The following is a 99206-nucleotide window of genomic DNA, read 5'->3' on the forward strand; positions in this document are numbered from 1 at the left end:
GAAAGCCCTGGGCGGGGCCGGTTCCCGGGGGCCGGTGCAGGCCACCTAGTTGTGGGCCGCCGCCCACCAGTTCAGGGAGGCGGCGAACACCAGCCACGAGATGTACGGCAGGAGGAGCAGCCCGGCGGTGCGGCTGATGGGACCGAAGTACAGGACAGTCACGCTGACTGCGGCGATGAGGGCGAGGATGATGGCAAGCCCCAGCCACAGTGCAGCGGCTCCCAGCGCGGGGTAGAGGGCGAAGAACACCGGGGTCCAGGCGAGGTTGAGCGCCAGTTGGATCCCGTAAACAGCCAGCGCCCGCCGGGTCCCTGACCGCTTGCGCCACACGAGCCATGCGGCAACCGCCATTGCCGCATAAAGGATTGTCCAGACCGGGCCGAAGACGGTGTTGGGCGGGGACCAGGGCGCCTTGTCCGCCGTGGCGTACCAGCCGTTGACGTTGCTGGCCGACGCCAGCCCACCCAGTCCTGCCACCACCAGGGACGCCAGCAGGAACGCGGCAAGTGCGGCAGCCTGGGCCCCGGCACCGTACGGCCGCCCGCTCTGCACGGAAGTAGTGCTCTGTTCCCCGTCGGGCCTCATGCTCCAACCCTTGCCGAACCGCGTCAGCCCCGTCAAGGTGCAGCTCCGCGGACAGCCGGCGCCATGCCAAAAGCGCCCGGGGGAGAAGGCTGGAGTGGCCGAGGCTTTAGACTTGAGGCTGCATGTCCGCACGCATCCAGAACCACCGAAACCGCGCACAAACCCGATTGGACACGGCCCCCTTGCGAGAATTCACCGCACGTTTTGCCACAGCCGAGGAAATTGAGAACTGGGACAAGCACGTCACGGCCAACCCGAACGGCGGCAACATGCTGCAGTCCGCGGCCTACGCATCCGTCAAGAACGGCAGCGGCTGGAAAGTCCGCTTCCTGGTGCTGGAGAGCGAGGGAAGCACCAGCTACAACCTGGTGCTGGAGAAGAAGTTCCCGGTCCTCGGCCGCCTGTGGTACCTCATCAAGGGCCCGGACCTGCAGTCCGCGGCGGACCTGAAACCCGCCCTTGAAGCCTGCGCTGCCTTCGTCCGCAGCCAGAAGCTGAACGTCTTCACCATCAAGATCGAGCCCGACGTCGTGGACTCCGAGGACGCGCGGGCCCGGCTCGCGGCCGCCCACCTGGTGAAGGCCCCCAACATCCAGTCCAACGATTCCACCGCGCTGCTGGACATCTCCGGCACCGGGGAGGAAGTCTTCAAAGCGATTTCCTCGCGGGCCCGCAACGCCATCCGCCGCGCCGAGCGCGAGGGCTGCCAGGTGGTCCGGCAGGAACAGGGACCGGAAACGTACCGCGCCCTGTACGACCTCATGGCTGACACAGTCAAGGCCAAAGGCTCCATGCCCCTGCGCAGCTACGACTACTACGCCCGCTTCTGGGACGAATTCTGCAACCGCGGCCAGGGAAACTTCTTCTTCGTTTACGAGGACGGTAAGCCCAGCGTGGGAGCCTTCGTGATCAACTACGGCGCGAAAGCAACCTACAAGGATGGCGGCTCAACCCAGAACCGCAAGCAGTACGGCGATTCCCACCTGGTGCAGTGGGCGGCCATCAGCCGGATGCAGGAGCTCGGCTGTACTGAATACGACTTTTGCGGCACCCCGCCGTCCTCCCGCATCAAGGACAAGAGCCACAACCTGTACGGCATGGGCATGTTTAAAACCAGCTTCACCAAGACAGTGACTGACTTTGTGGGCTGCTACGACTACGTCCTGGCACCGCTCAAGCATCGGCTCTGGGTCAACGGCGGAGAAAAGGTCTTCCGCCGGATTGAAACCGCCCGCACGGGCCAGCAGTTCTACTGACAGGTCCTGCCAGGCGTTCGGTGCCGGCGCGCCACCGCCGGTGCCGCCAGCCCGCCCGGCTCCTGCCCCCGCTCAACGTCCCGAACAACGTCCCGAACAACGTCCCGCCCAGCGCGTGCCCGCCCGGCCGCGAAGAGTTCGAAAAGAAGGTCATTCCTTGAATACAGTTTCCGCCGCTACCGAACTCGAGTACGCCATCCTCAGCGACGCCGACTTCGAGGCCTTCGCCCTGAAGCACCCGCAGAACAGCTTCCTGCAGTCCATCGACTTCGCCCGGTTCCAGCGTGCGCGGGGGCAGCAGGTGGAACTCTTCGGAGTCCGGCGCGACGGCGAGCTTGTGGCGGCCGGAAAGCTGAACTACACCACCACCCGGCTCGGCTACACTGTCTGCGAATGCGCCAAGGGCCCCCTCATGGACTACACGGACGGGGAACTGGTGGGCGCCGTCGTCGAACTTCTCCGCAAGCACGCTGCCGGGCGCAAAGCTGCGGAGCTGCGCATCTCGCCGAACCTGCACTACATTGCCCGGGATGCCGAGGGAGCCGAACACCCCGAAATCGAGGACAACCGGCCACTGGTGGCGGACCTGGAACGCCTGGGGTTCCGGCACCAGGGACTGGACATGAACTTCGTCAACGTGAACTGGATGTTCATCAAGAACCTCTCAGGCATCCAGGATGCCGAGGAACTGATCATGGGCACCAGTTACCGGACCCGCAAAGCGATCCGCAAGGCGGAGAAGAACGGCGTCTTCCTGGAACAGGCCACCCTGGATACCCTGGACGACTTCTACGGGGCACTGAGCCGGGCCGGTGACGAAAAGGGGTTCGTCTACCGGGAACGCGCCTACTACGAGCACCTGCTCCGCACCACGTCGCCCGAGTTCACCAAGCTCATGATGGCCAAGATCGACATCCCGGCCTACCGTAAATCCATCACCGAACGCCTGGCCGCGGAGTCTGCCACCGCCGCAGACCTTCGCCGTGAGGTGGAGGAAACCGGCAGCAAGAAGAAAGCCAACCGGCTCAAGGTAGTCCAGGACCTCGTGGACAGCTACGAGCGCAGCTTGAAGGACATCGAACGGTTCCCTGACTCCGTGGGCACGGCCACCGTCGCAGCCATTCACTTCGTCTGCTACGGCGACGAGGTGGTGTGCGTCATCGGCGGCACCGTCCAGGACTACATCTACTTCAACGGCGCCACCTCCCTCTACTGGGGGATGATGCTGCACGCGCTGGAGAAGGGGTACCCGCGGTACAACTTCTACGGCACCTTCGGCATCTCCGGACAGGATGAGGAAGGCCATGGCGGGTACGAATTCAAGAAGGGCTTCGGCGGCGAGGTGGTCCAACTGGTGGGCGACTTCGTGCTGCCCGTCCGGCCCGCCGTCTTCCACGCCAACCGGATCGCCAGGAACGTCGCAGCGGCAGCCCGCACCATCCTGGGCAAGCTGCCACTGAAGCGGAAAGCCTGACTGAACGTACATCGCGCACTGGGAGGAGGCGACCTTGACTGACCGGCCAGAACACCCCGGCCGCAGGCCGAAGATTGACGGCCTGCCCAAAACCGAGCCGCTGACCCCCGCGCAGCTTCGCCAGGATGCTGCCGCCAAGAGGATGCTGCGCCGGCTGGTGCAGGGTGAAAACCCGCCCACAGCACCGTTGAGCATCGTGGACAGGCTGGCCGGCAGTCCCTATGCGAACCCCACCATCCAGGTGGGCGGGGTGGACACGTCTGCCCGGAAGACCCTGGACTTCGCCCTGCACCTGGCCGAAACCATGTTCCGCTACGGTGCAGGCGCCCTGGAGGTGGAAACCAGCATCATTGCCGTCACCGCAGCTTTGGGGCTGAAGAACATCGAAGTGGACATCACCAACCAGTCAGTCGGCATCAACTACGCGCCCAAGGACCAAACACCCATCGCCCTGCTGCGGGTGGTGCGCTCATGGACCAACAACTACGCGGGCCTGGCCAAGGTGCACCAGCTTGTGACGGACATTGTGGCCGGCGGCGTGGGCCGTGACGAGGCCATCCGCCGGCTCAACGAGGCCATTACCAGCCCCAAACCGTTCCCGCGCTGGATGGTCACGGTGGCCTTTGGCATCTTCGCTGCCGTGTTCGTCGGCGTGCTGGGTGGGGGACCGGTCTCCTCTGCCATTGCGTTCGTGGCCAATATCGCTGTCAGCCTGCTCGCCCGCCGACTGGGGCGCTGGCGGATGCCCGACTTCTTCATCACGGCCAGCTGTTCGTTCGTGGTCACCATGCTCGCCCTGCTGCTGTGGCAGTTCGGCCTCACCAACTCGCCCTCCATCGTGGTGGTGGGCGGCATCCTGCTGCTCCTGCCCACGGGGCGCCTGGTTTCCTCCGTGCAGGACGCCATTAACGGCTTCCCGGTGACGGCAGCCGGCCGGTTCCTCTCGACCCTGCTCACCTTCGGCGCCATCGTGGCAGGGATCGCTGTGGCCTTCGTAGTGGGGGAGCTGACCGGCCTGCAGCGCATCGACGTCACGCAGACCTTCCCGCCGGCCTACGACCTGTGGGTCCTCATTCTCTTCGTTGCCGCCGCTGTGATGGCCATCGGCATTACTGAACAAACCACATGGAAGCTCCTGCTGCCTACGGCAGCCGTAGGCGTCGCGGGATACCTGGTGCTGCTGGGCGCCGGCCTGCTGGGGATCGGTGACCGCTTCTCGCCGGCCCTGGCCGCCGTCGTCATCGGCCTGCTGGCGCGGGTGGTGGCCTTGCGGATGGGTGCCCCGCAGCTGGTGGTGGCCGTCCCGGCGGCTTTGATTCTCCTGCCGGGCCTGACGATTTTCCGCTCCATGTACGTACTGACCGTGGAGGAGGCTGAGATCCTGGCCGGTGCCGGGGGGATGCTCAGCGCCGGTGCCATTGTGCTGGGAACGGCCGGTGGCATCGTCCTGGGCGACGTGCTGGCCCGCCCGTTGACGCGGAGCCTGGCCAGCAATGAGCAGCGGCGCGCCCGGCGCCGCTAGGCAGCACAGGGGCAGGCGCCGCTAGATCTGGCCTACCGGCAGCTTCTTCTCGGCCTGGAAGACATCCTCCACACGGCCTTGTGCCCAGTAGCCGGAGAGGGAAACCTGCCGTCGGTCCAGGCCGCGCTGCTTGAAGAAGACCTCACGAAGGGCCTTCATGTAGCCCCGTTCCCCGTGGGCGAAGACGTCCACCGTGCCCTCAGGCCATTCTGCGTCCGCCACGGCATTGGCCAGCAGGTCGCTGGAACCTGCCGGGGCGCCGTTGCGGGCCAGCCAGGTGACGGTCATGCCGGCGGGGGCGTTGATCGCCTGGATGTCGGCCTCGGTTCCGACCTCCAGGAAGGCCAGCCCCCTGGCCTGCGCGGGCAGCGACTCGATGGACGCGGCGATGGCCGGCAGGGCCGCCTCGTCCCCTGCGAACAGGTACCAGTCCGCCTCAGGATTCGGGTTGTAGGCACCCCCGGGTCCGGTAAAGGTCAGGGCGTCACCCGGCTGGGCCTTGGCCGCCCATGGACCTGCCAGGCCCTCATCGCCATGGACCACGAAATCGATGGCCAGTTCCCCTGCGGCCTCGTCAACCCACCGCAGGGTATAGGTGCGGGTGAACGGCCACTGCTCGCGCGGCATGGTCTCCCGGATGGCCCAAAGATCCAGCGGAGCGGGGTACTCGACGCCAGGCTGCGGAAAGACGATTTTCACGTACCGGTCCACGAAGCCGTTGTTGACGAAGTCTGCGAAGCCATCCCCGCCGGCCACGATACGGACCATGTGCGGCGAGAGCTGCTCCGTGCGCAGTACCGCCAGGTTGACCTGGGGCCGGTTTTTCTTGGTGGCGCTGGTGGCGGCGGGAACAATGCTCATAAGGCCAGCCTAAGCTAGGCCACCGGCGGGAGCTCCCAGGTTACGTCCACCGCACCCTGCTCCCGGAGCAGCTGGTTCACCCGGCTGAAGGGCTTTGAACCGAAGAATCCGCGGGAGGCGGACAGCGGGCTCGGGTGCGCGCTCGCCACCACAGGGACGTCGGCCAGGTACTGCCTGACGCCCTCCGCCTCCTTCCCCCACAGGACGGCCACCAGCGGCACCTTGGACCCGTCCGCCGCCCGCCGGTTGGCGACGGCGGTGACTGCCGCCGTCGTAATCTCCTCCCAGCCTTTGCCGCGGTGCGATCCCGCCGCCCCCGCCCGGACTGTCAGCACGCGGTTCAGAAGCAGCACGCCCTGGTCGGTCCACGCAGAGAGGTCCCCGTGGACGCGCGGGGGGAAGCCAAGATCCGATTCGAGTTCCCGGTAGATGTTGACCAGGCTGCGCGGAAGGGGCCGGGCGTGCGGCTCGACGGAAAACGACAGGCCGACGGCATGGCCGGGCGTGGGGTAGGGATCCTGGCCCACGATGAGGACCTTCACGTCCTTGAGGGGCTGCCGGAAGGCGCGCAGGACGTTCGACGGCGGCGGCAGCAGCGGGTGCCCGTCAGTCTCTTCCGCGGCAAGGAAGTCCAGGACCGCGCGCAGCTTCCCCTCGATGCCCGCCAGCGCCTCCGCCCAGTCGGGGGCCATGAGATCGGCCATCGGCAACGCCGCGAGGTCCACGAACCTCAGGGCGTCCGCCGGGTCCTGCTGCAGTTCGAAGAGCGCATCGGATTCCAACATCATTCCATTCTGGCAGGCGCGTTTCCCCTGCCCGGGCTGGGCGGGCCGAGGCCGCCAAATGACATGGCTGTTATTCGCCCGTAGCATAGGGGTGAGACATTGACCGTAACCAGCGAAGGAGTGTGCCGTGGCGGAACCGGCCCGGGAACACCTGCCGGAGCAGGAGCCGCGGAAGTCCCTTCTGGCAGACTTTTCCCTCCGTGAGTCTTCCCTCAGCGAGCGTGAGCAGCAGATGCTGGCCCTGGAACGGCAGTGGTGGAAGTATGCCGGGGCCAAGGAACAGGCCATCCGGGAGCTGTTCGACCTCTCCGCAACCCATTACTACCAGCTGCTCAACGCCCTGATCGACCGCGAGGATGCACTGGCCCACGATCCCATGCTGGTGAAGAGATTGCGTAGACTACGTACGTCGCGCCACCGTGCACGTACCGCCCGGCGCCTGGGGTCCGACGCCTAGGACCCCCCGCCACGGCCTCCCGCAGCAATTCCCAAGGATGCATCCATGACCAAATACGCCCGCGATGAATTCGACAAGGTTCCGGAAACCGGGTCGCGACAAGGTGTCCACCGGACCGCGTCGGCCCCGACCCGGGTACGGCTGTGGCCCATCCTGGCGGTGGGCGTGGCCGCGCTGGCCATCGGACTGGTGTCCTTCCTCATCCTTCCGAAGCTCGGCTTCGGCGGAGTCGAGAGCCAGGCGTCGGCAAGCATGGAAGGCAGCCCCCTCGCGGTGACCGGAGCAACCGCCTCAGCCCAAGCCGCCGGCTCCGTGCCCCCTGCCACCGCCGCACCGTCGGCGTCCGCGGAGTCCTCCGCCGGCAGCGGGCCGGAGCCCACAGCGTCGGCCACCCGGCAGGCCGTCGTCAACAAGGCGCAGGCAGTGTCTGTTTACAACGCCACAGGTGTTGGCGGGCTGGCGAGCCGGGTGGGCGGAACGGTCCAGGCCGACGGCTGGCAACTGGGCCAGGTAGGCAACTGGGCAGGTGCCCCGCAGAAGACCTCCGTGGTGTTCTACGCCGGCGAAGGGCAGCTGGCAAGCGCCCAGGAGCTGGCAGCATTGCTGAACGTTCCCACCGTGGTGAACAGCTCCGAATTCCAGTCGCCCCTGGTGGTGGTGCTCGGCCCCGGGTACCGGTAGCCGCAGCTCCAGTCACGCCTGCATAACGTTCGCCGACCGATTATGGTGCGGGCCCGTGGCGGGCGCCGGTATTGGCTAGAGTGGCTTTCAGCCGGCCCGGCCGGACTGCACCCAACAGCACGGACCCGCCCGGTCCCAACGGAAAGAGTTGTTCATTATGGCACTGGGAACCGTCAAATGGTTCAACGCCGAAAAGGGCTACGGCTTCATCACCGTTGACGGCTCGGGGGATGACATTTTCGTCCACTGGTCAGCCATCCTGGGCGAGGGCTACCGGGCACTCGACGAGGGCCAGCGGGTGGAGCTGGAAGTGGGCGAAGGCGAAAAAGGCCCGCAGGCGGAAAACGTCCGGCCCGCGCAGTGATGCCGGTCCTCCGCTCCGCTGCCTTTTCCCGGGTGGCAGGCACCCTCGCGCTGGCCGTTCTTCTCGCACTCACGGGCTGCGCCGGTACGAGCGGCAATGCCCGGGTTGAACAGGTGGAGGCCTCCGGTGACGGCATCCTCCGCGTAGGCCTGATACTGGACAACACCGGCGGCAACGCCTTCCTCAACGCGCCCCAGCTTGCCGCCGCCAAGCTGGCGGTCCAGGACATTAATGCGGCAGGCGGCCACAAGGGCCGGCCGGTGGAACTGCTGCCCGTCAACCAGGACCAGGACACGTCCGGGCAGGCCCGCGCCCTGGTGGCGGCCAAGGCGGATGTGGTGATCGGTCCCACCGACTCCAGCCATGCCTCCGCCGCCGTCGAGGTGCTTTCCCGGGCCCGGACACCGCTGATCTCGCCGGCCAACACTGCGGCCGCCCTGACCGGGATCGACAGCGGAGGGTACTACTTCCGGACCGCGGCGGCCGATGTCGCCCAGGGGCCGGTGCTGGCCAAACTGGCCAAGGACGCCGGCGCTGCCTCCATCAGCGTGGTGTCCCAGGACGGCGCCTATGGAAAAGACCTCGCGGCCGCCGTGACCGAAGCAGCCCGGCAGTCCGGGCTGACAGTCCTGCCGGGCGGCGTCTTCAAACCAGGCAACGCCGCACCTGCCGCAACTGCGGCAGGCAAGGCCAACCCCGATGCCGTCGTCCTGGTAGCACGCGAGGGGGCGCAGGGCGCCCTGGCGGAACTGAGCAACGCCGGCCTGAACGGGTCCAGGATCCTCCTCAGCGACGGCGCCTTCGGGCGTTACGGGTCCCGGCTCGGCTCACGCGCACTCGACGGGGCACGGGCAGTGGTCCCGGGCCAGCTTCCCACTGCCGCGTTCCAGGGGAGGCTGCTCGACGTTGACAAGTCCCTGAAGGACGTGTCCTACGCCGCGGAAACGTATGACGCCGTAACCCTCGCGGCCCTCGCCGCGGCCCGTGCCCAGGACGATGCCGGGCGGTCCATCGCGGCCAACCTGGTCGCCGTCTCGGGCGGAGCTACCTCAGACGGCGCATCGACACCGCGCGGGGCTGCGGCAGCAGGCACGGCGCAGCCATCCGCCCCGTGCCGCGCGTACAAAGAGTGCCTGTCCGGCCTTGCCGCCGGCTCGGCGGTAGATTACGACGGCGAGTCCGGGCCGGTCGCGTTTGATGCCCACGGCGACATCACCACAGCAACCTTCACCGTCTACACCTACGGCGCGGACAACAACCCCGCCCCCACCGGCCACGAGACGGCAGGACATGCGGGCTGATCGCCCATAGCGAAGCTGCCCCGCCAGAGGCCGCGGCACCGCCTTATCGCTTGCACTCTCACCTGGGGAGTGCTAATTATTGACTTAGCACTCTGACGCACCGACTGCTAAGCAAAGCCTGGTTCCGGCCGGCGGAGCGGGCACCGGTCGAGGAGCGAAGGAAACACCTCACTTCAGTGAGATCCCTGCCCGGAGGCATACAGAGGCCGACGTCAAAGGATCGTCCGTCGCGGGCACTGCAGCGAAGGTTCATTCTTAACGACTGTCCCGAAAGGACTACTGCCGTTATGGCCAAGATCATTGCATTTGATGAAGAGGCACGCCGCGGCCTTGAGCGTGGCCTGAACACCCTCGCCGACGCCGTTAAGGTCACCCTCGGCCCGCGTGGACGCAACGTCGTCCTCGAAAAGAAGTGGGGCGCCCCCACGATCACCAACGATGGTGTGTCCATCGCCAAGGAGATCGAGCTGGACGATCCCTACGAGAAGATCGGCGCTGAGCTGGTCAAGGAAGTTGCCAAGAAGACCGACGACGTCGCAGGCGACGGTACCACCACGGCAACCGTGCTGGCCCAGGCCCTGGTCAAGGAAGGCCTGCGCAACGTTGCCGCCGGCGCCGACCCGCTGTCCCTCAAGCGCGGCATCGAGAAGGCTGTTGACGCTGTCACCGCCGAACTGCTGAACTCCGCCAAGGAAATCGAAACCAAGGAAGAGATCGCCGCCACGGCGTCCATCTCCGCCGGCGACGACGAAATCGGTGCCCTCATCGCCGAAGCCCTCGACAAGGTGGGCAAGGAAGGCGTCATCACGGTCGAGGAGTCCAACACCTTCGGCCTGGAGCTTGAGCTCACCGAAGGCATGCGCTTCGACAAGGGCTACATCTCCGCTTACTTCGTCACGGACGCAGAGCGCCAGGAAACGGTCCTCGAGGACCCGTACATCCTGATCGTCAACTCCAAGATCTCCAACGTCAAGGAACTGGTTGCTGTCCTGGAAAAGGTCATGCAGTCCAACAAGCCGCTGCTGATCATCGCCGAGGACATCGAAGGCGAGGCCCTGGCCACCCTGATCGTCAACAAGATCCGCGGCACCTTCAAGTCCGTCGCCGTCAAGGCCCCGGGCTTCGGTGACCGCCGCAAGGCGCAGCTGGCCGACATCGCCGTGCTCACCGGCGGCCAGGTCATCTCCGAAGAGGTTGGCCTCAAGCTGGAGAACGCCGGACTGGAACTCCTGGGCCAGGCACGCAAGGTTGTCGTCACCAAGGACGAGACCACCATCGTCGAAGGTGCAGGCGACGCCGACCAGATCGCCGGCCGCGTGTCCCAGATCCGCGCCGAGATCGAGAACTCCGACTCCGACTACGACCGCGAGAAGCTGCAGGAGCGGCTGGCCAAGCTGGCCGGCGGTGTTGCAGTCATCAAGGCCGGTGCGGCCACCGAGGTTGAGCTCAAGGAGCGCAAGCACCGCATCGAGGATGCAGTCCGCAACGCCAAGGCTGCTGTGGAAGAAGGCATCGTCGCCGGCGGTGGCGTGGCCCTGATCCAGGCCGGTGCCAAGGCGTTCGCCAACCTGCAGCTGTCCGGTGACGAAGCAACCGGCGCGAACATCGTCCGCGTCGCCATCGACGCTCCGCTGAAGCAGATTGCCTTCAACGCAGGCATGGAGCCGGGTGTCGTCGTCGACAAGGTCCGCGGCCTGCCCGCAGGCCACGGCCTGAACGCAGCCACCGGTGAATACACCGACCTGCTGGCCGCTGGCGTCAACGACCCCGTCAAGGTGACCCGCTCTGCCCTGCAGAACGCGGCTTCCATCGCCGGCCTGTTCCTGACCACCGAAGCAGTGGTTGCTGACAAGCCGGAGAAGGCCGCTGCCCCCGCAGGCGGCGACGACATGGGTGGCATGGGCGGCATGGGCGGCTTCTAGGCCCTCCTGCCGGGTCCTGCCCTGCACACATGAAAATGCGGCCCCCTCCATGGAGGGGGCCGCATTTTTTGTTCCAGGACGCATTTTGTTCCAGGGCGGGCGGCTACTTCCGTGCTGAATCCAGCATCCCCTGGACTTCCTTCTTGAATGCTTCCGCCGCTGCCTGCGGCGTCAGCCGGTCGTACAGCACCTCGTCGGTGTAGCGCTTGATGACGTTCTGGACGCTGCCGGCACCCACCGGCGGCACCGGCGGCGCGTCCTTGATGTCAGGGGCGATGTCCTTGAGGAAGCCAACAACGGTTGTATCGGCCGGCTTCAATGAGGCGGTGATGCCGCTGACGATCTCGGCATTCGTGGGAACGCCCCTGTCCGTCATCAGGATGGCGCCGGCTTCCGGGCTGTTGGTGAGGTAGTTGATGAACTCAGCGGCCTGTGCAGGGTGCTTGGAACGTGAGGACGCGGACCAGAACATGGTGGGTTTGTAGTACATTCCGTTGCTGGCCGATGCGCCTTCGGTGCTTGGAGCCCGCAGCATCTTGATGCTGCTTCCCGTAGTGGACTGGAGCGAGCCGAGCTGGTTGGTCCACCACCAGGCCATGCCGACGCGGTTGGTGCCGAACAGGCTCTGTTCGAGGCTCGCCCCCGAGTCTTCCGTGGCCACATTCGCCGGCGGGCTGGCCTTGGAGTCACGCTGCTCCTTGAGCCGTTCCCAGAACGACGCGGCCGTTGCGGTGTCAAAGTCGAGCTTGCCCTCCGGGGAGTAGAGATTCTCGCCGTGCTGGCGCAGCCAGATAATGAGGTCCGCCTCGTTGCTGCCATAGGCGGCTCCATAATTCTTCCCGTCGCCGCCAGCGCTGATTTTCGCCGCCGTGTCGACAAAGTCCCTCCAGGTCCATGTCTTATCGTTTGGCAGTGGAACGCCCGCTGCCTCGAATACCTTGGTGTTGGCCATGATGACGTAGGCGTTCTGGCCGGTACTGAGGCCGTATTGCGCGCCGTCGTACCGGCCTGAGGCCAGGGCTTCTTTGTCCAGCTTGGCGGTATCGATGCCGCTTTGCTTGGAGAGGTCCATCAGGGCTCCGCGACCGCCGTATTCGGCGATGTACTTCTGGTCCATCTGGATGACGTCCGGAGCGTCGTTGGCCGCAGTCTTGGTGGCCAGCTTGTCCCAGTAGCTGGACCATTCGCCCGGCTCCGTCTTGATCTTGATGTTGGGGTGGGATGCCTCGAACGCAGCGATCACCTTTTCGGTCTGGGCGTTCAGGTATTCGTTGCCCCACCAGGCGAAGCGCAGGGTGACCTGGCCGTTGTCGCCCGAGCCGGCGGGTGCGCCGCAGCCCGTGGCCAGTATCGAGAGGGCCAGGGCGGCGGCGCCCAGCTGGAATCTCCGCCGGCTTACGACTGGAATCGTCATTGATGTTCCTTCCGGAAGGGTTGTCTTCGTCCGCGCAGCGGTAATGTCGCTGCCCTGAGAAAGCGTTTTCTGGCTTGTCCAGCGATTGTTTCGCGAACAGCATGGCGGCGTCAAGAGATGTCGGTAAACGTTTTCCCTTCGGAGCCGAACGGCGCTGTTTCCTCGTTCCCGCCGGAGCCTGCGGGCGCTGCAACCTTCCATTGTCGTCCCGGTCTGGCAGGATGGACCGGTGACGATTACTGCAGCGGCTGACGGCTCGGCCTTGGGCAATCCCGGTCCTGCCGGGTGGGCCTGGTATGTGAACGACGAATGCTGGCGGGCCGGTGGCTGGCCGCACGGGACCAACAACCAGGGGGAGCTGATGGCGGTCCTGGATCTGCTGCGCGCCACCGCGCACCTCCCCGGTGAGGACTTGCGGATCCTCTGCGACAGCCAGTACGTGATCAACTCAATCACCAAGTGGATGCCGGGCTGGAAGCGCAAGGGCTGGCGCAAAGCCGACGGCAAGCCGGTCCTCAACGTGGAACTCCTGAAGGAGCTGGACCGGGCTCTGGCGGGCCGGACCTATACGTTCGAATGGGTCAAGGGCCATGCCGGGCACGACCTGAACGAGGCCGCCGACGAACGTGCAAGGGCCGCAGCCACGGCCTACCAGCAGGGCGTGGCGGCCCGGTCCGGTCCAGGCTTCCCCGGCGCCCACCATGCCCCCGCCGGGGGCGGCGCGGCGGAGCACGCCCCCTCAGGCGTCGGACTGCCGCCGGCAACCGGCAGCACGCCACGTGCCGTTGCGGAACCGGTCTCGGCCTTCGATGAGCTCGACCTGTTCAGCGAATTGAACGATGAAGCACTTGAGGTCGCTGAAGCTACCCGGCAGGGCGGCGCTGTTCCGCCGGAGGCCCTCGTGGAAGAACTCGAACGCGAGCTGCTGGGCCCGCTGGTGCGGGGGGACATCGGCCGGACGGCTGTCCTTCTGCACCCGGATTTCATGGAAATCGGCAGCTCCGGGCGGATGTGGACCCGCGATGCGATGATGATGGCCCTCGAAGAGGACCCGGGGGAGCGGACGGAGATAGAGATCCTGGGCGCGGACCCCGTAGGTACCGACGCCGTCCTGTTGACCTACCGCAGCTTCGCACGGTCCGGTACCACGCTGAGAAGTTCCCTGTGGGTGTTGGACGGCGGCCGCTGGCGGCTGCGGTTCCACCAGGGTACCCCTGAGGCGTAGTCCGGCCTTCAGCTGAAACGCTGCGTGTTGCCCTGCTCGGCCTGGGCGTACGTGGCAGCGGCAGAGGCCAAGGCCGCGTTGATCGATGCAAGGGACGCCTCCACCCGGCCCTGCGTGATGGTCCACTCGGTCATGAGCGCCTGGAAGTTCGTGGCGGCAGATCCCCGCCAAGAACCCTGCAGCTCATCCAGGCCATACTTCATGGCCTGCACGTCGGCGCTGATCCTGTCCACCGTTGCCTGGACGTTGGCGGACTTGAGCTGCAGCAGTTCGGTGTCGACGGAAATGATGCTCATGGCAGTACCTTTCGATTAGCGGGCGGAGCCGCTTCCCGGCCCGGCGGTTCCGGGCTGCTGCCACGAGCCTAGGGACACGCCGTGGCAGCGTGCCACGGCGGGTCACTATATGTGGAAAACCCTGCCGCTGCCTTCGGCGTCCTGTCCGTCGTCCATGGTCGCTGCACCAGTGCTATCCACGCTGGCCGCCGGCCGTGCCTCCTCCCGCCGGGGAAGGCTGACCACCAAAGTGGCGCCGCCGCCGTCGGTCTTCTCCACCCGCACGGATCCGCCGTGGGATCCCACGATCGCCGCAACAATGGCGAGCCCGAGGCCGCTGCCGCCCGTCTCGCGCGTGCGGGACGTGTCGGCCCGGTAGAAACGTTCAAAGACCTTTGACGCATCCTCTTCCGAAATCCCCGGCCCGTGGTCCCGGACCTCGATCACCGAGCGCGCCGTACCGTCAGCCTGCCGGACGCCGACCGCCAACTCGATCGGGCTGCCTTCCGGGGTGTAGCGCAGTGCATTGCCGACGAGGTTGCCCACCACCTGGCGCAGTTTGGCTTCGTCACCCAGCACCGGGGCGGGTGAAGCCGGTCCGCCGTCGAGCCCGGTCAGCGAGATCACCCGGGAACGGTCGCTGGCCTGGGTGTCCACCACCGCGTCATGGGCAATCAGCTGGAGGTCCACCGGTTTTTGCTGCAGCGGCCGCTGTTCATCGAGCCGGGCGAGCAGGAGCAGGTCCTCCACCATCGAACCCATGCGCTTGGCTTCGCTTTCGATCCGGCCCATGGCGGTGGCCACGTCCTCGTCCGTGGTCAGCGCCCCGTGGCGGTAGAGCTCGGAGAATCCGCGGATGGTCACCAGGGGAGTCCGCAGTTCATGGGATGCGTCGGCGGCGAAGCGCCGCATCCTCGATTCCGAAGCGGTGCGGGCGGCGAAGGCTGTTTCGATGTGGGCCAGCATGGCGTTCAGCGAGCTGCTGAGCCGGCCGAGTTCGGTAGCCGGGTTCTCCAATTCCACGCGGCGCGACAGGTCCCCGGCGGCGATGGCGGCGGCAGTCTTTTCCACCCTGGCCAACGGCCGGAAGGCGCGGGAAACGGTCCAGCTCGCAATGAGCGACGCCAGCAGCAGCGTCAGCAGCCCCACCCCGGTGACCACCAGGGTGGCATGCTGGAGGACGTCGTCAACGCTCTCCAGGGACAAGCCGATGACCACGACGGCGGTACTCTGGCCGTTCTGGACCGTTACCGCCACAACCCGCCAGTTTTCGCCGTCCGTTCCGCGGACCTGGTAGGGGACCGCGCCGCGGGCCTGGGCCTGGTCCACGCTGATGGAACTGATATCGGGATGGATGTCCGGGTCTCCGCCGAAAGGATACGGCTCCTCGCCGGGGGCGAAGAGGATCAGGGAATAGTCGGTGGGTACGGTCGGGTTGGGCGCCTGCAGCTGGGTGAATGAACGCTGCTTCTTGGCCGATTCCACCGCGGCATTGAGCTTGTCATCCACCTGGGCCTGCAGGTAGCTGTGCAGCAGCGTCAGCGTTCCGGCGCCGGTGACCGTCAGGGCCACAATCAGCAGCGCCATGATCATGGCCACCAGCTGCGACCGGAGCGAGGCCGCCTTCCACCGCTTGAGCAAGGTCAGCGCTTTTCTGCCGTCCGGAGCACGTAGCCGACGCCCCGCTTGGTCTGGATCAGGGCAGGAGCGGCCGGATCGATGTCCACCTTCCGCCGCAGGTAGGAAATGTAGGACTCCACGATGGAAGCATCGCCGTTGAAGTTGTACTCCCAGACGTGGTCCAGGATCTGGGACTTGGACAGGACGCGGTTGGGGTTGAGCATGAGGTAGCGCAGGAGCTTGAACTCAGTGGGGGACAGTTCGATGACGGTGCCGCCGCGGCGCACCTCGTGGGCGTCGTCGTCGAGCTCCAGGTCATCCACCCGGATGATGGCGTCGTCGTCATCCAGCAGGGGCTGCGTCCTCCGCAGCACGGCGCGGATCCGCGCCACGACTTCATCGAGGCTGAACGGTTTGGTGACGTAGTCGTCACCGCCCACGGTGAGGCCGGTGACCTTGTCCTCGGTGTCGTCCTTGGCAGTCAGGAAGAGGACAGGGAAGTGCTTGCCGGCGGCCCGGAGCCGGCGCGTGACTGTAAAACCATCCATATCCGGGAGCATGACGTCCAGCACGGCCAGGTCCGGAGTATGGGTATCGGCGGCAGCCAAGGCGTCGCGGCCGTTGGCGGCGGAGACGACTTCAAAGCCGGCGAACCGCAAGGAGGTGGAGAGCAGCTCGCGGATATTGGGTTCGTCGTCCACGACGAGGAGCTTTGCTTCTGGGCCGTTCTTCTTCATGTTCCCATCATGCTCCCAGACACTGGGAGTTGTCTGGAGGTTGGTTGGGAGCTTCTTGGGGGTGCGTTACCAGCCAGCGGTGCCTGCTTCACCCTTGAATGGCCCCGTAACCCTGTCGGTGATCCAGCCGCCGTAGAATCCGCCTGCCTGGGCCCGGACGCGTTCGCCGTCCACCTCGCAGTAGTCCATCCTCCCAGGGTAGACAGCCACCCGGTCCGCCAGAGCTTCGAACCCCGCCGCGGGCTCCGGGTAGCGCCAGGCGGCTCCCTCCGCAGCCACGCCGCCGCCCCGGACCGTGAGGTAGCGGGCGGTCCCCTTGAACTCGCAGAAGCTGCTGCCCGCTGCGGGCTCCAGGGCACCGGGACTGAAGGCCTCCAGGGGAAGGTAGTACACCGGGGGATGGCTGGTCTCCAGAACACGCACCGAGTCAGTGGTGTCCGCGATGACTTCGCCGCCCAGGACAATGCGGATCCGCTCGGTGGAGGGTTCGACCCGGGGCGGGCGGGGGTAGTCCCAGACCGATTCCTGGCCCGGGCCCGGGATGGCGGGGATGATTCGTGCCCTCATGGCCTACGTCTGCCGGCGGCGCTACGCCGGCACGTCCTTGGCGTCCATGATCCGGTAGGCGTACCCCTGCTCAGCCAGGAAGCGCTGGCGCTTGGCCGCGAAGTCCTGGTCCAGTGTGTCGCGCGCCACCAGCGAGTAGAAGCGCGCCGCCCTGCCGTCCTTCTTGGGGCGCAGCAAGCGGCCCAGCCGCTGCGCCTCCTCCTGGCGTGACCCGAAGGAGCCGGACACCTGGATGGCCACCGATGCCTCGGGCAGGTCTATGGAGAAGTTTGCCACCTTGGACACCACCAATGTCTGGATGTCGCCGGCCCGGAAGGCGTCGAAGAGCTTTTGGCGCTCCTTGACGGAGGTATCTCCCTTGATCACCGGCGCCTGCAGGCGCTCACCGAGATCGTCCAGCTGGTCGATGTACTGGCCAATCACCAGCAGCTGTTCGCCGGCATGCTGCGCCACGAGTTGTTCCACCACCAGGGTCTTGGACTCGGAGGAGGCGCACAGCCGGTACTTGTCCGCGTCCTCGGCCATGGCATAGGCCACGCGTTCGTCCTTGGGCAGCTCCACGCGCACTTCGACGCAGTCCGCGGGGGCGATGTAGCCCTGGGCTTCGATGTCCTTCCACGGTGCGTCGTAGCGCTTGGGGCCGATCAGGCTGAACACTTCGCCTTCCCGGCCGTCCTCCCGGACCAGGGTGGCGGTCAGGCCGAGGCGGCGGCGGGCCTGCAGGTCTGCGGTCATGCGGAAGATCGGAGCGGGAAGCAGGTGGACCTCGTCGTAGATGATCAGCCCCCAGTCATGGCCGTCCACCAGTTCCAGGTGCGGGTAGATGCCGCCGCGCCTGGTGGTGAGGACCTGGTAGGTGGCGATGGTGACGGGGCGGACCTCCTTGAGCGCGCCGGAGTATTCTCCCACCTCGTCCTCGGTGAGTGAGGTCCGCCTGAGCAGTTCGTCTTTCCACTGCCGGGCGGCCACGGTGTTGGTGACCAGGATCAGCGTGGTGGTGGAACCGGTGGCCATGGCCGCGGCTCCGACCAGGGTCTTGCCGGCCCCGCAGGGCAGCACCACCACTCCGCTGCCGCCCGCCCAGAAGTTTTCGCTGGCCAGGCGCTGGTACGGCCGCAGTTCCCAGCCGTCCTCGTTGAGCGAGATCAGGTGCGGGGTGCCGTCCACATAGCCCGCCAGGTCCTCCGCCGGCCAGCCGAGCTTGAGCAGCAGCTGCTTGAGCTGTCCCCGCTGGGATGCGTGCACCACCACCGTCTCGCCATCGATTCGTGGCCCCAGCAGCGGGGCGATCTTCTTGGCCCGGATGACCTCCTCCAGCACGGGATAGTCATCCGTCCGCATGACCAGGCCGTGGCGTGGGTCCTTTTCGAGGCGCAGCCGGCCATAGCGGGACATGGTTTCTTCGACGTCGATCAGCAGCGAGTGCGGAACGGGGAAGCGGGAGTACTTCAGCAGGGCGTCCAGGACTTTTTCGGCGTCCAGGCCGGCGGCGCGTGCGTTCCACAGGCCCAGCGGGGTCAGCCGGTAACTGTGCACGTGTTCGGGCGCCCGTTCGAGCTCGGCAAAGGGCGCGATGGCGTGCCGGGCCTCCGTGGCCAGTTCATGGTCCACTTCGAGGAGGATGGTTTTATCGCTCTGGACGATCAGGGGTCCGTCGTTCACGCGGGGGAGTCCTTTACTGGCGCAGTTCCTCTGCGGCCTCGATATCGATGATGCGGTGGACGGACAGCACGCGCTCGGTTTCCTTGGCGGGGTCGAACACGCGGACCCGGCCACCGCTGACAGATAGCGGAACAACGATTTCCAGGGTGGCATTCCCCAGGCTGTCCACCACGTTCATGCTGATGCGCTGTTTCAGGCGGATGGCGCGTTGCAGCGCTTCGAGCCCCAACTGGGTGGCCGCCTCACCACCGGATGCCGCCGGCGGGTGGTGCCCCACGGCGTCGACTGCCCTGCGCAGGACGTCCAGCTGGGCATCAACTTCCTCAGCCCCGGGCGCCATCCGCGGCGCGGTATAGACGGGGCGGAGGGTGTCCTGGGGAGCGGAAGGCCGCCGAAGGTGCACGGCCGGTTCCGCGCCGTCCACGGCCGGCGATAGTCCCAGCTTCCGCAGGGCCGCGGCAGTTTCCCGCGGGGGCGCCGACGACGCCAGCACCGTGGGCGCAAGCCGGACCAGGCCGAGCTCTGCAGCCTTCGGGCCGCCCAGCAACTCCTGCAGTGCAGCCTCATCCTCACTCTGGATAAAGCTGGCCATCTGCCCCACCCGCAGCCTGCCGTGCCGGGAGGCGGTGTCCTCCACGAGGTATTGGAGCGGCTGGGGCACGGCCGTGGCGGAGTGCCCGCGCAGGAACTCCAGCAGGGCTGGGGCATCATAGCCGGCGTCAAGCGCCCGCTTGATCGATGCGGTGGAGAACCGGTAGATGGTGGCCGGGCCCTGGCCTTCGGCGTCGGCCATCACCAGGAGTTTCGCGGTCAGCTCCGGCGCCAGATAGCCGGGCGCCACGGCGGTGAGGTCCGCCTGCAGCAGCACATGGTTCAAGGCCGCCGGCAGGTGCTCGCCCAGGATGGCCAACGCGGCGTCCGGGCGGTCCTCGGCGAAGGCGCTGCCCAGCTGGCTTAGGGCCCCTGAACCCACGAGCCCCAGCATCCCGGCTTCGGCGAGGACGCCGCGGATCAGGGAACTGAACCGCCTGGCCATGCGCGGCTGGGACCACTCGGCGCGCTGCAGGACCGCTGCGGCGTCGAGTACAGGCGCCGCGCCATCGGCGGCGGAGGCTTCAGTGGTGAGTTCATGCAGGATCTCAAGGATGCGCTTGCGCACTACGGGGGCGTCAGGACGTTGCGCCCCCGCTGACAACGCCGGAATGGTGCTGCCGGAAGCGGAACGTGCGGCCTGGGCACCGGGGGAGGCATGAACCGGCTGGCCCACCAGTGACGGGACGCGCTCGCTGGCCAGCCAGGCGTTGACCAGCCACAGCCACTGTTCCTGGCGCGGGAGGTTGAGCCATTCCAGCTCCGGAGGCTGGACCCAGGATGAGGAATCGACGTCCAGCCGGATCAGCCCGGCCAGGCCGGCCAGTTCCAGCAGCAGCCCGGCCAGGCCCTGGTCGATCCGGAGTAGCTCCGACAGGCGCCGCAGCTCCCGGACTCCCACCCCGCCGCTGCGCAACGTTGCCAGCGGCTGCTCCCGGACGGCATGCAGCAGTTCGGCTACGAGCCGGAGGGTTTCGGAGATCGAGCTCAGGGCGGCGTTCCTGCGCAGGGCCGCCGTGGTCCAGCCGAGCTCCGGGACCGGGGGAGCGAGTGTGAAATCGTTGATGATGGCACCGCCGCGGAGGGCAAGCCCCACGCTGTGCGGAAGTTCAACATGCGCGGCGTCCAGCGGGACGAGCAGTCCGCGCGCAAGGAGCCAGTCGATAGGCCCGACGTCGGACCCCTCGGCAGTGACGGACGCCTTGCGTTGCGCCTGGGGGACGGCACCCATGGCCCAGTTCCGGAACCGGGCGAGCAGCGCCGTCGTCCGTTCCGGGGCGTTGGCGAGGATGGACTGCAGGGCCTCCGGCGAGGAAGTCCAGTGCTGCAGCGCCAGGGCAGCTTCCATGGGCGTGGTGGCATCATGAATGGACATGCCGTTGGCGTGCAGCTCCGAGACGATCTGCACGGCCCGCTGGGCGAACGCCGGCTGCAGGCGGACCAGCTCCGTGTAGCTGCGGCCGAGGCCGGCAGGGTAAATCCCCACAACGTCCTTCAGGCACCCGACGGGGAGGTAGTAGCTGACTTCTCCCGCCGAAGGCGTGCCGTTCGGGGGAGCGGCCGGGTGCACCAGCGCCAGCTCCTGCAGGGACCCGAGGATCTGTTCGATGGTGGCCAGGGACGAGCCTTTGATCAGCTTGCGCAGGCCTTCCGCTGACGCGCTGTGCCCGGTATCCGTGTTGGTGCACAGGTGGAGGGTTTCCAGGACCTGCATCTGCGGCCGGTTGAGCCGCTCCAGTGCGCGCTGCACGCTGACCCGGGAACTGGCCCGGGCAGCCAGTGCAGGGAAGTCCGGGACGGCGGGGGAGATCAGGTCCGGCCGCGCGGCGAAGAGCGCCCGCAACGAATCGTCGCTGCGTGCCTCCAGGTCCTTGCCAAGCGCGCGTATAAGGGACATCAGTCCAACGTTACCGCCGCTGTGGCTTTCCCGCCCGGCGCCGGGCGGCTACGCCGTCCAGGACCAACAGGAGCATCAGCACGAAGGCCGCGGGCAGGCCGTAAAGCGCGGCGTAGGTGACCCAGGTGGGGGCCACTGCCCCGGCGAAGGCATAAGCCATGACCGCTCCCACGGCTGCCAGGGAAAGCACGGCAATCACGGCGGCGAGGATGGTTAGGGGCCGCCGGTATCGTGAGAGAGTCATGGACGTAACGGTACCGCGCAGTGCGGCCGAAGGCTGAACTGTGCAGATAACGTTCAGCGGGGCGGCTGGAAGCGTGATTGGCCCACCCGGCAGGTAACCTTGAAGGATACAGACCAACACGGTTTGAAGTTGCCATACCTTGAACCCGCACAACAGGGCGGACGCGGTGGCAGCCGGCCGTGTCTCATGACAGCAGAACGAAGAAGGTTGATTACGTGCCTACCGGCAAGGTCAAGTGGTATGACAAGGACAAGGGCTTTGGGTTCCTCGCGGGCGAGGACGGCCAGGAGGTATTCCTGCCCAAGTCGTCGCTGCCCGAGGGCGTAACGGAGCTCAAGGCCGGCACCCGCGTCGAATTCGGCGTGGCCGATGGCCGCAAGGGCGCCCAGGCCCTGGGGCTCCGGGTCCTGGACAAGACGCCGTCCATCGCCAAGGCCAAGCGTCCCAGCGCCAAGGACCTCGCACCGCTGGTGCAGGACCTGGTGACCGTCCTGGACAACCTGTCCGGGACACTGTCCAAGGGCAAGTACCCGGACGGGAACAAAGGCAAGGCAATCGCGGCCGCCCTTCGCAAGGTTGCCGACGAGCTGGACGTCTAGCCGCCCATGAACCCCGAAGCTGAACAGCCGGGCACACCCACGCAGGAGCAGGCTGCCAAGACTCCGGCCAGGAGTGCGGCCAAGGTTCCTGCCAAGCGCAAGGCTGGCGTGCCCGTTTGGCGCACCGGAAAGCCTGATGCCTTCCTGGCCGCCGCCGTTGACACCGCCCGCAGCGCGATTGAGGGCATCACGGCGCCGGCCACGATCGGTCCGCACCTCGCCGCCAAAAGCGAAGGGGACCGCCTCGTGACGCACCTGTTCGAGTCGCGGCTTCCGGGATACGTGGGCTGGCAGTGGTATGCGGTGCTGACCCGCAACTCCCGCTCCAAAGCGGTGACGGTCAGCGAGCTGGGGCTGCTGCCATCCGAGGATTCGATCCTGGCCCCGGAATGGGTGCCGTGGGCCGAACGTGTCCGGCCCGAGGATGCGCAGGACGAGGATGCGAAGAACGAGGATGCGCAGGAACCGGAGCAGGAGCAGGAATCGGACGTCCGCGAAGCAGGGGAAACCACAGCGCGGGATGCGGAGGGGTCTGCCTCCGCTGCGGAAGATGCCCCGGCGGCTGACGGTAGCGGCGAGCCGACGGACGACGACGGCCCGCAGCCAGGAGCCTAGCGCGCCTGACCCAGGGCAATAGGAAACGGCGCCGTCCGGGAGAACCCGGGCGGCGCCGTCGTCCGTTAATGCTGGACTACTTGCGCAGTTCGCCCACCACGAAGTCGATGCTGGACAGCAGCGCCGAAACGTCTTCGGGGTCAATGGCAACGAAGGTGGCAATGCGCAGCTGGTTGCGGCCCAGCTTGCGGTAAGGCTCCGTGTCCACGATGCCGTTGGCGCGCAGGACCTTGGCCACCGTGGCGGCGTCCACCGAGTCGTCGAAGTCGATGGTGGCGATGACGTTGGAACGCTCGTCCGGGTTGGAGACGAACGGCGTCGCGAACTCCGAGGCCTCCGCCCAGGTGTAGATCCGGCCCGCGGAATCGGCCGTGCGGGCAGCAGCGAAGTCCAGGCCGCCATTGGAATTCAGCCACTGCACCTGCGCATCCAACGTGACCAGGGTGGACAGCGACGGCGTGTTGTAGGTCTGGTTCAGGCGGGAATTGTCGATGGCGGTCTGCAGGTCCAGGAAGTCCGGGATCCAGCGTCCGCTTTCCTTGATCCGTGCGGCACGTTCAATGGCGGCCGGGGAGAAGAGGCCCAGCCAGAGGCCGCCGTCGGACGCGAAGTTCTTTTGCGGGGCGAAATAGTAGACATCACTTTCGGCGACGTCCACGTCCAGGCCCCCGGCTGCTGACGTGGCGTCCACGAGCACCAGGGCGCCGTCATCCGCACCGGCAACCCGCTTGACCGGCGCGGAAACACCGGTGGACGTCTCATTCTGGGGCCAGGCGTAGACGTCCACGCCGGCTTCGGCCACCGCTTCGGGGCGGGTGCCGGGATCCGACGTGATGATGGAGGACGTATCCAGGAACGGCGCCTTGTTCGTGGCAGAGGCGAACTTCGAGCCGAACTCGCCGAAGGACAGGTGCTGGGCCTTCTTCTCGACCAGTCCAAAACTGGCGACGTCCCAGAAAGCCGTGGACCCGCCGACGCCAAGGACTACTTCATAGCCTTCGGGCGCGCGGAAGAACTGGCTCAGGCCATCACGGACGGAGCCGACCAGGTTCTTGACCGGGGCCTGCCGGTGCGAGGTGCCGAGGATGGTTTTGGACGCTGCGGCCAGGGCATCGATCTGTTCCTGCCGGACCTTTGACGGGCCGGCCCCGAAACGCCCATCCTTGGGCAGGAGGTCGGCGGGAATCGTGATGCTGGTTTCGCTCACAGGTGCTCCAATTCGGCGGTGACATAGCTTCAGTCCGGGATATCGGGCCGGACAGGTGGTGGCAGCCGGCCGCCGGGTGGCAGCGCAGGCCCTCCCCATTCTGCCTGAACAGCTGTAGGGGCGGGAGCCGGGGCCGTCATAGTCCAGCCAATGAGACGTGCCGGTACGGCTATTCGGACAAAGTCAAAATAGGCTAAGCTGTCCTCCGGACCACGCCGCGGGAAGAGGCGATACGGTGGGACAACGCAAGGTACTGCGCTCGAGGAGCTGAGCTGGATGACGGATCTGATCGACACTACGGAGATGTACCTCCGGACCATCCTGGAACTCGAGGAAGAAAACATCGTCGCCCTTCGCGCCCGCATTGCCGAGCGGCTGCGCCACTCCGGGCCCACCGTCTCCCAGACCATTGGCCGGATGGAACGCGACGGGCTCGTGGTGGTATCCGGCGACCGGCACCTGGAACTTACGGAGACGGGCCGGAAGCGCGCCACCGAGGTCATGCGCAAGCACCGGCTGGCGGAGCGCCTGCTGGCCGACGTCATCGGCCTGGACTGGGCCTACGTCCACGACGAAGCGTGCCGCTGGGAGCACGTGATGAGCGAACGGGTGGAGCGCCGCATCTATGAAATGCTGGACCACCCCACGGAATCGCCCTATGGGAATCCCATCCCCGGGCTAGCTGAACTGGGCGGGCCGCCAGCTCCCGGTTTTGCCGACGGCGCGATCAGCCTGCTCGAAGCCATGAAGAACTACGGCCCCTCCTCCGGCGTCACCGTCAGCCGGCTGGCAGAACCCATCCAGGTGGAACCGGAACTCCTGGCGCAGCTCGACGAAGGCGGAATCCGGCCCGGCGCCGTCGTGGCCCTGGAACGAGTGGGCGATTACATCTCCGTGCGCGTGCCGGGGATCGAGGGTGCGCTGGAGCTGCCGCCGGAGGTGGCAGCACACGTCTTTGTTGCCCTCCAGTAGGACTGCTTCGGGAAGGCTTGGCGTACCCCATCGGGCTGCGCCCATGCAAAGATAACGGAATTGTTACTTAGGGACTTAAGGCCCTATAGTTGAACCAAGCGTTGATACTTAAGCGTTACCTGATCCGGAGCCGAGCTCTGCCAGCGGATCAGGAGCACGAGTCGTAACTGGCAGAGGCGGGGGAACCACAACCGGCAGCGGGGGACTGCCTTGGGGTGAAGTCCGTCAGCAGCAAGCCTCTCCAGTGAAGGATCCTCCGGGGATACCTCTGTGCGGAAGCTTGCTTACGGCGGACCGGGTCTTTGAACTCTCTGACCCGAATCCGACAGCTAACTCCGCAGGCTTACCCAGAGAGGAACCCCACTTGACCATGCAGACCTCCCGGGGCCGCCGCCGCGCGTCCGGCCCCGCTTCGACACCCCGGGTCGTCGAGGTTGTCGCCGCGGAGCGCCCCCGCGATCCGCACCGCGACGCGCGCCGCCGCCGTGGTCCCTTTCGGCAGGTTACGGAGTTTGCCGCCGCCAGCGGAATTGGCCAGAAGGCCGGCATCGCCCTTGCCGCCAGCGGTATCGCCCTGACGGTTGCCATGCCTGCCACCGGTCCCGTCCTCGCCACTGACGCCGCGGGGGCCGCCCCCGTTGCAGCTTCCGCGGTCAGCCCGCAGCCCCAGATTTCCGCCGATATAGGCGCCCAGGTCGACTTCAGCCGCTCCGCCGTTGTCACGCAGGCAGATCCTGACGGCAAGCTCAAGCAGCTGCTCAGCGCGCAGTCCGCCGGCTCCGTCAGCCGTGCCGCCTCGGCGGGCACACTTGCCGCACCCCTGGCCTCCCTGGCCACCGCCTCGCCGTTCGGCTACCGGGTGAGCCCTATCACGGGCGGCTCCGGAGATTTCCACCGCGGACAGGACTTCGTGGCCCAGTGCGGGACCTCCGTCCTGGCCGCTGCCACGGGGACCGTGACCTTTGCCGGCTGGCACGAGTTCGGAGGCGGAAACCGGGTGGTCATCGACCATGGCAACGGCCTTGAGACCACCTACAACCACCTCTCGTCCTTCAACGTCAAGGTGGGACAGACCGTCTCCCGCGGTGAGGTTGTCGCCTTGAGCGGAACCACTGGCGCCTCCACTGGTTGCCACTTGCACTTTGAGGTGCAGGTCAACGGCGAAGTGGTCGACCCGATGGGCTGGCTCTAGGAAAATGACCGTCCACTCTCAGTTGCCGGTCACGGTCCGTGATCTGAATGTGACATTCGGTCAAAACTGCTGTACCGTCTAACTCGCGTCAACTTTTCCGAAGTTGACGCTCTTGAGTGGATTGCCTAACTCTGCCACCGCTCAAGGTCCGTTCGCATTTCATCGTCTGGCAGGGGCGGGGGAACCAATTTTGGCCTTCACTTCGAAGGCCTTGGGGTTAAGTCACGAGCTTCGCAGGAAGCAGTGTGGCCGGGTGACTCCCATCCGAATCCGACAGCTCACCTCGCAGGCATTGGGAGAGGCTACCTTCGTGTCTTCACGCCACACTTCTGCGCGCCACCGTGCGCAAACGGTTCGCAATAACCCCCTGGACTCCGTGTCCAAGGCTGTTAGTGCCAACGCCGGGACCGTAGGCCGCCAGGCTGCCGTTGTGGCAGCTGCTTCCGGCCTCATCCTGAGCATGGGACTGCCGGCCACCGCAGCGGACACCACCGCTGGTGTCTCCGCCTCCACCGAATCCGGCTCTTCACAGACCGCTCTCGCTGTCACCGCTGCGCCCACCGCCACGGTTTCCTTCGAGCGTCCCGTGGTCAAGACCACCGCCGCTCCCAAGGTGGAAACCATCCGGACCCAGTCCACCGCGGCAGACCGCACCGCCGGACAGGATGCCCCCGGAGCCGCGAAGGCAGCGGAGACCGTTTCTTCGGCAGCAACCTCCGGAATTGCAGCGATCGCCTACACCGGCATCGGCCACTCGTACGTCTGGGGCGGCACCAGCCCCGTGACGGGCTGGGACTGCTCCGGCTTCACCCAGTGGGTCTACGCGCAGGCCGGCATCAGCATCCCCCGCACGAACGCGTGGACCGCGATGAAGCCGACTTCCACCCCGCAGCCTGGTGACCTTGTCATGCAGAACGGTGGCGCGCACGTCGGCATCTACGTCGGCAACGGCATGATGATCAGCGCGCTGAACCCCTCGCAGGGAACTTTGCTGCACGCCGTGACGGCTACCGGCTCCTCTTCCTTCTTCACCCTGAACTAGTTCTTCGACCCCCGGGTCCAAGGGCTTTTTCTTTGCCCCCAAGCTTTTCGCTCAACACCACATCCCCGTTCGGGATGCGCCGGCGTACCCCCAAGATGCCGGCGCGTCCACACCCCTCGGACAAGCCACAGCGGTCCTGAGGAAAAACGAAAGAGAGAACTGATGACGACTCGTGCTACCGCACGGCACCGCGCCGAGGTCACCAAAACCAATTCGATCGCTGTCATTGCCAAGGCTGTCAGCGACAACGCCGGCGGCATGGGCCGCCAGGCTGCGGTCATCGCCGCCGCATCCGGTCTGGTCCTGACCAGCGGCATCGCGGCCAACGCTGCTGACGCCAACGTCAAGCGTGATTCCGCCCCCGCATCTGCGCTGGAAGTCGAATCCGTCGTTGACGCGCCGATCTCCGCAGCCTCTACGATCGCCATCAGCTACGAGAAGCCTGCCGTGACCACCACGCCTGCTCCCGTGGCCGAGCCCGAGCCCGAGCCCGAGCCCCAGGTACAGGTCCAGGAAGCCGCGGCTGCGCCGGCCGCCCCGAAGGTCACTGCCAAGACGGCTTCCACTGCTGCTGCCCCCACTTCCCAGGGTTCCGCCAGCGGCAAGGGTGCGGCCATCCTGTCCGCCGCCTACGCCCAGCTTGGCGTCATGCAGGACTGCACCATGCTGGTCACCAACTCCCTGGCGGCCGTCGGCATCCACTTCCACGACTGGCCTGCCGGCTACCTGTCCCTGGGCCGCACCGTGAGTGCCTCCGAAGCCCAGCCCGGCGACCTCATCTACTACGCCGACGGCGGCGCAGGCATGGCGCACATCGCTGTGTACGCCGGCAACGGCATGGCTGTCCACGGGGGCTACAACGGCAACCAGACCGTTGTCTTCAGCGCGAACGTTGGATCCGGCCCGGTCTTCATCCGCGTCAGCTAAGCATTTTCGATCGCCGTCCCGGCCACAAACCGGACGCCGCATATCCAGGGACCTCCGCCGCCAGGCGGGGGTCCCTGGCGTTTTAGCGCTGCTGTCCGGCCGCGCACCGGTGCAGGATGCAGTTCCCTCCTCCGCCCTGGATGTGGCGCCGATTACCTCATATTGCATTTCTCTGTTTACTCTTGTGGTGTCGATCCATAGCCCGGACATGCCGAGGGCAGCCGGCCCTCGTGCCCCTGACGGGTGCGGCCGTGAAGAGGTACGTGCATGCGCACTCTCGTTCTGAATGCTGGATATGAACCGCTGGCGGTTGTTACGTTCCGCCGGGCGCTGGTGCTTGTGCTGACGGGCAAGGCGAGCGTGGTGGCCGAAGGCGACGATCCCGTCGTGGGCCCCACGGATGTCCTGGGGCGCCCGTCCGTGATCCTCCTCAACCGCTACATCCGCCCCCGATACAACCACTCCACGGCCGTGAGCCGCCGGGGGGTGCTGCGCCGGGACGGACACAAATGCGCTTACTGCGGAAAAGCCGCACACACCATCGACCACGTCCACCCGAAGTCCCGCGGCGGCGCAGATTCCTGGGAAAACCTGGTGGCGGCATGCCTGCGCTGCAACAACGTCAAGGGCGACCACACCCCCTCCGAGATGGGCTGGACACTCCGGTTTGTCCCGGAACCGCCGCATGGAACCATCTGGCAGATCAAGGAACTGGAGAAGCCGACGCCGGCCTGGGATCCCTTCCTGCTGCCTGAACGCGCTGCCTAAACGCGCTGCCTCCGTCGCTTCTGCCGGGACCGTGCCGGTGGCTACAGTGGGGGAGTGGAAGAACGCCGCTGTGACTTTGATGCCGTAATCCTGGCCGGCGGCCGGTCCTCGCGCTTGGGCGGGGTGCCCAAGCAGGCGCTGGTCTTTCAAGGCTCGTCCCTCCTGGAGCGGTCCCTCGCCGCGGCAGCCGGCGCTGGCCGCACCGTGGTGGTGGGCGACACCACGTCCGTTCCGGCCGGAACCCTGCCGGCGGGTCTGCTGGAGTGCCGTGAGGAACCCGCCTATGCCGGCCCTGCCGCTGCCATTGCCGCGGGCCTGTACGCCTTGGCGGAAGCCGGGGCCAATGCCCCCTACACCCTGGTCCTGGCCTGCGACATGCCGCTGGTGTCCGAAGCCGTCCCGGTGCTGCATGCCGCCCTGCTGGCGGCCGCCGGCACGCCGGGAGCCATGGCGTGCGGCCCGGACGGAAGGGCCCAGCCGCTCACCGGTTTTTATAGCACGAATGGGTTAAGAAAGGCCGCCGACGAGCTGGCCGCCCGTGACAGGCTGGTCAACGCTTCGGTGCGGGCGCTTCTTGCTAGTCTGGACGTGCAGCTTGTCACAGTCCCCGCCGGTGCCACCGCCGACGTCGATACCTGGGATGATGCTGCCGCGCTGGGGGTCGCCGCCGGGACCGGGGCGGAAACCCAGAACCGGCGCGGGCGGAGCTAACGTGGGAGGCAAGTCGTGAAAAGCCAGGACGAAACACTGGAAGAGTGGTGCAGGGCCCTGCTCCAGGCGTACAACCTGGAGGACGTCCAGGTGGACATCAACGCCGTCCTTGCCCTCGCGGGCGTCGCCGCCCATTCCGTGGTCCGGCCCGCCGCGCCCCTCACGACTTTTATTGCCGGTTTTGCCGCCGGGCAGGCGGCGGCTTCCGGGGGCGAAGTAGACAGCGGCTCCATGGAGGCGGCCCTGGCCGTGGCCCGTTCGCTCGCCGCCGACTATGATGCGGAATCCGCCGGGACTCCCGGCGGATGACGCAGGAACCCCACAGCGAAGCGGGGGCGCCGCAGGGGACAACTGAACCACAGCACGCCCCCCACCATCTTGCCCATACCTGGGCGGAGGCCCGGCAGACGGCCTTTGATGCAGCCACCCCCATTCCTCCAGGGCCGGTTCCCCTGGGGCGCGCCCTCGGACGACGACTCGCCCGGGACATCGTGGCCCAGCAGGACATGCCGCACTACGCCTCCTCCGCCATGGACGGCTGGGCTGTCAACGGAAGCGGTCCATGGATTCCCGTGGAACCCGGAACGCGCCTGGCGCCGCACCAGGCAAGCCCCATCGCGACCGGGGGGCTTATTCCTCCCGGTGCCAAGGCTGTGCTCCGCACCGAAAGTGCCCTGATGGGCGAGGACGATGAAGGGCTGCCCCTCCTGATGACCGGAGGCAGCGCCCGGCCCGGGGAGCCGCGCGCGGGGGAGCACATCCGCAAGGCAGGGGAGGAAGCCCTGGAGGCCGACGTCCTGGTCAAGGCTGGCGTGGACCTCAACCCGGCGCACCTGGCCCTGGCAGCCGTGGCGGGATACGACGACCTGTACGTCGAGGGCAAGCCGGTGGTGCGCCTGGTGTTCACAGGTTCGGAAGTCGTGGAGCAGGGCACCCCGGCCCCCGGACAGGTCCGGGACACGTTCGGCCCGCAGCTTCCGGACGTCGTGGGGATGCTGGGAGGAATCCGGGGCGGCCGGCAGAGGATCGGCGATTCCTACCCCGAGTGGCTCGCTGCCCTCGAAGACGTGGTACCCGAGGCGCCGGATGCACCCGGCCAGCCGGCCGACGTCGTTATTACTACGGGCGGAACCGGCCGCTCCGGAACCGACCACCTCAGGCGTGCCGTGGCTGAGTTGGGCGGGCGGCTGCTCATCGACGGCGTGGCGATGCGGCCCGGCCATCCGGCGGTTCTGGCCGAACTGCCCGATGGCCGATTCGTGCTGGGCCTGCCCGGCAATCCGCTGGCTGCCATGATGGCCCTGTCCACGGTCGGAGCTCCACTGCTCGCCGCGCTGGGACACGCCGCCATGCCGGCGGTGCAGGAAGTGCCGTGCGGAACGATGATCGAGCCGGACCCCGGACGCACGCGGCTGATGCCGTTCCGGCTGCTGTTCGGGATGGCATCCCCGGCCCAGCACACCGGTCCCGGCATGATGCGCGGCCTGGCCTCTGCCGACGGTGTCCTGGTGGTGCCTCCGCACGGGGTGCAGCTGGGCGAACCCGTGCCGGCCTTCGCCCTCCCTTGGGGGCCGCCCATCCCGCCGCCGGAGTCGCCGGGCAAGCCGAAACCCCGAGGCGCGGGAAAGACCGCCCAGCCCAAGGCCAAGCCGGCGCCTGCCGGGCCCGTGGACTGGAGCGCGCTCCTCGGATGAGGTGCCGCCCCCTGTTGGTGCCATGATGGAGTTATGAACAGGCAGGGTGGAACATGGGACGCGTAACCCAGCGCCGGAAGGTGCACAAGTATGTCCTGGACGGTTCGCCCAGCGCCCTGGAGTACCCGGTCCGGCACCGGGAGGACGTCCTGGCGGTGGAGGAACCGCTCGAAATCCGGCTGGGCAGGCTCTCCTATTCAGTGACCATGCGGACCCCCGGCGACGACTTCGACCTGGTGGCGGGATTCCTGGTGTCAGAGGGTGTTATCTGGGCTCCTGAACAGCTGGTGTCGCTGCGGTTCTGCGCCGGCGAGGATGAGAACGGCGTCCAGACCTTCAACGTGGTGGAGGCACAACTGCGGCCGGACGTCCCACTCCCCGACACCGGGCGCAAGGTGTACACGTCCAGTTCCTGCGGGATCTGCGGAACGGATTCGATCGAGGCGGTCCGGAAGTCCTCCCATTACAGTCCGCAGGCGGACCCCCTGACGGTCGACGCCGAGGTCCTTGCATCCCTGCCGGCACTGCTGCGCGAATCCCAGCGGCTCTTTGACGACACCGGAGGAGTGCACGCCGCCGGCCTGTTCAGGATTGAGGACGACGGCGGAGCGCGCCTCCTGTGCCTGCGGGAGGACGTGGGGCGGCACAATGCCGTGGACAAGGTAGTGGGGTGGGCCTTGCGCGAGGGGCTGCTCCCGCTGGCCGGGACGGTCCTGCAGGTTTCCGGCAGGGCATCCTTCGAGCTGGTCCAGAAAGCCGCCCTGGCGGGAATCCCCGTGCTGTCCGCCGTCAGCGCCCCATCCAGCCTGGCCGTGGAACTTGCCGAGGCGAACGGATTGACCGTGGCAGGCTTCAGCCGGGGAACCAGCTTCAATGTCTATGCAGGCGTGGACCGGGTGCTCCGGCCTGTGGCAGCTGCCCGCGGCGCCTGAAAGCGGCTGCGGCCTCTTTCCGCTGCGGGGGTGGTTTATCAAACTACCAACGGGTAGATTTTTATCCATCGAATGGACACGATGATCCAGTCTCAAGCGTTGAAGAGGACCCACATTGCACGACGACCGCCGGATCACGGAAGTCCGCCTGCAGAGGTTTGTGCGTGAGCGCCTTACCCCTGCCATCTACAGCAGGACCATACCCCTTGCCCTGAGCAGCTGGGATGCGCCGGACGAACCCGTCCCCGCGCTGGAAGCCATGCGGCAGGAATTCCAGCCGCAGGAGCACGGGGCCCCCTGGGGAAAGCCATGGGGCACCAAGTGGCTTCGCCTGCAAGGGGAAGTACCTGAGTCCTGGGGCACCGAGCCGGACACCACGATTGAGGTGGTGGTGGACCTGGGCTTCACCATTGAAGCCCCCGGCTTCCAGTGCGAGGGCATTGCCTGGCGCCCGGACGGAACCATCATCAAGGCCATCTCGCCCAGGAACCAGTACATCCCGGTGAAGCTGCTGGGCGGCGGCATGGCCGTGGACTTCTACGTCGAGGCCGCTGCCAACCCTGACATGGCGCAGGGCTGGACCTTCGCTGCCACCCCGCTGGGAGACAAGTCCACCGCGGGGGATGCGCCGCAGTATCGGCTGGGAACCATCGCCATTGCGGAGCTGAACCAGACGGTGTGGGACCTCCAGCAGGACGTCTGGACACTGGCGGGACTCATGGAGCAGCTCCCCGTGGAGCTTCCCCGCCGCCACGAAATCCTCCGGTCCCTCGAACGCATGATGGACGTGATGGACCCCGACGACGTCGCGGGCACAGCAGCGGCAGGCCGGGAAGCGCTCGCGGAAGTCCTGTCCCGGCCGGCATATGCCTCTGCGCACCAGCTGGTGGCCACGGGGCACGCGCACATCGACTCCGCCTGGCTCTGGCCGGTGCGGGAGACGATCCGCAAGTGCGCCAGGACATTCTCCAATGTCGTGTCACTGATGGACGAAAACCCCGATTTCATCTTCTCCTGCTCCTCCGCGCAGCAGTTCGCCTGGATCAAGGAGTTCTACCCGGAGCTTTTCAGCCGGATCCGGGAAAAGGTCCGGGCCGGCCAGTTCGTTCCCGTGGGCGGCATGTGGGTCGAATCCGATACCAACATGCCCGGTGGCGAGGCCATGGCCCGGCAGTTCGTGGAGGGGAAGGGCTTCTTCCTGTCCGAGTTCGGTATCGAATGCCGGGAGGCCTGGCTGCCGGACTCGTTCGGATACTCCGCTGCCCTGCCGCAGATCGTTAAGGCCGCGGGCGGCCGCTGGTTCCTGACACAGAAGATCTCCTGGAACCAGACCAACCGGATGCCGCACCACACCTTCAACTGGGAAGGCATCGACGGGACCCGCCTGTTTACGCACTTCCCGCCGGTGGACACCTACAACTCGGACCTCAGTGCCCGGGACCTGGCCCACGCCGAACGCAATTACCGCGACCACGGACGCGGCAGCGTGTCGCTGGTGCCCTTTGGCTATGGCGACGGCGGCGGCGGCCCCACCCGCGAGATGCTGGCTGCAGCTGTCCGCACGGCGGACCTGGAGGGATCACCCAAAGTCCGGCTCGGCTCCCCGGAGAGCTTCTTCCGCCAGGCTGAAGCGGACTATCCTGCCCTCCCGGTTTGGGTGGGTGAGATGTACCTGGAGCTGCACCGTGGCACCTATACCAGCCAGGCGCGGACCAAGAAGGGCAACCGGCGCAGCGAACACCTGCTGCGCGAAGCGGAGCTGTGGTGCACCACGGCCGCAGTCCGGTGCGTCGGCGCCTATGACTATCCAGCCGCGGAACTGAAGCGGCTTTGGCAGCTGGTGCTGCTGCAGCAGTTCCACGACATCCTTCCCGGCAGTGCCATCGCGTGGGTACACCAGGACGCCGAACGCAACTACCAGGCCATCGAAACCGCACTCGAAGCCATCATCGGCCATGCTGCGGCAGCACTGCTTGGCCCCGGTGACAGGCAATTCCTGCTCAATGCCGCGCCGCACGCCCGGAACGGGGTGCCGGCCTTGGCGGTGGGGGAGCCCGGGGAGCCGGCGGAACCGGCGTCGGGTACAGCGTCCGGCGGCGGCTACATCCTGGACAATGGCATCATCCGCGCCGTGCTGGATGCCGACGGGCTCCTCACATCCCTGCGCGACCATGCCACCGGCCGGGAAGCCATCGCCCCCGGCCAGCGGGGCAACCTGCTGGAGCTGCACCGCGACACCCCCAACGAATGGGACGCCTGGGACATTGACGAGTTCTACCGGCGCAACGTCACGCCACTGGACCGGGCCCAAGCGGTCCGGCTGGAGAGTGTGGGCGGCAGCGCCGTCGTCGTGGTGGAACGCCTGGCCGGGAAATCACCCCTGACCCAGCGCATCACCCTGGCACCCGGAAGTCCTTCCCTGCACATCACCACCTCGGTGGACTGGCAGGAGCGCGAGAAGCTGCTCAAGCTCGGCTTCCCGCTGGACGTCAGGGCTGACCGGTCGGCGGCGGAAACCCAGTTTGGGCACGTCTTCCGACCCACGCACTCCAACACGTCCTGGGAGGCGGCGAAGTTCGAAATCTGCGCCCACCGGTGGATCCACGTGGGCGAACCGGGCTACGGCGTTGCCGTGTCCAACGCGTCCACGTACGGGCACGATGTTGCCCGGAGCATCAGGGAATCCGACGGCGGGACCACCACCACGGTGCGCCTGTCGCTGCTGCGGGCCCCGAAGTTCCCCGACCCGGAAGCGGACCGTGGACGCCATGAGCTTGCGGTGACCATCCGCCCTGGAGCGGACATTCTGGACGCGGTGCAGGAGGGATACCGGACCAACCTGGCGCCGCGGCTCGTCCGGGGTGGCTCGCCCGTGGAGGCACTGTTCTCGGTCTCCAGTCCTGCCGTGGTGGTTGAGGCCGTCAAACTTGCCCAGGATGGTTCCGGTGACGTTGTGGTCCGGCTGTACGAGTCGCTGGGGCAGCGCTCCACGGCGAGGATCTCGGCCCACTTCCCGGTGCGGGATGTCCTGGCCACGGACCTCCTGGAGCGTCCGGTTGAGGCGCCCGGAGTTGCGGCGACGGACACCGGGGCGGACCTGAACCTGCGGCCGTTCCAGCTGGTGACGTTGCGGTTTACCCGGGGCTAGGGTGCCGTAACGGGCCTTAAACAGGCTGAGTGGGGGCGGTCCCCAACGGCCGCCACCACTCATCCCCCCAATGAGTGCGAAGGCCCCCGGGGCGGCCGGCGTCCAAGAATTTATCCCCGTTCGAGAACCCTTGGCGGCCCCACCTTCACACTTTTATGATTGTTTCACATTCTAATGATTTTGTGAAAGCCGCTTTGGTTACGTTTCGGTAGATGTCTTTCGCGCGGTGGCGGTCCGCCGGTTCCGCACCCTGGCGGCCCAGATCAGGGCCAGGCCCACCATGTAGCACAGCACCGCCGTGTAGTTGATGACGAACTCAACTGCTCCCATTTCAGTTGGGATCACAGGGAAGAGCAGCGTCAGCGCCACCGCAACCCCGCCCAGCGCGAGGAGTGCGGCCGCGATCCGTACAAGGACCGGCAGCCGCTCCTGTACGGCGCGGACCATGGCGGGCAACAGTGCAAGGCCCACGAAGGCGGGGTAGGCCCGGCCGGCTGCGCCGTAGTACTCGACGAGGGCGTAGTGGCGGTCATCCTTTGCGGAGATCGCAGTCAGGCCCGCTGAAGAGCCTGTGGTGTCCATGGCGAGGAACACGGCGACCAGTACGACCGAGACGGCCAGCAGGGCGCTCATCCCCGTCCGTCCGGTGATAAGCCGGTAGGCGGCGTCGGCACCGAAACCCTTGGACACCCTGACGCCCAGGAAGAAGATCGCACCGAAAATGACGAAGCGCAACACCAGGTTGGCGATGTTGGTGCCGCCGAGGGCCTGGTCGATGACGAGGTAGGGCTCCCGGATGCTGAGCAGGATGGCGAGGGTCATCAAGGCAAAGATGCCAAAGAGGGAGCGGTTTTCGCCGCGCAGCGCGCTGGGGATCCGGGCAGCCGCGATCAGGCCGCAAACCGCCAGCGTTGTCCATTGCAGGGTCTCGATCATCCCAGGTTCTCCCAAATCTTTTCCGTTTGCGCCTGGTCCTGCTCCTGCCGGCGCAGTGTCTTGCCCAGTGCTTGAAGCCGGTCGCCGGCAAGGGTGGTCAGCTCTCCGTCGGACATGCTGTCCAAAGCTGCTTGCCGGGCGTCCGGGGGCCAGCCGGCTTCCTCTTCCGTGATGACTCCGGTCGCCACCAGTCCGCTGGCCGGCGCTACCCCGGCTGCCAACGCGGTGGCGACCGCCAGTTCAGGAGAAAGCCGGTTGGCAGTCAATTGCGCGGAGTAGTTCTGCGGTGCCACGCCGGTCGCTGCCGAGACGCGGTGGCGGACCTCGCCGTCGTCTATCGCGTCCACCCAGTTCTTGACGGAGGTGGCGTGCGGGGCCGGGGTGAGGACGAAGGGCGGGGTGCCCGTTCTTCCTGAGGGGTCCATCGCGGGACGGGCCAGGACGGCGCGCAGGAGGTCGGCAGTGGAAATCTGGCTCACCAGCTCGGAGCTGGTGGGGGCCTGCGGGGGGCCGGCGAGGACGCTGTAGGCGTCGAAACTTGCCAGTGCCGTGACGGGATTGAGGTTGTAGGCCCGGCTGATGCTGACCACGGTGCCTACGGAGATTTTTCCCCGGACCAGCTGCTGGGCGAGCGTAGTGCGCTTGATACCGGAGACCCTGCAAACATCTGCAGTGCTGGCATCCGGGGCAACGCCTTGCAGCCAGCGCTGGAACGCCTTGGCGGTGAGGGTCATGAAGTGCTCTCTGCAGAAAGGGTGGTCAACATCGATTTTACCGTGTTGGCGTACACGTGATTTTGCCCATGCCGGGCGGTTCGTCTATAGTTGTTGGTCGAGCCCGTTGGTCCGTACACCCCCCAAGTCCGGACCAGCGGGTTCTTTCATGCCCTGCAGGCCTGGGCGGTTCCCGAAAGGACCACATCGATGACTGCGACCCTTGTTGCCAAGGACGTTGCCGGCGGCCATGGCCACCGGGTGCTTTTTTCCGCGCTTTCGCTGACCGTCGCTCCGGGTGACGTCGTGGGCGTCGTCGGTGCCAACGGTGCGGGGAAATCCACTCTGCTTCGGCTGTTGGCGGGCGTGGACCAGCCGCAGGAAGGCACTGTCAGCCTGGCACCTGCCGACGCCTTCGTCGGGTGGCTGCCGCAGGAGCATGACCGCGTTGCCGGCGAAACAGTGGCCGGCTACATCGCCCGCCGGACCGGTTGCACGGAAGCCACGGCCGAGATGGAAGCCACCGCCGAGGCCCTCGGCGCGGGCGCGCCCGGAGCCGACGACGCCTACTCCCGCGCCTTCGACCGCTGGATGGCCTCCGGGGCCGCGGACCTTGAGGACCGCATGCCCGCCGTATTGGCTGAGCTGGGGTTCGACGCAGGCCCGGACGCCCTGATGACCGGTCTTTCCGGTGGCCAGGCGGCACGGGCGGCGCTGGCCGCCTTGCTGCTGAGCCGCTTCGACGTGGTGCTGCTGGACGAGCCCACCAACGACCTCGACCTGGCCGGCCTGGCCACCCTGGAAGCCTTCGTCAAGGGGTTGCGCGGCGGCGTGGTGCTGGTCAGCCACGACCGTGAATTCCTGGCGCGCTGCGTGACCCGGGTGGTGGAGCTGGACCTGGCCCAGAACAGCGTGGCGGTCTACGACGGCGGCTACGATGCGTTCCTTGAGGAGCGGGCCGTGGCGCGGCGGCACGCCCGCGAAAGGTACGAGGAGTTCGCCGCCACCAAGGCGGACCTGGTGTCGCGGGCGCGGACCCAGCGGGAGTGGAGTTCGCAGGGCGTGCGGAACGCCATGAAAAAGAATCCCGACAACGACAAGATCCGCCGCGCCGCCAGCACGGAGTCGTCCGAGAAACAGGCGCAGAAGGTCCGGCAGATGGAATCGCGCATCGCCCGGCTCGACGTGGTGGAGGAGCCCCGGAAGGAATGGCAGCTCCAGTTCTCCATCGGCGCGGCACCCAGGTCCAGCGCCGTCGTCGCCACCCTTCGCAACGCCGTGGCACGCCAGGGTGACTTCACGCTGGGCCCGGTCAACCTCCAGCTCAATGGCGGCGAACGCATCGGCATCACCGGACCCAACGGCGCCGGCAAGTCGACCCTCCTGCGCCTGCTGCTGGGGACCCAGGAACCGGACGACGGCGATGCCTCCATGGGTGCCTCCGTCGCCGTCGGCGAGATTGACCAGGCCCGGGGCCTCCTGGACGGCGGCCGGAACCTGGCTGACGCCGTCGAAGCCGTGCTGGCCGACTGGACCAGCGCCGACGTCCGGACGCTCCTGGCCAAGTTCGGCCTGAAGGCCGACCATACGTCGCGGACCGTCGACTCACTGTCACCCGGCGAGCGGACCCGTGCAGCCCTTGCCCTGCTGCAGGCACGCGGCGTGAACCTGCTGGTGCTGGACGAACCCACCAACCACCTCGACCTGCCCGCGATCGAACAGCTTGAAGAGGCGCTGGAAAGCTACGAGGGCGCCCTGCTGCTTGTCACCCACGACCGCCGGCTGCTGGAAAACGTACGACTCGACTCCCGGTGGCACCTGGACAACGGAAAAGTCCAGGAGCTCCACCGCATCCCAAGCCAGGAGAAACAACCATGAGCATGGACCGCGTGGCCTGGAATTCACTGCGCAACATCAGCACCGCCCAGAGCGGCTCCAGGCCGATCTCGAAGGAAACGCTGCGGCGCGTCCTGGGGTTCGCCGCGCCGCACAAGGGCAAGCTCATTGCCTTCGTGCTCGCCTCGGTGGCGGGTGCCTTCCTGGCGGTCGCCACGCCGGTGCTCGCCGGGCAGGTGGTTGACGCCATCATTGCCAACGCCGGGGCGGACACCGTCATCCGGCTGGCGGTGCTGATCGCCCTCGTGGCCGTTGGCGAGGCCGGCGTGGGGCTGCTGACCCGCTGGCTGTCCGCCACCATCGGCGAAGGCGTCATCGTGGACCTCCGGACCCGCGTGTTCGACCACGTCCAGCGCATGCCCATCGCTTTCTTCACCCGCACCCGCACCGGCGCCCTGGTCAGCCGGCTCAACAACGACGTCATCGGGGCGCAGTCCGCCTTCGCCGGCACGCTCTCCGGCGTGGTGAGCAACGTCGTGGCGTTGGCCCTGACGCTGGCCGTGATGCTCAATACCTCCTGGCTGGTGACGGTGCTTGCCATGGTGCTGCTGCCGATCTTCCTCATCCCGGCCCGCCGCATGGGCTCGAAGCTGGCGGACCTGCGCCGTGAAGCCGCCGCGCACAATGCCGCTATGGGAACCCAGATGACCGAGCGGTTCTCCGCCCCGGGGGCCACGTTGGTGAAGCTCTTCGGCCGGCCGGATGACGAATCCCGCGAGTTCGCCCTCCGCGCCGGGCGGGTCCGTGACATCGGCATCCGCACGGCCATGCTGCAGTTCACCTTCGTGACGGCCCTGACGCTGGTCTCCGCGCTGGCGCTGGCCCTGGTCTACGGCCTGGGCGGCTGGATGGCCATTACCGGCCAGCTGGCGGCCGGGGACGTGGTTGTCCTGGCGCTCCTTCTCACCCGGCTTTACGCCCCGCTGACATCACTGTCCAGCGCGCGGGTGGAGATCATGAGCGCCCTGGTCAGCTTCGAACGAGTCTTTGAAATCCTGGACCTGCAGCCCCTGATCCAGCAGAAGCCTGATGCGGTGCCGATTCCCGCCGGGCCGGTCTCGGTCGAGTTCGACAACGTCCGCTTCGGTTACCCGGCCGCCGACAAGGTCTCGCTGGCGTCACTGGAGGAGGTCGCTACGCTGGACACCCGTGGCGGGGAGGAAGTGCTGCACGGCATCAGCTTCCGGGTGGAACCTGGCCAGACCGTGGCGCTGGTCGGCTCCTCGGGCGCCGGCAAGTCCACCATCGCACAGCTGCTGGCCCGGCTGTACGACGTCGACTCCGGGGCTGTGCGGCTCGGCGGCTCGATGCCGGGAGCCGGCGTGGACGTCCGCGACACCACGTTCGACTCACTGCGGGACACGCTGGGAATGGTCACCCAGGACGGGCACCTCTTCCACGAAACCATCGCCTCCAACCTCCGCCTGGCCCGGCCGGACGCCACAGATGAGGACATGTGGGACGTCCTGCGACAGGCGCGGCTGGAGGACATGATCCGGTCCCTGCCGGACGGGCTGGAGACGGTGGTGGGGGAGCGCGGCTACCGGCTCTCCGGCGGTGAACGGCAGCGCCTCACCATCGCCCGCCTGCTCATCGCCCAGCCGCGCGTCGTCATCCTGGACGAGGCCACCGCGGCGCTGGACTCCACGAACGAAGCCGCTGTGCAGGCAGCCCTCGGGGCTGCACTGGAGGGGCGGACCGCCGTCGTGATTGCCCACCGGTTGTCCACCGTCCGTGCCGCCGACGCCATCCTGGTGGTGGAGGGCGGCCGCGTGGTGGAGCGCGGAACGCACATGGAGCTCCTGGCGGCCGACGGCCGCTACGCCGAGCTGTACCGGACGCAGTTCGCCGAAGCGACAGCCGTGGCGCAGGAAGCTGTACCCGAGTACTAGTCGCGCGGTTCCAGGGGAGCGGCGGCGAGCACGGGCAGGATGTGGTCAGTCAGCAGCGGTGCCAGGTCCCGGGGAAAGGACGCGCCGCGGGTCAGCAGGTCAAGGTCCAGCCAGCGGATCTCCGCGATTTCCGCCGCCGGCCTGGCTTCCCAGGTGCCCGGGGCCACGAAGACCGTCGCCTCGATATCGGTGGCGGCCTCGTTGGCGGCCTCGGCGATCCAGACGCCCATCAGGGCAAGATCCCGGGGGTCGACGACGATCCCCACCTCTTCGGCGAGCTCGCGGGCCGCTGTCTGGACCGCGGTTTCGCCCGGCTCCGGCTTGCCGCCGGGGTGCATGAACATGGCGGTTCCGCGCTTCCTCACGGTCAGGAGGCGGCCGGCGTCGTCGAAGACGCAGACGGCGGACACCACGATGCGGTCCTTCACGCGTCCGCCTTCCGCACCAGCCGTGACACCAGCAGCAGGTCCTTGCGCGGCCCGGCCACGTCCCAGCTGTAGCTGAACGCGTCCGGCCCCTCCCATGTGTACGCCACGCGGTAGGTGTCCGGGTCGCACCAGTGGATGTCCAGGTTGGCGTCCGGGGCGAAGCTCATCCGGTGGAAGGGCCGGCCGTCGGGAAAGAACACGTCCAGCGCCTCCGGCTGGCCCGAAGGCTTCAGCACATACGCTCGCGAGGCGGGGCCGGTGAAAGCAGGCCAGCGCATGGTGCCTTCCTCGGAAAGGACCAGGCCGCCGTCGTCCGTTGGCGTAAAAAGTACGACGCCGGAGAAGGTTCCGCGGGTGCCATCCGAGCGGTCCAGCAGGTCACGCTCGACGTGCCACCGGCCCGGCCGTCCGGGCGCAGGGCTGCCCGGTGCGCTGCCGAGGAGGTAGGCGCGGAGGTGCGGCTCCGGGGAACGACGGTTCAAGTGCCCTCGATTGGAATCGAACCAACGACACCGGCTTTAGGAGAGCCGTGCTCTATCCACTGAGCTACGAGGGCGCGCGTCCGGGGGCCGGCGGGACCGGTCCGTCCGGACACGGTTACAAGCATACAAGGTGCGCGGGCGTACTACGCTCAACCCATGAGTCCAGCACCGACTGCCGCTCCGTCCGCTGTCTATATTCCGGACACTGCGTCCACCCGGCACTACATCGGTGCGTGGTCCACCCTGAGCGTGCTGCAGTACTTTGCCGCCGAAGCGGCGGTGGCGATGGCCTGGGCAGGTCCCCGGCCCTACGACCTCCGGACCGGCTACATCAGCGACCTTGGCGCCATCCATTGCGGCGTTTACTCGGGGAGGGACGTCTGCTCGCCGCTGAACTGGCTGATGAACGCTTCGTTCGTGGTGCAGGGGCTTGGCATGCTGCTGGGCGCGGTGCTCCTGACCTCGGGACTGCTGTGCGTGGCCGCACGCCCTGGTGCCCGGGTGGACCGGCGGCGCCGGAAGCCCTGGCTGGCCGCCTTGTGGGTGCGGCTGCTGACGGGCGCCGCAGGTGCCGGGACCGTGATCGTGGGGCTCGTTCCCGAGGATGTGGGCTCCCCGTGGCACTACACGGGCGCCATCATGTACTTCGTCGCGGGCGCCGCTGCCCTGCTGGTGCTGGGCCTGCTGTGGCTGCGGAAAACCGGAATGGCATGGCTCATCCTGGCGTGCGGCGCCGTGTCGACCGCTGCGCTCGCCACTGGCGGCCTCACCCAGATGGGTGTGCCGGAGCCGGGCACACTGGAACGGCTGATGGCATATCCGGTGACTGTGGGGATGGCTGCCGCCGGACTGGTGGTGGCCAGCCGGGTGCACCGTCACCGGAAGGCGCGGCGTGCTCTGGCCCTTGCCGCCCGGGCGGACGCGCCCTAGCGGTTGGGTGGCCTGGCCCGCCTGGCGTGGTTGCGCCCTAGTTTTTGTCCGGAGCTTTCCGCTTCCGAAGGAGCACCGCCGCAGCGCCAGCCAGCAGGCTCAAGACGAACAGCACCCAGCCGGCAACGGTGAGGCCGGACGCCAAGGCAACCTGCCCGGCATCGGGACCGTTCGAGGCCAGCATGGCGTCGATGGCAACATTGCCCCAGAGCCGTACCACCACGAACAGCAGCGGCAGCGCCCACAGGCCCCAGCGCAGCGCCTTCCGGGCCACGTTCGTGCCGATGAGCAGCAGCCACGTAAACCCGAAGATCAGCGGGAACAGGGTTCCTGCGGTCTTGTGGACGTAGTTCAGCTGGCCCAAAGCATCAGTGTTCATCACCGCCTGCAGCTGCCTGATGTAGTCCGCATCGAAACCGCCGACCAAGGAATCCGGCATCGCCCGGCCTTCGGTGAGCTGCGTGAGCTGGTCCAGGGTGAGCAGGTGCAGGTACCAGAAGAGGAACAGGCTGGCCACCACGCCTGCAATCACGATCAGGTTGCTGTTTCCTTGCGCCTTCTCAGGCGTGCGCGCCGTAGTGGGATTCACCACCGGCGGCAGGTGATGCTGCGGGACGACCGCGTTGGCGCCGTGCTTCTTGATCCGCTGGGCAGGGGTTTTGGCCATGGCACCATTATCCCGCCCCCTACACTGAAGCCATGACCATTGGCCGGCACAGCGCTGTTGAACTTGACCCTGCATTGGACGACTACCAGCTCGCAGCAGGGCTCGTGAAGGAAGCCGGGCAGCTGGCGCTCCTCATGCGCATGGGCGGCCTGCAATCCGAACAGAAGACCTCCATCTCCGATGTGGTGACCGCGGCGGACCATGCGGCCGAGGCCTACGTGCTTGCACAGTTGCGGCGCTGCCGCCCGGACGACGGCATCATGGGCGAAGAGGGCACCTCCATTACCGGCACAAGCGGCCGCACCTGGGTCATTGACCCCGTGGACGGCACCTATAACTTCCTGCATGGCTCCACGTACTGGTGCTCGGCGATCGCACTGAAGGACTCGGACGATGTACTGCTGGGTGCCATCTTCCAGCCCGAAGAGAACAAGCTGTGGCTCGGCGGCCGGGACAGGCGCGCCACGCTCAACGGCGAACCTCTGACGGTCTTCACTGACGACGACGGCAAGCGGAACACCACCGCCGTGGCCGAACTAGGTGCGGCCACCTACATCCACCCCACCTGGCTCATGGACCCCATGTGCGCCATGCCCTGGCACGCGGCAGCCACCTCCGCTGCCTCCCTTCGCATGCTGGGTTCGGGCTCCTGCGACTTGGGCCGCGTGGCGGACGGGCAGCTGGGCTGCTGGTTCCAGCACAGCTGTCCGGAGTGGGACTGGCTGCCGGGCAAGGCCATCGTCGCGGCGGCCGGCGGCTCAGTGGACACCGTCACGGTCAACGGCCTGCAGTGGTTCATGGCGGGAGGCACGACGGCGGTACGCCAGCTGCGTGAGGCCCTTCAGTCGGCGTCGGTGGCGTAGGCATCACGGCAACACCGGCTGCTGGACGGGAGCCCGCTTGGACGTAAGTCTCCTATGTGGATAACGGCTGGCAATTCGACCGCCAATCCACAGGCAGGAAGAGCCTGTCGGTCCCACCGCCTAGACTTGTAGGCACCATGGATATGTTGTTTGACCCGTACTCTGACGGACCCTTCAAGGCCGCGCCTGCAGCCGCCGCCCGCACCAAGTCGGCCACGGAAGGCGCAGTCGCGGCCCCGGGGAGCGGCGGCAGCGTCCACGCAGACCGGGCACCGGAAGGGCAACACCGAAGCCACCGCCTGGACCCCGCCCAACTGGTGGAGGGACTGAACCCGCAGCAGGAGGAAGCGGTCAAGCATGCCGGGTCCGCGCTGTTGATCGTCGCGGGCGCCGGATCCGGCAAGACCCGCGTGCTCAGCAACCGGATCGCATATCTGATCGCCACCGGCCGCGCCCACCACGGGGAAATCCTGGCCATCACCTTCACCAACAAGGCAGCCGCCGAGATGCGGGAGCGCATCGAGGCCCTGGTGGGTGGCCGCGCCAAGATCATGTGGATTTCAACGTTCCACTCGTCCTGCGTCCGCATCCTGCGGCAGGAAGCTGCCAACGTTGGACTCAAATCCAACTTCTCCATCTACGATTCCGCGGATTCCCTCCGGCTGGTTACCCAGGTGGCCAAGGCCCATGACCTGGACCCCAAGAAATTTGCGCCCAAGTCCATCCAGCACAAGATCTCGGCCTTGAAGAACGAGCTCATCGACGCCGATTCCTATGCCTCCGCGGCCAACTACAACGATCCCTTCGAACATGCGGTTGCGGACGTCTACAAGGGCTACACCCAGCGGCTTCGCCAGGCCAACGCCATGGACTTCGACGACCTCATTGCCGAAACCGTCTACATGTTCCGCGCGTTCCCGGCGCTTGCCGAGTCCTACCGCCGGCGGTTCCGCCACGTCCTGGTGGACGAGTACCAGGACACCAACCACGCCCAGTACGCGTTGGTTCGCGAGATCGTGGGGGAGGGGCCCGGGGCATCGGAACTGACCGTGGTAGGCGATTCCGACCAGTCCATCTACGCCTTCCGCGGCGCTGACATCCGCAACATCGTGGAGTTTGAAAAGGACTACCCGGAGGCCCGCACCATCAAGCTGGAGCAGAATTACCGCTCCACGCAGAACATCCTCAGTGCCGCCAACTCGGTCATTGCCCGGAACCCAAACCGACCCGAGAAGCGGCTGTGGACCGCCGAGGGCGAGGGCCACAAGATCATCGGCTATGTGGGCGAGAACGAGCACGACGAAGCGCAGTTCATCGCCAAGGAAATAGACCGGCTCCAGGACGAGGAGAACCTGCGGCCCGGCGACGTCGCCATCTTCTACCGGACCAACGCCCAGTCCCGCTCAATCGAGGACGTGCTGGTCCGCGTGGGCCTTCCGTACAAGGTGGTGGGGGGCACCCGCTTCTACGAGCGGAAGGAAATCAAGGACGCCCTCGCCTACCTGCGCGTCCTGGTCAACCCTGACGACGACGTCAACCTGCGCCGCGTGCTGAACGAACCGAAGCGCGGCATCGGGGATCGTGCCGAAGGGGCGGTGGCAGCCCTGGCGGAGCGTGAGCGCACGTCCTTCATGGCCGCGGCGCGGCGTGCGGACCACGCTCCCGGCATGGCCACGCGTTCCGTTAATGCCGTCCTGGGCTTCGTGAAGCTCCTGGATGACCTGGCGGAAGTGGCTGCAGGCTCAGGCGCGGCGGCAGCCCTGGAAGCCGTCCTGGAGCAGACCGGCTACCTCGCGGCGCTGCGCTCCAGCACGGACCCGCAGGATGAGTCCCGGGTGGAGAACCTGGCCGAACTCGTCGCCGTCGTCCGCGAATACGAGCAGGAGAACCCGGAAGGCAGCCTCGCCGCGTTCCTGGAACAGGTGTCGCTCGTGGCGGATGCAGACCAGATCCCGGATGCCCCCGGCGCGGACATCGACTCCGCGGTTGCCGAGGCCAAGCGCCTGGGCGTGGTGACCCTCATGACGCTGCACACGGCAAAGGGCCTCGAATTCCCCGTGGTGTTCCTCACCGGCATGGAGCACGGTCTTTTCCCGCATCAGCGCTCCGCCACCGACCCCAAGGAACTGGCCGAGGAACGCCGGCTGGCCTACGTGGGACTCACGCGTGCCCGCAAACGGCTGTATGTCACCCGGTCCGAGGTGCGCAGCATGTGGGGCCAGAGCCAGTACAACCCTGCCAGCCAGTTCCTGGAAGAAATCCCTGCAGAGCTCCTGGAATGGAAGCGGGAAGGAACGAGCCGGCAGTCGTGGGGAGGCGGCGGCTCGATCGGCTCCGGCCGGTATAGCGGATCGTTCTGGGGCGCCGGTACCGCCCGGGGCGCCGCGGCAGATTCTTCCGCGGGCTTTAACGCCGACGTCCCTGCGTTCATCGCGAAGAACCGGGTCCAACCACAAAAGGAAATCATCGCCGTCAGCGTGGGGGATAAGGTCAACCACACAAGCTTCGGCAACGGAACGGTCCTGGCCCTTGAAGGGGCAGGCGACAAAACCGTGGCCAAGGTGAAGTTCGACGTCGGCGAGAAGCGCCTGCTGCTGCGGTACGCGCCGCTGACTAAGCTCGACGCGTAGGACCTGCGGAACCGTAGAGAGGGCAGGCCCTTGTCCGGCCCGGGAGGCGGGGTCTACAGTTCAGGGACGTTTCCCCAGCAGCCGTATCCGGAGTCGGAGTGGGACCATGAACATCCTGTTCGCGAGCCAGGCAATTGACGGCCACTTCAATCCGATGACCGGAGTGGCCATGAAGCTCAAGGCACGCGGCCACGACGTCCGCTGGTACACCGGCCCGGTGTTCGCCGGCAAACTCCAAGACCTGGGGATTTCCCTCTTTCCCTTCAAACGGGCCGTCGAACACCGCGCCGACAACCTCTTCGAGCTGTATCCGGAGCGGGCGAAACTCAAGGGACCCCTGGCCATCGGTTTTGACGGTGAAAAGATCTTCGCCAGCAACATCAGCAACTTTTTCGAGGATATCCGGGAGCTCGACGAGGAATTCCCCTTCGATGCCTTGGTAGTGGACCACTCCATGTTCATCCAGCGGCTCGTTGCGCACGTGCTGGGCAAACCGGTGGTGAATGTAGTGGTCATCCCCAACATGGAAAGTGATCCCCTGGTGCCGCCGCTCTTCTTCGGCTTCCGGCCGCCGCGGAACCCTGTTGAGAAGGCGCTTCAGGGGACTGCCGGGCTGCTGTCAGACAAAGTGATTCTCCGCCCGGCCCACAAAAGCTACCGGCGCCAGCACACCTTCTATGGCCAGGCGGTGCCCAAAGGGACCAGGCTCACCGATGACGCGTACCGGTGCTCGGACGCCGTCATCCAGGCTGGCACGGAGTCCCTTGATTTTCCGCGCCGCACCAGGAACCCCAAAGTGGAATACGTGGGGGCCCTCCTGCCATACCGGCGCCCAGGGGCAGCCCGGGAAGACCTGCCGCGTGGATATGCCACCACCATCGTGGTCACCCAGGGCACGGTGGACAATGCGGACCAGAACAAGCTCATCATTCCCGCGTTGGAGGCGCTCAAGGACACGGATGCGCTGGTCATTGTGGCAACGGGAGGCAGGAACACAGCGGAGCTGTGTGGGCGCTACCCGCAACCGAATATCCACATCCGGGACTACGTCGACTTTGCCGCTGTCTTCGAATCCACGGATGTCTTCGTCACCAACGGCGGCTTCGGCGGGGTGCAGCTGGCCCTTTCCAAGGGCGTCCCCCTGGTGGTGTCCGGTATCAATGAAGGCAAGAGCGACGTCAATGCCAGGGTGGAGTATGCAGGTGCCGGCATCAACCTGCGCACCGACAACCCTTCCCCGGAGAACATCCACAAGGCGGTGAACAGTATCCTGGCCGATCCGCAGTGGAAGAACCGCGCACAGCACATGCTGCACGACTTCGCACGGAAGGACGCCGCGCAGGCAGCAGCCGAGGTGGTCGAACGTGTGGCCGGCGCCAGCCGCCGCCGCGGTAAAGCATAATGGCACCATGCGACGGACTGTTTGGGGGATGCTCGCCGCCCTTCTGCTGCTGGCCACGGCGTGCAGCGTGACCACCAAGGACCCTTCCTACGTCCCGCCTGCTCCGCTGCCTCCCCTGGAACAACTGGAGAAGGCTCCCTTAGCCGACCCGAAGGACTTCTCGGCAGGGGGAGGTGACGTCCTTGCCTTCATCACGGCGGACCACAGCGTTGCCTGCTCCCTCACGTCCGCCCGCGGAGAACACGTGAACGTCCCCTATGAGCAGAACCGCTACAGCGACGCCGCCAACAACAAGCTCCCCACCGTCCCGGTCGCCCACTGCGAACTCGGCAGGTACCCTGCGCCCCGGCCCGCCGACGTCAAGGACGACTGCGCGGGGACCAACCTCGGCTACCTTGGCGGCGTCGCCCTCCTGGCCCCGGACAACGTCCGGTACGGTGAATGCCGCTCCGGCGTCACATCCATGGAGGCGGCGTTCGGGCCCAAGGGGAGCAAGTCCGGGCCCATGGCCGAACTGCATGTCCTGGCCGACGGGCAAAACATCGAACGCAACGGACTGCGCTGCTCCGCCTACAACGGCGGTGTGGCATGCGGAAACGTCTCCGCCGGCGTCGGATTCTTCGTTTCCTCCGAACGTTACGAACTGGTCCCCGGGCCGGGGAAAGACTCTTCCAAGGCGCCCGCTGAAGCCCCAAAAACCGCGTAATTCCGCGGTTTTTCTACGCCTCATAGAATAGTGTCGTTACTCACATAAGAGGTAGTCTGGGACGGCCCGGTCCCTCCAAAGGACTAGAGTTCCCCATGGAGCATTACGCCGCGTGGCTCGTTTCCAGACAGGCCGCCGGTGCGTGCAATCCGCAGCCCGGTCATCGTCTTTTCGATGGTGTCCGACTGTTCAGAAACTACTTCGACGTAGAAGGACACTAAACCGTGGACCTGTTTGAATACCAGGCGCGCGATATGTTCGAGGCGCACGGTGTACCCGTGCTGGCCGGCATCGTGGCGCACACCCCAGAAGAAGCAAAGGCAGCTGCCGAAAAAATCGGCGGAGTGACTGTCGTCAAGGCACAGGTCAAGGTTGGCGGCCGCGGCAAGGCCGGCGGCGTCAAGGTCGCAAAGTCCGCCGACGAGGCGCTTGAGCACGCCACCAACATCCTGGGCATGGACATCAAGGGCCACACCGTCAACAAGGTGATGATCGCCCAGGGTGCGGATATCGCCGAGGAATACTACTTCTCCGTCCTGCTGGACAGGGCCAACCGCAACTACCTTGCCATGTGCTCGGTTGAGGGCGGCATGGAAATCGAGCAGCTCGCCGTCGAACGCCCGGAAGCGCTGGCCAAGATCGCCATCGACCCCGCCGTGGGCATCGACCAGGCCAAGGCTGACGAAATCGTCGCGGCCGCGGGCTTCGCCGAGGAACTGCGCGGCAAGGTCGCCGCCGTCATCCTCAAGCTCTGGGACGTCTTCAAGAAGGAAGACGCCACCCTCGTGGAGGTCAACCCCCTCGTCAAGACCGGTGCCGGTGACATCGTCGCCCTCGACGGCAAAGTCTCCCTGGACGAGAACGCCGACTTCCGCCACCCCAAGCACGTGCAGCTCGAGGACAAGGACGCTGCCGACCCCCTTGAGGCCAAGGCAAAGGCGCAGGACCTCAACTACGTCAAGCTGGACGGCGAAGTGGGCATCATCGGCAACGGCGCCGGCCTGGTCATGTCCACCCTCGACGTCGTTGCGTACGCCGGCGAAAACCACGGCAACGTCAAGCCCGCCAACTTCCTGGACATCGGCGGCGGCGCCTCGGCCGAGGTCATGGCCGCCGGCCTGGACGTCATCCTGGGCGACGAGCAGGTCAAGTCCGTGTTCGTCAACGTCTTCGGCGGCATCACCGCTTGCGACGCAGTCGCCAAGGGCATCGTGGGTGCACTGGCCGAGCTCGGCCACTCCGCGAACAAGCCGCTGGTCGTCCGCCTCGACGGCAACAACGTCGAGGAAGGCCGCCGCATCCTCACCGAGGCCAACCACCCGCTGGTTACCCTGGCCGCCACCATGGACGAGGGCGCCGACAAGGCCGCCGAGCTCGCCAACGCAGCTAAGTAAAGGGACGCACCATGTCTATCTACCTCAACAAGGACTCCAAGGTCATCGTCCAGGGCATCACCGGCGGCGAAGGCACCAAGCACACCGCCCTGATGCTCAAGGCCGGCACCAACATCGTCGGTGGCGTTAACGCCCGCAAGGCCGGCACCACCGTCCTGCACGGCGACAACGAAATCAACGTCTACGGCACCGTCAAGGAAGCGATGGCCGAAACCGGCGCTGACGTCTCCATCGTCTTCGTTCCGCCGGCGTTCACCAAGAACGCCGTTGTCGAAGCCATCGAGGCGGGCATCGGCCTGGTCGTCGTCATCACCGAAGGCGTTCCGGTCCAGGACTCCGCCGAGTTCTGGGCCCTCGCCCAGTCCAAGGTGGACGCCGACGGCAACCAGGTCACCCGCATCATCGGACCGAACTGCCCCGGCATCATCACCCCGGGCGAAGCCCTCGTGGGCATCACCCCCGCCAACATCACCGGCAAGGGCCCCATCGGGCTGGTCTCCAAGTCCGGCACCCTGACCTACCAGATGATGTACGAACTGCGCGACCTGGGCTTCTCCACCGCCATCGGCATCGGCGGCGACCCGATCATCGGCACCACCCACATCGACGCCCTGGCCGCGTTCGAGGCTGACCCCGAGACCAAGGCCATCGTCATGATCGGCGAAATCGGTGGCGACGCCGAAGAGCGTGCCGCCGACTTCATCAAGGCCAACGTGACGAAGCCGGTCGTCGGCTACGTTGCCGGCTTCACCGCCCCCGAAGGCAAGACCATGGGCCACGCAGGCGCCATCGTGTCCGGCTCGGCCGGTACTGCCCAGGCCAAGAAGGAAGCCCTCGAGGCTGCCGGCGTCAAGGTCGGCAAGACGCCGTCCGAGACCGCCAAGCTGCTGCGTGAGGTCTACGCAGCGCTCTAGCAGAACTGCGTAACGCGGGGCCACTTCCGGCCGGTCCGTCCAACGGACCCCGGGGGAGGCCCCGCGTTTCGCGTTTAATGACGTTCTCGCGGCGATACGCGTAACGCATGCCGCCGGATGTCAGACGTCGAGTAGGGTTTAAGAGGCAAAACGGGCCACGGCGGCCAGGCAGGGGAGCAGGATGGCAGAAGCACGGCGCACGCTGGTGGACGTCGTCGTGGACAGAGTCCTCGAGCACATCCTCAGTGGAGAGATAAAGCCCGACGACGCCCTGCCGCCTGAAGCGGATATCGCCAAGGAATCCGGGGTCAGCCGGCTGACGGCACGTGAGGCCATGAATGTCCTCAAGGCGCAGAACGTCGTCTACGTCAAACGCGGTCTTGGCACTTTCGTCAATCCGCCGGAGCGGTGGACCGGCCTGGACGCCATCATGCAGGCGGCCTCCAGGGGCGTGGCCTCCGAACAGGTGGCGCTGCTGCTGCTCGAGGTTCGGCGAATGGTGGAAACCGGGGCGGCTGAACTTGCTGCTGTCCGGCACAACCAGGATGACATTGCCGCGATGGAACAAAGCCTGCACGAGATGGAAGCCGCACACGAGGCCGGCGACGTGGACGCCCTGACCGTTGCTGACATCGCCTTCCACGACCGCATCCTGCGGGCCTCCGGCAATCCGTTCGTCCCGGCGCTGCTGGGCCAGTTGTCGACGCTGCTGTTCGCCATGCGCCGCGCGACTTCCGCATTCCCTGATGTGCAGCGCCACGCCATCCACCACCACAAACTCGTGCTGGCCGCCGTCGCGTCCGGCGAGCCCGGGGTGGCGCGCTCCGCGATGGATGCCCACATCACCCAGACCTTCGAGGACTACGAACACTACCTCGCAGAGGCAAGCCGCAGCGGTGCCACCGCAGGTTAAAAGACCCACAGCCGGCTCTTTTCCACAGTGGGTCCTGCCCGCTTAAAAGGTCTTCGCGCCCGCCCCTTCCCAGCCGTATTGACGTGCTCACGACGCTGTGACTAGAATCTCACACAGACATCAGACATCTGATATCAAGCACCCCCCCAATAATGCCGCCAGCCAAAGGAGTCGTTATGTGCGCGCATTCCCTGTTCATGGGTCCCCACACCATCGCCGGAGGGCTCCGATGAGCGCCCGCGCAGCCGCCCCGGCACTCAGCGACCTCGGGGAGACCACCCTCCGCAAGGTCAGGCGCCGGCTCATGCCCCTGATCGTCCTCCTCTACTTCATTGCCTACCTCGACCGCAATAACGTCGGCTTCGCCAAGCTCGGCATGCAGAACGACATCGGCCTGACCGAAGCCGCCTACGGCCTGGGCGCAGGTATCTTCTTCCTGGGCTACGCCTTGCTCGAAATCCCCAGCAACGGTGGCATGTACCGCTACGGCGCCCGCAAGTGGATCGCCCGCATCCTCATCACCTGGGGCATTTTCGCGACAGCCATGTTCCTGGTGAACGGTGAAGCCACTTTCTACGTCATCCGCTTCCTGCTGGGCGCTGCGGAAGCCGGCTTCTTCCCCGCAATCCTTTTCTACCTGACCCTCTGGTTCCCGGCCGCCCAGCGCGTGACCGTGCTCGGTATCTTCATCCTCGCCCAGCCCATCTCCAACGCCCTGGGCGCTCCAGTGTCCGGCATGCTGCTGGGACTCGAAGGCGTCGCGGGGCTGCACGGCTGGCAGTGGCTGTACATCATCGAAGGCATCCCCGCCATCATCCTCGGCATCATCACGCCCTTCGTGATGACCGACCGCCCGGAGCACGCCAAGTGGCTGAAGCCCGAAGAGCGCGAATGGCTCTCCACCACCATGGCCGCGGAACTGGCCCACAAGCAGAAGTCCGGCAACCACAACTTCCTGGCCGGCCTCAAGGACCCCCGCACCATCGCCTACTCGGCGCTGTACTTCGGCCTGGTCTGCGGCATCTACGGACTGGGACTCTGGCTGCCCACCATCGTCAAGGCGCTGGGCAAGTTCGACTCAACGCAGGTGGGGTTCATCGTCTTCATCCCGTACGCCATCGCAGCCGTTTTCGTCTACTTCTGGAGCAAGCGGTCCGACCGTACCGGCAACCGCGTCTGGCATGCCAGCGTGAGCATGGTGCTCGCCGCCGTCGGCCTCCTGGGGGCCGGGTTCCTGCTTCCGGTCAATGCCGTGCTCGCGATGGTCTTCCTGACCCTCGCAGCCATGGGCATCTACTCGGCGATCGCCCCCTTCCTGGCCATGCCCTCCGCAGCCCTTACCGGCGCTGCGGCGGCCGCGGGGCTGGCGATGGTCAACTCGCTCGGCAACCTGGGCGGCTTCGTGGCGCCCTACATCGTGGGCATCCTCAAGGACGCCACCGGTAACAGCCAGAGCGGCCTGGTCTTCCTGGCCGCCTGCCTCGCCGTGACCGCCGTCGCCACTTACCTTTACGCACGCAAGCGGCCGGAAGGTGTCTCCGCCCCCGGTGCCACCGTTCCTGCCGCCGAAACCCACTAGGAAACACCAATGACTGAGCAGCACACCTTCCCTGCAGAACGCACCGTTGTCCTGACCGGCGCGGCCTCGGCCCGCGGCATCGGCCGCGCCACCGCAGACCGCCTGGCCAGCGAGGGCTGGTCCATCGCCATCCTGGACATCAACGCTGAAGATGCCCAGGCGGCGGCCGCGGAAATCGGATCCAACAGGGCCGTCAAGGCGATCGGCGTGGGCGCCGACGTCTCCGACGAAGCGTCCGTGGACCGGGCCATCACAGAGATCGAAGAGGCCCTTCCGCCGATCGTTGGACTCGTGAACCTCGCCGGAATCAGTTCCCCCACCCCCTTCATGGAGACGAGCGTGGCGGAATGGGACAAGGTCTTCGCCATCAACATGCGCGGCACGTTCATCGTGTCACAGCGGGTGCTCAAGGGCATGATCCAGCGCAGGCTGGGGCGGATCGTCAGCATCTCCTCCATCTCGGCCCAGCGCGGTGGCGGCACCTACTCCAAGGTTGCCTACAGCGCGTCCAAGGCTGGAATCCTCGGTTTCACCCGTGCCCTGGCCCGCGAAGTGGGTGAGCACAACATCACCGTGAATGCCATCGCCCCCGGGCCGATCGATACGGACATCATGGGCGGCACGCTGACCGACGAGCGCAAGGCCCAGATGTCCGAGGGCATCATGATGGGACGCGTGGGAACCCGCGAGGAAGTCGCGGCCCTGATCGCATTCCTGCTCGGCGCGGACGCCGGCTACATTACGGCCGCCACGTACGACATCAACGGCGGACTGCAGGTTTCCTAAGACCCGTCCTGAAGGTGCCGTGCAGCCCGGCGGCGGCACGGCACCTTCAGGCCCGCGTCCTGCGGCGCCGTGCCCTTCATGCTCGCGTTCGCGGGCATCTTCCGGCTATAGGATTTCTACATGGCAACCAAGAACAAAGCCTCCGGCGGCGTGAGCAGGCAGGTCCTCGCCGACCACGTTTACGAAGCGCTTCTTGTTGCCCTCATGGACGGCCGGTTGGAGGCCGGCACGCCCGTCAGCATCGACGGGATGGCAAGGGAACTGGATGTTTCACCAACACCCGTGCGCGAGGCACTCGCCCGGCTGGAAGCCACCGGGATGGTCCGGAGAATGGCCCTGCGCGGTTATCGCGTGGCTCCGTTGTTTTCCCCCGAAGAACTGGCAGACCTGATGGACGCCCGGTTGGTGATTGAGCCGGCCAACGCCTTCATGGCCTGCAAGCACGCGGACCCGGAACTGGCCAAGCAGCTGGAGCAGGCCATCGAAGACCTGAAGGCAGCGCCCCGGGGTCCGTCCTTCGCAGAGTTCCGCGCCTACTGGGAAGCGGATGAACGCTTCCACCGGCTCATCGCCGAGTTCGCGGACAACCAGTTCCTGCTGTCCGCCTACAACGCGCTGGGCGGCCAGGTGCAGCGTTTCCGTTTCTTCGGCGGCCTGGGCGTGACAGACGCCGACTACGCCATCTCGGAGCACACCGAGATCCTCAAGGCCTTTGAGTCCGGCGACCCCGAACTCGCCCGGCAAAAAATGATCGACCACATCGAGGGCGTCAAGCAGCGCTCACAGCACGACAGCGAAGTACGCAGCTAGCGCTTCCGCCCGGGGTCACCGGCCGCGGCTGACCAACCCCCACCCATTCCTGCCCTGAGCAGGCACACTACACAGGCCCTTGACAGGGCCCATCCTAAGCGTAGATCCTATAGGAAATGCGATTCATGATCTGGAGTGACAATGCCGTACACAGCTGAAAACTGGCCCATTGCCGCAGCCCTGCTGCAGTTCCCTGGAACCAGGCCGGATGGAACCACCGCCCAGGACGCTCCCGCCAGCGACTGGCAGAAGGTCTTTGAAGAAGTGGCCGATGCCGGTTTCACCAACGCCGACCTCACCGACAGCTGGGTCCGTCCCGGTGATCTCTCGGCCGCACGGCTGGATGAGCTGAAGGCAGCCGCCACCGCCGCCGGCGTTGGCCTGCCCTCCATCTCCGCCATCCGCCGCAGCGTGATCGAAGAAGGCAACTGGGAAGACAACCTGGCCTACACCCACCGCACCCTGGAGGCCGCGGCGCAACTCGGTTGCGAGGTTGTCTCCATCGGCCTGCACCAGGCCATCACCCCCGAGCAGCAGAAGCAGCTGTGGTTCTGGACCGTGGAAGGCCACAAGGATCCGGTAGGGGACAAGGAAGCGTGGAACAACGCCGTCACCCGCATCCGCGAAGTGGGCAAGCACGCGGCCGAACTGGGCCTCCTGGTGTCCCTGGAGATGTACGAGGACACCTACCTGGGAACGGGGGACTCCTCCGTGCAGCTCGTCCAGGACATCGACCTGCCCAACGTCGGCCTCAACCCCGACCTGGGCAACCTGATCCGCCTCCACCGTCCCATCGAGGACTGGCGCGAACTGGTGCACAAGACCCTGCCGTACTCCAACTACTGGCACGTCAAGAACTACATCCGCGATGAGGACCGGGCACGGGACCAGTACGTCGCCATGCCGGCCCCCATGGAATCGGGCCTCATCAGCTACCGCGAAGCCTTCCAGTTCGCCATCTCCGTTGGCTTCCAGGGCATCATCTGCACGGAACACTACGGTGGCGACGGCCTGAGCGTCACGGCGGCCAACCAGGATTACCTGCGCCGCCAGGTGCTGCCCAAGCGCGACGGCTACGCACTGGGCACCAGCCTGGTGGCCCAGGGCCGGCAGGCCCCGGCGGCAGTCCCGGCCCGTTAATCCGGCACCCCCAACCGACAACCGGTTCAACGAGGAATCATGACAAAGATATTTGACGATCCAGCGCAGTTTGCAGACGACGCCCTCGACGGCTTCGTCGCCGCCAACCGCCAGTACGTGGCCCGCGTTGACGGCGGAGTGGTCCGCTCCACTGAATCACCCGAGGGCCAGGTGGCACTGGTCATCGGTGGCGGATCCGGCCACTACCCGGCCTTCGCCGGGCTGGTGGGTGCGGGGCTCGCGGCCGGGAGTGCCTGCGGCAACATGTTTGCTTCCCCTGCCGCCGGCCAGGTGTACCGTGTGGCCAAGGCATCCCAGAACGGTGGCGGAGTCCTGCTGAGCTACGGCAACTACGCCGGGGACGTCCTCCACTTCGGCCAGGCGCAGGAGAAGCTGAACGCCGAGGGTATCGAAACCCGGACCGTCCTGGTCACCGATGACATCGCCAGCGCACCACTGGAAGAGATCGGCAAGCGCCGCGGCATCGCCGGCGACCTGACCGTCTTCAAGGTGGCCGGGGCGGCAGCAGAAGCGGGCCTCACCCTGGATGACGTCGAGCGCCTCGCCATCAAGGCCAACCACCACACCCGCTCGCTCGGCGTGGCCTTCGCGGGCTGCACCCTTCCCGGAGCGGAGGAGCCGCTGTTCACGGTGCCCGAAGGCATGATGTCCGTGGGGCTTGGCATCCACGGCGAACCGGGCATTTCGGAGCAGCCGCTGCCGACGGCCAGCGAGCTGGCCAAGCTGCTGGTGGACGGGCTGCTGAAGGACAAGCCGGACAATGCCGGCACCCGTGTTGTGCCGATCCTCAACGGCCTCGGCACGGTCAAGTACGACGAACTGTTCCTGCTGTTCGGTAAGATCGAGGCCCTGCTGGCCGCGGCCGGTCTCGAGATCGTGGAACCTGAATGCGGTGAACTGGTCACCAGCCTGGACATGTCCGGCCTGTCCCTGACGCTGTTCTGGCTGGACGAGGAACTGGAGAAGTTCTGGGCCGCGCCCGCTGACACCCCGGCCTTCCGGAAGGGCAACCTGGCTCCCCGCCGGCCCCGTTCCGTGGAGTCCCTGGCAGAGGCCGGAACGGCGCCGGCGCTGGCCGCCACCGCAGCCTCGACCGCCCTGGCCGCCACCGCGGTGAGTGCTCTGAAGGAGGCCCAGGCCGTCGTCGTCGAACACGAGGAGGCGCTCGGAAAACTGGACGCCATCGCAGGGGACGGCGACCACGGCATCGGCATGCGGCGAGGCGTGGATGCCGCCGTCGCCGCCGCTGAGAAGTCCCACGCTGCAGGCGCGGGGCTCGAGGAACTCCTCGCAGCAGCGGGGGAGCAGTGGGCCGAGCGTGCGGGCGGCACCTCCGGCGCCCTGTGGGGCGCGGCCGTCACCGCCGTCGGAAGGACCCTGGGCAGCAAGGATTCCTACACGGCTGCAGACGCTGCAGCAGCCGTCAACGCCCTCCGCGACGCCATCATCACCCTGGGCAAGGCCGAAGCGGGGGATAAGACCATGGTGGACGCACTGCTTCCGTTCGCTGACACCTTCACCAAGGCAATTGACGACGGCGGCAGCCTGGCCGGCAGCCTGCGTGCGGCAGCGGAGGCGGCGGCAGAGGCCGCTGACGCGACTGCCGCGCTCAGCCCGAAGAAAGGCCGCGCCCGGCCTTTGGCGGAAAAGAGCCTGGGCCACCCCGACCCCGGGGCAGTGTCCTTCGGCCTCATCGCCCGCCGGGTGGCCGACTACGCCGCCTCGATCGAAAGCAACTAAGGAGACCCCATGACCGAGAACACCCAGCCAGGCTGGCGCATCGTCGTCGGCAACGACGAAGCCGGCGTTGAATACAAGACCGCCCTGCGTGAACTGCTGGAGGCCGACCCCCGCGTTGCCTCGGTGGAGGACGTCGGAGTCGGCGCCGACGACTCCACGGCCTACCCGCACCTGGCCGTCGCAGCAGCCCGCAAGGTGGCCGCCGGCGAAGCGGACCGCGCGCTGCTGATCTGCGGCACCGGCCTGGGCGTGGCCATTTCGGCCAACAAGGTACCGGGCATCCGCGCGGTCACGGCCCACGACAGCTATTCCGTGGAACGCTCTGTGCTGTCCAACAACGCCCAAGTACTGACCATGGGCCAGCGCGTCATCGGCCTGGAACTTGCCAAGAAGCTGGTGGGCGAGTGGCTCAACTACCGCTTCGATGAAAACTCCGCATCCGCGGCCAAAGTAGACGCCATCTGCTCATATGAGGGCGCGTCGGAAGGACTTGAAACCAAATGAGCACCCGTAACATCGCCGTCGTCGGCTCCGGCTACATGGGCGGCGGAATCGCCCAGGTCCTGGCGCTCGCCGGAGCCCGTGTGGCCCTGGCGGACGTCTCCGCCGAAATCGCCCAGAGCAACTACGAACGGCTGCTGAAGGAATCCGACGAGTTCGTCGCGGCAGGCCTCTTCCCGGCCAATGCCACGGACCTGCTGAAGGAAAACCTCTGGGCCGCCAAGGACATCGAAGAAGCGGTAGCTGACGCGGAGTACATCGAGGAAGCGGTGCCGGAGGTCCTTGAGATCAAGCACGCCACCCTGGGCCGGATCAGCGCCGCTGCGCGCCCCGACGCCATCATCGGCTCCAACACCTCCACCATTTCCATTGCCAAACTGGCCGAGGTCGTCGACAACCCTGAGCGCTTCCTGGGCGTGCACTTCTCCAACCCCGCCCCGTTCATTCCCGGCGTGGAAGTCATCCCGCACGAGGGAACTTCCGAAGCAACGGTCCAGGCCGCCCGCACCATCGTGGGGGAGACGGGCAAGGAAACCGCCACCGTCAAGGACGTCACCGGCTTCGTGCTGAACCGGCTCCAGTACGCCCTCTTCCACGAAGCCGCCCAGGTGGTGGAGGAAGGCATCGCCAGTGCCGAGGACGTGGACACCCTGGTCCGCACCACCTTCGGCTTCCGGCTGCCGTTCTTCGGCCCCTTTGCCATCGCCGACATGGCGGGGCTGGACGTCTACGCCTTCTGCTACAAGTCGCTGCAAACCGGTTTCCCGGAGCGGTTCGCCACCCCGAAGATCCTGCAGGACAAGGTGGACGCCGGCCAGCTTGGCACCAAGACCGGCTCCGGATTCCTCGATGTCCCCGCCGACCGGACTGCGGCCCTGGTGGCCTACCGGAACAAGGCGTACGTCGCCATGCAGAAGCTCATTGAGGAACTCGGCCCGGCGCCGCTGCACTAATGGCACAAAAACTTTCGAAGGAATATTCATGACAGCATTTCCCGCAGACCGCACGGTGATCGTCACCGGGGCCGTCTCCGAGCGCGGCATCGGCCGGGCCACCGCGGACTACCTCGCCGAGCGCGGCTGGAACATCGGCGTGATCGACCTCGATGACGCTGCCTGCAAAGCGGTAGCCAAGGAGCTCGCGGAAACGCATGGCGTCAAGGCCCACGGCGCCGGCGCCAACATCGCCGACGAATCGTCGGTCCGGGCAGCCATCGACGAGATCGAGGCCGAACTTCCCCAGCTGGTGGCCCTGGCCAACATTGCCGGCGTCAGCTCCCCGGTGCCCTACCTTGAACTCGACGGCGCGGAATGGGACCGGGTGGTGAACATCAACATGAACGGTGTCCACTACGCCACCCGCCGCGCAGCCGAGTCCATGGCCAGGAACCGGCTGGGCAGGATCGTCAACATCTCCTCCGTCTCTGCACAGCGCGGCGGCGGAACCTTCAGCAAGACCCCGTACTCCGTGGCGAAGGCGGGAGTCATCGGCCTGACCCGTGCCACCGCCCGCGAACTGGGCGAGTACGACATCACCGTCAACGCCATCTCACCCGGTCCCATCGACACGGACATCATGGGCGGCACCCTCAGCGAGGAACGCAAGGATGAGCTCGTGAAGGATCTGGTGGTGAACCGGGTGGGTACCACCCGGGACGTCGCCGCGGCCATCTCCTTCCTGATTGGCGAGGATGCCGGCTACATCTCCGGCCAGACGCTGAACGTCGACGGCGGCCTGTACATGCACTGACGGCACCGGTTTCCCACAACCAAGTGCCACAAACAACCCCGCGGGCCGCCGGCCCGCGGGAAACCACCACGTCACCACTCGAAGGAGAGTGCTGTGTCTGAAACCACCGCAACATCCAAGGAACTTCTGGCCCGCCCGGTCCTGAAGTCCGCGATCTTCAAGGCGGCCCGCCGGCTGATGCCGATGCTGGTCATCCTGTACGTCGTTTCGTTCCTGGACCGCACCAACGTCGGCTTCGCCGAGGCTGCCCTGGGAGCGGACAAGGGAGTGTCCGCCGCGGCCTTCGCCCTGGGCGCGGGCATCTTCTTCATCGGCTATGCCATCTTTGAAATCCCCAGCAACCTGCTGCTCAAGAAGGTCGGCGCCAAGGTCTGGCTCGCACGGATCGCGATCACCTGGGGCATCGTCTCGGCCTGCTTCGCGTTCGTCCAGGGCGAGACCTCCTTCGTGATCCTGCGCTTCCTCCTCGGCGTGACCGAAGCAGGGCTCTTCCCCGGCGTGATCATGTACCTCGCTGAATGGTTCCCCAACAAGGTCCGCGTCCAGATGTTCGCCATCTTCTACCTGGCCCAGCCGTTCTCCCAGATGATCGGCAACCCGCTCTCCGGCTGGCTGATCAACATCGGCGACCAGGTTCCCGGCCTGCACGGCTGGCAGGTGATGTTCTTCGTCGAAGGCATGCTCGCCGTCGTAGCCGGCATCGCCGCCTTCTTCTTCCTGATCAATGGTCCGGACAAGGCAAAGTTCCTCAACCGCGAGGAGAAGTACGCCCTGAAGGAAGTCATGGCCCTTGAGGACAACATCAAGGATGAGCACGGCCCCCGCGGCATCCTCGCCGCCATGCGGAACGGCCGCGTCTGGTACTTCACGGCAATCTACTTCTGCCTGCAGATTGCCGTGTACGGCGTGACCTTCTTCCTGCCGCAGCAGGTAGCGTCCCTGACCGGGCAGAAGGTGGGGCTCGCCGTCGGCCTGCTGATCGCCGTGCCGTGGTTCTTCGGAATCTTCGCCTGCTACTTCATCGGCCGGGCCGCCAACACGGTAGCCAAACGGCGCAAGTTCGGCACCATCCTGTTCATCTCCACCGGCCTGTGCATCTTCGGCTCCGCCTGGGCAGGCACCAACCACCAGCCGGTCATCGGCATGGTCTTCATCACCCTGGCAGTGTGCAGCTTCCTCGCCGTCGGCCCCGTGGTGTGGTCGTATCCGACGGCGTTCCTCGCCGGATCCGCCGCAGCCGCGGGCATCGGACTCATCAACTCCCTGGGCAACCTGGGCGGTTTCGTGGCACCCATCCTGCGGACCGCCGTCAACGAGGCCACGCAGTCACCCACCGGATCCATGGGCGTCTACGCACTGGGTGTCCTGCCGTTCGTGGCGGCAGCGATGATGTTCGCCACCAAGCGGTTCAAGAACAAGGCCGACGAACTGCTCGACTGAGCATTCCGCAAACACAAGGAAAACCCATGAGCGCCTCCGGCAGCAGCGAACGCAACGGCACCGTATATGTAGGTGTCAGCACCAAAATGTACCTGGGATACCAGGCAAGCCTTCGCTGGCTGTCGGAGGTTCGCTCCGTGGTCGACGCAAGGCCCGGACTGGCCATGGACTCCGCCAAGGATTCTCCGGTCCGGGTGTTCGTCATCCCGTCCTTCCCCGTCCTCGAACCGGCCGGGCGCATCCTGGCCGGCTCACCCGTCCTGCTCGGCGCGCAGAACTGCGCCTGGGGTGACGGGCCGTTGACCGGGGAAGTCAGCCCCGGGATGCTGGCCGAACTTGGCGTCTCGCTGGTGGAGATAGGCCATGCCGAGCGCCGCAGACTCTTTGGCGAGGAGGACGACGTGGTGTCCCGCAAGGTGCGGGCCGCCGTCGACCATTCCCTCACCCCGCTGCTCTGCATCGGCGAGAGTGAAAGGCTCGACGCCGGTGCTGCCGCCGACTTTTGCCTGGGGCAGGTCAGGGCAGCCACGGGCGGAGACGCCACTCTTCTCAGCAGCCTGGTCCTCGCCTATGAACCCGTCTGGGCCATCGGGGCGGAGGAACCCGCCCCGGCGCAGCACGTCAACGATGTCCTGACCCTGATCCGCGCCGCACTGGACGCCGTATGTCCCATCATCTACGGCGGCAGCGCCGGCCCCGGGCTGCTCCCGCAACTGCCGGCGGCGGACGGCCTCTTCCTGGGCCGGTTTGCCCACGATGCCGCGAACCTGGGCCGGGTGCTGGACGAAGCGTTGCTTACCCGTCAGACCGACGCGCCCGCCAGCAGCTCGTCCAGCCGCTCATAACCTTCGGACATTCCGCCTTCCATGCCTGAGTGCAGCATGCCGTCCCGCGCCTCCATGCTCTGGTACATGGCATGGCCCCGCAGGCGGCAACGCCCGCCGTCGAGCTCCTCGAAGGTCATCGACTCCAGGCTGACCGAGTCCGGGTAACCGCCGAACTCGAACGTCTGCAAGGCGAAGTCATTTTCACGCACTGTGTGGAAGACTCCGCGGAACTCATAGGGGATTCCCTCCGGGCCCGTGTGGATGTACCGGTAGCTCCCACCGGTGCGGAAGTCGTAGTGGTCCATCTCCATCTTCATGCCCCGCGGGCCCAGCCATTGGCTGACGAGCGCGGGGTCCTTGTGCGCCCGGAATACATCGGCAACCGGAAAATCGAACTCCCGCTCGAAGTCGATGTAGGGGAGTCCCTCCGGCGCAGTGATCTTCAGTGGATTGCTCATGGCATGTCCTTTGCCTTTGGCGCCGCTTGCCCGGCGCTGGATTCAAGCACGGCATCGAGGCTGCGGAACTGCTCCTCGCGGACCAGCCGGTACTGGTCGATCCAGGCGGTGAGCGCCTCCAGCCGTGCGGGATTCAGGTGTACGGGCCGGCGCTGCGCGTCCCTGGTGCGGGTGACCAGCTGCGCCTGCTCGAGTACCTGGATGTGCTTCGAGACCGCCTGCTTGGAAATCTCGAAGGGTTCCGCCAATTCATTGACCGTTGCCGGGCCCCGGCTGAGCCGGGCGATGATGCTCCGCCGCACCGGATCGGCCAGGGCCATGAAGGCCGAGTCCAAACCCGCACTCTCCGAGCTCATTGCTGCCCTTTCTTGATCAACACTTACATTGATCAACCTTTTGGTTGTTTAACCATAATCCTGTCCCACGCCTCCCGCAAGTGCTGAGGTCTTGTTTGTTGTCGAAGAGCTTTGTTAGTATGTCAGTACAAACTTTAACAGGAGATGGCATGCCACTTGTACGCATTGACGTGAATGAAGGACGAAGCGCGGAGGAACTGCAGCGCCTGAGCAGGGGGATCCACGACGCGATCCTTGCCGAGTATGGGATTCCGGAGCGGGACTATTTCCACATCCTCACGGAGCACCCCCAGGGGCAGATCTTCGCCCAGGATGCCGGGCTGGGTTTCGAGCGGACGGGAGGAGTGGTGATGATCCAGATTTTCACCCAGGGGGGACGGTCCCAGGAAGCCAAGCAGCGCCTCTTCGCCGCGGTGGCGGAAAAGCTGGCCGGCGCCGGAGTGGCCGGTGAGGATGTGTTCATTGGCTACGTCGAAAACACTGCCGGCGACTGGTCGTTCGGCTTTGGTCGCGCGCAGTACGTGACCGGCGAGCTTGCCGTGCCGAAAAAGTAGGTTTCCACGCCCGCGCGTTGGGGGAGCGGGCAGCGGCAAAACCCTCGTTGTAAGTATGTCAGTACAAACCTTTGACAGGACATTCGATCTAGGGCAAAGTAGTGCCTGTGGCCCACGCCACGGCCAGCCAGTCCCGGAACTCCTGCCCCTCAAAGGACCCGAGTTCCACACCAGAAAGGTCCACGATTCCCGTGACCCACGAGCTTCTTACGATCGGGCGCATCAGCGTTGATATCTACCCGAACGACATCGGGGTTGGCCTGGAGGATGTCAATTCCTTCGGCAAGTACCTGGGCGGTTCGCCGTCGAATGTTGCCGTTGCCGCCGCCCGTCATGGCCGCCGGACCGGCGTCATCACCCGTACCGGGGATGATCCCTTCGGCACCTACCTGCACCGCGAACTGCGTAAGTTCAACGTGGACGACACGTTCGTCACCCCGGTTGCCGGCCTGCAGACTGCGGTGACGTTCTGTGCGATCAAGCCGGCGACGGACGAGTTCCCGCTGTACTTCTACGGCCGGTTTCCCACCGCGCCTGACCTGCAGATCAAGGCGGAAGAGCTGGACCTGGACGCGATCCGCGGGGCCGGGATCTTCTGGTCGACGGTGACCGGGCTGTCCCAGGAACCGTCCCGGAGCGCGCACATCGCCGCCCACGAGGCCCGTCCCCGCACCGGCCTGGCCGAGGGGCAGTTCACCATCCTGGACCTCGATTACCGGCCGATGTTCTGGGCCTCCGAGGAAGAGGCGCGTGCCGAGGTCGCCAAGGTCCTGCCGCACGTCACCGTCGCGATCGGCAATGACAAGGAATGCGCCGTCGCCGTCGGCGAGGGAACGCCGGATGAGCAGGCGGACCGTCTGCTGGCCGCCGGGGTGGAAATCGCCGTCGTCAAGCTCGGCCCCGAAGGCGTGATGGCCAAGACCCGCACCGAACGCGTGGTCTCCGCACCCGTCCCCGTGGAAACGCTCAACGGACTGGGTGCCGGCGACTCCTTTGGCGGCGCCTTTGTCCACGGCCTGCTGTCCGGCTGGCCGCTGGAACAGGTCCTGGACTACGCCAACGCGGCCGGCGCGATTGTCGCCTCCCGCCTGTCCTGCGCTGATGCGATGCCGACGCCGGAGGAGGTCACCTCGCTGCTGGCCGAACGTGGCCGTACCGTGCCGGGTGCAGTTTCCGGCGCTTCCATCCCCGAAGGAGCAGCACTGTGACCCTCACCCCGATTGCCTCCAACAACGCTGTGGACGACGATCCGCGCCGCTACGAGCACCTGAGCACCATCCGCCTGGAAGACCCTGAGGCTGTGGCCCGCGCGGCGAAGGCGCGCCGCCGTCACCCCGGCCTGAAGGCCGGGCGGCAGAACTTCATCGTCGCCGCCGACCACCCGGCCCGCGGCGCCCTGGCCGTCGGCAACGACCCCGTGGCGATGGCTGACCGGCGCCAGTTGCTGGACCGCTTGCAGATCGCGCTGGCCAACCCCGCCGTCGATGGCATCCTGGCTTCCCCGGACATCATGGACGACCTGCTCCTGCTGGGGGCGCTGGACGGCAAACTGGTGTTCGGTTCGATGAACCGCGGAGGCCTGTCCGGGCTGGTCAACGAGTTTGATGACCGCTTCACGGGTCACACCGCTGCCGCGCTGCAGGCCCTGGGCGCTGACGGCGGCAAAATGCTGACCCGCATCTGCCTGGGCGACCCGGACACCGTCGCCACGCTGGAGGCGACGGCGAAGGCGATTGATTCGCTGGCTGAGCGCAAGTTGATCGCCATGGTGGAGCCGTTCCTGTCCGTGCGGGAAAACGGCAGGGTCCGCAACGACCTGTCCACCAACGCCGTCATTAAATCCGTGGGCATTGCCGAGGGCCTGGGTTCCACCAGCGCCTACACGTGGATGAAGCTTCCCGTGGTGGCGGAGATGGAACGCGTCATGGCCGCAACCACGATGCCAACGGTCCTGCTGGGCGGTGACCCGGACGGGTCCCAGGACGAGGTGTTCGCCACCTGGGGTGCCGCGCTGGCACTGCCCGGCGTGCAGGGCCTGACCGTTGGCCGGACCCTGCTCTACCCACAGGACGGCGACGTCGCCGGCGCTGTCGCCGCGGCCGCCTCCTTGCTGCACCACACCACCGAGACCCCGGAGAACTAGCCATGGGCACAACATCAGGAACGCGCAGGATGACGGTGGCGCAGGCCGTCGTCGAATACCTTTCCCGGCAGTACACCGTGGACTCGGTGGGCGGAGTTGAGTACCGGGAGCGGCTGATCCCGGGCACGTTCGGTATTTTCGGGCACGGCAACGTGGCCGGAGTGGGCCAGGCGCTGAAGCAGTACCAGCAGCTGGACCCGTCCTTGATGCCGTACTACCAGGGCCGGAACGAACAGGCCCAGGTCCACCAGGCCGTCGGGTACGCCCGGCACACGCGCCGCCGCCAGACCTACGCCATCAGCACCTCGATCGGCCCGGGCTCGTCCAACCTGCTCACCGGCGCCGCGCTGGCCACCACCAACCGGCTCCCGGTACTGCTGCTGCCGTCCGATACCTTTGCCACCCGCGCCGCGGACCCCGTCCTGCAGCAGCTTGAGCAGCCCTACGCTTACGACCTGACGGTCAATGACGCGTTCCGGCCGCTGTCCAAGTTCTTCGACCGGGTGAACCGGCCGGAGCAGCTGTTCTCCGCGTTCCACCACGGCCTGCGCGTCCTGACCGACCCCGCCGAAACGGGCGCAGTGACCATCTCGCTGCCGCAGGACGTCCAGGCCGAAGCCTTCGACGTCCCCGAGGAGTTCCTGGCCGAGCGGGAATGGCGGATCCGTCGCCCCGACGCCGACGATGAGGACATCGCCCGCGCCGCCGCGGCCATCCGCGCCGCGAAGCGTCCACTGATCATCGCCGGCGGCGGCGTCCTCTACGCCTACGCCAACGACGAACTCGCCAAACTGGTGGAGCTGACCGGCATCCCGGTGGGCAACACGCAGGCCGGCGTCGGCGTCCTGCCCTGGGACCACCAGTACTCCCTCGGTGCCATTGGCTCGACGGGTACAACGGCGGCCAACGCCATCGCCGCCGAGGCGGACCTGATCATCGGCATCGGCACCCGCTACGAGGACTTCACCACCGCGTCCCGGACCGCTTTCCAGAATCCGGACGTGAAGTTCGTGAACATCAACGTGGCCCCGATCGATGCGTACAAGCACGGCACGCACCTGCCGATCGTCGCCGACGCCCGCAAGGCCCTGGTCAAGCTCAACGCAGCGTTGGGCGGGTACCGTGTCGGCGCCGACCTCGAGCAGAAGGTCGCCGCGGAGAAGAAGCGCTGGGACGCGACCGTGGACGAGGCCTTCGACACCCGTTACACCCCGCTGCCGGCGCAGAACGAGATCATCGGCGCCACCAACCGGGCCATGGACGCCCGCGACGTGGTCATCTGCGCGGCCGGGTCCCTGCCCGGTGACCTCCACAAGATGTGGCGCGTCCGCGATCCGTTCGGCTACCACGTCGAGTACGCGTACTCCTGCATGGGCTATGAGATCCCCGGCGGCCTGGGCGTCAAGCGTGCGGCAATCGCTGAAGGGGCAAGCACGACGGCGGCAGGCGGGGAAAGCGCACCGGTGCGGGACGTCGTCGTGATGGTAGGGGACGGCTCCTACCTGATGATGCACACCGAACTGGTCACCGCCGTCGCCGAACGCATCAAACTGATCGTGGTCCTGATCCAGAACCACGGCTACGCCTCGATCGGCTCGCTCTCCGAATCCCTCGGGTCGCAGCGGTTCGGCACCCAATACCGGGAGCTGAACGAAGAGCAGCACAGCTTCGACGAAGGCGAAACCCTTCCGGTGGACCTGGCCCTGAACGCGGAGTCCCTCGGCGTGAAGGTCATCCGGATTGAGCCCGGGGAGAAGGTCATTGCCGAACTCGAACAGGCCATCCGCGACGCCAAGGCAGCCCCGGAAGGCACCGGTCCGATCCTGATCCACGTGGAATCCGACCCGCTCCTGGATGCACCGTCCTCCGAGTCCTGGTGGGACGTCCCCGTCTCCCAGGTCTCCGAACTGGACTCCACCAAGGCCGCCTTCCAGACCTACGTCGACCACAAGTCACGCCAGCGCAAACTGCTCGGCTGACCCCTCTCCTCATCCCCTTCGAACCACTCAAGGAAGAGTCCCATGACTGCCACCACCACCGAAACCACCGTCATTAACCACTTCATTAACGGCGCCGAGACCGCCGGCGAGGGTGACCGCACCACCCCGGTGTACAACCCGGCCACCGGCGCCGTCTCCGGCGAACTGCGCCTGGCAAACCGCGCCGACCTGGACACCGCCGTCGCCGCGGCCCGCAAGGCCGCCGACACCTGGGGCGACATCTCGCTGGCCAAGCGCACCGCCGTGCTGTTCAAGTTCCGTGAACTGGTCGCCGCGCACGTGGACGAACTCGCCCAGCTGGTCACCGCGGAGCACGGCAAGGTCCTTTCCGACGCCAAGGGCGAGATCGGCCGCGGCCTCGAGGTCGTTGAATACGCCTGCGGCATTCCCACCCTGCTCAAGGGTGACTACTCGGACCAGGTCTCCACCGGCATCGACGTGTTCTCCTTCCGCGAGCCCCTTGGCGTGGTCGCGGGCATCACCCCGTTCAACTTCCCGGTCATGGTGCCGCTGTGGATGGCGCCGATGGCGATCGCCACGGGCAACGCGTTCATCCTCAAGCCCTCCGAGCGGGACCCCTCCGCCTCGCTGCTGCTGGCCAAGCTCTGGAAGGAAGCAGGCCTGCCGGACGGTGTGTTCCAGGTCCTGCACGGCGACAAGGAAACCGTCGACGGGCTCCTGACCCACCCGGACGTGGACGGCATCTCCTTCGTCGGCTCCACCCCGATCGCCCAATACGTGCACGAGACCGCCACCAAGCACGGCAAGCGCGTCCAGGCCCTGGGCGGGGCGAAGAACCACGCCATCATCCTGCCCGACGCCGACCTGGACAACGCCGCCGACCACCTCGCCGCCGCCGCGTTCGGCTCCGCCGGGGAACGCTGCATGGCCATCTCCGTCGCCGTCGCCGTCGGAGACGCCGCCGACGCCTTGGTGGCGAAGGTCCAGGAACGCGCCGAAGCCGTCAAGGTCAACAACGGCACCGAACCCGACGCCGAAATGGGCCCGGTCATCACCCCGGCCTCCAAGGAACGCATCGTCAAGATCGTCACCGAAGCCGAAACCGCCGGCGCCGCCATGGTCGTGGACGGCCGCGACCTCGTGGTCCCCGGCCACGAGAACGGCTTCTGGGTGGGCCCCACCGTGATCGACCACGTCAAGACCGAAATGACCGCGTACAAAGAGGAAATCTTCGGACCCGTCCTCGTCGTGGTCCGGGTGGACACCCTCGAAGACGGCATCGCGCTGATCAACGCCAACCCCTACGGCAACGGCACCGCCATCTTCACCTCCTCCGGCGCCGCCGCCCGCAAATTCCAGCGCTCGGTGACCGTGGGCATGATCGGCATCAACGTGCCCCTGCCCGTCCCGGTGGCCTACCACTCCTTCGGCGGCTGGAAAGCCTCCCTCTTCGGCGACAAGCACATCTACGGCCCCGAAGGCGTAAGCTTCTACACCCGCGGCAAGGTCATCACCTCCCGCTGGCCCGAAACCCACCACGCCTCCGGCGCCTCCTACAACTTCCCCTCCAACTGATCCCCGAGAGAGAGCACGCTGTCATGACTGAGAACAAGCTGATCATCGGCACGGCGCCGGACTCCTGGGGTGTCTGGTTCGCGGACGACCCCAAGCAGACCCCCTGGGAGCGGTTCCTCGACGAAGTGGCCGAATCCGGCTACAAGTGGATCGAACTGGGTCCCTACGGCTACCTGCCCACTGACCCCACCCGCCTGGCGGAGGAGCTGAAGCAGCGTGACCTGCAGATGTCGGCCGGCACTGTGTTCACCGCCTTCCACCGTGGGCTGGACCAGTGGGAAACCGCCTGGGAACCGGCCCGCAAGGTGGCGGAGCTTACCGCGGCCATGGGTGGCGAGCACATCGTGGTCATCCCGGCCATGTGGCGCGACGACGTCACCGGCGAGGCAGTGGAGAGCGGAACGCTGAGCGAGAAGGCCTGGAACGACCTGTTTGCAGGCCACAACCGCCTGGGCAAGACCCTGCTGGAGGACTTTGGCCTGAAGCAGCAGTTCCATTCCCACGCAGACTCACATGTCGGCGCGCAGGAGGACATCGAAACGCTGCTGGGCGCCACGGACCCGCAGTACCTGAACCTCTGCCTCGACACCGGACACGCCGAATACTGCGGCGCCTCCAGCCTGGACCTGATCAAGAACTACCCGGACCGGATCGGCTACCTGCACCTGAAGCAGATCAACCCGGAGATCCTCAAGAAGGTCAATGAGGAAAACATGACGTGGGCAGCTGCCAACCTGGCCGGCGTCATGACTGAACCGCCGAACGGCCTGCCTGACCTGCGCGCCGTGATCGAAGCAGTGGAAGCCCTGAACCGGCCCATCTTCGGCATCGTGGAGCAGGACATGTACCCCGTGGCCTTCGATGTTCCGATGCCTATCGCCAAGCGCACGCGCAACTACCTGTTGTCCTGCGGCTCCCGCACCGCCGTCAACTAACCCGTCCCAAAGACCAAAAGGACAAGAACAATGACTGAAACCCTCCGCGTCGCCGTCATCGGCGCAGGCCGCATGGGCGCCGACCACATCCAGCGTCTCAACAAGCGCATCCACGGAGCCGAAGTTGCCGCCGTCGTCGACGTCGACCTTGCCCGCGCCCAGGCTGCCATCGAAGGCATCCCGGGAGCGGTGGCCCTCGCTGATGCTGAAGAGGCCCTCAACAACGGCGACGTCAATGCCGTCCTGATCGCCACCCCTGGCTTCCTGCACGAGGACATCCTGCTCAAGGCGATCGCCAAGGACATCCCGATCCTCTGCGAAAAGCCGCTCACCCCCGATGCCGAATCCTCCTGGAAGATCGTCGAGGCCGAGGTGGCGCTGGGCCACAAGCGCATCCAGGTGGGCTTCATGCGCCGCTTCGACGCCGAATACGCCACGCTGGGCTCGATCATCCGCAACCACGAACTCGGCGAGCTGCTGATGCTGCACCACCAGCACCGCAACCCCAGCACTCCCGAGGGCTTCACCAACGAGATGCTGATCAACGACTCCGTGGTCCACGAGTTCGACGCCATCCGCTTCTTTACCGGCGAGGAAATCACCAGCGTCCAGGTCCGCCTGGGCAAGGCCACCAAGAACGCTCCTTCCGGCCAGCACGACCCCCAGCACGTCCTGATCGAGACCGAGTCAGGCGTCCTGGCCGACGTCGAAATCTATGTCAACGCCAAGTTCGGCTACGAGGTGGCCACCCAGGCCTCCTTCGAGGACGGCATCGTGAGCATCGGCGGCGACAAGGGCCCCTACACCCGCAGTGCCGGCCGCTGGGGAGGCAATGTCACCCCTGGCTTCGAAGAGCGCTTCGGTGCAGCCTACGACGTCGAAATCCAGTCGTGGGTGGACGCCGCACTGAAGGGCGAAATCGGCGGCCCCTCCGCCTGGGACGGGTACGCCACCGCGGCGTGCTGCGAAGCGGGCGTCGAAGCGCAGAAGAACGGCGAAAAGGTTGCCGTGAAGCTGAACGCAAAGCCCGACCTCTACAAGTAGGACCGGAAAGGGGACGGAGCCATCCGTCCCCTTTCGTGTCTCCATACCTTCCTGATCCACAATGGAGTGTTTACGTGAAAATCGCACTTGACCCCACCCCGTTCCACCACTCGCACAGCCTGCTGGAGTTCCCCAAGGTGGTGGCGGACCTTGGCTACAAGTACATGCAGATGACCCCGCACGCGGATTTCATCCCCTTCTTCAACCACCCCAAAGCGGACGACGAACTGGTGGGACAGCTCAAGAAGGCCTGCAAGGATGCCGGGATCGAGATCGCTTCCGTGCTGCCGGTGCTTCGCTGGTCCGGGCCGGACGAGGACGCCCGCGAGGCAGCTGTCCGTTATTGGAAGCGCGCCATCCAGATCACGGTGGACCTGGGCGTCAGCACCATGAACACCGAGTTCAGTGGCCGCCCCGAAAAGGCAGAGGAGTCCGAGCGGGCGTTCTACCGCTCCATGGAGGAACTCCTGCCGATCATCGAGCGCGAGGGTATCGATCTTCTCATCGACCCGCACCCGGACGACTTCGTGGAGGAGGGCCTTGCCGCGATCCGCGTGATCCGAGGCGTGAACTCCAAGAACGTGGGCATGGTCTACGTGGCCTCGCACAGCTTCCATATGAAAAATTCCCCGTTGGACATCATGCGGGCGGCGGGGGACAAGCTGCGGCTGGTCCACGTGGCGGACACCATGGACCACCACGCCTCGCACGGCCTGCGCTATATCACCAACCCGCCGGGCAACCCCGTCCGCGTCCACCAGCACCTGAAGATCGGCGACGGCGACGTGAACTGGGACGAGTTCTTCGGCGGCCTGAAGGAAATCGGCTTCCTGGACCGTGACGACACCGTGATGGTCTCCAGCGTCTTTGCCGAGGACGAGAACGCCGAGGAAGTCTCCCGCTACCAGCTGGAGACGATGAAGCAGTACGTCCAAAAGGTCAGCGTATGAGTTCGCCTGCGCATACGGAAGTACGTCCCGGAAACCACAAAAGGGCCCTGCGGACCGTCACCATCATCTCCACCTTCGGTGGCCTGCTCTTCGGCTACGACACCGGGGTGATCAACGGCGCCCTGCCGTACATGACCGAGGACCTGGGCCTGACGCCGCTGACCGAGGGCCTGGTCACTTCTTCCCTGCTGTTCGGTGCGGCTTTCGGGGCCCTGCTGGGCGGCCGCCTGGCGGACCGGAACGGCCGGCGGAAGATGATCATGGTCCTGGCTGTGATCTTCCTGCTGGGCACCCTCGGCTGCACGTTCTCGCCGAGCACCGAAGTGATGATCGCTGCCAGGTTCGTGCTGGGGCTCGCCGTGGGCGGGGCATCGGTCACCGTTCCCGTCTACCTGGCCGAGGTGTCGCCGAGCAACCGTCGCGGCCGGATTGTCACCCAGAACGAACTGATGATCGTCACCGGGCAGTTGCTGGCGTTCATCTTCAACGCCTACCTTGGCAACTCCTTTGGTGAGTCCCACGGCATCTGGCGCTGGATGCTGGTGATCGCCACGCTTCCGGCCATCGCGCTGTGGATCGGCATGAATTTCATGCCCGAAAGCCCCCGCTGGCTGGCCTCGATCGGAAGCTTCGGTGAGACGCTCAGCGTGCTGCAGCGGATCCGCTCCCAGGCGGAGGCGCGGCAGGAGTTCGAGGAAGTCAAAGCCATGGCCGTGGAGGACTACAAGTCCAAGATGGGCACGTGGAAGGACCTGGGCATTCCGTGGCTCCGCCGGATCTTCTTCGTGGGCCTGGGCCTGGCCGTGATCCAGCAGATCACCGGCGTTAACTCGATCATGTACTACGGAACCCAGATCCTGTCCCAGTCCGGCTTTGGCCGCGAGGCGGCGCTGACGGCCAACATCGCCAACGGCGTGATCTCGGTCCTGGCAACGTTCGTGGGCATCTGGCTGCTGGGCAAGGTGGGGCGCCGCCGGATGCTGATCACCGGCCAGGCAGGAACGACGACGGCGCTGCTGCTGATCGGCCTCTTCTCCCTGATCCTGCCGGAGGGCTCAGCCCGGGGCTTCGTCATCCTTGCGCTCACCGTGACGTTCCTGGCGTTCCAGCAGGGCGCCATCTCCCCGGTCACCTGGCTGATGCTCTCGGAAATCTTCCCATTGAAGATCCGCGGCCTGGGCATGGGCGCCTCGGCGTTCCTGCTGTGGATCGTGAACTTCCTGATCGGGTTCGGGTTCCCGCAGCTGCTGGCCGCCATCGGGATCTCCAACACGTTCTTCGTGTTCGCCGTCCTGGGTGTGGGCGCTATCGCCTTCGCCGCCAAGTATGTTCCCGAAACCAAGGACAAGAGCCTGGAGGACCTGGAGCACTACTTCAAGAATGCGGTGGGGAACCAGCCGCAGCCCGCAAGCAAGGCGGTTTAGCAGGGCAGCCAGCAGGTATGTCGCTGGCGCGGCACCGCAGGAGCCCCTTCCGGATTCGCCGGAGGGGGCTCCTGTTGGTCTAGGCGGGCGCGTGGAGCCGGGGCAGGGCCTCCACGAGCGGCGCCAGTTCCGGGATGGCGAGTGCATCCTCGAGGGCGCGCTCAAGTGTCGCGTCGTGGACCGGCCGCGCTTCCGCGAGCAAACTGTTCCCGCTCGCCGTCAGCTCGGTGTAGATGCCGCGCCGGTCGTCGTCGCACAGGATCCTGGTCAGGAGGCCCCGGTCCTCGAGTCGGTTCACCAGGCGGGTAGTGGCACTGGGGCTCAACGCGGTGGCGCGCGCCAGCTGCTGCATGCGCATGTGCCACCCGTCCTGCCTGCTCAGGGCGTCCAGCACCGTGTACTCCACCACGGACAGCTTTGATCCGGACTGCAGGGAGCGCTCCAGCTCAGCTTCGATCAGCCCATGCAGTGCAGCAAGGGTTCGCCACCCTTGCGCGCGGACCTCGACGGCGTCGTCCTTGATGCCCATGGCTTGCTCCTTTCCGGTGAATGACCGCGAAGGGCGGTCATCAGTGGCACGTGAATGTAGTTGCTTGCGCGGCATATTTGCATATGCAACAATAAACACCGCGCCTGCAACTATCTTAGGCGCGATACCCCATCCGGTACAGCTCAAAGGAGCATTCTCATGCCTATAGGCCTGATAGCACTCGCCCTGGGCGGCTTCGGCATCGGTCTCACCGAGTTCGTCATCGCCGGCCTCCTCCCGCAGGTCGCCGCGGACTTCGGTGTCAGTGAAGCTTCGGCGGGCTGGTTCATCTCCGGCTACGCGCTCTCGGTCGTCGTGGGGGCGCTGGGCCTGACGGCGGCCGTGACGCGTTTCCCGCGCAAGCCTGTACTGGCCGCTTTGCTGGTCCTGTTCATTGCCGGCAACCTGCTGTCCGCCACCGCGACGGGCTATGGGCCGATGATGCTGGGCCGCGTCATCGCAGCCCTTTCGCACGGCGCCTTCTTCGGAATCGGGGCAGTGGTGGCGGCGGGCATGGTCCCGCCCAGCAAGAAGGCAGGCGCCATCGCGCTGATGTTCACCGGGCTCACGGCGGCCAACGTCCTGGGGGTGCCTTTCGGGACCCTGCTGGGCCAGGCCGCCGGCTGGCGTGCCACCTTCTGGGCCATCACGGTCATCGGCGTGGCTGCGCTCGCAGGCATCCTGGCCCTCGTTCCCGGGTCGGCCGGCGCAGCGGAGGAAGCAGGCAGCCTGCGCTCGGAACTCCGGGCCTTCCGTTCGGGCCAGGTGTGGCTGTCCATCGTGGTGACCATCCTCGGTTTCGGTGGCATGTTCGGTGCCTTCACCTACATCGCCTACACCTTGACCGAGGTCTCTGGTTTTGCCGTCTCCGCCGTCCCATGGCTCCTCATCGTGTTCGGCGTGGGACTCTTCGCCGGGAACGCCCTGGGCGGCAGGGCAGCCGACCGCAACGTGGACCGGACGCTCCTGGTGGTACTCGCCGCCCTGGCTGTCGTCATGGTGGCATTCGCCCTGACCGCGGCGAACCCGGTCCTGACCGTTATTTCCCTGGTCCTGATGGGCGGTTTCGGCTTCGCCACTGTCCCTGGCCTTCAAATGCGCGTCATGACCTACGCCAGCGCAGCGCCCACCCTCGCATCCGGCGCCAACATCGGTGCCTTCAACGTGGGCAACGCCCTGGGCGCCTGGCTGGGCGGCGTAACCATCACCGTGGGCCTCGGCTACACCTCGCCCATCTGGGCCGGGGCGGCCATCACCCTTGCAGGATTGGCGGTCATGGCCTTCGCCGCGGCAGCCGCCAGGAAGGTCAGGCAGCGAGCCGAAGGCCAGAGGCAGACGGCAGCCGGGGAATTGGTCAGCCCTTAGGCGGCGGGATCCGAGGAACGCCGCACCATCAGGGCGGGTTCGAGCTTCCGGACCACGCGAGGGCCCGCGGTACCGCCGATGCGGTCCAGCATGGCCTGCGCCGCAAGCCGTCCCAGTTCCCTGGCGTGCTGGTCAATGGACGTCAGGCCGATTAGAGGGGACGCAGCCACTTCAATGTTGTCGCAGCCCACGACCGCCACGTCACCGGGCACCGACAATCCGCGGGCGGCGAGGGCTTCCATGACGCCGATGGCCGTGAGGTCGTTGTGCGTGAAGATCGCGGTCGGCGGCTCGGCCCCGGAGTCCAGGAACTGCTCCATGACGGCGCGGCCGCCGCGCTCGGTCATGTCGCTGTGGACCAGCAGAGGCTCCAGCCCGTGTTCCGTCATGGCGTGCCGGTAGCCCTCGCGCCGCTCGGTGTAGGGGAGCCAGTCGGAGATGTCCACGTGCGCGATGCGCCGGTGCCCGAGTCTGTGCAGGTGTTCCACGGCGAGCACCCCGGAACGGAAGTCGTCGGTCAGGACGGAATCAACGCCGTCGACCGCCATTTCGCGGGTGATGACGACGGCGGGCGTCCCTCGGAGGGCAGCGGACAGCTCCTCCGGGGTGCCGGTGTAGCCGGCCAGCAGGACGCCGTCCACGCGCAGGTCCACGAAGGAGCGGACGGCCTCCAGCTCGGTCCTTGGGTCGGCGGAGCCGACGGCGACCATCACCTGGTTGCCGCTGCCTGCCAGGCCTTCGGTGAGGCCGTCATGGATGTCGGCGAAGACGGAGTTGTGCAGGTCCAGGAACAGGACGCCCAGGGTGTTGGTCCGGTGGCTCGCCAGGCGGCTGGCCAGCCTGTTGGGGGAGTAGCCTAGGGCGGCGGCACTTTCCAGCACCGCCGCCCGCTTGGCGGGCGACACCTTGGGGGAGTCCCGCATCACGAGGGACACCAGGGCGCGGCTCACACCGGCATCGCGCGCCACGTCCTCCATGGTCACCGACCGCTGCTGGGGGTAAATCTGCTTCACAGGACTCCACTATGCCAGTCCGCCGGCCGGCACCTGCCAGGGGTTGCTACGCGCCGAACGGCAGCCGAGGATCGATGTTCTGGGTTTCCCAGGTCTGCCGGACCCAGCCATGGTGCGGGTCGTCGCTGATGAGCCATTCCCGCACGGGGCCGGGGCCCGCCATCACGTTCAGGTAGTAGAGGTCGTAGCCGGGGGCCGCCATGGCCGGGCCGTGCCAGCCGTAGGGGACAAGGACGACGTCGCCGCTGCGGACTTCTGCCGAGACGTCGATGGGGCGCTCGTCCGAGGCGTAGACGCGCTGGTAGCCGATGGCATCGGCGTCGGCGGGCGCCGCGGACCCGGCCGCCACCTGCGTTTCGAAGTAGTAGATCTCCTCGAGGGAGGTTTCGCCGTCCTTCTCCTCGTCGTGCTTGTGCGGGGGATAGGAGGACCAGTTCCCGGCGGGGGTGAGGACTTCGCAGACGATGAACCGGTCCGCTTCCAGCGCGGCGGGGGTGCCGAAGTTGTGGACCTGGCGAGAGCAGTTGCCGGCGCCGCGCAGCTCCACCGGGGTTTCCGCTGCCGGGACCAGCCTGGTGGGGTAGGACGCCTTGGCCGGTGCCGTGGCCACGGCGACGCGGCCGCCGTCGGCAGAGCTGATGCTCACGGCGCGTCCGGTGCCCGAGTAGAGCACGTCGCTGGGTCCGGAGAAGACCGACGGGCGCCCGGCGAGGGGGTAGGCGGTGCCGTCAACGGTGACGGTGAAGGATCCGTTGAGGGGCACCACGATGCGTTCTTCCTCCGCGGCGGGAAGTTCGACGGCGGCCCCGGCCGGCAGGGTGGCGACCTTCAGGCCGGTGTGTGCCCAGCCGTCCACGGTGAGGGGGGAGTCGGACGTTCCGATCGAGACGTCCCATGTGCCGTCGGCGGCGGTGCCCAGGGGGTAGACCCAGTTGGTCATGGAGTTGTTCCTTTGCGCTAGCGCTGTACGAGTGTCATTTCGAAGCTGTAGGAATCGGCGCGGTACACGTGGTGTCCTGTTTCCACCCGCCGGCCGGTGTCGTCCACGGCGGTGCGTTCCATGGTGACCAGCGCCGATCCCGGCGCGGCCTCCAGCATGGACGCCTGGTAGTCATCGGCGGTCCTGGCGCCGATGCGTTGCGTGGCCAGGCGGAAGTTCACGCCCCCGCGGCGGAGGATGGAGTAGAGGCCCTCGGAACCCAGCGTTGCCTCATCCATCTCCGTGATGTCATCGCGGACCCAGTTCTCCATCAGTGCCAGCGGCTTGCCGCCCACCTTCCGCAGCCGGGTGAAGTGGTAGACCTTCGACCCGGCGGGCAACTGCAGCGTTGCCAGCGTGGCGTCGTCCGCCTCGATGTGCGAGAAGCTAAGGACGTCCGTGGTGGGTTTCTTGCCGTTGTTGGTGAGGTCGTCGTAGAGGCTTGAGAGTTCCAACGGGCGGCGGACCTGGCTGGAGACCACCTGGGTTCCCACCCCCCGCTTGCGCACCAGGAGCCCGGACCGGACCAGTTCGTCCATGGCCTTGCGCATGGTGGGCCGGGACAGGTTCAGCTGGGCTGCGAGGTCGATCTCGTTGTCCAGCCGGCTGCCCGGTTCCAGCGCGCCGCTGTAGATCGCGGCCTCGATGCCCTGGACCACTTGGTGGTACAGGGGCACGGGGGAGGAGCGGTCGATGCTGAGTCCCAGGTTGTTCGCCACGGTGCGTTCCCTCATGTTTGGTCTCTGCGCGCCCCTAGGGGTGGCAGCGGCGGCACTTTGCTGCTATTTGTTCGCTTGATAGGACATACTTCCCTTGTCGATCGTAGCAGGCGCGCGGGGCGGGTCAAGGGGCCCGTCGCAACCAGCGACTCACTACTGCCGGAAACAGATTGTGCTGACATTAAGACGTTCTCTTGACGCAAGCTATTAGAGCGCTCTAAAGTCAGTGGCACGCATCACATTCCTGACCGGGCTCCCGGTCCCCGAGAGAATTTGAGAGGCAACAATGCTGTTGCAGAAACAAACCATGGGCACCACCGGCAACCGGCGCCGGGGCTACCTCGCCCGCCTTACCGTCATCTCCACCCTGGGTGGCCTGCTCTTCGGTTATGACACGGGCGTGATCTCCGGCGCCCTGCTGTACATGAACGACTCCCTGAACATGACCGCCGTCGAGGAAGCAACCGTGGTGAGCGCCCTGCTGTTCCCCGGTGCCGCCGTCGGCGCCCTCACGGGCGGCCGCATGGCTGACAAGCTGGGCCGCCGCGGCTCCCTGCTCGTCTGCGCGCTGCTGTTCCTGCTCGGTGCCATCGGCTGCGCCATCGCCCCGAACGTGACCTTCATGATCGCCGCCCGCATCCTGTTGGGCCTGGGCGTCGGCGCCGCGGCCGTGACCTGCCCGCTCTACCTGGCCGAAATGGCGCCCGCCAACATGCGCGGCCGCATGGTGACCATCAACGAACTCATGATCGTCACCGGCCAGATGCTCGCCTTTGCCATCAACGCCCTCCTGGACGCGCTGATCCACGACAACGAGGTCTGGCGCACCATGCTGGGCATCGCTTCCGTTCCCGCCATCGCGCTGCTCGCCGGCATGCTGATGCTGCCCGAGTCCCCGCGCTGGTACGCCATCCGTGGCCGCCTCGAGGACAGCCGCCGCGTCCTGAACCTCAGCCGCAGCCCCGAAGAAGCGGCCGCCGAGTACGAGGAAATCGCCGCTGCAGCCCGGACCGCCAAGGAAGAACGCGGCCACGCCCTGCGCGACCTGAAGAACAACCCCTGGATGCGCCGGCTGCTCTGGATCGGCATCGGCCTGGCCACCGTCCAGCAGGCCACCGGCATCAACACCGTGAACTACTACGCCCCCACCATCCTGGAAAAGAGCGGGCTGGGCGTCAGCGCCTCGCTCGTGGCCACCATCGGCGTCGGCGTCACCTCGGTCCTGATGACCATCCTGGGCATCTGGCTGCTCGGTTTCGTTGGCCGCCGCCGCATGCTCGTTATCGGCTTCTCGGGAGTGGTGGGTTCCCAGGCCCTCCTGGCAATCGTCTTCCTCCTGCCGCAGTCGGACCTCGCCAGCTACACCATTCTCGCGGCCATGATGCTGTTCGTCGCCTTCGTCCAGTGCTTCATCGGCACCTGCGTCTGGCTGCTGCTCTCCGAAATGTTCCCGCTGGCCATCCGGGGCTTCGCCATGGGCATCGCGGTCTTCGCCCTCTGGACCGTCAACGCCGCCATTTCGTTCCTGTTCCCGATCGTGGTCAACGCCCTGGGCTCCACCGGCACCTTCGGCCTGTTCGTCCTGGTGAACCTCGCGTCCCTGGCTTTCGTCATCAAGTTCGTCCCCGAAACCAAGGGCCACTCGCTGGAGGACCTGGAAGCGCACTTCCGCGACGGTGAAGTGCCGGCAAGGATCACCGCCTGACCTTCCCTTCCGCTACATGGCGGGGCGGGACACTGACCTCCTACCGGGGGCGCAGCGTCCGGCCCCGCTTTTGCGGTTGTTGGCCTAGGCTGGCCTTATGACCTGGACCGGGAAGCAGCCGTGAATTTCGCCGGCAGCCTCGGCCCGCGCCCCCGCAATCTCGAAGTGCAGGACCTCGCCAGCTTCGACCGCCTGGTGGGCGCCGGCGCGGTCAACCTGCACGGCTGGCACGCGCAGTCCCTGGACCTGCGGGGCCGGTCAGCGGCGCTCAAAAGGGTGAACGTCGAGGGCGCAATGTTCCTCGGCTGCACCTTCGACGAGGGCATGGAGGGCAATCTCCGCAGCCGGGGCGCACTGATATTCCCGAAGCTGGTGGGCGTGCCCTTCGATCCGTACCGCGCCAGCCTCTACTCTCCGGCGGAACTGTATGCCGGGCTCGCTTCGTCACCCTACGAGGAACTGCCGGACGCCCGCATCTACCACTGGAGCATCCAGCCCGGCCAGCGGCACCGGGTGGACTCCACCCTGGCATCGGCCCTGCACGACCATGCGATCGGCGACGCCCTGGACGAGCTGACCCGGTCGGCGCCCTGGACCCGGGACTCGATTGTGGGCGTCATGGGCGGCCATGCAGCACCGCGCGGCAGCGCCGACTTCGCCCAGGCAGCGCGGCTGGGAAGGCTGCTTGCCCGGGACGGCCACGCCGTCGCCACCGGCGGCGGCCCGGGAGCCATGGAGGCAGCGAACCTGGGCGCCTACCTGAGCCAGGCGTCCGACGGCGACCTGGCGGCAGCGCTGGGCACGCTCGCCGCCGTCCCGGGGTTCCGTCCCTCGGTGTCGGCGTGGGCACGCGCGGCGGCGGCCGTCGTCGAACGCCATCCCGAAGGTACGCCGTCGCTGGGGATCCCCACGTGGTTCTACGGACATGAGCCGCCCAACTACTTCGCCACCCATATCGCCAAATACTTCGCGAACGCCATCCGGGAAGCGATCCTGCTGGAGCTCTGCCACGGCGGCATCGTGTTCCTGCCCGGGGCCGCCGGGACGGTCCAGGAGATCTTCCAGGACGCCTGCGAAAACTACTACGGAGCCCGCGAAAAGGTGGCCCCGATGGTGCTGGTGGGGCAGCGGCACTGGGAAGAGGAGTATCCGGCCTGGCCCATGCTGCGCAGCCTCGCGGCAGGGCGGGCCATGGCGGACTGCATCTTCCTGGTGGACTCCGTGGACGAAGCCGTCGAGGTGCTGCGCCGGGGCTAGCCCACTACGGTGCCGAAGACCAAGCCCAGCAGGTACGTGACCGCCGCCGCGCCCAAGCCAATGGCGAGCTGGCGCAGGCCGCGGGTCAGCGGGGACGTGCCGGACAGCAGGCCGACGGTGCCGCCGGTCGCCAGCAGCGCGATGCCCACCAGGGTCCCGGCCGCCACCAGGGCGGGTACGCCGGTCAGGCCAAAGAGGAACGGCAGGATGGGGACGATGGCGCCGGAAGCGAAGAAGCAGAAGCTGGACAGCGCGGCTCCCCACGCGGTGCCCACGGCCTCATGCTGGTCGCCGTCGTCGGGCAGTTCCGGCTGCAGGGACAGGCTGGGGTCGCAGTCGCAGGACAGCAGGCCCATGCGCTCGGCCACGCGGTGTTCCGCGGCTTCACGCGACATCCCCCGTGCCAGGTACACCAGGAGGAGCTCGTTGTGCTCGAGGTCCAGGTTGGGCGCGGCCGCCAGGGTGACCTGCGTGGGGCGGGTGGCCGCCAGCAGTTCGCGCTGGGACCGAACCGAGATAAATTCGCCCGCGCCCATGGACATGGCCCCGGCCAGGAGCCCTGCGATCCCGCTGAGCAGCACCACGCTGCTGGCCACACCCGAGGCCGCCATGCCCATCACCAGGGAGAGGTTGCTGACCAGGCCGTCGTTGGCACCAAAGACCGCCGCCCGGAACGTGCCGGCCAAACGGCTCCGGCCACGGGTGGCCAGTCCGCGGACCACCTCCTCATGGATCTGCTCATCGGCGGCCATGGCGTCGGTGGCGTTGGGGTCCTTGGCATAAGGGGACCGGCCTTCTGCCCGCTGTGCGAGTGCCAGCACGAAAACGGAGCCGAAATGCCGCGCCAGGAATCCCAGGAAGCGGCTCCTGGCCGATGCCTTCTTCGGTTTGCCCGCATGCTCCCCGAGCAGCGCAAGCCAGTGTGCCTCGTGCCGGCCCTCCGCCTCGGCCAGGGCCAGCAGGATGTCGCGCTCCTCGCCTTCGCGGTTTTGGGCAAGGTCACGGTAGACCGCCGCCTCGGCGCGCTCATCGGCAAGGTACTGCCGCCACCGCTTGATGTTCGCGGGCGAGGGCTGGGCCGGGGTGGGGGGTGCCTCCCCAGGCGTGCTGTGGGATTCGGGCTGGGCGTGCTGCGACACTGGTACTCCTGGGCTGTAAAGGGCATGATTTCGGCGCCTTTGCCCTGCCAGCCTACTGCGGATTTCCGCGGTTTTTCGGCTGGCAAACCTCGCTGCGGGGTTTCGGTAAGCCTCATTTCGGGAGGCCGGCATGCTATTGACCCGCCCGCCTGCCCGGTGCTGTGATGAAGGTGTGGCGCTGCCTGCGCCCTACCTGTGAGAGCACGTCAGGCGAACATACGGAGGTTCAATCATGAGCACCACGGGACAGCACCCGGACATGCCGCACCTGGATGCCGTAGAGGCGGATCCCGCCTACGACTACGCCGAGGATGCACCCGTAGACGATGCCGACTGGGACGCCGAGGACGAGTTCCTCGACGAGGAGGAGCCGGTGGTCCAGACGCCACCAGTGGTCATCGATGCCGAGGACCGCGAGGTTCCTCTCGACGATGACGAGCCCCGCGACACAGGGGAGTAGGACGTACGACGGCGGCACCTCCTTTCGCTGAACTGCGAAAGGAGGTGCCGCCGTCGTGTTTAACGCCCGCCCGTTCCGGGGGCTCCGCCGCGGGCCGTTCCGGGGCAGCTGCCGCTAGTTGGCGGCGAGTACTTCCTCAGGGGCTTCGGGGGCCTCCTGCCCCGAGACGCGGCGCTGCCAGGCATGCATCACGCGGTGATCGGTGGGCGGGGTGAGCAGCGAGACGGCCACATAGACCACTGCGGAGGCGATCAGTCCGTAATAGATGGGCTCGTTGGCATAGACGCCGTCCAGCGGGGCCTTGGCATTGACTTCCAGGATGATCATGGTTCCCAGCGTCACCACGGAGCCGACCGCCATGGACGCCGCGGCCCCCAGCCCCGTGCCGCGCTTCCAGACGAGGCCGCCGAGGATGGCGACCAGCAGGCCACCCACCAGGATGTCGTACGCAATGGTCAGGGCCGCGACCACGTCCTTGGTGATGATCGCGATGACGATGGCCACGATGCCGAGGGCCAGGACCCAGATGCGGTTCGCTTTGACGTCATGCTCCGGGTTCTCCGTGTCGCCGTTGTTGATGGTTTTGCCGAACCAGCCGGCCACGAACGGCAGGACATCGGCACGGGCCACGGTGGCGGCGGCGATGAGGGCGCCGGACGCGGTGGACATCATGGCGGCGACCGCGGCGGCCAGGACGAGTCCGCCGATGCCGACGGGGAGGATGTTCTGCGCGACTTCGGCGTAGACGTCGTCCTTCGCCGCGATCCTGACATTGGACAGGGCGACGTTGGCGGCCATGCCGATGAGCGCGCCGGCGACGCCGTAAAGGATGCAGTAGATGCCTGCCGTGGCGCCGCCCCACCGTGCCACTGTTGGAGTCTTGGCGGTGAAAACGCGCTGCCAGATGTCCTGGCCGATCAGCAGGCCCAGGGTGTAGACCACGAAGTAGGTGATGATGGTCTGCACGCCAATGCCGTCGATCTGGAAGAAGCTGGCATCCACGCGGCTGCGGATGCCCTCAAGGCCGCCGGCGGCGTTCAGGGTGAAGGGAAGCATCAGGAAAAAGATGCCCACCGTCTTGATGACGAACTGGACCTGGTCGGCCAGCGTGATGGACCACATGCCGCCGATGGTGGAGTACACCAGCACGATCGCGCCGCCGATGGCGATGGCCAGAGCGCGGTCCAGGCCGAAGAGGACCACGAAGATGGTGGCGTACGCGCCGGTGGAGGTGGCGCACAACATCAAGGTGTAGGCGAGCATGACGATGCCCGACGCTTCCGTGGCCCGGCTTCCGTAGCGGAGGGTGAGCATCTGGGACACGGTGTAGATCTTCAGCTTCTGGATGGTCCCGGCGAAGAGCAGGCTCAGGAGCAGGACCCCGGCGCCGATGGCCACTACGAGCCACATGCCCGAGATGCCGAACTTGTAGCCCAGCCCCACACCGCCCACGGTGGAGGCTCCGCCCAGGACGACGGCGGCCATGGTGCCGGTGTAGAGGAAGGGGCCGAGGCGGCGGCCGGCCACCAGGAAGTCGCTGTTGTTACGGGTGCGGGACTTGCCCCACCAGCCGAAGGCCAGCATGGCGAGGAGGTACACCACCACGATGGCGATGTTGATGGCACTTGCATCCATAAGTTGGCTCCTTGGAGCTGTTGGGCACCGGGGTGCGTTCCGGGGCGCGTCCTGATCCGTCGCTCTTGACGGGACGACTGTTGACGGGACGAAGGAGGGGGTTCCTAATTTGCTCTATAGGCAACAGGAGTTTCCAAAGACTAGGTTGTGACGCCAGTAACAGTCAAGGGCGCGGAGGCCCTCGTGGCATGCGCGCGTCACAATCCGGCCGCCGATTAGGATGGCTCGAGAGCGCAGCCGGGCTGCCGGCCCATGAAAGGTTCGTAGATGAAGGCACTGCCAGTTGAGCCGAGCAATGTTCCCGTTGCCATCGGCTCCAGGATCCGGGCCGCCCGGCAGTCACAGCGGCTCACCATTGAACAGGTTGCCGATGCCACCGGGCTGACCAAGGGATTCCTCAGCCGGGTGGAGCGGGACCTGACCTCGCCGTCCGTGGCGTCCCTGGTGACCCTGTGCCAAGTCCTGTCCATCTCCATCGGTGACCTCTTTGCCGCACCGGAAACGCACCTCACCCGGCGGAACGACGGCCCCCGCATCTCGCTCGGTGGCGAGGGGATCGTGGAGCGGCTGCTCACCGCCCGCTCCGAACGCCGGGTCCAGATCATCCAGGCCGTCATCGAGCCGCACGGCCGCGGCGAGTCGGAGCTTTATGCCGTGGACTGCGACGTGGATGTGCTGCACGTCGTGAAGGGATCCATCAAGCTGATCCTTACCAACGAGGAATATGTCCTCGCAGCGGGGGACACGGTGACCTTCCCGGGCCGCGAGCCGCACACCTGGGTCAACCCCACGGACAAGCCCGTCGAGGTGCTGTGGGTCCTGGTGCCCGCCGCCAGCCGGTAACCCTTCTGGGTGTGCATTCCAGCCCGGTTACTTTTGGTCGTCCCCCGGGGGGAGCCTTCGCTTTCCCCAGGATTCCGGAGGGCGCAGTGCATCTGCGGGGGAGTAACTGGGGTGGAGTGCACGATCGCCGGCCGGGTGCGCGTTGCCCTGCCGCCAGGACTGTCTTGATTTCCGATATCACCCGGCCGGGATCGAACCAGATTTGCTCCGGCATGTAGCGCAGGACGGCCTAGCCGCTGACGGCGGATGCGTTGTTGCGCTCGCGGTCGCGGAGCATGTCCGTGCGCTGGGAGTGGAATGCGAAGCCGTCAACCTCCACAATCAAGAACCCGCCCAGCAGGAAGTCCACCCGGCCGATCCCCGGCAGGAAGACTTGGGCCGCGTACTCGAGCCCGTGGTGTCTCAGCAGGTACTGAAGGTCGACCTCAACGATGGATTCCGCACGAATGTCGAGTTCCCGTAAGGCGCGTCGGGCGGTCCCGGACCGGTCAGCCAGGAGTTGGGATGCGAGCAGTTCCCGCGGCACGCCGTGCAATCTGATGGCCGAGGTCGCCATTGCGGTGGAGGCCGGGGCCGGCAGGCATACCAAGGCGTGAAGTGCCACATCCTCGACTGCGGCCACTGGCAACAGCGGATGCCCTTGGAACCGGATGGTGCGGTGCCGGACGAAACCGCTGCCGTGGCCGATTGCAGGCGAGGTGAAGCCGGGCGGGGGAACCCGGCGTTGAGGAGCTGTGCGGACCGGGCAACCCCGCCAGCCTGTTTCAGGTAATCAAGGATGTCCATCACGCCATTGGAGGCCGCGCGGGGAACGCCAGGAACGGTGCACGGGCCCTATGTGGACAACTGACTGGGCGGCTTGGTGCGTTCCCTCCCAGTTGCTTTTCCGGGCTGCCGCGTCGCGACGGCAGAAAGGCCGGAAACTCGCGGCGAGGGAGTTCTGAGTCGGGGCGGCCCGGGGGGTAACCGGGCAGGAGCGCGACCGTTGAGGCCATTAGGTAAACAACTGGTGCTCATTAGAAAACCGAGGTGTATGATGGCAGTCACAAGTCCCCGACTCCTCGAAGGAGAGGCCTCCATTGGAAGAGCTGCGCATCGAAGCCAACGGCAACCTTGGCCCCATCGACTCATCCCGGATTCCCCGCTATGCCGGAGCCGCCACGTACGCCCGCCTGCCGCGACTGGACCAGGTGGAGAAGGCTGATGTCACGGTGGTGGGTGTGCCCTTCGATTCGGGTGTTTCCTACCGCCCCGGTGCCCGCTTTGGCGCCAACCACGTCCGCGAGGCCAGCCGGCTGCTGCGCCCCTACAACCCTGCCTGGGACGTTAGTCCCTTCGAGAACGTCCAGGTGGCCGATGCCGGGGACATGGCCGTCAACCCGTTCAACATCAACGAAGCCATCGAAACCATCCAGCAGAACGCCCTGGACCTCACTGCTGCCGGCAGCAAGCTGGTGACCCTGGGCGGGGACCACACGATCGCGCTGCCCCTGCTCCGGGCTGCCGCCGAACGCGCCGGCGGACCCATCGCCATGCTCCACTTCGATGCACACCTGGACACCTGGGACACCTACTTCGGCGCCGAATACACCCACGGCACCCCGTTCCGGCGGGCAGTGGAGGAAGGAATCCTGGATACGGAGGCGATCAGCCACATCGGCACCCGCGGCCCGCTGTACGGCAAGAAGGATCTCGACGACGACCACCGCTTCGGGTTCGGCATCGTCACCTCCGCGGACGTCTACTACCAGGGCGTCCTGGAAACCGTGGCCAAGGTCCGGGACCGGATCGGGAACCGCCCGCTGTACATTTCGGTGGACATCGATGTGCTGGATCCCGCCCATGCGCCCGGCACCGGCACCCCCGAAGCTGGCGGCATCACCAGCCGCGAACTCCTCGAGATCATCCGGGGCTTCCGCGGCATGAACCTGGTGGGCGCCGACGTCGTGGAAGTATCGCCGGCCTACGACCACGCCGAAATCACCGGGGTCGCGGCCAGCCACGTGGCGTACGAACTGGTGACCCTCATGGCGGACAACGCAACGCCCGGCAGCCGGTTCGGAGCGGACACGGGGTACGCGGCGCAGGCCCTGGGCCAGGGAGTCCGGCAGCCGGCAGGCTTCGCGGCCGCCAGCAAGGAGTAGTACCGTGGCTGACCACGGCCCGGGTACCCCGGCCCCCACGGAAACGGGCGTCCGCAACGGCGGGGACCTCGTCGTCGAAACCCTCGAAGCGCTCGGCGCGAAAACCGTCTTTGGCATCCCCGGCCAGCATGCCCTGGGACTTTTCGATGCGATGGGCCGGGGCAACCTCCGCTTTGTCTCGTCCCGGGTGGAGAACAACTCAGCCTTCGCCGCGGACGGCTACTCGCGTGCGACGGGCGAGGTCGGCGTGCTGTTCCTGTCCACCGGACCCGGCGCGCTGACGTCGCTGGCCGGACTGCAGGAGGCCTACGCCACGGGCGTGCCGATGGTGGTGGTGGCGAGCCAGATCCCGCTGGAAGGCCTTGGGGCCCGGCGCAAGGGCATGCTGCACCAACTGGATGACCAGAAGGCTTCGGCAGCGAACGTGACCAAGAGCCAGCGGCTGATCCAGCATGCGTCCGGCATACCCTCGGCCATCCAGGATGCCTGGACGGAGGCGATCTCCTCGCCGCAGGGACCGGTGTGGCTCGAGATTCCGCAGAACGTCCTGCTGGACCCCATCATGGTTCCGCCGGTGGAGGATGCCCTGGCGGAGGCGGCGGACAATCCCCCGCGGGTGGAGCTGGTCCGGGAAGCCGTGAAGTGGCTGGAATCGGCACAGCGTCCGGCGATCATTGCCGGCGGCGGCACCCGCCGCGGACGCGCTGAAAAGTCCCTGCTCTCGATTGCGGAAAAACTGCAGGCCCCGGTGATTTGCACCCCGGGCGGCAACGGCGCTTTCCCCTGGAACCATGAATTGTCACTGCAGTCGTGGATCGAGGACCGGTACATGACCGACGTCCTGGAGGATGCCGACGTCCTGGTGGTTATCGGCTCATCCCTGGGCGAGGTCACCTCCAACTACTTCACCTTCGAACCGCGCGGCAGGATCATCCAGATCGACGCCGAGCCGCGCGTCCTGGAGTCCAACCGGCCCGGCCTGGGCATCCGCGCCGACGCCGGCCAGGCGCTCGCGGCCCTGGATGACGCACTGCCGGTCCGGAGCACGACCCCGGACTGGCATGGGTCCACGCCGCAGCAGTTGGTGAAGGAATCCCTGGCGAAGGTCCGGGCCAGGCTCGAGTCGCAGGACCTGGGCAAGGAACTGAAGTTCATGGCGGACATCCGGAGCGCCGTGCCCGCCGGCATGCAGACATTCTGGGACATGACCATCGCCGCATACTGGGGCTGGTCCTGCTGGGATGCGCGCGAGGGGCAGTTCCACTCGGCGCAGGGCGCCGGCGGCCTGGGCTTCGCCTTTCCCGGGGCCATCGGCGGCGCCGTTGGCCTGGAAACCCTGGGCAAACCAGCACGGGTGCTGGCGGTCTCGGGTGACGGCTCGGCGATGTATTCCATCGCGGAACTGGCCACGGCGAAACAGCACAACGTGCCGGTCACGTGGCTGATTGTCGACGACGGCGGCTACGGCATCCTGCGTGAATACATGGTGGGCGCTTTTGGCAAGGCCACGGCCACGGAGCTCGCCCGGCCGGACTTCGTCAAGCTCGCCGAATCCTTTGGCATTCCTGCGACGAGGGCGGCTCCCGGGGATGTGGGGGACGCCCTCAAAGCGGGGTTCGCTGCCGACGGGCCGAACGTCGTCGTGGTGGAAACGCTCCTGAGGATGTTCGAACCCACCCATCTGGGCGACTAAGCGGCCTATTGACTGAACGCTCCCGTACTTCTGCCCGGCAGGAGTACGGGGGCGTTCGGCGTTTAAGCCCTGCGCTGCAACTATTCGTTTCCCTAAGCAACCTTTTTCTGATACAGTTGCTTTCAGCAACTAATTCTTTAGGGAGGATCATGTCTGTCGCACCGGCCACCGCAGCCGACCTCGTCAGCCACATCTATGACCTCCAGCGCGCGCTGCGCTGCGTCACCATGATCAACGTCAAGGGCCAGGACACCGGCATCGCCCTCCAAGGCGTGCTCAGGTTCATTGGCGAGGGGGAGACCCGGGCCGCACACGTGGCCGAGCGGCTGGGGGTCAGTGCGCCGGTGCTCAGCCGGCACGTGGCCGAGCTCGCGGACGCGGGCCTGGTGGTCCGCAGGCCGGATCCCGACGACGGCAGGGCGCAGCTTCTGGCCCTGTCACCACGGGGCAAGGCGAAGCTGGCGGAGCTGGTGCGCCACCGGGCGGAGACGCTACAGGCGTACCTCTCCGACTGGAACGAGGACGACGCCGCCGCAACGGCGGCGATGCTCAGCAAGCTCACCTCATCCCTGAAGAATTCCATCCGGGCAAGGGCGGCCGGAACCACCACCGAAGACCAACCGCAGGAGTCCATCAATGGCTAACGTCACCGCCGCCGCGGAACGCGAACAGGAGCGACGGCACGAACGCGCCGCGCACCAGGAATCGCGGCAGTCCAAGCGCCACGAACCCGGCGCCCCCATGAACCACCGGCAAATCATGGAGGCCCTGACCGGCCTTCTCGCAGCCTTCTTCACCGCGATCCTGAGCAGCACCATCGTGGCCAATGCGCTGCCCACCATCATGTCCGAACTCAAGGGCACCCAGACGGACTTCGCCTGGGTCATCACCGCGGCGCTGCTGGCCAACGCGGCCACCACCCCCATCTGGGGCAAGCTGGCAGACCTCTTCGACAAGAAGTTCCTGGTCCAGCTCAGCATCGTGATCTTCGTTGCCGGCTCCGTCATGGCCGGTTTCTCCGAGAACATCCCCTTCCTGCTCACTGCCCGCGTGATCCAGGGCGTTGCCATGGGCGGCTTGACGGCACTGGCCCAAGCCATCATCGGCTCCATCATTCCGCCCCGCGAACGCGGCAAGTACTCCGGCTACATGGGTGCCGTCATGGCTGTCGGCACCGCCGGCGGCCCGCTGCTCGGCGGCTTCATCGTGGACAGCTCGCTCGGCTGGCGCTGGACGTTCTTCGTCTGCGTGCCGCTCGCCGTCGTCGCCCTGATCCTGCTCCAGGTCACGCTGAAGGTGCCGCACGTCCGCCGGCCGGCCAAGATCGACTGGTTCGGTGCCATCCTGCTGACCAGCGGTGTGAGCCTGCTCCTGATCTGGGTCTCCTTCGCCGGCAAGGCCGATTACTACGACTGGTGGTCCTGGCAGTCGGCCGTCATGGTGGGCGGCGGCGTCCTCCTGCTCGCCCTGCTGGTGCTGGTGGAATCCAAGGTGTCCCAGCCGATCATCCCGCTGAAGATCATCTCCGAGCGCACCACGGCCCTGGCCATCGTTGCCTCCGTGGCGGTCGGCGTGGCCATGTTCGGTTCCTCCACGTTCCTGGGCCAGTACTACCAGGTGGCACGCGGCGCCACGCCCACCGAGGCCGGCCTGCTGACCCTGCCCATGATCGCCGGAAACCTCATCGGTTCGGTCGTCTCCGGCCAGCTGATCAGCCGCTATGGCAAGTGGAAGCGCTTCCTGATCGGCGGCACCATCCTGCTGATCGGCGGCCTCGCGCTCGCCGGCACCATGGACCACACCACCGAGCTGTGGCTGACCGGCCTTTACACCGGCATCTTCGGCATCGGCCTGGGCATGCTGATGCAGAACCTGGTCCTCGCCGTCCAGAACACCGTCCGCGCTACGGACATCGGCTCGGCCAGCGCTTCCGTTGCCTTCTTCCGGTCCGTCGGCGGCGCGATCGGCGTGTCCGTGCTGGGCGCCGTCATGGCCAACCATGTCAAGGACCTGGCCACCGACGGACTCGCGAAGCTCGGCATCCAGGCCGGCAGTAACAGCGGTGCCACCCTGGACCTTAAGGACCTGCCCGCACCGATCGCCGACGTCATGCGCGCAGCCTACGGCGATGCTACGGCGGGAATCTTCATGATCTCGGCCGCCGTCAGCGTTGTGGCCCTGCTCGCCGTGCTCTTCATCAAGGAAGTGCCGCTGCGCAAGACCGTGGACATCACCCCCGAAGCGACGTTGCAGGCCAACGCCGCCGGTGAGGCCGGTATAACTGCCATGACCGGGCAGCTGCCGGTGGTTTCCCCGGCACGTGCCGCCGCCCTGGCCGGCGCGCCGGCAAAGATGTACGACGGCGGTGCTGCCGCTGCAGCCGCGGCGTCCGGGCGGGTGGCCACGGACGACCTCGAGGAGGCTTTCGCACGCAGCTTCCATTCCGAGGGGCTGGACCTCCGGTCCGCCGGCAGCATCGACAAGGCCGCGGACGCGGTTGCCAGCGCCGCCGCCACGCTGCAGAAGCTGCAGGACACCCAGCAGCTGCTGGCCCGCCAGCAGGCGGAACTGGGAGGCCTGGTCCTGGATATCCAGGAACAGCTGCGGTCCCAGCAGGACGTCGCCGCTCAGCAGGCCGCCACGGCGGCGGAGCTCAGCAGGCTGCAGCGCAAGCTCCTGAAGGAACGCAAGATCCAGGCGGCCGCCGCCCTTTACATCGCAGGCCACGGCAAACACAGCGCCGCAGCCCAGCCCGCGACGGCCCAGCCCGCGTCGGGCGCGTCCGGCCCCGCCGGCCAGGGAGCGTAGGCTCCGCCGCCATGAGGGCCTTCGCACCGCGCTGCCGCAGCACCCGTCCCGCCATCCGGGGCGGGTGCTGTTGCTTTTCCGCCTCCAGGGTTTAGGCGGCATGCCGGGGACAGGCGTTTTGAGGGGGATTCATTGTCGGTGGGCATCACTAGAGTTGAGCACATGCTCCTCACCCTCATACGGCGATACTCCAGACCGTATTTGCCGTACATCCTGGCTGTCGTCGCTTTCCAGCTCGCGTCCACCATCGCGGCCCTGTACCTTCCCAGCCTGAACGCCCGAATCATTGACGAGGGGGTCTCCCGCGGCGACACCGATTTCATCTGGCACACCGGTGGGCTGATGCTGCTGGTGGCCTTCGCGCAGCTCGCCGCGGCCATCGCGGGCGTCTACTTCGGATCCAGGACCGCCATGGCAGTGGGGCGGGACCTCCGGCGTGCCGTGTTCGGGAAGGTCACCAGCTTTTCGGCCAGGGACGTCAACGCCTTCGGCGCCCCCACGCTGATCACCCGCGGCACCAACGATGTCCAGCAGGTACAGATGCTCCTGCTGATGGGGCTCAACTTCATGGTCGCCACACCTATCATGTGCGTGGGCGGCATCATCATGGCGTTGCGGGAGGACATCAATTTGTCCTGGCTGGTGTGGGTGTCCGTGCCGCTGCTGGTCGTGGTGGTGGGCTACCTGGTGGTCCGGCTGATGCCGCTGTTCCGGTCCATGCAGAAGAAGATTGACCGGATCAACGCCGTGCTGCGCGAGCAGATCATCGGTATCCGGGTGGTCCGGGCCTTCGTACGGGAGCCGTACGAAACCCGACGTTTCGGCGCAGCAAATGGGGAGCTGACGGATGTCTCCCTCAGGATCGGCGCCCTGTTTGTCCTCATGTTCCCGGCCATCAGCATGATCCTGCACCTGTCCACCGCCGCGGTTCTGTGGTTCGGTGGTCAGCGGGTGGACGCCGGTGCCATGCAGGTGGGGTCGCTGACCGCCTTCCTGCAGTACCTCCTCCAGATCCTGATGGCTGTCATGATGGGCACCTTCATGACCATGATGATTCCGCGCGCCTCCGTCTGCGCCGACCGCATCGGCGAGGTGCTCGCCGTGGAGCCCTCCATCCACGACCCCCGGCATCCGGAGGCTCCGGCCGCGCTCGCCGGTGTGGTGGAGTACCGGAACGTCACCTTCGCCTATCCCGGGGCCGAATCCCCGGTGCTGAGCAACATCAGCTTCACCGCCCGGCCCGGCCAGACCGTCGCCATCATCGGATCCACCGGCGCCGGGAAGACCTCCCTGGTGTCCCTGCTGCCGCGGCTCTATGATCCAGCGGAGGGTGAAGTGCTCCTGGACGGGGTTCCGGTCCGCAGGCTGGACCGGGCGGAGATCACCAAGCGCGTGGCCCTGGTGCCGCAGCGTCCCTATTTGTTCTCCGGCACCATCGCGCACAACCTTCGCTTCGGCAAGACCGAGGCGACGGACCAGGAACTGTGGGACGCCCTGCACATCGCCCAGGGTGAGTCGTTCGTCCGCGAGAAGAACGGCCTGGACTCCCGCATCGCCCAGGGCGGGACCAACGTCTCCGGCGGCCAGCGGCAGCGCCTCTGCATAGCCCGTGCGCTGGTCACCAAACCCCGGGTCTACCTCTTCGACGACTCTTTCTCCGCCCTGGACGTCGCCACGGACGCCCGGCTGCGCGCCGCCCTCAAGCGAAGCACCGCCGATGCCACCGTCATCATCGTGGCCCAGCGGGTTTCCACCATCACCGACGCCGACCAGATCCTGGTGCTGGACAACGGCAGGATCGTGGACCGCGGCACGCACGAGGAACTCCTGGAAACCTCGCCCACGTACCAGGAAATCGTCGAGTCCCAGCTGAGTGTGGAGGAAGTGGCATGAGCCCCCGCAGGAAGGAGCCCGTCTCCACCGCCGCGACGTCTTCGGCTGACCAGGTCCAGGACGGCGCCGTGCCGGACGACGACTTCCCCGAGGAGGAGTTCCAGCCCACGGAAGCCGACGGCGGCGCGTTCGGCGCCATGCCCGCCAAGAAGGCAGAGCATTTCTGGCCGTCGGCAAAGCGGCTGATGGGGCTGCTGAAGCCGGAAGCTCCGGGCATCTCCCTGGTGGTCGGGCTGGTGGTCATCTCCGTCGTGCTGAACGTCATCGCGCCGAAGATCCTCGGCCAGGCCATGGACGTCATCTTCGCCGGGGTGGTGGGCAGGCAGCTGCCTGCCGGCGCCAGCAAGGAGCAGTTCGTCGCAGGCCTGCGCCAGCAGGGCCAGGACAACCTGGCGGACATGCTGTCGCGGATGGAGCTGGTCCCGGGTGCCGGCATCGATTTCGACCGGCTCACCCTGCTCATCGCCGTGGTCCTGCTCATGTACTTCGTGGCCAACATCTTCATGTGGCTGCAGGGGTACGTGCTGAACCGCATCGTCATGAAGGTCATCAGGCGGCTGCGCGACGACACTGAAAGCAAGCTGAACCGGCTTCCGCTGAACTACTTCGACACCCGCCAGCGCGGTGACGTCCTCTCGCGGGTCACCAACGACGTCGACAACATCCAGCAGGCGCTCCAGCAGGCCTTCGCGCAGCTGGTCAACTCCGTGCTGACCGTGGCGGGCATCGTGATCATGATGTTCATCGTCTCCTGGCAGCTGGCCTTGATCGCCCTGGTGGCGCTTCCGCTGTCCGGGGTGGCCGCAGCGCTCATCGGGGTGCGGAGCCAGAAGCTCTTCGCCGCGCAGTGGAAGAACACCGGCTCCCTGAACGGCCAGATCGAGGAGTCCTTCTCCGGGCACGAGCTGGTCCGCGTCTTCGGTCGCGACGCGGACATGCTGGCCCGGTTCGAGGAACGCAACGAGGCCCTCTACAAGGCAAGCTTCGGCGCGCAGTTCGTCTCGGGCATCATCTTCCCTGTCATGCAGTTCGTGTCCTACCTCAGCTACGTGGGCATTGCGGTGGTCGGCGGCCTCCGGGTGGCATCAGGCGCCATGTCCCTGGGCGACGCCACGGCGTTCATCCAGTACTCCCGCGAGTTCACCCAGCCGCTGGGGCAGATGGCCGGTATGGCCAACATGCTGCAGTCCGGGGTGGCGTCCTCCGAGCGGGTTTTCGAGTTCCTGGACGCGGACGAACAGGACCACGAGACGGCCACCGAACACCTCCCGGCCAAGACCGACGGGCACGTCGACTTCACCAACGTCACCTTCAGCTACACAGCGGACAAGCCCCTGATCGAGAACCTCTCCTTCACCGCCGAACCCGGGAACACCGTGGCGATCGTCGGGCCCACGGGCGCCGGGAAGACCACCCTGGTGAACCTGGTCATGCGCTTCTACGAGCTGAACTCGGGATCCATCAGGCTGGACGGCGTGGACATCACCCACCTGAGCCGCTCCGAGCTGCGGTCCAAGGTGGGCATGGTGCTGCAGGATGCGTGGCTCTTTGGCGGATCCATCTACGACAACATCCAGTACGGCAACCTGGACGCCACGCGGGAACAGGTCATGGCCGCGGCGAAGGCCACTTTCGTGGACCGCTTCGTCCGGGCACTGCCCGATGGCTACGACACCGTCATCGACGAAGAAGGAAACAACGTCAGCGCCGGTGAGAAGCAGCTGATCACCATCGCCCGGGCCTTCGTGGCCAACCCCTCGCTCCTGATCCTGGACGAGGCCACCAGCTCGGTGGACACCCGCACCGAACTGCTGGTGCAGAAGGCCATGGCAGCCCTGCGCACGGACCGGACGAGCTTCGTGATTGCCCACCGGCTCTCCACCATCCGGGATGCCGATACGATCCTGGTTATGGAAAACGGACGGATCGTGGAACAGGGCAGCCACCAGGTGCTGCTCGCCGCAGGCGGCGCCTACCACCGCCTGTACATGTCACAGTTTGCGGGGGCGGATGCCGGCGAAACAGTGGTGGATGGTTCGACGGCGGTACACAGTTGAGTGCGCACGGGGGCAAGCGGATCGAAGTCCTGGTGCCGATGCGCTGGGGCGACATGGATGCCTACGGCCACATCAACAACGTGCAGATCGTCCGGATGCTGGAGGAGGCACGCATCGCGGCGTTCGGTCCGCCACGGGGAGCAGGGCTGCCGGGAGTGGAGCCACGGGTGTCGCTCTTCAACGACGTCCCCGAGGGAACCATGGCCCTGGTGGTGGACCACAAGATCCGGTACGTCAGGACCCTGGAGTACCGCAACATTCCGGCGGTGGCGCAGGTATGGATCGGCGCCGTCAAGGGTGCCAGTTTCGATATCCACTATCTGCTCCAGGACCCCGTGACGGGCGAAGACTGTGTGACGGCAAGCAGCCACCTGGCCTTCGTGGACGAGTCCACGGGCCGGGTTCAGCGGCTCACCAGCGAACAGAAGGAACGGCTGGCCCCGTACAGGCATTAGGACCCCTCTACGGCACTAAGATCCGCAGGCATTAAGACTCTGGGCAAGCCGGACCGGACACACTGGACTGGATGTACCAGCAACAGCGAAAGGAAGCGCAGATGGCCAGGAACACGAACCGCCCCGCCAGGAAGAAGAAGACCTGGAAGGAGATGTCCACGTCGTCCAAGGTGGGCACTATTGTGGTGGGCATCGTCCAGATGTCGCTTTTGGTGGCGGCGCAGCGCGACATCTCCCGCCGGCCTGCGGCCCTGATCAACGGCCCGAAAGCTGCCTGGCGGGCGGCGTCCTTCGTCAATTTCGTCGGCCCCATGGGGTACTTCATCTTCGGCCGCAAGCGCGCCTCGGCCAGCTAGCGTCCGGTCGGGCAGCAGGGCGCCCGGGGGCTTTTGGCGGGCGCCCAGCTTGACCCTGTAAATTTGAGGGCATGACCCCCACCGCCACTGTTGCCATGACCCGTGCCTTGGGTATCTCCAAAGAGATTGAGGATGCGGCGTGGTTCGTGCTGGGACCTGGTCTCCAGGGAAAGGCGTCGCCCTTGGACGGCCGGACCAGGACGTGGTCGGTCCCCGCGGCCGCGGAGCTGCTCGACCGCCTGGAAAGGGGTACCCCGGACCCGAAGGCCCCCATGATGACCAACCTTCGGGACAACCTGGAGGGCGCATCCCGCGGGGCCAAGCAGCTTGCCGTGGAACTGCTCTTCCTGCAATCCCTTCCGCTTGCCCACGAAGTGAAGTCCCTCAAGGTCAAGCGCGCCCGCGTGGCCGAGGCAGCGGGCTGGCTGGAGCCGCCGCTGGAACTGCCGGAAGAGCTGTACGCGGGCATGACGGACCACGGCGTCATCCGGGACCGGACCGCCGAGTTCAACTGGACCATCTGGGACCACCTCAAGTGGCTTTGCCGGTTCGTCAAAAACGTGGCCCAGCGGCCGGCCCATGTGGTGCAGGCGGCCATCAAGGATCCGCTGCAGTTCCACCGCCTCGCCGCATCCACCCCCGATGACCAGCCGGCCATTCGCCGCAGCATCGAATTTCTGGCCTGGCCCAGCTACTTCGAGCCTGTGGTGGCGGACGTGGAACGGCAGGAAATCCGGGACGCCTTCGCGTCGCTGGTAGGCGGGGCGAACGGCGACAGCGAAGAGGACATCACCGCCGACATCCACCGCATCAGGCTGCACCTGGACGAGCAGGCCGGCCAGCGGATCGACTGGTACTCCCGCCAGCTCGTCAGCCAGTGGCGCAAGGTGGGCGACCCCGGGCGGCGGGCCTGGCTGCTCCGTACGCACAGCGACCACGCCGAGCTGCTGACCGCCTGGCACGGCGAGGAGAAGGTGACCCTCGACGTCGAGCATCTCCGGCACCTGGACCCCGGCGTGACGGCCGGCGTGGTCCAGCATGCCGTGGACGAGGACTACAAGCACCTTGGCTATGTGGAGCGCGAGGACACCAAGACGGCGGTCTTCGCCTTCCTGACGGTCATGAAGCCGGGGGACCTGGTGCTGTACCAGCACGCCGGGAGCGTGCGGCTTGGCGGCGTCCTGGGGGAGCCCGAGTACAACGATGACAACCGCCGGCTTCGGCGCAAGGTGCGCTGGTTCGACGACGGCCACACCACCACCAGCCTGCCCCGCCACGTCCAGCGCCAGCTCGCAACCCCCGGCATCGTGGTGGACGTGACGCGCGTGGTGCAGGCGCTGCAGGCGCTGCTGCCAGCCGAGGCGGAAACCGAGCCTGACGCCGAGACGGAAGGCCCCGCCGTCGTCCTTCCTGCCCAGGAAGGCTTCCGCCCGCTGACGCAGGAATTCGCCGCCTCCCTGCACATGGAGCTCGAACCCCTGCAGGAGATAGCCGACCTGCTGGAGGAGAACCGCCAGCTGGTCCTCTACGGGCCGCCCGGCACCGGCAAGACCTACCTGGCCAAGCACCTCGCGGCCGAACTCGCCGACGACACCACGGATGAGCGCGTCAAACTGGTCCAGTTCCACCCGTCGTACGCCTATGAGGACTTCTTCGAGGGCTACCGCCCGGACAAGACGGACGAAGGCCAGGTGTCCTTCAAGCTCGTGGCCGGGCCGCTGCGCCGCCTTGCGGAGGAAGCGGCCAAGCCCGGGAATGAGAAGAAGCCGTACTTCCTCATCATCGACGAAATGAACCGGGCGAACCTGGCCAAGGTTTTTGGCGAGCTGTACTTCCTGCTGGAATACCGGGACGACCGGATCTACCTGCAGTACAGCCCCAACGAACCCTTCACCCTGCCGGACAACCTCTACATCATCGGCACCATGAACACTGCGGACCGGTCCATCGCCATGATGGACGCCGCCATCCGCCGCCGGTTCTCCTTCATTGAGCTGCACCCGCAGACCGAACCCGTCAAGGGATCCCTGCACCGCTTCCTGCAGGCCCGCCGCCTGGACCCCACCCCGGCGCTGCTGCTGGACGCCCTCAACGGGGCCATCGACGAGTGGGACCGGGACCTCATGATCGGGCCGTCCTACTTCATGAAG

The 99206-nt window shown here is 66.6% G+C and carries 90 protein-coding genes, 1 tRNA gene and 2 riboswitches; of the genes, 64 read left to right on the forward strand and 27 right to left on the reverse strand.

What is annotated here, in order from left to right; translation table 11 throughout:
* Positions 1-45: 45 nt before the first annotated feature.
* On the reverse strand, positions 46-585 hold the full coding sequence (locus AC3IMC_RS17050) for a TspO/MBR family protein (protein ID WP_490919856.1): 540 nt from the start codon (positions 583-585) through the stop codon (positions 46-48).
* Positions 586-707: 122 nt separating this feature from the next.
* Between AC3IMC_RS17050 and AC3IMC_RS17055 the strand changes: the two genes are divergently transcribed.
* The 3 genes from AC3IMC_RS17055 to AC3IMC_RS17065 all read left to right on the forward strand — a co-directional run bounded on the left by AC3IMC_RS17055 (position 708) and on the right by AC3IMC_RS17065 (position 4837).
* Positions 708-1841, forward strand: a complete 1134-nt coding sequence (locus tag AC3IMC_RS17055; protein WP_490919858.1) for a lipid II:glycine glycyltransferase FemX — start codon at positions 708-710, stop codon at positions 1839-1841.
* 157 nt (positions 1842-1998) lie between these two features.
* The gene (locus AC3IMC_RS17060; RefSeq protein ID WP_490919859.1) at positions 1999-3315 is read left to right on the forward strand and encodes a peptidoglycan bridge formation glycyltransferase FemA/FemB family protein; all 1317 of its coding nucleotides are present in this window, start codon (positions 1999-2001) and stop codon (positions 3313-3315) included.
* Between the two features lie 34 nt (positions 3316-3349).
* Positions 3350-4837 (forward strand): threonine/serine exporter family protein, encoded by a 1488-nt coding sequence (locus AC3IMC_RS17065; RefSeq protein WP_490919860.1) that lies wholly within the window; start codon positions 3350-3352, stop codon positions 4835-4837.
* 21 nt (positions 4838-4858) lie between these two features.
* On the opposite strand, the gene AC3IMC_RS17070 is transcribed toward AC3IMC_RS17065, so the two are convergent.
* Positions 4859-5698 carry a siderophore-interacting protein gene (locus AC3IMC_RS17070; RefSeq protein ID WP_490919862.1) on the reverse strand — a complete coding sequence of 280 codons (840 nt, stop codon included), beginning with the start codon at positions 5696-5698 and terminating at the stop codon, positions 4859-4861.
* Between the two features lie 14 nt (positions 5699-5712).
* Entirely contained in the window at positions 5713-6483 is a 771-nt protein-coding gene (locus AC3IMC_RS17075) for a uracil-DNA glycosylase (RefSeq protein WP_490919960.1), read from the reverse strand.
* Positions 6484-6610: 127 nt separating this feature from the next.
* Here AC3IMC_RS17075 and AC3IMC_RS17080 point away from each other — a divergent pair, with 127 nt between their 5' ends.
* The 5 genes from AC3IMC_RS17080 to groL all read left to right on the forward strand — a co-directional run bounded on the left by AC3IMC_RS17080 (position 6611) and on the right by groL (position 11208).
* Entirely contained in the window at positions 6611-6940 is a 330-nt protein-coding gene (locus tag AC3IMC_RS17080) for a DUF3263 domain-containing protein (protein WP_141943523.1), read from the forward strand.
* A 45-nt stretch (positions 6941-6985) separates the two neighbouring features.
* Positions 6986-7621 (forward strand): LytR C-terminal domain-containing protein, encoded by a 636-nt coding sequence (locus AC3IMC_RS17085; RefSeq protein WP_490919863.1) that lies wholly within the window; start codon positions 6986-6988, stop codon positions 7619-7621.
* A gap of 157 nt (positions 7622-7778) precedes the next feature.
* Positions 7779-7985, forward strand: coding sequence for a cold-shock protein (locus tag AC3IMC_RS17090; protein WP_490919865.1), 207 nt, complete (start codon positions 7779-7781; stop codon positions 7983-7985).
* Positions 7985-9286, forward strand: a complete 1302-nt coding sequence (locus tag AC3IMC_RS17095) for an ABC transporter substrate-binding protein (protein WP_490919961.1) — start codon at positions 7985-7987, stop codon at positions 9284-9286. Before AC3IMC_RS17090 ends, AC3IMC_RS17095 begins: the two co-directional genes overlap by 1 nt.
* 287 nt (positions 9287-9573) lie before the next feature.
* Positions 9574-11208 carry a chaperonin GroEL gene (gene groL / locus AC3IMC_RS17100; RefSeq protein ID WP_142131065.1) on the forward strand — a complete coding sequence of 545 codons (1635 nt, stop codon included), beginning with the start codon at positions 9574-9576 and terminating at the stop codon, positions 11206-11208.
* Positions 11209-11311: 103 nt separating this feature from the next.
* Here groL and AC3IMC_RS17105 read toward each other — a convergent pair whose 3' ends face one another.
* On the reverse strand, positions 11312-12622 hold the full coding sequence (locus AC3IMC_RS17105; RefSeq protein WP_490919866.1) for an ABC transporter substrate-binding protein: 1311 nt from the start codon (positions 12620-12622) through the stop codon (positions 11312-11314).
* Positions 12623-12851: 229 nt separating this feature from the next.
* Here AC3IMC_RS17105 and AC3IMC_RS17110 point away from each other — a divergent pair, with 229 nt between their 5' ends.
* A complete protein-coding gene (locus AC3IMC_RS17110; protein ID WP_490919867.1) occupies positions 12852-13847 on the forward strand; it encodes an RNase H family protein in 996 nt (331 codons plus the stop codon).
* Between the two features lie 8 nt (positions 13848-13855).
* On the opposite strand, the gene AC3IMC_RS17115 is transcribed toward AC3IMC_RS17110, so the two are convergent.
* The 7 genes from AC3IMC_RS17115 to AC3IMC_RS17145 form a co-directional block, all read right to left on the reverse strand.
* A complete protein-coding gene (locus tag AC3IMC_RS17115) occupies positions 13856-14143 on the reverse strand; it encodes a WXG100 family type VII secretion target (protein WP_221387144.1) in 288 nt (95 codons plus the stop codon).
* A 105-nt stretch (positions 14144-14248) separates the two neighbouring features.
* Positions 14249-15763, reverse strand: a complete 1515-nt coding sequence (locus AC3IMC_RS17120; protein ID WP_490919868.1) for a sensor histidine kinase — start codon at positions 15761-15763, stop codon at positions 14249-14251.
* A 2-nt stretch (positions 15764-15765) separates the two neighbouring features.
* The gene (locus AC3IMC_RS17125) at positions 15766-16479 is read right to left on the reverse strand and encodes a response regulator transcription factor (protein ID WP_221387142.1); all 714 of its coding nucleotides are present in this window, start codon (positions 16477-16479) and stop codon (positions 15766-15768) included.
* 66 nt (positions 16480-16545) lie between these two features.
* Complete coding sequence (locus AC3IMC_RS17130) at positions 16546-17046, reverse strand: DUF427 domain-containing protein (RefSeq protein ID WP_490919869.1); 501 nt, start codon at positions 17044-17046, stop codon at positions 16546-16548.
* A 21-nt stretch (positions 17047-17067) separates the two neighbouring features.
* On the reverse strand, positions 17068-18708 hold the full coding sequence (locus AC3IMC_RS17135) for a DNA repair helicase XPB (RefSeq protein ID WP_490919870.1): 1641 nt from the start codon (positions 18706-18708) through the stop codon (positions 17068-17070).
* A gap of 13 nt (positions 18709-18721) precedes the next feature.
* Positions 18722-21196 (reverse strand): helicase-associated domain-containing protein, encoded by a 2475-nt coding sequence (locus AC3IMC_RS17140; RefSeq protein WP_490919871.1) that lies wholly within the window; start codon positions 21194-21196, stop codon positions 18722-18724.
* A 10-nt stretch (positions 21197-21206) separates the two neighbouring features.
* Positions 21207-21440, reverse strand: a complete 234-nt coding sequence (locus tag AC3IMC_RS17145; RefSeq protein WP_490919872.1) for a hypothetical protein — start codon at positions 21438-21440, stop codon at positions 21207-21209.
* A 215-nt stretch (positions 21441-21655) separates the two neighbouring features.
* Between AC3IMC_RS17145 and AC3IMC_RS17150 the strand changes: the two genes are divergently transcribed.
* Together AC3IMC_RS17150 and AC3IMC_RS17155 are read left to right on the forward strand one after the other, a co-directional pair.
* Positions 21656-22039 (forward strand): cold-shock protein, encoded by a 384-nt coding sequence (locus AC3IMC_RS17150; protein ID WP_018762148.1) that lies wholly within the window; start codon positions 21656-21658, stop codon positions 22037-22039.
* A 6-nt stretch (positions 22040-22045) separates the two neighbouring features.
* Positions 22046-22654 (forward strand): DUF3027 domain-containing protein, encoded by a 609-nt coding sequence (locus AC3IMC_RS17155; protein WP_490919873.1) that lies wholly within the window; start codon positions 22046-22048, stop codon positions 22652-22654.
* 76 nt (positions 22655-22730) lie between these two features.
* Here AC3IMC_RS17155 and serC read toward each other — a convergent pair whose 3' ends face one another.
* Positions 22731-23861, reverse strand: a complete 1131-nt coding sequence (gene serC, locus AC3IMC_RS17160; RefSeq protein WP_490919874.1) for a phosphoserine transaminase — start codon at positions 23859-23861, stop codon at positions 22731-22733.
* Positions 23862-24137: 276 nt separating this feature from the next.
* Between serC and AC3IMC_RS17165 the strand changes: the two genes are divergently transcribed.
* The 10 genes from AC3IMC_RS17165 (at position 24138) to AC3IMC_RS17210 (ending at position 35247) form a co-directional block, all read left to right on the forward strand.
* Positions 24138-24833, forward strand: coding sequence for an iron-dependent transcriptional repressor DtxR (locus tag AC3IMC_RS17165; protein WP_490919875.1), 696 nt, complete (start codon positions 24138-24140; stop codon positions 24831-24833).
* Between the two features lie 149 nt (positions 24834-24982).
* Positions 24983-25193: riboswitch (cyclic di-AMP (ydaO/yuaA leader) on the forward strand.
* 10 nt (positions 25194-25203) lie between these two features.
* Positions 25204-26025 (forward strand): M23 family metallopeptidase, encoded by an 822-nt coding sequence (locus tag AC3IMC_RS17170; protein WP_490919962.1) that lies wholly within the window; start codon positions 25204-25206, stop codon positions 26023-26025.
* A gap of 128 nt (positions 26026-26153) precedes the next feature.
* A riboswitch (cyclic di-AMP (ydaO/yuaA leader) is annotated at positions 26154-26331 on the forward strand.
* 70 nt (positions 26332-26401) lie between these two features.
* Positions 26402-27067, forward strand: a complete 666-nt coding sequence (locus AC3IMC_RS17175) for a C40 family peptidase (protein WP_490919876.1) — start codon at positions 26402-26404, stop codon at positions 27065-27067.
* A 162-nt stretch (positions 27068-27229) separates the two neighbouring features.
* Entirely contained in the window at positions 27230-27994 is a 765-nt protein-coding gene (locus tag AC3IMC_RS17180; RefSeq protein ID WP_490919877.1) for an NlpC/P60 family protein, read from the forward strand.
* A 267-nt stretch (positions 27995-28261) separates the two neighbouring features.
* Positions 28262-28762 (forward strand): HNH endonuclease, encoded by a 501-nt coding sequence (locus tag AC3IMC_RS17185; protein WP_221387133.1) that lies wholly within the window; start codon positions 28262-28264, stop codon positions 28760-28762.
* Positions 28763-28816: 54 nt separating this feature from the next.
* A complete protein-coding gene (gene mobA / locus AC3IMC_RS17190; protein ID WP_490919878.1) occupies positions 28817-29473 on the forward strand; it encodes a molybdenum cofactor guanylyltransferase in 657 nt (218 codons plus the stop codon).
* Positions 29474-29488: 15 nt separating this feature from the next.
* A complete protein-coding gene (locus AC3IMC_RS17195; protein WP_490919879.1) occupies positions 29489-29782 on the forward strand; it encodes a DUF6457 domain-containing protein in 294 nt (97 codons plus the stop codon).
* Positions 29779-31167, forward strand: a complete 1389-nt coding sequence (locus AC3IMC_RS17200; protein ID WP_490919880.1) for a molybdopterin molybdotransferase MoeA — start codon at positions 29779-29781, stop codon at positions 31165-31167. Before AC3IMC_RS17195 ends, AC3IMC_RS17200 begins: the two co-directional genes overlap by 4 nt.
* Positions 31168-31220: 53 nt before the next feature.
* Positions 31221-32099 carry a formate dehydrogenase accessory sulfurtransferase FdhD gene (fdhD, locus tag AC3IMC_RS17205; RefSeq protein WP_490919882.1) on the forward strand — a complete coding sequence of 293 codons (879 nt, stop codon included), beginning with the start codon at positions 31221-31223 and terminating at the stop codon, positions 32097-32099.
* A 115-nt stretch (positions 32100-32214) separates the two neighbouring features.
* Complete coding sequence (locus tag AC3IMC_RS17210; RefSeq protein ID WP_490919883.1) at positions 32215-35247, forward strand: alpha-mannosidase; 3033 nt, start codon at positions 32215-32217, stop codon at positions 35245-35247.
* A gap of 198 nt (positions 35248-35445) precedes the next feature.
* Here the strand turns inward: AC3IMC_RS17210 and AC3IMC_RS17215 are convergent, their stop codons facing one another.
* Together AC3IMC_RS17215 and AC3IMC_RS17220 are read right to left on the reverse strand one after the other, a co-directional pair.
* Complete coding sequence (locus AC3IMC_RS17215) at positions 35446-36183, reverse strand: hypothetical protein (protein WP_490919885.1); 738 nt, start codon at positions 36181-36183, stop codon at positions 35446-35448.
* On the reverse strand, positions 36180-36917 hold the full coding sequence (locus tag AC3IMC_RS17220; protein ID WP_490919887.1) for a hypothetical protein: 738 nt from the start codon (positions 36915-36917) through the stop codon (positions 36180-36182). The genes AC3IMC_RS17215 and AC3IMC_RS17220 overlap by 4 nt, the downstream gene beginning before the upstream one ends.
* A gap of 189 nt (positions 36918-37106) precedes the next feature.
* Here AC3IMC_RS17220 and AC3IMC_RS17225 point away from each other — a divergent pair, with 189 nt between their 5' ends.
* Both AC3IMC_RS17225 and AC3IMC_RS17230 read left to right on the forward strand, forming a co-directional pair.
* Positions 37107-38774, forward strand: coding sequence for an ABC-F family ATP-binding cassette domain-containing protein (locus AC3IMC_RS17225; RefSeq protein ID WP_490919888.1), 1668 nt, complete (start codon positions 37107-37109; stop codon positions 38772-38774).
* Positions 38771-40684 (forward strand): ABC transporter ATP-binding protein, encoded by a 1914-nt coding sequence (locus AC3IMC_RS17230; protein ID WP_490919889.1) that lies wholly within the window; start codon positions 38771-38773, stop codon positions 40682-40684. The genes AC3IMC_RS17225 and AC3IMC_RS17230 overlap by 4 nt, the downstream gene beginning before the upstream one ends.
* On the opposite strand, the gene AC3IMC_RS17235 is transcribed toward AC3IMC_RS17230, so the two are convergent.
* From AC3IMC_RS17235 to AC3IMC_RS17245, 3 genes are all read right to left on the reverse strand, one after another.
* Complete coding sequence (locus AC3IMC_RS17235; protein WP_490919890.1) at positions 40681-41112, reverse strand: NUDIX hydrolase; 432 nt, start codon at positions 41110-41112, stop codon at positions 40681-40683. The two genes, AC3IMC_RS17230 and AC3IMC_RS17235, sit on opposite strands and share 4 nt — an antisense overlap.
* On the reverse strand, positions 41109-41594 hold the full coding sequence (locus AC3IMC_RS17240; protein ID WP_490919891.1) for a DUF6314 family protein: 486 nt from the start codon (positions 41592-41594) through the stop codon (positions 41109-41111). Before AC3IMC_RS17240 ends, AC3IMC_RS17235 begins: the two co-directional genes overlap by 4 nt.
* 1 nt (position 41595) lies before the next feature.
* Positions 41596-41668 (reverse strand) — tRNA-Arg (locus tag AC3IMC_RS17245).
* An 82-nt stretch (positions 41669-41750) separates the two neighbouring features.
* Between AC3IMC_RS17245 and AC3IMC_RS17250 the strand changes: the two genes are divergently transcribed.
* Complete coding sequence (locus AC3IMC_RS17250) at positions 41751-42524, forward strand: DUF998 domain-containing protein (RefSeq protein ID WP_490919892.1); 774 nt, start codon at positions 41751-41753, stop codon at positions 42522-42524.
* A 37-nt stretch (positions 42525-42561) separates the two neighbouring features.
* Here the strand turns inward: AC3IMC_RS17250 and AC3IMC_RS17255 are convergent, their stop codons facing one another.
* Positions 42562-43191 (reverse strand): hypothetical protein, encoded by a 630-nt coding sequence (locus AC3IMC_RS17255; RefSeq protein WP_490919893.1) that lies wholly within the window; start codon positions 43189-43191, stop codon positions 42562-42564.
* 32 nt (positions 43192-43223) lie between these two features.
* Between AC3IMC_RS17255 and AC3IMC_RS17260 the strand changes: the two genes are divergently transcribed.
* The 17 genes from AC3IMC_RS17260 to AC3IMC_RS17340 all read left to right on the forward strand — a co-directional run bounded on the left by AC3IMC_RS17260 (position 43224) and on the right by AC3IMC_RS17340 (position 62624).
* Positions 43224-44054, forward strand: a complete 831-nt coding sequence (locus AC3IMC_RS17260) for an inositol monophosphatase family protein (protein WP_490919894.1) — start codon at positions 43224-43226, stop codon at positions 44052-44054.
* Between the two features lie 137 nt (positions 44055-44191).
* The gene (pcrA, locus tag AC3IMC_RS17265) at positions 44192-46684 is read left to right on the forward strand and encodes a DNA helicase PcrA (protein ID WP_490919896.1); all 2493 of its coding nucleotides are present in this window, start codon (positions 44192-44194) and stop codon (positions 46682-46684) included.
* 106 nt (positions 46685-46790) lie between these two features.
* Positions 46791-48086: a glycosyltransferase gene (locus AC3IMC_RS17270; protein ID WP_490919898.1), complete on the forward strand. Its 1296-nt coding sequence runs from the start codon at positions 46791-46793 to the stop codon at positions 48084-48086.
* 28 nt (positions 48087-48114) lie between these two features.
* Positions 48115-48792, forward strand: coding sequence for a hypothetical protein (locus tag AC3IMC_RS17275; RefSeq protein ID WP_490919963.1), 678 nt, complete (start codon positions 48115-48117; stop codon positions 48790-48792).
* Between the two features lie 224 nt (positions 48793-49016).
* The gene (gene sucC / locus AC3IMC_RS17280) at positions 49017-50186 is read left to right on the forward strand and encodes an ADP-forming succinate--CoA ligase subunit beta (RefSeq protein ID WP_490919899.1); all 1170 of its coding nucleotides are present in this window, start codon (positions 49017-49019) and stop codon (positions 50184-50186) included.
* Positions 50187-50197: 11 nt separating this feature from the next.
* Entirely contained in the window at positions 50198-51100 is a 903-nt protein-coding gene (sucD, locus tag AC3IMC_RS17285) for a succinate--CoA ligase subunit alpha (RefSeq protein ID WP_486414243.1), read from the forward strand.
* Between the two features lie 181 nt (positions 51101-51281).
* The gene (locus AC3IMC_RS17290; RefSeq protein ID WP_490919901.1) at positions 51282-52013 is read left to right on the forward strand and encodes a FadR/GntR family transcriptional regulator; all 732 of its coding nucleotides are present in this window, start codon (positions 51282-51284) and stop codon (positions 52011-52013) included.
* Positions 52014-52242: 229 nt separating this feature from the next.
* Positions 52243-53592: an MFS transporter gene (locus AC3IMC_RS17295; protein WP_490919902.1), complete on the forward strand. Its 1350-nt coding sequence runs from the start codon at positions 52243-52245 to the stop codon at positions 53590-53592.
* A 9-nt stretch (positions 53593-53601) separates the two neighbouring features.
* Entirely contained in the window at positions 53602-54378 is a 777-nt protein-coding gene (locus AC3IMC_RS17300) for an SDR family NAD(P)-dependent oxidoreductase (RefSeq protein ID WP_490919904.1), read from the forward strand.
* Between the two features lie 120 nt (positions 54379-54498).
* Positions 54499-55188 (forward strand): GntR family transcriptional regulator, encoded by a 690-nt coding sequence (locus tag AC3IMC_RS17305; protein ID WP_490919906.1) that lies wholly within the window; start codon positions 54499-54501, stop codon positions 55186-55188.
* A gap of 141 nt (positions 55189-55329) precedes the next feature.
* Positions 55330-56328 carry a sugar phosphate isomerase/epimerase family protein gene (locus AC3IMC_RS17310; RefSeq protein WP_490919907.1) on the forward strand — a complete coding sequence of 333 codons (999 nt, stop codon included), beginning with the start codon at positions 55330-55332 and terminating at the stop codon, positions 56326-56328.
* 39 nt (positions 56329-56367) lie between these two features.
* The gene (locus AC3IMC_RS17315) at positions 56368-58089 is read left to right on the forward strand and encodes a dihydroxyacetone kinase family protein (protein ID WP_490919909.1); all 1722 of its coding nucleotides are present in this window, start codon (positions 56368-56370) and stop codon (positions 58087-58089) included.
* Positions 58090-58098: 9 nt separating this feature from the next.
* Positions 58099-58593: a ribose-5-phosphate isomerase gene (locus AC3IMC_RS17320; protein WP_490919910.1), complete on the forward strand. Its 495-nt coding sequence runs from the start codon at positions 58099-58101 to the stop codon at positions 58591-58593.
* Positions 58590-59543, forward strand: coding sequence for a 3-hydroxyacyl-CoA dehydrogenase family protein (locus AC3IMC_RS17325; protein ID WP_490919911.1), 954 nt, complete (start codon positions 58590-58592; stop codon positions 59541-59543). Before AC3IMC_RS17320 ends, AC3IMC_RS17325 begins: the two co-directional genes overlap by 4 nt.
* Before the next feature lie 28 nt (positions 59544-59571).
* Positions 59572-60339, forward strand: a complete 768-nt coding sequence (locus tag AC3IMC_RS17330; protein WP_490919912.1) for an SDR family NAD(P)-dependent oxidoreductase — start codon at positions 59572-59574, stop codon at positions 60337-60339.
* Positions 60340-60432: 93 nt separating this feature from the next.
* On the forward strand, positions 60433-61779 hold the full coding sequence (locus tag AC3IMC_RS17335; RefSeq protein WP_490919914.1) for an MFS transporter: 1347 nt from the start codon (positions 60433-60435) through the stop codon (positions 61777-61779).
* A gap of 26 nt (positions 61780-61805) precedes the next feature.
* Positions 61806-62624, forward strand: coding sequence for a triose-phosphate isomerase family protein (locus AC3IMC_RS17340; RefSeq protein ID WP_490919915.1), 819 nt, complete (start codon positions 61806-61808; stop codon positions 62622-62624).
* Here the strand turns inward: AC3IMC_RS17340 and AC3IMC_RS17345 are convergent.
* Both AC3IMC_RS17345 and AC3IMC_RS17350 read right to left on the reverse strand, forming a co-directional pair.
* Positions 62582-63064, reverse strand: coding sequence for an SRPBCC family protein (locus tag AC3IMC_RS17345; protein WP_490919917.1), 483 nt, complete (start codon positions 63062-63064; stop codon positions 62582-62584). The two genes, AC3IMC_RS17340 and AC3IMC_RS17345, sit on opposite strands and share 43 nt — an antisense overlap.
* Positions 63061-63420, reverse strand: coding sequence for an ArsR/SmtB family transcription factor (locus tag AC3IMC_RS17350; protein WP_490919919.1), 360 nt, complete (start codon positions 63418-63420; stop codon positions 63061-63063). The genes AC3IMC_RS17345 and AC3IMC_RS17350 overlap by 4 nt, the downstream gene beginning before the upstream one ends.
* Before the next feature lie 149 nt (positions 63421-63569).
* On the opposite strand from AC3IMC_RS17350, the gene AC3IMC_RS17355 reads away from it, so the two are divergent.
* The 9 genes from AC3IMC_RS17355 to AC3IMC_RS17395 all read left to right on the forward strand — a co-directional run bounded on the left by AC3IMC_RS17355 (position 63570) and on the right by AC3IMC_RS17395 (position 74006).
* A complete protein-coding gene (locus AC3IMC_RS17355) occupies positions 63570-63974 on the forward strand; it encodes a tautomerase family protein (protein WP_490919920.1) in 405 nt (134 codons plus the stop codon).
* Between the two features lie 191 nt (positions 63975-64165).
* Positions 64166-65182, forward strand: coding sequence for a 5-dehydro-2-deoxygluconokinase (iolC, locus tag AC3IMC_RS17360; protein ID WP_490919922.1), 1017 nt, complete (start codon positions 64166-64168; stop codon positions 65180-65182).
* A complete protein-coding gene (locus tag AC3IMC_RS17365; RefSeq protein WP_490919923.1) occupies positions 65179-66117 on the forward strand; it encodes a Cgl0159 family (beta/alpha)8-fold protein in 939 nt (312 codons plus the stop codon). Before iolC ends, AC3IMC_RS17365 begins: the two co-directional genes overlap by 4 nt.
* Positions 66118-66119: 2 nt before the next feature.
* On the forward strand, positions 66120-68096 hold the full coding sequence (gene iolD / locus AC3IMC_RS17370) for a 3D-(3,5/4)-trihydroxycyclohexane-1,2-dione acylhydrolase (decyclizing) (RefSeq protein WP_490919925.1): 1977 nt from the start codon (positions 66120-66122) through the stop codon (positions 68094-68096).
* A 42-nt stretch (positions 68097-68138) separates the two neighbouring features.
* A complete protein-coding gene (locus AC3IMC_RS17375) occupies positions 68139-69653 on the forward strand; it encodes a CoA-acylating methylmalonate-semialdehyde dehydrogenase (protein WP_490919926.1) in 1515 nt (504 codons plus the stop codon).
* Positions 69654-69676: 23 nt separating this feature from the next.
* Positions 69677-70588: a sugar phosphate isomerase/epimerase family protein gene (locus AC3IMC_RS17380; protein WP_490919927.1), complete on the forward strand. Its 912-nt coding sequence runs from the start codon at positions 69677-69679 to the stop codon at positions 70586-70588.
* Positions 70589-70618: 30 nt separating this feature from the next.
* Entirely contained in the window at positions 70619-71632 is a 1014-nt protein-coding gene (locus AC3IMC_RS17385) for a Gfo/Idh/MocA family protein (RefSeq protein WP_490919928.1), read from the forward strand.
* A 74-nt stretch (positions 71633-71706) separates the two neighbouring features.
* Positions 71707-72582 (forward strand): sugar phosphate isomerase/epimerase family protein, encoded by an 876-nt coding sequence (locus AC3IMC_RS17390; protein WP_454482229.1) that lies wholly within the window; start codon positions 71707-71709, stop codon positions 72580-72582.
* Complete coding sequence (locus AC3IMC_RS17395) at positions 72579-74006, forward strand: sugar porter family MFS transporter (RefSeq protein ID WP_490919929.1); 1428 nt, start codon at positions 72579-72581, stop codon at positions 74004-74006. Before AC3IMC_RS17390 ends, AC3IMC_RS17395 begins: the two co-directional genes overlap by 4 nt.
* A 79-nt stretch (positions 74007-74085) precedes the next feature.
* Here the strand turns inward: AC3IMC_RS17395 and AC3IMC_RS17400 are convergent, their stop codons facing one another.
* Positions 74086-74535, reverse strand: coding sequence for a MarR family winged helix-turn-helix transcriptional regulator (locus tag AC3IMC_RS17400; RefSeq protein WP_490919931.1), 450 nt, complete (start codon positions 74533-74535; stop codon positions 74086-74088).
* 159 nt (positions 74536-74694) lie between these two features.
* Here AC3IMC_RS17400 and AC3IMC_RS17405 point away from each other — a divergent pair, with 159 nt between their 5' ends.
* On the forward strand, positions 74695-75900 hold the full coding sequence (locus AC3IMC_RS17405) for an MFS transporter (RefSeq protein WP_490919933.1): 1206 nt from the start codon (positions 74695-74697) through the stop codon (positions 75898-75900).
* On the opposite strand, the gene AC3IMC_RS17410 is transcribed toward AC3IMC_RS17405, so the two are convergent.
* The 3 genes from AC3IMC_RS17410 to AC3IMC_RS17420 are packed head-to-tail and all read right to left on the reverse strand — an operon-like array spanning position 75897 to position 78611.
* Complete coding sequence (locus AC3IMC_RS17410) at positions 75897-76913, reverse strand: LacI family DNA-binding transcriptional regulator (RefSeq protein WP_490919935.1); 1017 nt, start codon at positions 76911-76913, stop codon at positions 75897-75899. The two genes, AC3IMC_RS17405 and AC3IMC_RS17410, sit on opposite strands and share 4 nt — an antisense overlap.
* 46 nt (positions 76914-76959) lie before the next feature.
* A complete protein-coding gene (gene iolB / locus AC3IMC_RS17415) occupies positions 76960-77853 on the reverse strand; it encodes a 5-deoxy-glucuronate isomerase (protein WP_490919937.1) in 894 nt (297 codons plus the stop codon).
* A gap of 17 nt (positions 77854-77870) precedes the next feature.
* Positions 77871-78611, reverse strand: a complete 741-nt coding sequence (locus tag AC3IMC_RS17420) for a GntR family transcriptional regulator (RefSeq protein ID WP_490919964.1) — start codon at positions 78609-78611, stop codon at positions 77871-77873.
* 307 nt (positions 78612-78918) lie between these two features.
* On the opposite strand from AC3IMC_RS17420, the gene AC3IMC_RS17425 reads away from it, so the two are divergent.
* Complete coding sequence (locus AC3IMC_RS17425) at positions 78919-80316, forward strand: sugar porter family MFS transporter (protein ID WP_490919939.1); 1398 nt, start codon at positions 78919-78921, stop codon at positions 80314-80316.
* A gap of 120 nt (positions 80317-80436) precedes the next feature.
* Complete coding sequence (locus tag AC3IMC_RS17430; RefSeq protein WP_490919941.1) at positions 80437-81573, forward strand: LOG family protein; 1137 nt, start codon at positions 80437-80439, stop codon at positions 81571-81573.
* Here the strand turns inward: AC3IMC_RS17430 and AC3IMC_RS17435 are convergent.
* Positions 81570-82712, reverse strand: coding sequence for a VIT1/CCC1 transporter family protein (locus tag AC3IMC_RS17435; RefSeq protein ID WP_490919943.1), 1143 nt, complete (start codon positions 82710-82712; stop codon positions 81570-81572). The two genes, AC3IMC_RS17430 and AC3IMC_RS17435, sit on opposite strands and share 4 nt — an antisense overlap.
* A 232-nt stretch (positions 82713-82944) precedes the next feature.
* On the opposite strand from AC3IMC_RS17435, the gene AC3IMC_RS17440 reads away from it, so the two are divergent.
* Positions 82945-83172, forward strand: a complete 228-nt coding sequence (locus AC3IMC_RS17440; RefSeq protein ID WP_490919946.1) for a hypothetical protein — start codon at positions 82945-82947, stop codon at positions 83170-83172.
* A gap of 114 nt (positions 83173-83286) precedes the next feature.
* Here AC3IMC_RS17440 and AC3IMC_RS17445 read toward each other — a convergent pair whose 3' ends face one another.
* Positions 83287-84807 carry a sodium:solute symporter family protein gene (locus AC3IMC_RS17445; protein ID WP_490919947.1) on the reverse strand — a complete coding sequence of 507 codons (1521 nt, stop codon included), beginning with the start codon at positions 84805-84807 and terminating at the stop codon, positions 83287-83289.
* A gap of 267 nt (positions 84808-85074) precedes the next feature.
* Between AC3IMC_RS17445 and AC3IMC_RS17450 the strand changes: the two genes are divergently transcribed.
* Positions 85075-85650 carry a helix-turn-helix domain-containing protein gene (locus AC3IMC_RS17450; protein ID WP_490919948.1) on the forward strand — a complete coding sequence of 192 codons (576 nt, stop codon included), beginning with the start codon at positions 85075-85077 and terminating at the stop codon, positions 85648-85650.
* A gap of 229 nt (positions 85651-85879) precedes the next feature.
* Here the strand turns inward: AC3IMC_RS17450 and AC3IMC_RS17455 are convergent, their stop codons facing one another.
* Complete coding sequence (locus AC3IMC_RS17455) at positions 85880-86272, reverse strand: hypothetical protein (RefSeq protein ID WP_490919949.1); 393 nt, start codon at positions 86270-86272, stop codon at positions 85880-85882.
* 457 nt (positions 86273-86729) lie between these two features.
* On the opposite strand from AC3IMC_RS17455, the gene speB reads away from it, so the two are divergent.
* The 9 genes from speB to AC3IMC_RS17500 all read left to right on the forward strand — a co-directional run.
* Complete coding sequence (speB, locus tag AC3IMC_RS17460) at positions 86730-87794, forward strand: agmatinase (protein WP_490919951.1); 1065 nt, start codon at positions 86730-86732, stop codon at positions 87792-87794.
* A gap of 4 nt (positions 87795-87798) precedes the next feature.
* Positions 87799-89487, forward strand: coding sequence for a thiamine pyrophosphate-binding protein (locus AC3IMC_RS17465; protein ID WP_490919952.1), 1689 nt, complete (start codon positions 87799-87801; stop codon positions 89485-89487).
* Between the two features lie 149 nt (positions 89488-89636).
* Positions 89637-90131 (forward strand): MarR family winged helix-turn-helix transcriptional regulator, encoded by a 495-nt coding sequence (locus tag AC3IMC_RS17470; RefSeq protein WP_490919953.1) that lies wholly within the window; start codon positions 89637-89639, stop codon positions 90129-90131.
* On the forward strand, positions 90124-92295 hold the full coding sequence (locus AC3IMC_RS17475; protein ID WP_490919954.1) for an MDR family MFS transporter: 2172 nt from the start codon (positions 90124-90126) through the stop codon (positions 92293-92295). The genes AC3IMC_RS17470 and AC3IMC_RS17475 overlap by 8 nt, the downstream gene beginning before the upstream one ends.
* A gap of 162 nt (positions 92296-92457) precedes the next feature.
* A complete protein-coding gene (locus tag AC3IMC_RS17480) occupies positions 92458-94188 on the forward strand; it encodes an ABC transporter ATP-binding protein (RefSeq protein WP_490919955.1) in 1731 nt (576 codons plus the stop codon).
* Positions 94185-96245 (forward strand): ABC transporter ATP-binding protein, encoded by a 2061-nt coding sequence (locus AC3IMC_RS17485; protein ID WP_490919957.1) that lies wholly within the window; start codon positions 94185-94187, stop codon positions 96243-96245. The genes AC3IMC_RS17480 and AC3IMC_RS17485 overlap by 4 nt, the downstream gene beginning before the upstream one ends.
* Before the next feature lie 38 nt (positions 96246-96283).
* Positions 96284-96700, forward strand: coding sequence for an acyl-CoA thioesterase (locus tag AC3IMC_RS17490; RefSeq protein WP_490919965.1), 417 nt, complete (start codon positions 96284-96286; stop codon positions 96698-96700).
* Between the two features lie 101 nt (positions 96701-96801).
* Positions 96802-97056: a PLDc N-terminal domain-containing protein gene (locus tag AC3IMC_RS17495; RefSeq protein ID WP_490919958.1), complete on the forward strand. Its 255-nt coding sequence runs from the start codon at positions 96802-96804 to the stop codon at positions 97054-97056.
* Positions 97057-97127: 71 nt separating this feature from the next.
* On the forward strand, positions 97128-99206 hold a 2079-nt coding region (locus AC3IMC_RS17500; RefSeq protein ID WP_490919959.1), incomplete at its 3' end, for an McrB family protein.

The organism is Arthrobacter sp. E70, from assembly GCF_058266945.1.

Excerpts from the sequence above, each read along its gene's own strand:
- AC3IMC_RS17125 (WP_221387142.1), bottom strand. The coding sequence starts at position 16,479 with ATGAAGAAGAACGGCCCAGAAGCAAAGCTCCTCGTCGTGGACGACGAA.
- AC3IMC_RS17155 (WP_490919873.1), top strand. The coding sequence starts at position 22,046 with ATGAACCCCGAAGCTGAACAGCCGGGCACACCCACGCAGGAGCAGGCT.
- AC3IMC_RS17320 (WP_490919910.1), top strand. The coding sequence starts at position 58,099 with ATGACCGAGAACACCCAGCCAGGCTGGCGCATCGTCGTCGGCAACGAC.
- AC3IMC_RS17425 (WP_490919939.1), top strand. The coding sequence starts at position 78,919 with ATGGGCACCACCGGCAACCGGCGCCGGGGCTACCTCGCCCGCCTTACC.
- AC3IMC_RS17310 (WP_490919907.1), top strand. The coding sequence starts at position 55,330 with ATGCCGTACACAGCTGAAAACTGGCCCATTGCCGCAGCCCTGCTGCAG.
- AC3IMC_RS17475 (WP_490919954.1), top strand. The coding sequence starts at position 90,124 with ATGGCTAACGTCACCGCCGCCGCGGAACGCGAACAGGAGCGACGGCAC.
- AC3IMC_RS17330 (WP_490919912.1), top strand. The coding sequence starts at position 59,572 with ATGACAGCATTTCCCGCAGACCGCACGGTGATCGTCACCGGGGCCGTC.
- pcrA (WP_490919896.1), top strand. The coding sequence starts at position 44,192 with ATGGATATGTTGTTTGACCCGTACTCTGACGGACCCTTCAAGGCCGCG.
- AC3IMC_RS17130 (WP_490919869.1), bottom strand. The coding sequence starts at position 17,046 with ATGAGGGCACGAATCATCCCCGCCATCCCGGGCCCGGGCCAGGAATCG.
- AC3IMC_RS17405 (WP_490919933.1), top strand. The coding sequence starts at position 74,695 with ATGCCTATAGGCCTGATAGCACTCGCCCTGGGCGGCTTCGGCATCGGT.
- AC3IMC_RS17225 (WP_490919888.1), top strand. The coding sequence starts at position 37,107 with ATGACTGCGACCCTTGTTGCCAAGGACGTTGCCGGCGGCCATGGCCAC.
- AC3IMC_RS17400 (WP_490919931.1), bottom strand. The coding sequence starts at position 74,535 with ATGGGCATCAAGGACGACGCCGTCGAGGTCCGCGCGCAAGGGTGGCGA.
- AC3IMC_RS17095 (WP_490919961.1), top strand. The coding sequence starts at position 7,985 with ATGCCGGTCCTCCGCTCCGCTGCCTTTTCCCGGGTGGCAGGCACCCTC.
- AC3IMC_RS17270 (WP_490919898.1), top strand. The coding sequence starts at position 46,791 with ATGAACATCCTGTTCGCGAGCCAGGCAATTGACGGCCACTTCAATCCG.
- iolD (WP_490919925.1), top strand. The coding sequence starts at position 66,120 with ATGGGCACAACATCAGGAACGCGCAGGATGACGGTGGCGCAGGCCGTC.
- AC3IMC_RS17170 (WP_490919962.1), top strand. The coding sequence starts at position 25,204 with ATGCAGACCTCCCGGGGCCGCCGCCGCGCGTCCGGCCCCGCTTCGACA.
- AC3IMC_RS17355 (WP_490919920.1), top strand. The coding sequence starts at position 63,570 with ATGCCACTTGTACGCATTGACGTGAATGAAGGACGAAGCGCGGAGGAA.
- AC3IMC_RS17305 (WP_490919906.1), top strand. The coding sequence starts at position 54,499 with ATGGCAACCAAGAACAAAGCCTCCGGCGGCGTGAGCAGGCAGGTCCTC.
- AC3IMC_RS17350 (WP_490919919.1), bottom strand. The coding sequence starts at position 63,420 with ATGAGCTCGGAGAGTGCGGGTTTGGACTCGGCCTTCATGGCCCTGGCC.
- AC3IMC_RS17340 (WP_490919915.1), top strand. The coding sequence starts at position 61,806 with ATGAGCGCCTCCGGCAGCAGCGAACGCAACGGCACCGTATATGTAGGT.
- AC3IMC_RS17255 (WP_490919893.1), bottom strand. The coding sequence starts at position 43,191 with ATGGCCAAAACCCCTGCCCAGCGGATCAAGAAGCACGGCGCCAACGCG.
- AC3IMC_RS17395 (WP_490919929.1), top strand. The coding sequence starts at position 72,579 with ATGAGTTCGCCTGCGCATACGGAAGTACGTCCCGGAAACCACAAAAGG.
- AC3IMC_RS17050 (WP_490919856.1), bottom strand. The coding sequence starts at position 585 with ATGAGGCCCGACGGGGAACAGAGCACTACTTCCGTGCAGAGCGGGCGG.
- iolB (WP_490919937.1), bottom strand. The coding sequence starts at position 77,853 with ATGACCAACTGGGTCTACCCCCTGGGCACCGCCGCCGACGGCACATGG.
- AC3IMC_RS17380 (WP_490919927.1), top strand. The coding sequence starts at position 69,677 with ATGACTGAGAACAAGCTGATCATCGGCACGGCGCCGGACTCCTGGGGT.
- AC3IMC_RS17385 (WP_490919928.1), top strand. The coding sequence starts at position 70,619 with ATGACTGAAACCCTCCGCGTCGCCGTCATCGGCGCAGGCCGCATGGGC.
- AC3IMC_RS17445 (WP_490919947.1), bottom strand. The coding sequence starts at position 84,807 with ATGGATGCAAGTGCCATCAACATCGCCATCGTGGTGGTGTACCTCCTC.
- AC3IMC_RS17115 (WP_221387144.1), bottom strand. The coding sequence starts at position 14,143 with ATGAGCATCATTTCCGTCGACACCGAACTGCTGCAGCTCAAGTCCGCC.
- AC3IMC_RS17090 (WP_490919865.1), top strand. The coding sequence starts at position 7,779 with ATGGCACTGGGAACCGTCAAATGGTTCAACGCCGAAAAGGGCTACGGC.
- AC3IMC_RS17140 (WP_490919871.1), bottom strand. The coding sequence starts at position 21,196 with ATGTCCCTTATACGCGCGCTTGGCAAGGACCTGGAGGCACGCAGCGAC.
- AC3IMC_RS17260 (WP_490919894.1), top strand. The coding sequence starts at position 43,224 with ATGACCATTGGCCGGCACAGCGCTGTTGAACTTGACCCTGCATTGGAC.
- AC3IMC_RS17105 (WP_490919866.1), bottom strand. The coding sequence starts at position 12,622 with ATGACGATTCCAGTCGTAAGCCGGCGGAGATTCCAGCTGGGCGCCGCC.
- AC3IMC_RS17200 (WP_490919880.1), top strand. The coding sequence starts at position 29,779 with ATGACGCAGGAACCCCACAGCGAAGCGGGGGCGCCGCAGGGGACAACT.
- AC3IMC_RS17250 (WP_490919892.1), top strand. The coding sequence starts at position 41,751 with ATGAGTCCAGCACCGACTGCCGCTCCGTCCGCTGTCTATATTCCGGAC.
- AC3IMC_RS17345 (WP_490919917.1), bottom strand. The coding sequence starts at position 63,064 with ATGAGCAATCCACTGAAGATCACTGCGCCGGAGGGACTCCCCTACATC.
- AC3IMC_RS17075 (WP_490919960.1), bottom strand. The coding sequence starts at position 6,483 with ATGTTGGAATCCGATGCGCTCTTCGAACTGCAGCAGGACCCGGCGGAC.
- AC3IMC_RS17165 (WP_490919875.1), top strand. The coding sequence starts at position 24,138 with ATGACGGATCTGATCGACACTACGGAGATGTACCTCCGGACCATCCTG.
- groL (WP_142131065.1), top strand. The coding sequence starts at position 9,574 with ATGGCCAAGATCATTGCATTTGATGAAGAGGCACGCCGCGGCCTTGAG.
- AC3IMC_RS17295 (WP_490919902.1), top strand. The coding sequence starts at position 52,243 with ATGAGCGCCCGCGCAGCCGCCCCGGCACTCAGCGACCTCGGGGAGACC.
- AC3IMC_RS17275 (WP_490919963.1), top strand. The coding sequence starts at position 48,115 with ATGCTCGCCGCCCTTCTGCTGCTGGCCACGGCGTGCAGCGTGACCACC.
- AC3IMC_RS17070 (WP_490919862.1), bottom strand. The coding sequence starts at position 5,698 with ATGAGCATTGTTCCCGCCGCCACCAGCGCCACCAAGAAAAACCGGCCC.
- AC3IMC_RS17180 (WP_490919877.1), top strand. The coding sequence starts at position 27,230 with ATGACGACTCGTGCTACCGCACGGCACCGCGCCGAGGTCACCAAAACC.
- AC3IMC_RS17185 (WP_221387133.1), top strand. The coding sequence starts at position 28,262 with ATGCGCACTCTCGTTCTGAATGCTGGATATGAACCGCTGGCGGTTGTT.
- AC3IMC_RS17375 (WP_490919926.1), top strand. The coding sequence starts at position 68,139 with ATGACTGCCACCACCACCGAAACCACCGTCATTAACCACTTCATTAAC.
- AC3IMC_RS17490 (WP_490919965.1), top strand. The coding sequence starts at position 96,284 with ATGCGCTGGGGCGACATGGATGCCTACGGCCACATCAACAACGTGCAG.
- AC3IMC_RS17220 (WP_490919887.1), bottom strand. The coding sequence starts at position 36,917 with ATGACCCTCACCGCCAAGGCGTTCCAGCGCTGGCTGCAAGGCGTTGCC.
- AC3IMC_RS17315 (WP_490919909.1), top strand. The coding sequence starts at position 56,368 with ATGACAAAGATATTTGACGATCCAGCGCAGTTTGCAGACGACGCCCTC.
- AC3IMC_RS17300 (WP_490919904.1), top strand. The coding sequence starts at position 53,602 with ATGACTGAGCAGCACACCTTCCCTGCAGAACGCACCGTTGTCCTGACC.
- AC3IMC_RS17480 (WP_490919955.1), top strand. The coding sequence starts at position 92,458 with ATGCTCCTCACCCTCATACGGCGATACTCCAGACCGTATTTGCCGTAC.
- AC3IMC_RS17055 (WP_490919858.1), top strand. The coding sequence starts at position 708 with ATGTCCGCACGCATCCAGAACCACCGAAACCGCGCACAAACCCGATTG.
- AC3IMC_RS17450 (WP_490919948.1), top strand. The coding sequence starts at position 85,075 with ATGAAGGCACTGCCAGTTGAGCCGAGCAATGTTCCCGTTGCCATCGGC.
- AC3IMC_RS17470 (WP_490919953.1), top strand. The coding sequence starts at position 89,637 with ATGTCTGTCGCACCGGCCACCGCAGCCGACCTCGTCAGCCACATCTAT.
- AC3IMC_RS17495 (WP_490919958.1), top strand. The coding sequence starts at position 96,802 with ATGGCCAGGAACACGAACCGCCCCGCCAGGAAGAAGAAGACCTGGAAG.
- AC3IMC_RS17085 (WP_490919863.1), top strand. The coding sequence starts at position 6,986 with ATGACCAAATACGCCCGCGATGAATTCGACAAGGTTCCGGAAACCGGG.
- AC3IMC_RS17145 (WP_490919872.1), bottom strand. The coding sequence starts at position 21,440 with ATGACTCTCTCACGATACCGGCGGCCCCTAACCATCCTCGCCGCCGTG.
- AC3IMC_RS17215 (WP_490919885.1), bottom strand. The coding sequence starts at position 36,183 with ATGATCGAGACCCTGCAATGGACAACGCTGGCGGTTTGCGGCCTGATC.
- AC3IMC_RS17485 (WP_490919957.1), top strand. The coding sequence starts at position 94,185 with ATGAGCCCCCGCAGGAAGGAGCCCGTCTCCACCGCCGCGACGTCTTCG.
- AC3IMC_RS17230 (WP_490919889.1), top strand. The coding sequence starts at position 38,771 with ATGAGCATGGACCGCGTGGCCTGGAATTCACTGCGCAACATCAGCACC.
- AC3IMC_RS17290 (WP_490919901.1), top strand. The coding sequence starts at position 51,282 with ATGGCAGAAGCACGGCGCACGCTGGTGGACGTCGTCGTGGACAGAGTC.
- AC3IMC_RS17440 (WP_490919946.1), top strand. The coding sequence starts at position 82,945 with ATGAGCACCACGGGACAGCACCCGGACATGCCGCACCTGGATGCCGTA.
- AC3IMC_RS17325 (WP_490919911.1), top strand. The coding sequence starts at position 58,590 with ATGAGCACCCGTAACATCGCCGTCGTCGGCTCCGGCTACATGGGCGGC.
- sucD (WP_486414243.1), top strand. The coding sequence starts at position 50,198 with ATGTCTATCTACCTCAACAAGGACTCCAAGGTCATCGTCCAGGGCATC.
- fdhD (WP_490919882.1), top strand. The coding sequence starts at position 31,221 with ATGGGACGCGTAACCCAGCGCCGGAAGGTGCACAAGTATGTCCTGGAC.